Source organism: Ensifer sp. LBL, from assembly GCF_050435225.1.
Taxonomy (GTDB): domain Bacteria; phylum Pseudomonadota; class Alphaproteobacteria; order Rhizobiales; family Rhizobiaceae; genus Ensifer.
On the sequence record NZ_JBNDJY010000004.1, the window covers coordinates 112651 to 222637 of the forward strand.

Here is a 109987-nt window from a genome sequence, read left to right on the forward strand (position 1 = left end):
AGCCCCGAGGGCCTGTTCTACGCCAAGCTTTCGGCCGCCTCGACCATGGCGATCGCCCCCATCCTCATACTCGGCTGGTTCTCGCAGAAGCAGCTCGTACGCGGCCTTACCTTCGGCGCGGTCAAATAAGGGATACGACAATGGGAAGCATTACACTCAGCAAGGTTTCGAAGGTCTTCGGCGCCCATGCCGTCATCCCCTCGATCGACCTCGACATCAACAATGGCGAGTTCGTCGTCTTCGTCGGCCCGTCCGGTTGCGGGAAGTCGACGCTGCTCCGCCTGATCGCTGGCCTGGAGGATGTCAGCGACGGCGACATCGTCATCGACGGCAAGAACGCCACCGAACTGCCGCCGGCGCAGCGCGGTCTCTCGATGGTGTTCCAGTCCTACGCGCTCTATCCGCATATGAGCGTGCGCTCCAACATCGCCTTTCCGCTGAAGATGGCGGGCGAAGACAAGGCCGTCATCGACAAGAAGGTGTCGGATGCAGCCCGCGTGCTGAACCTCACCGACTATCTCGACCGCAAGCCGCGGCAACTTTCCGGCGGCCAGCGCCAGCGCGTCGCGATCGGCCGGGCGATCGTTCGCCAGCCGAAGGCGTTTCTCTTTGACGAGCCACTGTCGAACCTCGACGCGGCGCTGCGCGTCAACATGCGGCTGGAAATCAGCCAGCTGCATCAGGACCTCAAGACGACGATGATCTACGTCACCCACGACCAGGTGGAGGCCATGACCATGGCCGACAAGATCGTGGTGCTGAACCGCGGCCGCATAGAGCAGGTCGGCTCGCCGCTCGACCTCTACCACAAGCCGGACAATCTGTTCGTTGCCGGCTTCATCGGCTCGCCGCGCATGAACATCGTCACAGGTCCCGCGGCCTCCGCTTATCAGGCACACACCATGGGCATTCGGCCTGAACACCTGGCGCTTTCGAAGGAAAGCGGAACCTGGCAAGGCACGGTCGGCGTCGCTGAACATCTCGGCTCCGACACCTTCCTGCACGTCAATGTCGACAATGTCGGCACGGTGACGGCACGCGTCAGCGGTGACTTCGCGGTGACCCACGGCGACCGCGTCTTCCTGACGCCCGATCCGCAGCGCGTCCACAGGTTCGATGAAAAGGGGCTGGCAGTTCGATGAAACGTCTTGAAGGAAAGAGCGCGCTGATCACCGGGTCCGCGCGGGGGATCGGTCGTGCCTTTGGGGAGGCCTATATCCGCGAGGGCGCCACGGTCGCGATCGCCGACATCAACATCGAGCGGGCGCGGCAGACGGCCTCCGAAATCGGTGCCGGCGCCTATGCGGTCGAGATGGACGTCACCAGCCAGGCGTCGATCGACGCGGCAATCGCCGCGGTCGTCAAGGAAACGGGCGGGCTCGACATTCTCGTCAACAATGCAGCGCTCTTCGACCTGGCGCCGATCGTCGAGATCACCCGCGACAGCTACGACCGGCTGTTTTCGATCAATGTCGCTGGAACGCTGTTCACCATGCAGGCGGCCGCAAAGCAGATGATCGTGCAAGGGCGCGGCGGCAAGATCATCAACATGGCGAGCCAGGCCGGACGCCGCGGCGAAGCGCTGGTCGCGATCTATTGCGCCACCAAGGCGGCGGTCATCAGCCTCACCCAATCGGCCGGCCTCAACCTCATCAATCACGGTATCAACGTCAACGCGATCGCGCCCGGCGTGGTCGATGGCGAGCATTGGGACGGCGTTGATGCGCTGTTTGCCAAATACGAGAACCGTCCGCGCGGCGAGAAGAAGAAGCTCGTCGGCGCCGAGGTGCCCTTCGGCCGGATGGGAACGGCCGAGGACCTGACGGGCATGGCGATCTTCCTCGCGTCAGCCGAGAGCGACTACGTCGTCTCGCAGACCTATAACGTCGACGGCGGCAACTGGATGAGCTGAACCGGCGTCAGCCGGTGAAGCCTCGAAAGGATACGGGATCATGACGACCAAACTCTCAACTGCCGCCCTCGACACGATCAAGGCCAAAGCCGGCGTGCCTGCCTACGACCGGTCGCAACTGACGGCGGGCATCGTGCATTTCGGCGTCGGCAACTTTCACCGGGCGCACCAGGCCGTCTATCTCGATGATCTCTTCAACGCTGGCTTCGACAGGGACTGGGCGATCATCGGCGCAGGTGTCCTTCCCTCCGATGCGACAATGCGCGCCAAGCTTGCCGCGCAGGATTTCCTGACGACCGTCGTCGAGCAGGACAACAACCGCACAGGCGCCCATGTGACCGGCGCCATGATCGACTATCTGGAACCGGGTGACGTCGCCGGGATCGTCGCCAGGCTCGCCGATCCCTCGATCCGCATCGTCTCCTTGACGATCACCGAAGGCGGCTACTTCATCGATCCGGCCTCGGGCGTGTTCAACCCGACCCATCCTGATATCGTCGCCGATGCGCAGAACCCGGCCGCTCCCAAGACGGTGTTCGGACTGATCGTTGCCGGCCTGAAGGCGCGTCGAGACAGGAACGTGCCGCCGTTCACCGTGATGTCCTGCGACAACATTCCGGGCAATGGCGAGGTTACCCATGCGGCGGTGTCGGGGCTTGCGCGCCTCCATGATCCGGCCTTCGCCGACTGGATCGACGCCAACGTCGCCTTCCCGAACGGCATGGTCGACCGCATCACGCCGGCAACCGGCGCGCGCGAGATCGGCATCGTTGCCGACGACTACGGCATCGAGGACGCCTGGCCGGTGTTCTGTGAGGAGTTCAAGCAGTGGGTGCTCGAGGATCATTTCCCGCTCGGTCGCCCGGCGCTGGAGAAAGTCGGCGTCCAGTTCGTGCCTGATGTCGCGCCCTACGAGCACATGAAGATCCGCATCCTCAATGGCGGCCATGCGGCGATCGCTTACCCCGCCGCTCTTCTCGACATTCATTTCGTCCACGAGGCGATGGAGGAGCCGCTGATCCGCGCCTTCCTTGCCAAGCTCGAGCATGACGAGATCATCCCGGTCATTCCGCCAGTGCCGAACACCGATCTCGGCGATTACTACAAGCTGATCGAGACGCGTTTTTCCAATCCGAAGATCGGCGACACCATTCCCCGGCTCGCCCAGGACGGCTCCAACCGGCAGCCGAAATTCATCCTGCCCTCGACCGCCGATCGGCTGGCGCGCGGCGAGGATGTCGTCGGGCTGTCGCTCGTCTCTGCGCTCTGGTGCCGATACTTCGCCGGCACGTCGGACAGCGGCAAGACGATCGTCTTTAACGACCAAAGCGCCGACCGGCTGAACAGGGCGGCGCTTGCCGCCAAGGACGATCCCATGGCCTTCCTGGCGCTTGGCGACATCTTCGGCGACGTCGCACGCTCCGATCTCTTCCGCCGTCGTTTCGCCCATGCATTGAAAACCCTCTGGGAAAAGGGTACGCGCGCTACGCTCCAGCTTTATCTGGACGGCAAGCTTGAGGGATGAAGTGCGATGGCGGATGCGGCGTCGGGGTTGGTGATCTTCGATTGCGACGGGGTGCTCGTCGATAGCGAGCCGATCTCGCTGGAGGTGCTGGTAGACGTGCTCTCGGCCGCCGGCGTCTCGATGACCACCGAGGAGGCGACCGAACGCTTTCTCGGGCGCAGCCTCAAAAGCATGTCGGCGACCTTGCATGACGAATACGGGCTTGCGACCGACGATGCGTTTCTCGAAGGTATGCGCCTTCGCCTTTACGACCGTTTTCGCACCGAGCTGCAGCCGATCGCCGGCATCCGGGGCGCCGTCGAAGGCCTGAAGGGCGCCTGCTGCGTCGCTTCGTCCAGCCAACCCGAGCGCATCCGCCTGTCGCTGACCGTCACCGGGCTCATCGATCTCTTCGAGCCCAACATCTTCTCCGCCACCATGGTGAAACACGGCAAGCCGGCGCCGGATCTCTTTCTCCACGCGAGCCGCCAAATGGGCTTCGATCCTCACGACTGTGTCGTCATCGAGGACAGCCCGGCCGGGATCGAGGCGGCGAAGGCGGCGGGCATGCGGGTCTTCGCCTTTGCCGGCGGCAGCCATGCGCGTACCGACAAGCATCGGCAGAGTCTTGCCGCTCTCAGTCCCGACGTGCTGTTTGACGACATGGGCGAATTGTTACAGTTTGTCGGCCGGTAGCAGCAGGGACGAAACGGGAGCGGGACGAGGAACATGTGCGCGGTTTTCCGCCCGCACGTCCGCTCTCCTTCATGACAATCGATCACGGTTGTGATGGGGTCTGGCAGATCCTAAATCAGCGTGATCTTGGGGCGGGGACTTTCTTTGATGCGTGAATTCGTCGTTGCGGTCGATGTCGGTACCGGCAGTGCACGCGCCGGTATATTTGACGGCAAGGGCAAGCTGCTTGCGCGTGCCGACCTGCCGATCGCCATGAACCGGCCGGAAGAAAATCACGCCGAGCACGATTCCGAAGATATCTGGCGCGCCGTCTGCGGCGCCGTCAAAGCGGCGAAGGAAAAGGCCGGGATCGCTGCGGAGGATATTGCGGCGATCGGCTTCGACGCCACCTGCTCGCTGGTCGTGCGCGACCGTGAGGGCAAGCCGCTTTCGGTCAATCGCAAGGGCGAGGCGCGCTGGGACACGATCGTCTGGCTCGACCACCGGGCGCTCGCCGAGGCGGATTTCTGCACGGCGACCGGTCATCCGGTACTCGACTTCTCCGGCCGCGTGATGTCGCCGGAAATGGAAATGCCGAAGCTCATGTGGCTGAAGCGCAACCTGCCGCAGCAATGGCAGAAGGCCGGCTTCTTCTTCGATCTTGCCGACTATCTTTCCTGGCGGGCGACCGGCAGTGCTGCGCGCTCGCGCTGCACGCTGACGGCCAAATGGAATTACCTGGCGCATGAGAAGCGCGGCTGGCAGCCGGACTATCTCGCAAAGATCGGGCTCGACGACCTCGTCGAACGCGGCGGGCTGCCGGAAGAAACGCTGCCGATCGGAAGCTCCGTCGGCCATCTGAGCGCTGCAGCCGCTGCCGAGCTTGGCCTCGACGAGGCCTGCCAGGTGGCGCCCGGCATGATTGACGCCTATGCCGGCGCGCTCGGTGTCGTCGGCGGCTTCATCGGCAAGCCAGAGAAGCTCGAAAGACAGCTGGCGCTGATTGCCGGCACGTCGAGTTGCATCGTCGCCTTTTCCAAGGACATGAAGCCGGGTTTCGGCATGTGGGGGCCGTACTACGAAGCGGTGCTGCCCGGCGCCTGGCTGATCGAGGGCGGACAGTCGGCGACCGGCGCGCTGCTCGATCATATCGTGCGCCTGCATGGCGGAGGCCTTGAGCCAACCGCCGAAACTCATGGCCGGATCATCGCGCGGGTGCAGGAACTGCGCGCCGAGCAGGGCGTGACCTTTGCCGAGCGGCTGCATGTGCTGCCCGATTTTCACGGCAACCGCTCGCCGCTCGCCGACCCGCACGGCCTCGGCGTTATCAGCGGTCTGCCGCTCGATTCCTCCTTCGACGCGCTCTGCCGTCTCTACTGGCGCACTTGCGTCGCGATCGCGCTCGGCATCCGCCACATCCTGGAGATGATGCGGGAGGTCGGTTACCAGCTCGACACGCTGCACGTCACCGGTGGCCATGTGCGCAATGCGCTGCTCATGGAACTCTATTGCGACGTCACCGGCTGCCGGGTCGTGGCGCCGGAGGCGCCGGATGCCGTCCTGCTCGGTACGGCGATGGCGGCAGCGGTTGCCGGGGGCATGCATGCGGATCTCGCCGCAGCCGGCGCCGAAATGGCGTCGGGTGGGCACGAGCGCCTGCCGAACACGGCGGTTTGCGACGCCTATGATCGCGACTATCGCCGCTTCCTGGCCCTCTATCGCCACCGTGACGAGCTCGACAAGATGGCGTGACGGCTGCAGCCGAAAAGCTTGTTGCGGGGCCGTGGAACCTTTTTCCGTGTCGCGCATTTTGTTGTTGACCGGACGGTGGCGCGCATAGCCCCCAATGCGGCGCCGGAGGCAGACCGCCGGCCTACAACTCACACTCCCCGAGTGAGTTGCACATACCAGCCAGTGCCTTCCCTCGGCACTGGCTGTTGTGTTTTCAGGTGGCTGTCTCTTGCGAGAAATCTGACAGCATCTGGTGACGCGCGACGGGAACAAGCCGCCGGTCACCGCGCAGGGCGAGTGATGAAATTGCCGATGTCAGGTCAGAGATTTCTCGTCGGGACGTTCCGGCAATCTTGCCGAACCAGCTCCCAAAACGACCTGCAGCGGCCACACGCCGGAAGACGCGGAGCCGCTGCAGGATCTTGATTGGCTGCATGCCCCCTCGACCTTTACAGTCGAGGGAAACATGCAGTCGCGCTCAGGCCGCCGCCTTGGTGGATTCGTTGAAGAACAGAGCCTGGCTGATCAGCGCCTTGACCATGTCCGGATTGAACGGCTTGGTGACCAGGAAGGTCGGTTCCGGCCGTTCGCCGGTCAGGAGCCGCTCCGGGAAGGCGGTGATGAAGATCACCGGAATGGCGCTCGTCTTCAGGATGTCGTTGACCGCGTCGATGCCGGAGCTGCCGTCGGCAAGCTGGATATCGGCAAGCACCATGCTGGGCCGTGTCTTCTTGTAGAGTGCGATTGCTTCGTCGCGCGTGCGGGCGATGCCGGTGACGCGATGGCCGAGGCTTTCGACCATCTGTTCGATGTCGATGGCGATCAGCGGTTCATCCTCGATGATCATGATGTCGGTTGCAACCTGGCGCGAGATTTCCTGCGAGGCGCGATCGAGCAGGCCGCCGACCTTGTCGGTGCTGACGTCGAGAACTTCGGCCGCTTCCTCGGGCCGGAAGCCTTCGACCGAGACCAGAAGGAATGCCTGGCGGGCAAGAGGCGAGACGGTTGCCAGATTGATCGATGCGCGCTGCTCCCAGGCAAAGGGTGAGACCGGTTCCGGGACGAGCACGGACGAAGATCCGAAGAGCGAGGTGAACAGGCGGAACAGGCCAACGCGGTCATTGCTTGCTTCGGGGAAAATCGACGTGTCGGCGATCAGCGCTTCGAGAACGGCGGCCACATAGGCGTCGCCTGATGTCTGCGAGCCGGTCAGCGCGCGTGAATAGCGGCGCAGGTACGGCAGGAGCGGTGCGATCCGCGTGGACAATGTCATAGAGGAACTCCCTCGAAAATCGTTTTACGGTGACGTTGCGAGAACGCTCTTCGTAAAAAAAGGTTCCGCGAGGGAACATTTCAATTTTCAGCGGCGTTATGGCGGCTAAGGACAGTTTTGGCGATTACGGACAGTTGAAGGCGACAGTTTGAAAATGAAACATAAAACAGGGGCAGGGCGGACCACCGGCACGACCTTATGGACAGAAGATCCAAATGCGCAAATTGCAGCGAAGCTGAAGGCGCTCTATCAGTCCGTGCAGGAAGAGGCGATACCCGCGCGTTTTCTCGATCTTCTGGAAAAACTCGACGCGGCCGAGCAGCAATCGGCGCTGCAGGGCAGGGAGTGAGTACCGGAATGTCATCCGAAAATAATGATTTCAAACGTGAGATGCTGGCCGCGTTGCCGAGCCTTCGTGCCTTCGCCATGTCGTTGATCGGCCGTCACGATCGCGCCGACGACCTGGTCCAGGATACCATCATGAAGGCCTGGGCGAAGCAGGATCACTTCGAGATGGGCACCAACATGAAGGCCTGGCTCTTCACCATCCTGCGCAACGAACTCTATAGCCAGATGCGCAAGCGCGGGCGCGAGGTTCAGGACAGCGACGGGCATTTCACCGAGTCGCTCGCCCATCATCCCGAGCAATATGGTTCGCTGGACCTGCAGGATTTCCGCAAGGCGCTCGAGATGCTGCCGCCCGACCAGCGCGAAGCCATCATCCTCGTGGGCGCCTCCGGCTTTTCCTACGAGGAAGCGGCCACGATCTGCGGCTGCGCGCTCGGAACGATCAAGAGCCGCGTCAACCGCGCGCGCCAGCGCTTGCAGGATATTCTTCAGGTGAAGGGCGAAAACGACTACGGCCCCGACGAGACGTCGGCCCCGATCACGTCGCGCGCCTTCGTTTCTTGAGGAAAGTTTCGAACTGGGCACCGTTGCAAAAGCGACGGTGTCCTGCTTTCACTGGCGCTTGGCCCGAGAGGGACAGGCGGTTGATGGAGGCAGAGCGCAATCATGACGATTTTGGGTCGATATGCCCAGAACCGAGCGAGATGCGGGTGCAGCTCTCAAGGGGCTCCCCAGCCCGCTCAGATTGGGAATTGAGACCGAATGCGCATGAGGACTGAAAGGACAGACCCGCCCGTCACGAGGCTGCTCGACGCGCCCGAACGTCTGAGCGTCCTGCACGCGACCGTGCCCGACATGGCGGTGCCGGACCGGGATTTCGATGGCATCGTTGAAATTGCGGCCGGCCTCTTCGAGGCGCCGATTGCGCTGGTAACCTTGATCGATCGCGAATGGCAGTGGTTCAAGGCGGCGGTCGGAACTACGGAGAGCCGGGCGTCGTCGGAGGAGTCCTTTTGCGTGCAGGTGGCGGCCGAGGCGGGTGCCAGCCTTGTCGTGCTCGACGCATCGACTGATCCGCGGTTCATGCGGCGCTCGCGGGTGGTCGGCCCGCCGTTCCTGCGGTTTTATGCCGGCGCGCCGATCATGCTCGAGGGGCAGGCGGTCGGCACGGTCTGCGTTCTTGACGACAAGCCGCGCGCCGACGTGCCGCAGGTGCTTATTGACCAGCTGGGTCGGCTCGCCGGGCTTGCCGCTTCCCTCTTCAAGATCAAGGACGAAGCGCGCCGGCGCGCGCTGAAAGAGGCGGCGCTGTCACGCGAGGAGCAGCGCCACGCCATGGCGCTCGAAGCGGCGAACATCGGCAGCTGGCTGTGGGACATCCGCTCCGGGGCGATTGCCGGCAACAGCGCGATGAAACGCATGTTCGGCCTGCCGGCCGACAGCTTCGTCGGCGCCCGCGAGATCTTCGGAGCGATTCATATCGACGATCGCGGCGCGACCTTTTCAAAGCTGCGCCAGGCGATGAAGGCCGACGATGAGTACGACGGCATGTTCCGTGTCGGCGACACCGGCCGCTGGCTGCTCGGGCGCGGCCGCGTGCACGATCGCGACAGCAAGGGCAATCCGTTGACGTTCATCGGCGTCACCATCGATGTCACCGACCAGCAGGCGTCGGTGCAGCGCACCCGGCTGTTGCTGAAGGAGCTCAACCATCGGGTCAAGAATACGCTCGCGATGCTGCAGTCGCTTGCCCGCCAGACATTGCGCCAGACGAGCGATCCGGCGGAATTCATGACCGCCTTTGCCGGCCGTTTGCAGGCGATCTCCGAAGCGCACGGGCTGCTTTCCGACCATGAATGGGGCACCATCCGGCTTGCCGACCTCATCGCCAAGCAACTGCTGCCGCATGTCAATTGCTATGCCGAGCAGATCGAGATCCACAAGGACGAGATATCGCTCGGGCCTGACCAGGCGGTCGGCCTCGGTCTGGTTCTGCATGAGCTTGCCACCAATGCCGTCAAATACGGGTCGCTGTCGGTGCCGAAGGGGAAGGTGGTTCTGACGGCGCGCAACATGATCGAGGATGGCGAAAGCGTTCTGCATCTCACCTGGACCGAAGTCGGCGGGCCGCCGGTGCGCGAGCCGAAGCGACGCGGCTTCGGCTCGATCCTGATCGAGCGGAGCCTCGATAAGGTCTTGGGCAGCTCGGTCAAGGTGGAGTATCTGCCAGCCGGCGTTACCGCGCTTATCCGCCTGCCGCTTTAACGCGTTGATCGCAACCGGGATTGACGCAAGCGCGCAAGCTTCTCCGGTCAGACACCAACGGTCTTCGGAGCGGGGAAAGTTCGAAAACGGGCCGGGAAGCCCGTGCTTGATCGTCAGTCGTCGCGCCGGCGCTCGCGCCGTTTGCCGGTTCCGACCAGTGCTCCGATCGCAAGTGCGGTAGCGACAGCCAGCAGCGGCTGTTTGCGAAGGATGCCCGCGGCGGCAAGCAGTGTCAGGTTGGTTTGCACTTGTCTGCGTCGGCGACGTTCTTCGGCCAAGCGGCGGTCGCGACCTTGCAGTATCGCCATGATGCCGAACAGCACCAGCGCGGTCACGAAAAACGCGATCGCGATCGCGACGGAGGCCGTGACCGGACTGTACACTTCGCTGAGATAGAGGAACGTGGCCGCGAGGCCGAAGACATAAGCTGTGGCAAGTAGCAATCCCATGATGCCCCACAGGATCGCGTTGCGTTTCACGCGCGCAGTGGCCGCGCCGATATCGGCGCTCATCAGCGCGGTCAGGGCTGCCGTCAATGGTCCCATGAATTGCCCCCGGTCATCTGCCCCTCGATCTTAGCGGATGGGTTGCACCCATCCGCCTTAACGGCTCGCATCGTCGTCAGCGACGAAGAAGCGCGGCGATCGCCAGACCGATCAGGGCGGCGGCACCGAGGGTGGCAACGGGATGCTCGCGCACGGCGTGCCGAACCTGCTTTTCCGTGCCGGCGTAGCGATCGCGAAGCTCGGCCAGCAGATCTTCGCCGCTTGCCAACAGTTCGCTGAGGCCCGCTTCGGCCTGCTCGCGGGCGTCCTGCGCCTTGCTGCGGGCCTGTTGCGAAGCCGTCGATCCGCGATCGGCCAGGAGGGCGACGAGCGTCGCCACATCATTGCGCAGTTCGCCCAGTTGTTCCTCGATGGAGATGTCGGCGAGCTTGCCGTTGCTTTTTGTCGAACGCGAGCTCGAACCGGAGAAGAGGCCTGACGCCATGACGAATACTCCCTTTCACACATGCGCCGGCCGCGAACGGTCGGCGCTTCTTGATCAAACCGGCGGGCACAACTGCAGGCCTGCGCCGGCGCTTCGGGAAGACAACGCGCAAGTGCGGAAATTGTTTCGATAAATCTTGGTGTTGGCTCTCGGAAGAATCCGGGCGTGCGCTTGCGTCAGAGCGATGCGGTTTGCGGCAGCACGAAGGGCACGGGTGCGGGCGGCGCCACGCCCACCCGCATGCGGCAACCGAAGACCGCTTCCATCGTCTCGTCCGTCAGCACCTCGGCAGGCGCGCCGCTGGCACGGACCTTGCCGGCCTTCATCATCACCATATGGTCGGCGAACATGGCGGTGAGATTGAGGTCGTGCATGACGGCGACCACACCACCGCCGCGTTCGCAAAAGTTGCGCGCGAGCTGCATGATGCCGAGCTGGTGGCGGATATCGAGGCTGGAAACGGGCTCGTCGAGCAAGAGATAACGCGGCTCGCCATCGGCAACGGGTTCGGAGATCTGGCAAAGCACGCGGGCAAGCTGCACGCGCTGCTGCTCGCCACCGGACAGTTCCTGGTAGAAGCGCCCGGCAAAACCACCGAGATCGACCGCTTCGAGCGCTTCCGCTGCGATCCGGTCGTGCAGCGCCGCGTCGGCGTTTGCGCCTGCGGCAAGTCCGAGCCGAACCACTTCGCGCACCGTGAACGGGAAGGAAATGACGGTCGATTGCGGCAGAACGCCACGCATCGACGCGAGTTCCCAGGGCTTCAGGCCGCGCAGGTCGCGGCCGTTGATGCGGATCGTCCCGCCCGCTGGCGCAAGCTCTCCGGAAATGGCCTTCAGCGTCGTGGTCTTGCCGCAGCCGTTCGGGCCGACGATCGCCGTCAGCGCGAAAGGTCGTGCGTCAAGCGAAACGCCGTGGAGGACCGGTCGCCCGCCGAGGCGGACGGAGAGATTGGAAACGTTGATCATGGCTTTGCTCACAATCCCATGTTCGAACGGCCGCGCAGCAGGATCCAGAGGAAGAACGGTGCGCCGATAAAAGCGGTGACGATGCCGATCGGCAGCTCCGCCGGGGTAACGATGGTGCGGGCGATCATGTCGGCAAGGATCAGAAGCGTCCCGCCGAGCAGAGCCGAGGCCGGTAGAAGGTAGCGGTGATCGGGGCCGATGACGAGGCGCAGCAGATGCGGCACGACGATGCCGACGAAGCCGATGCCGCCGCTGACGGCAACCGACGCGCCGGTCGCCGCAGCAACACTGACGATCGCGACGTTCTTCAGCCGCTGGACGGGGATGCCCATGTGGAAGGCGGCCGCCTCGCCAAGCGTGATCGCGTTGAGGCCGCGGGCAAGGAACGGCGTGACGGCGAGCGAAAGCAGGATGATCGGCGCCGATGTCAGGATCTTCGTCCAGTTGGCGCCGGCCAGCGACCCGAGGCCCCAGAAGGTGAGGTCGCGCAACTGCTTGTCGTCGGCCATGAACACCAGCACGCCGGTGACGGCGCCAGTCAGCGCGCCAAGCGCGATGCCGGCCAGAAGCAGGGTGGCGATCGAGGTCTGTCCGCCGCGCGTGGCTATGCGGTAGAGCAGAAGCGTGGTGACGAGGCCACCGAAGAAGGCAGCCACGGGCAGCGCGTAGAAGCCGAACAGGGCAAACAGCGGCCCGAAGGTGGCGGTGCCAAGCACGATCAGCAGCACGGCGCCAAGGCTTGCGCCCGAGGAAACGCCGACGAGGCCGGGATCGGCCAGGGGATTGCGGAACAGCCCCTGCATGACCACGCCGGAAACCGCAAGCGACGCGCCGACGAGCATGCCGAGCACGGCGCGCGGCAGCCGGATATCGAGAATGATGATGCGGTCGCGGATGCTCAAGGCCTGATCGGCCTCGCCGATCAGCCAGCGCCAGACATTGGCGAGCGACGCGTCGGCCGCACCGGTCATGATCGAGCCGATGAAGGTGGCGACGGCGATGACCGCGAGGGCGACGACGAGGAGCCGGGCGAGCCGTGAGCGATTGCCCGCACGCCATTCGTCGCGGATGTCGGCGGCCAATCCGGTCAGGCGCATGCCGCGGTCCAATGCCTCACTGCGAGGCATTGGCCTTCTTCCCGTAGATGGCGGCATTCAGTTCGCGAACGGCGCTTGCCGTGCGCGGGCCGAAGCCGAGCAGGTGCAGCCCGTCCATACGCACGAGCGCCTTGTTCTTGGCCGCAGGGGTCAGGCTCAACGCCGGCATGGCGAAGAGTTCTTCCGCCTTGGCGGAGTGTTCGCCGCCGCGATCCATCATCAGGATGACGTCGGGCTTGGCTTCGACGATCGCTTCGTCGCTGAGCGCCTTGTAGCCGGGGAAGGTGCCAACGGCGTTCACCGCGCCGGCGAGTTCGATGATGCCGTTGGCGGCGGTACCCTGACCGGAGGCCATGACCTTGCCGCCCTGGGTGCTCAAGATGAAGAGCACGCGCTTGCGCTCGCTGTCTGCACGCGCGGAACCCTCGGCCACGGCCGCATCGAGATCGGCTTCGACGCTCTTGGCGAGCGTTTCGGCCTTGTCCTCGACGCCGAGGAAGGCGCCAACGGCACGGATCTTGGCGGGAATGCCACCCTTGTCGAAGGTCTCCGGCACGCTGGTGAAGGCAATGTTGGCCCCCTTCAGCACGGCCAGCGCCTCCGGCGGGCCGCTGCCTTCGACGGCGACGATGGCGCTCGGGTTGACGGCGATGATGCCTTCGGGCGCGAGCTGGCGCATATAGCCGACGTCCGGAAGCGACTTTGCCGCTTCCGGATAGGTGCTGGTGGAATCACGCCCGACGAGACGGCCTTCTTCGCCGAGCGCATAGATGATCTCGGTGACGGCGCCGCCGACCGAAACGACACGCGAGACGTTGGCCTTCTGCGCATCCTCGGCCATGGCCGCCCGGATGAAGGCGGGGGCATCGGGTGCCACCGCCGGCAGCAGGAAGGTCGCCGAAAGGGCGAAGGCACCGAGCGCCAGGCCCGAGCGGCGAAGGCGACGGAAGTCGAGACCGTTGATCATCTTGCGTATCCTATTCTCTCGCTCAGGCGGCGACCGTCGTATCGAGGCGCGGCAGGCCCTCGGCGATCGAGCGCCATTCCGGACGCTCCGCCAGGCCCTCTTTGCGCTTGCCGAAGAACTGGATGATCATCTCGCCCTTGGCGTCGAGCGCCTCGATCGAGGTGACATGGCCGTCGGCCGTCGGCTTGCGCACGGCCCAAAGCTCGGCGATGTGGTCGGTGCGCAGGTGCAGGTGGAAGGTCGGATCCATGATGTTGAGCCAGGGGCCCATCGTCGCGATCTTTTCGATCGGGCCGGAATGGATCTGGATCATGCCGCGGTTGCCGACAAAGCACATGATCGGCAGTTCGACTTCGGCGCTCGCCTGCATCATCGCTTCGACGCTCTGCGGATCGAGCTGCCAGGCGAAATCGTCGCCGATGTTGCTCAGCGCCTGGCGGCGACCGATCTTCAGCTTGCGCAGAATGCCGTGGAACTGGTGGGTGTCCGTCATCTTCGTCCAGCGGTCACGCAATTCGACGACGTCGACGACCGTTTCCGGCTTGTCGTCGCTCGGCTGAACGCTGGTGTCGGCGACAAACGCCTGCGTCTGGTCGTCGAGGCGGAAGTCCGCGACGATCTTTTCATAGGCCGCGTCGTACGATGCGGCGCGCAGGTGCACCTTGTGTACGGCGTTGCCCCACTTGTCGAAGAACTGCAGGCTCTTGCGGACTTCGCCCTTGTCGTCCTTCTTCGTCACGGCAAAGGCGTGTGCCCAGGCGCTCGGGAAAACGCGAAGGTCGATCTGCTCGCCAAGCACGATGCTCGCCATCTCGCCGGTGGTGATCTTCTCGTAGACGCCGATCTTTTCGTGAACGGCGCTCTCGTTGCGGGTCAGCGCCATGACTTCGCCGAGTTCCTCGACGCGCGACAGGAAGCGGTTGGCGTCGGCATCGATGCGCACGGCCGTCAGCCCACATTCGGCAGCAACCAGCGCGGCTTCGGAAACGCCGAGCTGGGCTGCGATGTCACGCTCGCGCATCTTCGGGTTTTCGGCGCGGTAGGCGCGGATTTCGGAAGGAGTGGGGCGAAGGCTCTCGGTCATTTTCATCTGCCTATTTGTTCAGGATCAGCTTGCCTTGACGGGTGATCTTCATGCGGTAGATCGCGCCGTCGTGGGAAATGAGAATCTCGTTTTCGGTGCCGAAGAGCTCGCGACTTTCGATGATCCTTTGCGCCCGTCCGGTCAGCACCGGAAGCTCCGAGGGGCGTGCGAGATTGTTGTCGTTGGTCACTGTGTTTCGGCCGTTTCGAGTGGGCAGGCCGCGCTGATTTCCCCGCATTTCCCGCCGTGCAATTCGATTACTATCTTGACTTCATTACTCATATTTATTTATGGACGCAATACCGGACTTATAAACTCAAGTTAGTTGCTGCCGGCTTGTGGACAAGGGCGTGCGGCCGGCGTTCGGTGGTGTGCTCGATCCTTTGGAGTGGTGTCGTCATGAAGTTTCCCAGCCTTCCGATTGTTTCCGTTGCTCTTGCGGCTCTCGTTGCCGCAACCGCCGCCAAGGCGCAGGAGACCACAGCGGCCGGGGGGCTGACGATCGAGCTCAACGAGGTGGCGCCGTCGCAAAAGGGTTGCAAGCTCACCTTCGTTGCCGGCAACGAATTTGCGCAGTCGTTGAGCAAGGTTTCTTTCGAGTTTGTGATCTTCGATCAGAAGGGGCTGGTCGAGCGCATGGCCGTGCTCGATTTCCGCGATCTTCCCGCCGGCAAGACCAAGGTTCGCCAGTTCGATCTGCCCGGCACCAGTTGTGATGCGGTGAAGAGCCTGCTGATCAACGATGCGCCGGCCTGCGTCGGCGACGGCGTTCAGCCGGGTGCGTGCATGAGTGGGATCAAGACCGGCTCCAAGTCGGCGGTCGAACTCAAGGGGTGAGCGGGACGGGGGCTGAGCGCGTCCGGCAATCCGAGCATGAGGTTTGCGTCGCCCTGGTGCGACGAAGGTAAGGCTGCAATGAAGCGTATCGTCATCTGGACCGGGGCCGCCGTCCTCTCGCTTGCAACACATGGCGTCGTGCTCGCGACGCTGTTCGGCGGCAATCCGACCGAGACGCAACTGGATCTGATCCAGGGCGGTGAAAGCGTCGAAGTGGCGCTCCTTGGCGATGCTTTCGAGGAAACGCTGCAATCGGGCGAAGTGTCCGATGTCGTCGAGCCCACGGACGATCTGCCCGAGGAGGTTCAGCCCGCCGAGATCCAGCCGGTCGAGGATGTCGCCCCCACGCAGGAGATCGCTGCAGAGCAGCCCCACGATCTGACGGCGACCGAGGCGGACGTGATCCTGCCGGCCGAGGAAATGCCTACCCTGCAGGTTGCCGAGGCGGTGGTGACGGCGAGCGTCGCGCCGGTCGAGACCGTCGTGCCGGAAGAAAAGCCCGAGGAGCCGAAGAAGGAAAAGGTCGAAAAACCGGAGCCGAAGAAGCAGCCGGTGAAAAAGAAGAAGGTGACCCGCAAGAAGGCGGGCGACCAGGGTGAGCAGGCGCAGAACCAGGTCAAGGGTAAGCAGGACGGCCAGGAGAATGGCAGTTCATCCGCAGCAAATGGCAACAGCCGCGCGTCCGAGGTCGGCAACGCCAACATGGAGAATTACGGCGGCAAGATCCGCAAGCGGATCACGCGCCGGTTCAAGGTTCCGGCCGCCGCACGGCGCGACGGTGTATCCGGCACGGCGACCGTTCGTTTCACGCTGACATCGAATGGAAACCTGACGCGTGTCAGCCTCGCGAGCAGTTCCGGCTCGCCGGCGATCGATGAGGCTGCCATCGATGCGGTTCGCCGCGCTGCGCCATTCCCGGCGTTTCCGGCCGGAGCGCCAAGCTCCGAATCCTTCATCGTGCCGATGGTTGCGAGCGTCCGCTGATCTTCTCCTCTTGCGGCAGAATTCGCGCAGAAGCTGCAAGAAAAAAATATGATTAGAAAACTCATGTTTATACTTTACTCTGTTTATCAAGTTTAATAGGTTGCCCTCGTCACGCAGCCGAAGGGTGTGTGTCGAGAGGATTTCCCGATGCGACCGGCTGCCTGACGAAGGCCCTTGTCGCGCGACCAGGCGGAGAAGATTGCATGCGCGGCAAGCGTCACCAGAATGCGGCGAAGAACGGCAAGGGTCGCTCCGGTTCGGAACCGGTCGAGCCCCGCCAGGAGGCCGGCAAGGCGACGCTCGAAGGGCGCAGCTTCCTCTATGTCGGCGGCCGTGATTGCCAGGTGGCGCACTTGCGCGAAATCGCCAGCTCCTTCGGCGCCGAACTGCTGCACCACGATGGGGGCCTGCGCGAGGCCGTATCGCGCATCGACCGGGTGTTGCCGTCCGTCGACTGTGTCTTCTGCCCCATCGACTGCATCAGCCACGACGCATGTCTTCGCGTGAAGACTGGCTGCAAGAAGTGGGGCAAGGCCTTCGTGCCGCTGCGCAACGGCTCGAAGTCGAGCCTGGAGCGCGCGCTTCAGGACCTGACCACCAGCCGCAACGAGCGGTAATCCTCCCAAGACCAGACGAGAATTTGCAATGAACGAAGAACGTCCCGACCTTGCCATGATGATCGGCTTGCACAAGCTGGCCGCCCAGCAGGGCGACGGCCTGGTGCCTGAACTCTACGAGATCCTGACGCGACGGGCGCGCATGGTGGAAGAGAATGCCAATGTCGCGGAGTTCCCCACCTGGCAGGCCCGCCCGCCGGTGCGCGACCCGCTCGGGCTTGTGGAGCCGAAGGAAGGAACTATCCTCGCCTTTCCGCGTGCCGCCAACGACGCCGCCCGAAAAAAAGAAAGCGCCTAGGAGTTCCTGATGTTTGTTGCCATGAACCGTTTCCGTATTGCCGTCGGCCACGAAGAGGCTTTCGAGGCCGTATGGAAGGGGCGGGATTCCAGCCTTTCGGAAATGCCCGGCTTCGTTTCCTTCCACCTCTTGCGCGGCGACAGCGTGCCGGAGGAGGGCTACACGCTCTTCGTCTCGAACTCGGTCTGGAAGGACAGGGATTCGTTTTCCGCCTGGACGAAGTCGGACAACTTCCGTGCGGCGCACAAGAATGCCGGTGAGAACAAAGCGATGTATCTCGGTCCGCCGAAGTTCGAGGGTTTTTCGGCCGTCGAAGGCGCCTGATCCGCGCGCTAGCGCTGAGATATGATCCTGATTTCGCGTGTCATTCGCCTCCCGGATGGATCTCTCCGGGAGGCGAATTGTTTTTGTGTCAGGCCGTCTTCTTCGGCAGGAAGGCGCCGAGCGAAACGGCGAGCCAGCCTGCCATGATCGTCGTGCCACCAAGTGGAGCGGACATCGGGAAGAGGCCGTGGCCCGCAACATGGCGCATGGCAAGGTCCGCCGAGAACAGCGCTGTTCCGGCTGCGATCAGGAGCGCGGCAACGGCTGCGGTTCGAAAGTGTGGCCAGGCTGCGTAAAGCGCTACCAATGCCGGGGCGTGGGCGAGGCACATCGCCGAAATGCCGGCAAGCAGCCGCGGGTCTTCGCCATGCGAAGCGGCGGCCGCGCTGACAACGCCGGTCAGGCCCATCAAGCCGGCAACAAATAGCGTCGTTGCGCGAAATCCGCTGTGCGACATGGTCATTCCTTGTTTTGCATATGAAGGGCGAGACGGGTGATCGGGTCGAGGATGATCTGCCTGAGTTTTGGATGCTCGATGGTTTCCTCAAGCGCCCGGGTGAAGCAGAGCAGCCACTCGTCCCGCTCTTGCGGCCCGATCTCGGCGACGAAATGGCGGCGGCGCAGCATCGGATGGCCACGCTTTTCGACGTAGATTGGAGGCCCGCCGAGCCAGCCGGTCAGATACTCGTAGAATTTTTCTTCGCTTCCGGAAAGATCGGGCGGATGCACGGCGCGGCAGCGCGCCGCTTCCGGCAGCGTGTCCATCAGCTCGTAGAAGCGGCGCGTCAGCGCGCGAACCGTCGGGTCGCCGCCGATGGCTTCATAGAGGGTCGTGGTTTCCGGTTCCGCCATGGTCTGCGTCCTTCGTTCTGTCGGTCCTAGCGCGCGGCGACCGGGCGAACAACGATTTTTCAGGCCGCGGATTTGCGGCGTTTCATCGCGGTCGAACATCGCTTCTCTTGACAAACCGTCCAGACGGTATCTTTATGAGAATATGACCGAAGCTCATCGCCGCAAGAAACAGCCGGAACAGGTGCGCCAGCAATTGCTGGAGGTTGCCGCACGCCTTTCGCACGAGCAGGGGGTGGCCGGCATCACGCTCGATGCCGTGTCGCAGGCGGCCGGGGTCAGCAAGGGCGGGCTGCTGCATCACTTCCCGAACAAGCTCGCGCTTCTCGACGGGCTGTTCGACGATCTGGTGACGCGGTTCGATCGTGAGATCGAGGCGGCGATGGCGCGCGACCCGGTAGCGAAGGGGCGCTTTACCCGCGCCTACATCGACGTCTGCTTCGCGCTCGATCCCGCCACCGACGTGCCCGGCTGGCGCATGCTGACGATCGCGCTGATTGCCGAGCCGCATCTGAAGAGCCGCTGGCGCGACTGGGTCAGCCGGCGATCGGCGGAGTTTGCGGAGACGGATGGCTCGACCGGCTGCGTTCTTGCGCGCTTTGCCTGCGACGGTGTGTGGCTCGCGGATCTGATGCAGAGCCACGATCTCGATGCCGAGGCACGGATCGGTCTTGTTGAAAATCTCAAGGCGCTTTCGGCGCAGTAACCCGGATGGAGTCTCCCATGAACCCCGCTATGCTCTATACCGTCCTGGTTGCAGCGATCGTTTTCGAGGTGCTGGGCACCTCGGCGATGCAGGCAGCACAGCACTTTACGCGGCTAGGGCCGACGGTGGTGATGGTGGTCTGCTACGCGATCGCCTTCTTCTTCCTGTCCTATACGCTGCGCTTCATCCCCGTCGGCATCGCCTATGCGGTGTGGAGCGGGCTCGGCATCGTGCTCATTTCGCTCGTCGGTTACGTCGCCTTTGGGCAGAAGCTCGATCTGGCGGCCATCCTCGGTCTCGGCCTGATCATCGCCGGCGTGCTTGTCCTCAACCTCTTTTCCAAGTCGACCTTCCACTGACGTGGCCAGCCGCCTGAGGTCATTTGTCCGGCGGAGGGGGCGCGGTCGATTCTCTGAGGATCAGTTCCACCGGCCAGAGTTCGTGAACCTCTTCGGTCGGCCGGCCTGAGAGAAGCTGCAGCACGAGGTCGGCCGAGCGGGCGCCGGCCGCGCGCATCGAAGAGCGCGTCGCCGAAAGCGACGGCACCATGTTGTCCGCCGTGAGGTAAGGGAAGACGTCGTCATGGGCGATGACCGAGACCTCGCGGCCGATCTCCAGGCCCATGGACCGTGCTGCCCGGTAGATGCCGAGTGCCGTCATCATCGAGCCGGCGACGAAGGCAGTCGGGCGGGGCATCTGTTCCAGGAACGAGCGCGCGAAGCGGAAACCGAGTTCGTCGGTGAAGTTACCGTGGGCGACGAGGCGCGGATCGAAGGGGATACCGCGCGCCTGCAGCGCGTCTCGATATCCCTTGTCGCGGTGAAGCGAGAAGGTGCGGCCCTGCCGGCCGTTGATCATGGCGATGCGGCGATGGCCGAGATCGATGAGGTGCGAGGTCGCACGGCGGATCGCGCCTTCGTTGTCGATGTCGAGCCAGGCGTGCGGCACGTCGATATCGGAGCGGCCATGCACCAGGAACGGCATGCCTAGCTTGTGGAGGAGGGCGATGCGCTCGTCGTTCGGTTCGGGCGAGTGCACGATCACGGCATCGACGCGGCCGCTGACGGCAAGGCGACTATAGAGCTGGATTTCGCCCGTGGGGTTCTTGTCGTCCATCGGGCTGACGAGAATGTCGATATCCTCGGTGCCGAGCCGTTCGGCAAGGCCGCCCATGAATTCGGAGAAATGGAACTCGCCGGAGCGGCCCATGACCACGCCGATCGCGCCAGCGCGACCGGTGGCGAGCCGCACCGCGTTGATGTTCGGACGATAGCCGAGGCGGGTTGCCTCTTCGGCCACGCGCTTGCGCGTCTTTTCGCTGACTTCGGGGTAACCGCTCAGCGCTCGGCTGACCGTTGTCGGCGAAAGGCCCAGTTGTTGTGCGAACTCCCTCAGCTTCATTCGATATGCGTTTCCTCAGCCTAGCCCGGTCCCAGAACTATACACCTTCGCTGCCCGTAACAATCGGTTTGTCGGCGACGTCGGGTGCCGTCAAAGGATGTCAATTTTACCAAAGCGTTTTCAATTAATGCAAATCCCCTTTGATTTTACGGGATGCTGCGATAGACAGAAGAATTTTGTCTTCCTCCGTTATTTATATGAAAAATAACGCGTATTTAGGGTTTGTCCACGCTTGAGCGACTTTTCTAAGTGTGTGGATTGACAGTTTTTCCATCTTCTGCCAACTTTTTCTCATCCAAACCGCTTTCGAATTTGCCGAGGAGCTTTCGTGCGGTGGAGGGGGAACAGGAGGAGTCGACCCAATGACAACCACGCTCAATGTGCTGAGTTTTTGTGCCGCAATCGTCGTAGCCGGGACGGCTGGCGCCGCCGAGCTTTCGCTCGCCGCCAACACGACCGGCAAGAACGTCCATTTCATTCGCGAACAGCTGGACATTTTCGAGAAGCAGACCGGGCACAAGGTGAGCCTGGTCACCATGCCGCCGTCGAGCAGCGAGCAGTTCAGCCAGTACCGGCTTTGGCTTGCCGCCGGAAACAAGGATGTCGACGTCTACCAGACCGACGTCGTCTGGGCGCCGCAGCTGGCCGACCAGTTCGTCGATCTGACGGAAGCCGCCAAGGACGTCGTCGGACAGCATTTCCCGTCGATCATCGCCTCGCAGACGGTGAACGGACGCCTCGTGGCCTTGCCGGTTTTCACCGACGCGCCGGCGCTGTTCTATCGCAAGGACCTGCTCGAAAAATACGGCAAGACGCCGCCGAAAACCTGGGACGAACTGGCTGCAACCGCCAAGGAAATCCAGGAGAAGGAGCGGGCCGCTGGCCAGGCCGATCTCTGGGGCTATGTCTTCCAGGGCAATGCCTATGAGGGCCTGACCTGCAACGCACTCGAATGGGTCAAATCGTCGGGCGGCGGCCAGATCGTCGAGCCGGATGGCACGATCTCGATCAACAACGAGAAGGCGGCCGCCGCGATCGACCGCATCAAGGGATGGGTCGGCACGATCTCGCCGCAGGGCGTGCTTGCCTACCAGGAGGAGGAATCACGCGGCGTCTGGCAGACCGGCAACTCCGTCTTCATGCGCAACTGGCCCTATGCCTATGCGCTCGGCAATGGCGATGACAGCGCGGTGAAGGGCAAGTTCGCCGTCGCACCGCTGCCGACGGCTACCGATGGCGACCAGCCGTCGTCGACGCTTGGCGGCTGGAACGTCGCCGTCTCCAAATATTCCGACGACCAGGAAGCTGCGATTGCGCTCGCCAAGTTCCTCTCGTCGGCCGAGGTGCAGAAGCGCCGGGCGATCGAGCTTTCCAACCTTCCGACGGTTGCAGCACTCTACGACGACGCGGATGTCGCCAAGGCCCAGCCGTTCATGCCGGCCTGGAAGCCGATCTTCGAAAGCGCGGTGCCGCGCCCGTCCGCCGTCACCAAGGTCAAATACAACGAGGTTTCCGCCAAGTTCTGGAACGCGGTCCATAACTCGCTCTCCGGCAACGGCACTGCTGCGGAAAACCTCGAACTGCTCGAAGTCGAACTCACCGAGATGAAGGGCGACAACTGGTGATCCTCCCGGGGGCGAGGGGAGTGCTTCTCAAGCCTCCCTTCGCTCCACCGAGCCACCGCCATTCCTCTCCGACCAATCGCTCGGCCGCGCGCCGAATGGCAAAGGTGAGTACAGACATGACCGACCTTTCCGTCGCAGACCCGCCTTCCGCTTTCGGACAACAGGCGGGCATCCGCTCCGACCTCAATGCCGAGCGCATCCGCTCCGCCTGGATCTTTCTCGCACCGACGCTTCTGGTGCTGGCCCTCGTTGCCGGCTGGCCGCTCATCCGCACCGTCTATTTCAGCTTCACCAATGCGTCTCTGACCAATCTCGAAGGCGCCGAGTTCGTCGGCTTCAAGAATTATCTTTCCTGGATCACGCTGAAGAGCGGGCGCACGGTCTATAACGGCCTGCTTGCCGATCCCGCCTGGTGGAACGCCGTCTGGAACACGCTGAAGTTTTCAGCGCTCTCGGTCACCATCGAGACGGTGCTCGGTCTTGCCGTTGCGCTGGTGCTGAACGCAAACTTCCCGGGCCGTGGACTGGTGCGCGCGGCGATCCTGATCCCCTGGGCGATCCCGACGATCGTCTCCGCCAAGATGTGGGCCTGGATGCTCAACGACCAGTTCGGCATCCTCAACGATCTTCTGCTCGGCCTCGGCCTGATCAGCCAGAAGATCGCCTGGACTGCCAATCCCGAGACCGCGATGGTCGCCGTCTTGATCGTCGACGTCTGGAAGACGACGCCCTTCATGGCGCTGCTCATTCTCGCGGGACTGCAGATGGTGCCCTCCGATATCTACGAGGCGGCAAAGATCGACGGCGTGCATCCGCTCAAGGTCTTCTGGCGACTGACGTTGCCCTTGATCCGTCCGGCGCTGATGGTGGCGGTGATCTTCCGCATGCTCGATGCGCTGCGCATCTTCGATCTGATCTATGTGCTGACGCCCAACAACGCCCAGACCAAGACCATGTCGGTACTCGCCCGCGAAAACCTGTTCGACTTCGACAAGTTCTCCTATGGCGCCGCGGCCTCGACGATGCTGTTCCTGATCATTGCGGCGATTACCGTCGCCTATATGTGGTTCGGCCGCGTCAATCTGGAGGGAGAACGCTGATGGTTGCCACCCTCGGCAAGCGCACGGCGTTCTACGCCCTTGTTGCCGCCATCATCATCATGGCCGTCTTCCCGTTCTACTATGCGGTGCTGACGAGCTTCAAATCCGGAACGGCGCTGTTCCGGGTCGACTATTGGCCGACCGAGATCTCTTTTGACAACTACGCGGGTATCGTCACCAGCAGCGGCTTCCTGCGCAACCTTGCCAACTCGCTGATGGTCGCGACGATCGTGGTCTGCGTCTCGCTGCTGCTTGCGGTCACCGCCGCTTACGCCTTGGCGCGGGTGCGGTTTCGTGGACGCGCGCTGCTGCTTCTGACGATCCTGTCGGTGTCGATGTTCCCGCAGATCGCGGTGCTTGCGGGCCTCTTCGAACTGATCCGAGCGGTCGGGATCTTCAACACGCCGTTGGCTCTGATCTTTTCCTACATGATCTTCACGCTGCCCTTCACGGTGTGGGTGCTCACCACCTTCATGCGTGACCTGCCGGTCGAGATCGAGGAAGCGGCGATCGTCGATGGCGCTACGCCGTGGGTGATCATCACCCGCGTATTCATGCCGCTGATGTGGCCGGCGCTGGTGACGACGGGGCTGCTCGCCTTCATCGCCGCCTGGAACGAGTTCCTGTTCGCGCTGACCTTCACGTCATCCGACAGCCAGCGCACCGTGCCGGTCGCGATCGCGCTGCTCTCGGGCAACAGCCAGTACGAAATTCCATGGGGCAACATCATGGCCGCATCGATCATCGTCACCGTGCCTCTGGTCGTCCTCGTGCTGATCTTTCAGCGGCGGATCATCTCCGGGCTCACCGCCGGCGGCGTCAAAGGATAAGGGGAGGAACCCATGGCAGAACTTCAATTGCGCAACATCCGCAAGTCCTTCGGCGCCTTCGAGGTGATCAAGGGCGTCAGCATGGATATCAGGGCCGGCGAGTTCATGGTCTTCGTCGGGCCGTCCGGCTGCGGCAAGTCCACGCTGCTGCGGCTGATCGCCGGGCTCGAAGACATCTCATCCGGTACGCTGTCCTTCGACGGGCAGGTGGTCAACCAGCTGACGCCGTCGAAGCGCGGCATCGCCATGGTGTTCCAGTCCTATGCGCTTTACCCGCACATGACCGTGTTCGAGAACATGTCCTTCGGCATGCAGCTCGCGGGCAAGGACAAGGACCAGTGCAAGAAACGCGTCGAGGCGGCCGCCGAAATGCTGCAACTGACCCCCTATCTGCAGCGGCTGCCTAGGCAGCTCTCCGGCGGTCAGCGCCAGCGCGTGGCGATCGGCCGGGCGATCGTGCGCGATCCCAAGGTCTTTCTCTTCGACGAGCCGCTCTCCAATCTCGACGCGGCGCTGCGCGTTGCCACCCGCATCGAGATCGCCAAGCTGCATCGCAGCATGCACAAGACGACGATGATCTATGTCACCCACGACCAGGTCGAGGCGATGACATTGGCGGATCGCATTTGCGTGCTACGGGATGGCCGGGTCGAACAGATCGGCACACCGCTCGAACTCTATGAAAGCCCGAACTCCGTCTTCGTCGCCGGTTTCATCGGTTCGCCGAAGATGAACTTTCTGTCCGGCGCACTGGCTGCGCCGTACGATGCCCATACGATCGGCATCCGAGCGGAGCATCTGGAGATCAAGGTGAGTGGGGGTCAATGGTCTGGAACGGTCGTGCATTCCGAAATGCTGGGGTCCGACAGCTACATCTATCTCGACATCGGCGCTGGCGAACCGGTCATCGTCCGGGAAGGCGGCACCTCGCATCACCGGCCGGGCGAGACAATTCACATCTCGCCGCTCGGCGGCAACATCCACCGCTTCGATGCATCGGGGCAGGCACTCGGCCGCGCGCCCATGAAAGGGGCTGCCTGACCAGGACCCGATCAAGCTGAAGACACCCAAAGCTTCGGGGCCGCCAATTCCCGGCGGCCCCATCTATCGTAAGACGACAGGCCCGCAACGGGCGAACACCCAAGGAGAATGACCGTGCCTATCAGAACAGTTGTTTGGGGCGAAAACATCCACGAGCAGACCAACGAGATCGTTCGCAGCATTTACCCGAACGGGATGCACAACACGATCGCAGCGGCGCTCAACACAGAAGGTGGCATCGAGGCGACGACCGCGACGCTGCAGGAGCCGGAACACGGGCTCAGTGTCGAGCGGCTTGCCAACACCGACGTGCTTTTGTGGTGGGGTCACAAGGACCACGGCGCCGTCAGCGACGAGATTGTCGAGCGTGTTGCCAAGCGGGTCTGGGAGGGCATGGGCCTGATCGTGCTCCACTCCGGCCATTTTTCCAAGATCTTCAAGCGGCTGATGGGCACGCCCTGCGCTCTGAAGTGGCGCGAGGCCGGCGAGCGTGAGCGCGTCTGGGCGATCAATCCGCGTCACCCGATCGCCGAAGGCATCGACGAGAACTTCGTGCTTGAAAACGAAGAGATGTATGGCGAGCAGTTCTCGGTGCCGGAGCCGCTCGAAACAGTGTTCATCTCGTGGTTTGCCGGCGGCGAAGTGTTCCGCTCGGGCCTTACCTGGCGCCGCGGCGCCGGCAACATTTTCTATTTCCGTCCGGGCCACGAGACCTACCCGACCTATCACGACGCCAACGTGCAGAAGGTGCTGCGCAATTCGGTGAAGTGGGCCTACAACGCCGACAACCGCTACACGGCGATCCACGATGCGCCGAACGTACCGGTCGAAAAGGCCCTGGAGCCGATCGTCGAGCGCGGTCCACGGCTGCACCAGGCCGGCGAAGCGGGATACAGGTGAGCATCATGCGTCTTCTCATTGTAGGAACCGGTGGCATGGCGAACAGCCATGCCCAGGCCTTTGCCAAGATCGAAGGCGTCGAGATGGTCGGCGCTGTTGACGTCGATCCCGCACGGGCCAAGGCTTTTGCCGACAAGCACGGCATTGCCGAGACCTTCACCTCGCTCGACGAGGCGATCGCCTGGGGCAAGTTCGATGCAGCGACGAACGTGACGCCGGACAAGGCGCATCACCCGACGACGCTGGCGCTGATCGCCGCCGGCAAGCATGTGCTCTGCGAGAAGCCTCTGGCGGAGAACTATGCCAAGGCGGCGGAGATGGCCGAAGCGGCCGAGCGTTCCGGCTTGGTGACGATGGTCAATCTCACCTACCGCAACGTCGCACCGCTGCAGAAGGCACGCGCCATGGTGCTTGCCGGCGAGGTCGGCAAGCTGCGTCATCTCGAGGCGTCCTACCTGCAGAGCTGGCTCGTTTCCAAGGCCTGGGGTGACTGGGCGACGGAATCGCAATGGCTGTGGCGGCTCTCGACCAAGCACGGCTCGAACGGCGTGCTCGGTGATGTCGGCATCCATATCCTCGATTTTGCCGGTTATGGCGCGGGCACGGATGCCGCCCGGATCTTCGCGCGGCTGAAGACCTTCGACAAGGCGCCCGGCAACCGCATCGGCGAGTATGATCTCGATGCCAATGACAGCTTCGTCATGACGGCCGAGTTCGGCAACGGCGCCATGGGCGTCGTCCATGCCAGCCGCTGGGCGACCGGGCAACTGAACGAGCTCCGGCTGAGGCTGCACGGCGACAAGGGTGCGCTTGAAGTGGTGCACACGCCCGATGGGTCGACGCTGCGCGCGTGCCTCGGCGCGGACGTGGAAACCGCGACCTGGCGCGATGTCGATGCGGGCACCGTTGCGACGAACTACGAGCGCTTCGTGGCTGCCGTCCGCAAGGGCAAGACCGAAGAGCCCGGGTTCCGCCATGCAGCAAACCTGCAGAAGGTCCTCGACCTGGCCATGGAGACGGAAGCCGGGCGGCGCGAGCTTCCCGTCTAAAGCGCCCTTTGCGCGTTCGTATGAACGCGGGGCGCTCTAGCGAGAGTGACGGTCGGGGGTGGTGCTTTTGGCAACTCCCCCGCTTTGCGGCCCGGTCCAAGGCGTCACCGCCGAGCCGACGGTGTTTTCCATCGACTGGCCGAGCCGCCGCACCTGCGCGTCGTAGTTTCTGCGGGTGTTGGGGTCGAAAATCATGATCGGTGTCGAGACCGCAAGGCTTGCCGCACTGCCGACCGTCTGGGTGGCGCCGAGCGTGACGGCACCGAGACGCTCGCCGAGCCCGACATCGGAATCGGTTACGGTCTGACCGGCGATCAGGCGGTTGCCAAGCAGCCGCACGACTTCCGGGCTTTCAGCGAACTTGCCGTGGTTCAGCTTGTCGCCGCCCTTCAGCGCCGTCAGGTCGATGACGCTGATGCCGGCCTGTTCCAGCTGCGTGCGGTAGGGCTCGGCGGTCGGATCGATTTGTCCGAGACGGTCGACATTGCCGGAAATACGCCGCGACAGGTTCAGCGCCCGGTCGTCGCGCGACACGAACAGCGTGAACTTCGGCCGCTTTTCGCCCATGGCGCGGAGCTGTTGACCGAAGACGTCGACGTCGAGATCGGGTGAGGCGAGAATGACGTCGGTGATCTTGGGGGCGATGCGTCCGTCACGGATCGCCATCTGGCGCAGCGCCTCGACTGTCAGCCACGAGCCCATGGAGTGGGCCATCACGGTGATCTCACCAACCGAGGGATTGCTCGCGGCGCGCTTGAGAAGTTCCTCCAGCGCGTCGCGCGAATAGTTGGTGCTTTCCTTGTCGTAATTGTAGTCGAAGATGCTGGCGCGCGAAGGCCAGGTGAAGATCACCGGCGCGACGTCGGTGCCGCTGTCATGCACGATCTGGGCAAAACGGTAGACGGCATCCTCGTAGCGGTTGTTGAAGCCGTGCACGAAGATCAGCACGCGTCGCGTCTTCGGCAGATTGCCCTTCAACCAACTCTGAACGTCGTTGCCCTCGGCGAGCGGGGTTACGCTGACGGTCGAGAAATCGCGCTCCGGATTGGCCGGCAGTTTCTTCGGCCACTGCACCTGGCCGACTTCGCGGTTCTTCTCGGGCGGAATGGAGACGACGATCTCCGTTAGAGAAAGCTGTACCGACCGTTCGCCGCTGAAAAGCACGCCCGGCTCTGCGGTCGGCGCGCGTGTCGTCGCCACCATCAGGTCGACCTGCGAGGCGCCGCCCGTCGTACCCGAAGGCACGAGCACCCCAACCGGGCGGCCGGCGCACGCCGCAAGCGTTGCGGCCAGCAGAAGTGTTGCGGCGATGCGGCTCCAGTGCCCCTTCGAGGTAGAAAACGGACGCAGCAACCAACCCCCCAGTGCCGCATCATGCGGCGCAACCGACCCGAAACATCCGGACCGGTTGTCTCCATGCATGAGAAACGGCCGATTTTCACCCCTCGACCGACCCCAAGCGCCTGTGAGGGCTGCGTTTGCCGGCGGCGATGCGGCAATCATGCAACATTTCGCTACAGGCAGGCCTGGGTAAAACCCCCTTATATTCATTGAAAAGGCTTTGGGCTTTCACTAGCATCGCTTCGACTTTCCCCTGGACGTGACCCGAACGGCCCGTCCGATCTCCCTGAAATGATAAGGAAATTCAGGAATGCAGGCGGTTTTCGATGGCCATAACGACGTGCTTCTGCGTCTGTGGCAGAACGCCCGGAAGGGCCAGGACCCGGTACGCGAATTCGTCGACGGCATCGACGAGGGCCATATCGATGCGCCGCGCGCCAAGGCGGGCGGCCTCGTCGGTGGCCTCTCGGCAATCTACGTGCCCTCGGGCGATCTCGTCCTGCAGCCGCCGAATGAGAGCGGTCACTACGAAACACCGCTTTCGGCACCGCTCGAACACCTGCCGTCGCTGGCGATCGCCATGGAGCTCGCCGATATCGCCGTGCGCCTCGACCGGGCAGGGGCGTGGAAGCTCTGCCGATCGACCGCCGAAATCCGCGGGGCGGTCGAAGCCGGCGTCTTCGCCTCGGTCCTGCACATGGAAGGCTGCGAGGCGATCGGCGCGGACCTTTCCGCGCTTGAAACCTTCTATGCCGCGGGCCTGCGTTCGCTCGGGCCTGTCTGGAGCCGCCACAACGTCTTCGGCCATGGCGTGCCGTTCTCCTACCCGATGTCTCCGGACACTGCACCCGGGCTGACGGATGCGGGGTTCGAGCTCGTGCGCGCCTGCAACCGTCTGGGCATCCTGATCGATCTTGCGCACATCACCGAGAAGGGCTTCTGGGACGTGGCGAAGACCACCGACCAGCCGCTGGTCGCCAGCCATTCCAATGCGCATGCGCTGACCCCGGTTGCGCGCAACCTGACCGACAAGCAGCTCGACGCCATCCGCGAAAGCAAGGGCCTTGTGGGGCTCAACTACGCGACGACGATGCTGCGCGCCGACGGGCAGGAGAATGCCGCAACGCCGCTTTCCGACATGGTGCGCCATGTCGATTATCTCGTCGAACGCATGGGCGTCGAGTGTGTCGCACTTGGCTCGGACTTCGACGGGGCGACGATCCCCGAGGGGATTGCTGATGCTGCCGGTAGCCAGGCGCTCGTTGCAGCGCTCAGAAGCGCCGGATATGGTGATGCCGAACTGGCAAAGATATGCCGGGAGAACTGGTGGAGAGTTCTGGGGCAGGCTTGGCACGAGGCCGCCTGAATCCATGAAGAAGGGGCCCAAAAGGGCGCAAACGAGGGAACTGCAAACATGATGCACAAGCTCAATGGACGTCTTCGTCTTCTGACGGCTTCTGCGGCGCTGGCCATGGTGATGGCTGCAACCGCACCGGCCTTCGCGGAAACGCCGAAGGACACGCTGGTCGAGGCCTTTGCGATCGACGACGTCATTACCATGGATCCGGGCGAAGCCTTCGAGCTGACCGCGGCCGAAATCACCGGCAATACCTACAGCATGCTGGTGCGCCTCGACATCAACGACACGACCAAGGTCGTCGGCGACCTCGCCGACAGCTGGACCGTGTCCGACGACGGTCTGACCTATACGTTCAAGCTGAAGCCCGGCCTGAAGTTCGCTTCCGGCAACCCGGTGACCGCTGAAGACGTCGCCTGGTCGTTCGAACGCGCCGTGAAGCTCGACAAGAGCCCGGCCTTCATCCTCACCCAGTTTGGCCTCACCGGCGACAACGTGACGGAAAAGGCCAAGGCAACGGATGAGCAGACCTTCGTCTTCACCGTCGATCAGGCCTATGCGCCGAGCTTCGTGCTCAACTGCCTGACGGCCACCGTGGGCGCCGTGCTCGACAAGAAGCTCGTTCTCGAAAACGTCAAGCCGGTCACGCCGACGGACGAGTACAAGTACGACAACGACTTCGGCAACGAATGGCTGAAGACCGGCTATGCCGGTTCCGGCCCGTTCAAGCTGCGCGAATGGCGCGCCAACGAAGTCATCGTGCTTGAGCGCAATGACAACTTCTATGGCGAACAGGCCAAGCTCGCCCGCGTCATCTATCGCCACATGAAGGAAAGCTCGGGCCAGCGCCTGGCGCTGGAAGCGGGCGATATCGACGTGGCGCGCAACCTCGAGCCTGGCGATTTCGACGCCGTTTCGAAGAATGGCGACCTTGCCACGACGAACGCGCCGAAGGGCACGGTCTACTACATCAGCCTCAACCAGAAGAATGCGAACCTCGCCAAGCCCGAAGTGCGCGAAGCGTTCAAGTACCTGGTCGACTACGATGCCATCGGCTCGACCCTGATCAAGGGCATCGGCGAGATCCACCAGAGCTTCCTGCCGAAGGGCGTTCTGGGTGCGCTTGACGAGAACCCCTACAAGCTCGACGTCGCCAAAGCGAAGGAACTGCTGGCCAAGGCTGGTCTCGCTGACGGCTTCACCGTCACCATGGACGTTCGCAACGGCCAGCCGGTCACCGGCATTGCCGAGTCCTTCCAGCAGACCCTCGGCCAGGCCGGCGTGAAGCTCGAGATCATCCCGGGCGACGGCAAGCAGACGCTGACGAAGTATCGTGCCCGTAACCACGACATGTATATCGGTCAGTGGGGCATGGACTATTTCGATCCGAACTCGAACGCCGAAACCTTCACCAGCAACCCTGACAACTCCGACGAAGGCAAGAACAAGACCCTTGCCTGGCGCAACGCCTGGGACGTTCCGGAGCTGACGAAGAAGACCAAGGACGCTCTGCTCGAGCGCGACAGCGCCAAGCGTGCGGAGACCTACAAGGAACTGCAGAAGACGGTGCTGGGCGAAAGCCCGTTCGTCATCATCTTCCAGCAGACCGAAGTCGCCGGCTACCGCGGCAACGTCAAGGGCCTGAAGCTCGGTCCGAGCTTCGACACCAACTTCGTCGCCGGCATCACCAAAGAATAAGCCGTCTCGAAGGAATAAACCGAAAGGATCGTTCCCTTGAGCATGAGCGGAACAGGGACAGTGGACGGGCGCAAACGCGCCCGTCCCGGTAAGATCGTGGCAGCGGTGCTGCGCTTTCTTGTCGTTGTCATCACCACCTATCTCGGCCTTCTGGCCGTCACCTTTTTTATCGGTCGGGTCATTCCGATCGACCCGGTTCTGGCCGTTCTCGGCGACCGGGCGCCGACGCATGTCGTCGAAAGGACGCGCGAGGCGATGGGGCTCAATCTGCCCCTCTACCAACAATTCTTCATCTATGTCCGCCAGGCGCTGACCGGTGACTTCGGCATTTCGGTGCTGACGACCAATCCGGTCATGACCGACATCCGCCGCGTCTTCCCGGCGACCATGGAGCTCGCGACGCTCGGCACGCTCATAGGCGCCCTGTTCGGCGTTCCGCTCGGCGTGCTTGCCGCCGTCAAGCGCGGCAGCATTGCCGACCAGATCGTGCGCGTCATCGGCCTTGTCGGCTATTCCGTGCCGATCTTCTGGCTGGCGCTCCTGTCGCTGCTGGTGTTCTACGCGCGGCTGAAGTGGGTCGCCTATCCCGGCCGTATCGATATCGTGTTCGAATACACGTTCACGCCGATCACAGGTTTCTACCTGTTCGACGCGCTCTGGCAGCGGCAGTGGGACGTGCTCTGGGACGTGTTCCGCCACATCATCCTGCCGGCCTCGCTGCTCGGCTACTTCTCGCTCGCCTATATCAGCCGCATGACGCGCAGTTTCATGCTCAACGAGTTGCAGCAGGAATACATCGTCGCGGCGCGCGCCAAGGGCCTGTCGGAGACCCGGATCATCTGGGGCCATGCGCTCCGGAACGCGGCCGTGCCCCTCGTAACCGTGATTGCACTTTCCTACGCAGGCCTGCTTGAAGGTTCGGTCTTGACCGAAACCGTCTTCGCCTGGCCGGGCCTCGGTCTCTACATCACCAACTCGCTGCAGAATGCCGACATGAACGCCGTGCTTGGTGGCACCATCATCATCGGTTCGGTCTTCATCGGCATCAATCTCCTGTCCGATCTTCTCTACCGGACGCTCGACCCGAGGACGCGCCAGCGATGAGCACCGTTACCGAAACCCGTCCGATGACGCGTCGCGAATGGCTGTTGTCCGATCGCCCGCAGTCGCGCACCCAGGCGCGGCTCGGCCGCGCCTACATGACGTGGCAGCGCTTTGCCGCCAACAAGCTTGCCGTTCTCGGCTTGCTCATCCTGCTGGCGCTGGTCTTCATTGCCGCCTTCGCCGATCTCCTGGCGCCGCATTCGCCCTATATCGGCGATCTCGCCAACGCCCGTCTGCTGCCGCCGGGAACCCCTGGCTACCTGCTTGGCACCGACGATCTCGGCCGCGATATTCTCTCGCGGCTGATCCACGGCTCGCGGTTGACGCTGGCCGTCGTGCTTCTCGTTGCGATCATCGCAGCACCTGTCGGGCTCATCGTCGGCGCGGTCGCCGGCTATGCCGGCGGCTGGGTCGATGCCGTGCTGATGCGCATCACCGATATCTTTCTCGCCTTCCCGAAGCTGGTGCTGGCGCTCGCCTTCGTGGCAGCGCTCGGACCGGGCATCGAGAACGCCGTCATCGCGATCGCCATCACCTCCTGGCCGCCCTATGCGCGTATCGCCCGCGCCGAGACGCTGACGGTGCGTAACTCCGACTACATCGCCGCCGTGCAGCTCATGGGCGCGTCGCCGATCCGCATCGTCTTCCGCCACGTGATGCCGATGTGCATGTCGTCGCTGATCGTGCGCGTCACGCTCGACATGGCCGGCATCATCCTGACGGCTGCAGGCTTGGGCTTCCTTGGCCTCGGCGCTCAACCGCCGCTGCCCGAGTGGGGTGCGATGATCGCCTCGGGCCGCCGCTTCATCCTCGACCAGTGGTGGGTGGCAACCATGCCCGGCATCGCGATCCTGATCGTCAGCCTCGGCTTCAACCTGCTCGGTGACGGCCTGCGCGATGCGCTCGATCCGCGGGAGAGCGGCCAATGAGCGCGCTTCTGACCGTTGAAGACCTCAAGGTCTCGTTCCCGACCCGCACCGGCCTCGTCGAGGCCGTGCGTGGCGTCTCCTTCACGCTCGGCCGCGAACGCCTCGGCATCGTCGGCGAAAGCGGCTCCGGCAAGTCGCAGACCGGCCGGGCGATCATGGGGCTGACGCCGGGCCATGCGCAGGTGACGGCAAAGCAATTGAACTTTGACGGCATCGACCTGCTATCCGCATCGCCGAAGGTTCGCCGGGATCTGAGAGGCAAGCGCATTGCCATGATCCTGCAGGACCCGAAGTATTCGCTGAACCCGGTGATGAGCATCGGCCGGCAGATCGTCGAGACGCTGAGGCAGCACGAGAATGTCAGCCGCAGCGAAGCCCGGGAGAGGGCCCTCGACATGCTCTCGGCGGTGCAGATCCGCGATCCGAAGCGTGTCTATGAGCTCTATCCGCACGAGGTTTCGGGTGGCATGGGCCAGCGCGCGATGATCGCGATGATGCTTGTTGCCGGGCCGGAACTGCTGATCGCCGACGAGCCGACCTCGGCGCTCGACGTGACGGTGCAGCTCGAAGTGCTTGGCATCCTCGACAAGCTTGTGGCCGAGCGCGGCATGGGTTTGATCTTCGTATCGCACGACCTGCGGCTCGTCTCGTCCTTCTGCGACCGGGTGATCGTCATGTATGCCGGCCGGATCGTCGAGGAACTGGCCGCATCCGAGCTTGCCAATGCCAAGCATCCCTATACCCAAGGTTTGCTGAACTGCATGCCGGCAATCGGATCCGATCGTCATCCGCTGCCGGTTCTCGACCGCAAGCCGGAGTGGGCCCAATGACCTCTGCCGTTTCCGTTTCGAACCTTTCCGTCACCTATGACGAGTTCAAGGCGCTGAACGACGTCAGTGTCGAGATCGCACCCGGCGAATCCTTCGGGCTGGTCGGCGAGTCCGGATCGGGCAAGTCGACCTTGCTTCGGGCGATCGCCGGTCTCGCGCCGGTCACGGGCGGCACCATTCGCGTGCACGATCGTGTCCTGCAGGGGGCAAAACGCGACAAGGCCTTCTACCGCGCCGTGCAGATGGTGTTTCAGGATCCTTACGGCTCGCTGCACCCGCGTCAGACGATCGACCGGCAATTGCTGGAACCGCTGGCGGTCCACGGCGTTGCCGACGGCGAGCGCCGCATCCTGAAGGCGCTGGACGAGGTCGGTCTCGGGTCGGGTTTCCGTTTCCGTTATCCGCACCAGCTTTCGGGCGGTCAGCGCCAGCGCGTTGCGATCGCTCGCGCGTTGATCCTCGAGCCCTCGATCCTGCTGCTCGACGAGCCGACCTCGGCGCTTGACGCTTCGGTGCAGGCGGAAGTGTTGAACCTGCTCGAACAGGTTCGGCGCGACCATAAGCTGACCTTCATCATGGTCAGCCATGACCTCGGCGTCGTCACCCATATGTGTGACCGGCTGGCGGTGATGCAGGGTGGACGCGTGGTCGAGCGCTTGTCCTCAGCGGACCTCGTCGCCGGGCGTATCGGTGAGGATTACACGCGCAGCCTCATGGTCGCGAGCAAGGGCTTTCAGCGCAAGGACGCTGCCGCGACAGCGTGACGGTATGGATACAAGCGGGGCCATCGTCCCGCTTGTATCGCTTCGTTTCGAAGCACCCGGTGCCCGGGCCCGGCCGCTTAAGCGCTTTGCCGCCAGACCGAGGTCGAGTCGGTGATCACCTTCTGGATGCGGCGCTGCTCGCGCCATTCCCGACCCATATCCTTGATGACCGGCTGCGACTCGGGCGAGAAGATATAGTTGCGGCGGCTGGCGACATAAGCCTCCATCGCCGGGTTGACGCCCGAATAGAACTGCTTCTCCGGATCGCGCGAGAGGTCCATCAGACCGGCGCATTGGCGCGCGAAGTCGCCGCGAAGGATCGACGGCGACGTCGTGAATTTCGGGAACGTGCGAAACAGCGGGATCTTGATCCCGAACAGATACGCGTATTCGTTGCGCCGGTGGAAATGGCCCTTGCGGCGGATATCCCAGTTCTGGTCCGCCGTATGGAACGAGACCTGGCTGATCGCCGGATCGGCGAACGGCGTCAGCAGTTCCTCACCCATGTCCCGCAGCGAGATCCAGTCGTCCTCCAGATGGAAGACGTAGTCGGCGCTGGTGGCCGACCAGAGCTTCGCGACGGCCGCGCAAAAGCCCGGGCTCTCGGGCTGGAATACGGTTCCGTCGGGGAAATGGTTGCGGAAAATCTCGACGCAGGCGCGATGATCCTCTTCCGACCCGAAAACCGGATCGAGATTGAGATAGGCGCCGCGCAGGTCGAGCCTGGAAAAGATTTTGTCCCGGAAACTCGCCAGCGTCTGGGCAAGCAGGTCCGGGCGCCGGGTGGCGACAAGGCATAGGTCAATCGTGGACATAGCACCTCCTTGGGTGCATTTTTTTCAACCGTCAATACCCACGCCAGCCCTGACGTTCACTTAGATCGTGCCGAATTTACGGCAAAGTCACCGAATTTACGGCAAAGCGACCTAAGGCGATCAATAAAGTCGATTTTGGTTGGCTCAACGCGGTCTGGTTGAGAACTGTCCACACGTCCCGGTCTCTCGTATTAGAAGACGCTCAGCTTCGGAATGGCGACGACGAAGCGGCCGCCCCAGTCGCGAATTGCCTCGTTGTCTGCGACGATTTCGGTCTTCAGGTTCCAGGGCAGGATGACGAGATAGTCGGGCTTCGCATCCTCGATCACCGTCGGCGCGTGCACCGGAATATGGGTGCCGGGCAGGAGCTTGCCCTGCTTCAGGTCGTTGCGATCGACGGCGAAGGCGATCTCGCTGGGCGACAGGCCGCAGACATTGAGGAAGGTGTTGCCCTTCGCGGCGGCGCCATAGGCGGCTACGGTTTTTCCCTCTGCCTTGGCGTTTGCCAGGAAGTTCTGAAAATCCTTGCAGACGGCGGCAATGCGGTCGTCGAATGCCGTATAGGTCTCCATCCGCATCAGCCCGGCCAGCGCCTCGGTCGCCCGCAACCGCTCGAGCTCCAGCGTCGCCTCGCGTACGCCGGATCTCAGCTGCGCATAGACGCGCAGCGAGCCGCCATGGGTCGGCAGTTCCTCGACGTCGAAGACCTTGAGGCCGGAACTTTCGAAGATGCGTTCGACGGCCGCCAGGGACAGATAGGAATAGTGCTCGTGGTAGATCGTGTCGAATTGCACGCCTTCCATCAGGCGCAGTAGGTGGGGGAACTCGAACGTCGCAACGCCATCGGGCTTCAGCAGGATGGCGAAGCCGCCGACGAAGTCGGCGATATCGGGAACATGGGCGAGCACGTTGTTGGCTGCCGTGAGGTCGGCACGAATGCCGCGCTTGACGAGTTCCGTTGCCGTCTCCCGTCCAAAGAAGGCGACCTCGGTCGGCACCTGCCGCTCCTCGGCCAGTCGCGCGGCATTGGCGGCCGGCTCGATGCCGAGTGCCGGGATGCCCTTGGCGACGAAATACTGCAGCAGATAGCCGTCATTCGAGGCGATCTCGACCACCTGCGAATTGTTATCGAGCGCGAAGCGTTCGGTCATGCTCTCGGCATAGCGGCGCGCGTGTTCGAGCCAGCTTGTCGAGAAGGAGGAGAGGTAGGCATAGCCGTCGGTGAAAATCTCGTCGGCCGGCACGTTTTCCGTCGTCTGCACCAGCAGGCACTCGGAGCAGACCATCGCTTTCAACGGGAACGAGCGCTCGCGGGCGATGGCTTCCTGCGTCGGTTCGAGAAAGGAATTGGACCAGGGTGTGGAACCCAGGTCGGCAACGACGGTCTTGAGCGGTGTCGAGCAGAAACGGCAGTTGTGGGACATCGAAGTCGTTAGCCTCTCATGAATGCGTCGATTTGGCTGAGTGTCAGGTCGCGGGCATCGGCGCCGCGGCGCCAGCCGTCGTACCAGCGCGCGGTCCAGGCGATGGCCTCGTCCTGGGATAGTCGTGTTGCCCATGGCAGCGTCCTTGCGGCGAGCGCCGGGTCGAGGCCGAGCGTCTTCATCTCGTGCGGCTGGTCCTCGGATGAGGTGTCGCGCCATTGCGCGGGCAAGCCCATTGCTGTCTGGATCGCGGCGGCAACGTCGCGGACGGGGATCTGTCGCTCGTCCGGAGCCGGGCCGAAATTCAGCGCGGTCACATCGGTCTCGCCGCCATGAAGCGCCTCGGCATAGACGAAGTATCCGTTCAGGCAGTCGAGAACGTGCTGCCAGGGCCGTGTCGCCATGGGGCTGCGGATGTCCAGCGTCTCGCCCGAGAGGGCAGCACGAACGATATCCGGAACCAGCCGGTCAGCGGAAAAATCGCCGCCGCCGAGCACGTTGCCGCCACGGGCGGTCGCCATCCTTACGCCGCGTTCACGCAGATAGGAATCCCGCCAGGTCGAAACGACCAGCTCGCAGGCGGCTTTCGAACCGGAATAGGGATCATGGCCGCCGAGCACGGCGTCTTCCGGAAAATGGCGGCCGCTTTCGTCGTTGCGGTAGACCTTGTCCGTGGTGACGACCAGAACAGTCTTGAGGGCAGGGGCCGCGCGTGCCGCCTCCAACAGGCGCACCGTGCCCATGACGTTGACGTCGAAGGTTTCGACCGGCGTCCGGTAGCTCTCGCGAACCAGGGGCTGGGCCGCCATGTGAAGGACGATCTGCGGGTCGCAGGCGCGCACGGCAGATGCGAGGGCCTCGCCGTCGCGGATGTCGGCGAAATGTTCGTTCGCGGCAGTTTCAGACCCGAGCAGTTCGTGCAGCGAAGGGGTGGTCGCCGGCGACAGGCCGTAGCCGGTGACCTTGGCGCCCATCTGCGTCAGCCACAGGCGGGCCCAGCTTCCCTTGAAGCCGGAGTGACCCGTCAGCATCACCCGTTTTCCGGCCCAGAAAGACGGGTCTGCAAGCCTGCTCATGCCCAGACTTTCCAAGGGGCCGTTCCGCTCTGCCAGAGGTCTTCAAGCTGGTTCTTGTCGCGCAGCGTATCCATCGGCCGCCAGAAGCCTGCGTGCTCGAACGCCATCAGCTGGCCTTCCGCGGCGAGACCCTCCAGAGGTTCCGCTTCGAACGGCGTGTGGTCGCCTTCGATGCGATCGAGCACCGAACGGTTGAGAACGAAGAAGCCGCCATTGATGTGACCGTTGTCGCCGGCCGGCTTCTCGATGAAGCTTCTGACCCGTCCGTCGCTGACGGCAAGCGCGCCATAGCGGCCTGGCGGGACCACGCTGGTGACCGTCGCCTGGCGGCCATGATGGCGGTGAAAATCGGTCAGCGCCTTGATGTCGATGTCGGCAACGCCGTCACCATAGGTGAGGCAGAAGGTATCGCCGAGATGGTCGGCCACGCGCTTCAGGCGTCCGCCGGTCATGGAGTCCGTTCCGGTATCGACGAGTGTCACGCGCCAGGGCTCGGCCTTGTTCGAATGAAACAGGGTTTCGCCCGTCGCCATGCAATAGGTGACGTCGGAGGAATGCAGGACATAGTTGGCGAAATATTCCTTGATCATGTAGCCGCGATAGCCGAGGCAGATGACGAAGTCCGAAAAGCCGTAGTGGCTGTAGATCTTCATGATGTGCCACAGGATCGGCCGGCCGCCGATTTCGATCATCGGCTTCGGCCGGAGGTGGCTCTCCTCCGAGATGCGCGTTCCGTAACCACCTGCGAGAATGACGATTTTCATGCGACCCAGTCCCGTGCTTGCGTCCGCCCCCGGCACGACGCATTCCTGACTTCTAATATCCGGGCGAGCTTGCGCGTGGGTGGTCTCCGAAACGCTGTGGTCAGGCGGCGAGGCAGCCGCGCAGGACCTCGACCACACGGCCGATCTCGTCGGATGTCATATCGTGATAGCTCGGCAGGTTGATCGCGCGGCCGGGCAGGTCGTAGGCCACGGTGTTTTTCGGCACCTCGTCAAAGGGCGGCAACGAACTCAGCGGCCAGAAAAAGACGCGGGCGTCGATGTTTTCAGCCGCAAAGGCGCCCTGAAGAGCCTCCCGGGTGACGCCGGCTTCCGGCGCAAAGACGACGGTCGGCATCCAGAAGCCGTTCTTCGTTCCCTCGGGCTCCGGATTCATGGCAATGGCGTTCACGCCAGAAAGTTGCTCGCGATAGGCGTAGAAGATCTCGCGCTTGCGATCGACGAGTTCGCCGACGCGCTCGATCTGTGCGAGGCCGATGGCGGCCTGCAGGTTCGACATCTTGTATTTGAAGCCGATCTCGTCCGGCCAGAACTGCTTTTTCTGCCCCCGCGCGCGCCCGTGATTGGAAAGCGTCAGCACCTTTTCGTAGAGCGTCTCGTCGCTGGTGACGAACATGCCGCCTTCGCCCGTCGTCACGGTCTTAGTGCCGTGGAAGGAGAAAGCGCCAAAAGCGCCGAGCGATCCGGCCTTGTGGCCATGCCAATCGGATCCGAGCGCCTCTGCGGCATCCTCGACGACGGGGATGTTGTGCCGGGCGCCGATCTCAAGCAGGCGATCCATGTCGCAGAGATTGCCGTAGATATGGACGGCGATGATCGCCTTGGTTTTCGGCGTGATCGCTGCTTCCGCCTTTTCCGGATCGATGCACCAGCTGTCGGCAAGCACGTCGACGAAGACCGGTTTCGCGCCGAGGTGAACGATCGGTGCGGCAGACGCCGTCCAGTTGGTGTCCGCAAGGATCACTTCGTCGCCGGGCCCGACGCCGAGTGCGGCAAGGCCCATATGCAGTGCGCCGGTGCAGCTCGATGTCGAGATCGCGTGCGTCGTGCCGAGATGCGCAGCAAAGGCCGCCTCGAAACGGTTGATGTAGTCGTAGCAGCGCTCGCCCCAGCCATTGGCCGCCGCATCGGTCGCATAGGCCACTTCACGGTCGGTGATCGAGGGTTTGGTGTAGAGGATGCGGGGTTTCATGGGGAGCGCTTGGTGAATCGGGAGGTCGTACGGGGCGAGGGGTGCCGGGCGGGATTTCACGATGTTTCGTCCCGCTCCGGCCTCTTGTGAGCGCTCTTGTCAGAGCCAGACGTGGTCGAGCCCATCCCGCTGCAGCCAGGGTTGCGCGGCAATCGCAGCACGGGCCTTGAGCGGGTTGAGGCCGATGAACAGCGCTTCGGCTTCCGTCGGCAGTTCCTCGGGGGGGAGGACCGGGATCCCGAAATGGGTGGCGCCTTGAAGGCTTGCATTGCGATCGAGGAACGCCACGACATCAACGGATCCGCCGATCCGGCCGTAGATCCAACTGCCGTAGAAGCCAGCGCCGTAGATTGCAACCTTGCGTCTGGCATAGTTCTGAGTGTCATCCCGGAGCTTTCCAGATGCCTGATCCCAGAACTCGCAGATCTCGCGGGCTTGCTTGGCCGCGTCTTCTGCTGAGGCAGAGGAGGCGGCCGATTGCGTCGCCATCTCGATGCGCCTTGCCACAACGAAAAAGGCACCGGGAAACGATGTTTTGTCGATGGTCTGCAACCGAAAGCCAGCGCATGCCAGCGCGTAGGCAATCGATGCTTCGCTGAAGTGGTTGAGATGGTCGGCCACTGCCATATCGCCCGGATTGGCGGCAACATCGGGGATCGAGAACAGGAACGCACCGTCAGGCTGCAGGAGCGCGCGCACGTCACGCATGAAGCCGACCGGGTCGGCCACATGCTCGATGACGAAATGGCTCATGATGGCATCAAACGTCCCTTGCCAGGCGTCCGGCACCGAGTAGGTAGCCTGTGCGGCCTGCGGCACCCAACTCTGCCAGGCGGCCGCGTAGTCGGAGCTGACATCGAAAACATACGGGCGCAGATCGCTGCGGCTGACGGTCATCTTTCGCAGGGTATCGGCCTTGGCGGCGCCGTAGTCGAGGATCGAGGCTCCCTCGGGCAGGTCGAGCAGCCGGAGTGCCAGTGCTGCCTGATGGTCGGTGCGATAGGTGATTGCGCCATCCGCCGAAACTGCGAAGATCTGGTCGTGATTTTCGCTGTTCAGTGAGATCCGGTAGCCCGTATCGTAGAAGGCCTGAATATCGGGAATGTCGTCGCTCTGCGCGTGGCCACAGCCTGCGCATACGAAAACCCGCGTCGGCGCGTCGAGCAGCGTCATGATCGATGTCAATGCGGGGGCGGGCACCTCATAGGTCGCACTCCCAATATGGCCGCCACAAACCCGGCAGGCCGTCATGCAAGCTCTCCTTCCGGTGCCACCAGTTCCGGCAGCACTTCAGCGAACTTGACGCCGGCGGCGAACGAGCCCTTCCAGCCGATGCGAACGCCGACGGGTTCGGCGAAGTTGAAATAGCGGAACTGAATGCTCCAGCGCGGCGTCTGCGAAACGTTGTGGCCGGACTGATGCAGTGTCAGGAAATCCATCAGGATCAGGTCGCCGGGCTTGCTGAGCGGGGCAACGTGCTTGTAGCGCGCCAGGCGCTCCTCGCCCCTGTGCAGGTGCAGCGCGTAGGCGCCAGTCTTGCCGACACCGGCATCGTCCTCATAGACGGGGACCAGCCCTTCGGCCTGCGATCCTTCGGCGATCTGAACCGGGCCCATATCGGCCGTCACCGGCAGCAGCGGGGTCCAGAAGACGATTCCGTCGAGGCTGCGCAGTTGCGATGGGAATTCCTGGTGCCACTGTGCGCGGAACTTCTCTTCCCCGGGATTGTCGATGCGCATGCCATAGCCGCCGGCGGCAATGCCCGGCATGCTGCCGGGGCGCAGCGCCTTGAAGACATCGTCGTTGGCGGCCGAACTCACCAGGCGCATGAAGGCGGGTATCTGCTTGACTGCATCGTAGACCTCGCCGCCCCAGGAGCGGTTGACCGCAATCAGCTTGCGGTAGGCGATGGTCATCGCCTCATGCGCAGTACCGGTCGGTGCGTCGACGCCATACTTCTTGCAGATCAGTTCGAGAACCTGGCGCACGCCCTCCTGGATTGGGGCGACCTCCGACTGGATGTCGTAGAAGCCGGGAACGACGTGATAGCCATTGGCGTTGAATTCCTGGCGCGCGCTTTCGGAGATGATGGTGCCCTTTTTCATGATACGCCTGTTTCCTCCTTCAGGAATTCCTGCCATGGGGTGGTCGTTGGTAACAAATGCTTGCGTGCGTCCGGGCCGGTGCGCGCGATAAGGTCCAGCACGGAAACATAGGGCGTGAAGGTTTCGCGAGGCTGTGGCCACGGCGTGCAGCTGTAATTCATGTATTCGACGTTGACGCCGGCCGCCTCGAAAGCGTGATGATCGAGGTAATTGGCCGCACCATGCCCGGTCAAATAGCGCGTGCCTCCCGCCGAAAGCACCAGGTCGAGCACCCGTTGCCACGAGGTGCCTTCGATCGCCATCTCGCTGGAGCGTCGGCAGGCCCGGCCGGCGACGACGCCGAGGTAGCGAGCGGGGATGTCGATGCTGGCAATCAGAAGATCGCAGATCGCGTCGTGGGCATAAACCTCGTCGAAGATTGCCAGCGCATCATCGATGTAGGGCGCGGCGCTCAGCGACTGGCGCAGGAGCGAGCGATGGCTGGTCCGCCAGGTGTCGCCGGTTGCCGACAGGTTCTGGATCTTCTGGAAGCTGCCCTTGCCGGCAAGAGGAATCGTCATCCAGCTTCGGTCGTCACCGTTCAGGAGCTGGATACGATTGGTGAAGCTGCCCTTCGAAAATTGCGCATCATCGAGATAGATGTAGCTATCGGCGAGCATCAGCTGCTCGAAGAAGCCCGGCCAGGGAAAAAGCATCGGCTGGGAAATGACGACGGCTGTCATGTCAGGTCAGTTTCAGCTTTCGCTCGAGGAGGAGAACATTATGGGTCTCGCCGAGACTGTCGGTGAAGTGATCTTCCAGCGTGCCGACAACATGGTAGCCGACCGAGAGGTTGAGTCGCAGCGCGGCAAAATTGTCGACCCGGACTTCCGAGAGCAGCTTGATCAGGCCAAGCTCTTCGCGGGCGACGCGCACGAGTTCTCTCAGCGTGGCCTGGCCGAGGCCTCGCCCGCGCGCCTTCGCGGCCAGCGAAATGCCACCGAAACCGGTGCGGTTCTTTCGGTGAACCTGGCTGACCTGGGTGTATCCGACGGGCTCGTCCGCTGCGGTGTCGACGATCATCCGGAACATGCCGCCCGGATCCTGGCGTCGGCGCTCGACCCAGGCCCGCAACGAGGCGTCGTCCAGCGCGTCCGGAACGGTCAACAGCAGCGATTGCAGCGGCAGATCCCGGCGCAGTTCGAAAAGGAGGGGGAGATCGTCCTCGATAACATCGCGAAAGGCAACGCGGCCTACGTCCGATCCTACTTCTTGACGCAACGCAGGTAGCCTCCTGGCGAACTGGAAAGGACGAGCTTACCGTTCAGTACCTCATCGACCGCGAAGCGATCTGTTTCCTTGAGATAGGCGTTGAGCGCAGCATACGGCTCGTCGCCGGGATGCCAGACTTTTGAGCGCTTCGTCGGTGTCTGGGATGCTTCGCCCCAGCCAAGCAGCGTGTCGGCAACGACCGCATACTGCCCCTCGGTCACCAGCGGACCATAGGTGCGCAATTCATCCAGTACGTGGTCGCGGCTGTGGTCGCTGTCGAGCACGATCATCACCGAAGCGCCCGGCGGAATCTCGGCCTTCACCTTCTCAAGCGTCTCGGCCGCAGTCGACGGGCCCTCGATCAGCTTGATGCGGGGGGACATCGGGTGATTTTCGATCGAATCGCGGTTATGGGCGCGAATGTCGATGTCCACGCCAATGACCTTGCCCTTGCCGATCAGCTGCAGCATCGCCGCCATGAAGATCACCGAGCCGCCGCGCGCGACGCCCGTTTCGATGATAATGTCGGGCTTGGTGTTCCAGATGACTTCCTGGGTCGCCATCACATCGGCCGGCATCTGGATGATCGGCACGCCCATGAAGGACCAAAGATAGGAGTAGTCGTACTTGTCGAGCGTTACCAGGGTGTCGAGCGACTGCTGGAAGGCGTCCTCGTCCTTGCCGAGCGCGAGCGCCATTTCCGTCTTGTGGGCTTCGAATGCGAGACGATCGTCTTCCACTGCCATTGCTGCCTGACACCCTTTTTCGGATACAACCTACGGATACGCCTCGACCGCGATCGCGATAAATGGCGCTTTCACCGATTCGTAACGCTTTCCTGTGAACGCTTTCATGTCGGCAATTGCAAATACGGTCAAGGCCGGTTTCTTAAGGGCGAAAAGACGGGTAGAGCTTGGTTCTGGCGGAAGGAACCATGTCGCGATTCGATCGAATTTCTACACCCATAGCAGGTCTCATCGTCGTCGAGCGGCAACGCAGAGGCGATGATCGCGGTTTCTTTTCGCGCTTCTTCTGTCGCGAGGCGCTGGCCGATTTCGGTGGCGATGGAAAGATCGCGCAGATCAACCACACCCTGACGCAGGCAGCAGGCACGATCCGTGGCCTGCACTTCCAGCAGGCGCCGCACGACGAGGCGAAATTCGTCTCTTGCCTTTCCGGCGCGGTCTTCGATGTGGCGGTCGACCTGCGGCCGGATTCGCCGACCTATCTGCAATGGCACGGCGAAGTGCTGAGCGCGGACAACGGCCGCTCGATGATGATCCCCGGCGGTTTCGCCCATGGGTTCCAGACGCTGACCGAGGATTGCGAGTTGATCTATCTGCACGACAAGCCCTATGCGCCCGAGGCCGAAGGCGGGCTCAACCCGCTCGATCCAAGGCTCGCGATCGACTGGCCCCTGGCGGTCTCGCAGATGTCGCCGCGCGACCAGGCGCTCCCCTTGCTGCCGAACAGGATCGCCGCCGCCCGTCGTTGACTTCGTGAGGGATGGGAGGACAATGACCTCCCCGCGCCACCACGAGAGAGAAGGGGTGTCGACGATGACGATCGCCAGAAAACTTAAGGACTATATCGACGGTTCGGGTGTCGCCTACGACACCGTTGACCATCACCGCACCGCGACCACCAGTCAGACGGCACGAGCCGCGCATGTGCCGGGCAGCCGGCTTGCCAAGTCCGTGGTCGTTCACCACGAAATGGGCTACGTGCTCGCCGTCGTGCCGAGCACGCACCGGGTCGAACTCTCGACCCTGCAGGACGTGATGGACCGCCGCCTCGGCCTCGCCTCGGAAGAGGAAGTCTGCAATCTCTTCGCCGATTGCGACATCGGCGCCGTGCCGCCGGTCGGTTCGGCCTATGACGTTCCGGTTCTGCTCGACGAAAGCCTCGGCGATGTGAGTGACGTCTATTTCGAGGGCGGCGATCACCGGACGCTGGTCCATATGAGCGGCGCGAATTTCCGCAACCTGATGCGGGGCGCGCAGATCGCTCGCTTCAGCCATCCGGCGTGACCGGCCGTTCAGGACGATCTTGTTTGCGCTGGCGTGCCGCCGGCCGCCTGTTCCTTGGCGCCATCCGCGTGAAGCGGTAAGGAGCGGCCAACCGCTGGTCGAGATTTGCTGCGCCTGAATCTGGCCAATCGGGCTTGTCAAAGCGCACGCTTGGCGGCACGATCGCGCTCGACAGACACCTTTATCTAACTGGGTTGGGGGATCGATGGTGCGCATACGCTCTGCGAATATGTCCAAGTCTCTGGCAGTACTGCTGGTTGCGACCAGCGTTCAGGCCTTCGGTTCGCCGGCACGTTCCGAAGGCGTCCTGTTCGATCAATTTCCGTTTGCCGTCGCCTGCGAATACAAGGGCACCCAGCACGCCTTCTATCTGTCCAAGGTGACGGCGGATGGAACCGCAACCTATCAGGCGTCTGACAACTTCGCCGGTACGATCACGCTGGACGGCGCGGCCAAGGCGGTTGGCTCCGATGCCGGCGGAAGCTGCCTTGGAAAGACGCTCGCCGAGCTGCGAGCCTCAGGGCAGGCACGCGATATCAAGTAATCTGCCTTGTGTTGTCGGCGATCGCGGCCGATGCTCGCCCGGTGCTTGAGATGCGCCCGGCGCAGCGTCGCTTTGTGGCGGTGAGGCAAAGGGAAGCTCATCTGTTGTGAGCTTTGATGGTGTCTCCTACCTGTCCTGTTGGCGCCCACAGCGAGAAGAGCAATCTATTGGGCGGCCGTCATGAAAGAATCGATGCTTGAGAATTTTCTGTTGTAGCAGTTCAAAAATCTGATTTACTGCAGCCTCGCTAATTGGCTTTCGGGGGATATTGCCGATGGTGTGGACCCGCAGGGAAACTATGCTTGGTGGTTTGGCGCTGCTTGGCGCCAACGCGCTTCAGAGCCCGGCACTCGCAAAGGCGACATCCTATTTTTCCGGCCCGGCCGTCGATAACGGCGTCACATACCGGAGCACCAATTTCGCCAATATCGACAGGAAATGGCAACGCCAGGTCGTCAAATACTTCAGCAGCGAGCCGATCGGCACCGTCGTCGTCGATACCAGGCACCACTTTCTCTACCTGATCATGGAGAACAAGACGGCCATCCGCTATGGCGTCGGTGTCGGGAAAGAGGGCTTCAAGTGGTATGGCCGCGCGACGATCGACCGCAAGTCGCTCTGGCCGCGCTGGACGCCGCCGCCGGAGATGCGCGAGCGCCACCCCGAACTGCCTGAGTTCGTCGAGGGCGGCTCGCCGAAAAATCCGCTCGGTCCCCGCGCCATGTACCTGCTGCGCGACGGCGTCGATACCGGCTACCGCTTCCATGGCACGCTGGAGCCCGGCAGCATCGGCAAGGATGCCTCCAGCGGCTGCATCCGCATGTTCAACGAGGATGCGATCGACCTCTACCAGCGTTGTCCGATCGGCACGGCGGTGCAGGTGCTGCCGCATATCGCCGACAAGGCCCCCGAGGTCAGCCAAGCAACCCCGGTCGCAACTCCGGTCGAATGAGGAATATCACCCGATGCCCGCTATGACCGGATTGACGAGGCTGCTGTCGGCGGCCGCCATTCTCTTGACGCTTGCTTCCTGCAACACCACCGAAATCGCCGCGGTCGAAGAGCCAGCAGCCGTGCCGATGACCGGAAAAACCGACGACCCGGCGCCTGGCTTCGAGACCGTTTCCGTCGGCACCGAGGAGGACTTTATCCTCAATGTCGGCCGCCGGACCTACTTCACCCAGGATTCTTCCACACTCGACAGCGTCGCCAAGGCGACGCTCGACAAGCAGGCGACCTGGCTCAACAGCAACCCGCGCTGGCTGGTGAAACTGCAGGGCTTCTCCGACGACAGCGGCTCCGCCTCCAAGATGGAGACCCTGTCGCAGAAACGCGCCGACGCGGTGATGGCCTATCTGGTGTCCAAGGGCGTCGACCCCAACCGCCTCTGGGCCAAGGGCTACGGCAACGACCGCGAAGTGCGCGACTGCACCGAGCGCTCCTGCAAGGTCCAAAACCGCCGCGTTGTCTCCAATCTCAGGATGGAACGCGACGCGACTTGAGCGGGCTCTGTTCGCAAAAGCAGAACTCGCTCGCGAGAATCATTGTGCGCAGGCGGATGAGCGCTTTTGCGGGTCAGTTCGCTTAAAGGCGGACAGTCTGGCTGAAACTTAAATGGCGCACCCGACAGGATTCGAACCTGTGACCTTTGGAATCGGAATCCAACACTCTATCCAGCTGAGCTACGGGTGCATCCGTTTGGCGGCAGGGCCGCCGAAGCAGGCTGTGAGCGGTTCTTAGCCTAGCTTGCGCGTCGCTTCAATGGTCATTGCAAGAGATTGTGGTAGAAACAGCCATCCTGTGCCCGCGTTGTGATCGTGGCGCATCGCTTCGGGCAATCGCGCCGGGCGATGGCCAAGCCAAATGACGGGATCACCCACCCGATGTAGCTAGAATTGGTCAGGCAAACCGCCTTGCGACGAGGGGCGGTGCGTTATAAATTCGTCATTATAGATAATTCTAAATTAAGATACCCAGTGCTCGAGTAGGCAAGCGTTCCAGTAACCAAGTGCTCCAGTACCCAGTGCTCGCGTAATTGCTTCAGGCGAGGGGGCAGATTTTGGTCAACCGATATCTCACGACCGGCGAACCGGCGTTGGAGAGGCTGCGCTCCGATCCCGTATTGATGTGTCTGGTTGCGCTCGCGGCCGTGCTTTTCGTGCTGAACACCTGGAACGGTATCGGCATCCTTCCGGATTCGACGCGTTACATGCAGATCGTCAGCACGCCCTATGACGCGCCGCTCTACGCGTGGATGCTGGCTGCCGGGGGATCCCTTGGATTTGCGCTCGAGCATGTCGCGCTCGGGATCGCCTTTCTGCTTTATCTTCTCAATACCTGGCTCGTCGTTTCGTTGTTCAGGACGGCGCTGCCGGACCAGCCGTTCTTCGTGACCGTCGGAACGCTTTTGATCATCGTCAATCCGACTTTCCTCTGGACGAGCACCATCGCGATGTCGGAGGCGCTGTTCCTGGCGCTGACGTTTCTCGGCATCCGTTTCTACATACGCTACATGCGGGGCGAGGGGCGGGGACCCTTGCTTGCCTCATCCGCCTGCGTCGGGTTTGCCATGCTCGCTCGCTTCGTGGCGCCTCCGGTGGGGGCAGCCTTTGCCACCATCGCGCTCTTCTACAATTCAGCGCGGTCCCTTCGCCAAAGGCTCTTCGATGTCGCCCTCCTGTTCGCCGGTAGCGCCGGTATCTTTCTTGCCTGGGTGATCGTCAGCAAGCTGCTCGTCGGCCGGTCGGTCGGCCGCGCGCTCTGGTTCTATGGCAATGCCGATGCCGATCGCTGGCTGGGTGGGCTGTCGCTTCTGGCAAGCTTTCTCCTGCCGAGCCAGGTGCCGCAGGTGATCCGCATCCCGGTGCTGCTTCTCGCGCTCGTCGCGGCGACGGTTGTCCTGGTGCAGACGCTGAAGCGAAACTGGCCCGAACGCCGGCCGGACGACCGCGATCTGATGACGCTCATCTTCGGCCTGTTTGGATATTTCTACCTGCTGTTCGTCGTGCTTGCCGTTCATGTGGAGGCGAACCTGCAGCTCAACACGCGCTACTCGCTTCCCTTCTATGTCGCCATCATCTTCGTCCTGGTGATTGCAGCGGCAGACTATTGCGGTCGCGTCGATGCCGCACCGGTCGTCCAGCGTTCGCTGGCGCTGATCCTGCTCTGCCTTCTTGCCATCCACGGACTGCGCAGCACCGCCCAGACGGCGGAAGCTTTCCGTGAAGGGGTGGGCTTTCAGAGCACGGCGTGGAAGTCGTCGCCGATCGTTCGCGCCGTCAGGGCGTTGCCGGCCGATGCGGTCATCTTCACCAATGCCTGCGACCCGCTCAATTTTCTGACGCGCCGCTCGACGGACTGGATACCGTCCCATAGCGAGCGGCGCACCGGCCTCGAAAGCGATGCCGGTCCGCTCGACCTGCAGCTCGAGCGGTTTCGCGAGGATATGGCGCAGAAGAATGCCTATGTCGTCTTTGTCGATGCGATCGACTGGCGGTTCTACCTGGTGACGGAGAAAGAACTCGTCAAACTCGCCAAGCTGAAGCTCGTGCGTTCCGAGAGCGACGGTCGCATCTACCAGACGGCAAAAACCGGCGCGCCGTAGGCGCCCGAGACAGGCGTGCGTGGTCTCTAGACAAGGAGAGAGACATGCCAGTGAACCCTGAAGAGACGACGCGCATCGAGGCGTTGGGCGCCCAGCCGCAGGGGAGGGCGAGCGACTACTTGTCGCTGGCCCGGTTCGACCACGTCACCAAGCACGTCTTCATCCTGCCCGGGCTGATCCTCGCCTGTGCCCTCAGCGAGCCCGATCCGGCGGCTCTGGTCATCAACATTCCCGTGGGGCTTCTGAGCGCCGTCGCGATCGCATCGGCCAACTACGTCATCAACGAGTGGCTCGACCGGGAGCGCGACGCGGCCCATCCGACCAAGTCGCAGCGTCGTGCCGTCGTCGTCGAGATGCAGCCGCGCATCGTCTACGGCGAATATCTGCTGCTTGCCGCTATCGGACTGCTGCTTGCGTCGGTGATCGGCAAGCTGTTCTTCGCCACGTCGCTGCTCTTCCTGCTGTCCGGCATCCTCTACAACGTCGAGCCGATCCGGGCGAAGGACAAGCCCTATCTCGATGTGCTGACGGAATGCCTCAACAATCCGATCCGCTTCCTGCTCGGCTGGGCGATCGTCGATCAGGTGACCTTGCCGCCGGTCAGCGTGCTTGCGGCTTACTGGATGGCAGGCGCCTTCCTGATGGCGGCCAAGCGGCTCGGGGAATATCGCGACATCGCCGCGAATGCCGGGGTCGCGGTCCTGAAGAAATACAGGCGGTCGTTCGAGTACTACACCGAGGAGAGCCTGACCGTTTCCTGTTTCGTCTACGCGATGATGACGGCGTTTCTGCTCGGCGTTTTCCTGGTGAAGTACCGGGTGGAATACATCCTCGTCTTTCCGTTTATCAGCGGCCTCTTCGCCGTCTATCTCTGGCTCGCCACGCGCCCCGGATCGGTGGTGCAGCGGCCGGAAAGGCTGTTTCATTCGCGCCGGCTGGACGTCATGCTGACCTTGACCGTCGTCGTCTTCCTGTTTGCGAGTTTCGTCAACGTGCCGATGCTGGACTTCATGGCCGCCTCGTTCCTCGTGCCGATATCGTCGCTGCAATGACCGGTTCGACGCTGCCAAATGGGCTCGTGCATTGGGATCGAGTACGCCTCGTGGTGTTCGATCTCGACGGGACGCTGTACGACCAGCGGCGGCTCAGGGCGCGAATGCTGCTTCGGCTGGTTGCGGATGCGGCGCGCAGGCGCAGCCTTGGCACCATCCGCATCCTGCGCGCCTTTCGCGACTGCCGGGAGGAACTGGGCGATGCGTTGGCGACCGATGTGGCCGAGCGGCAATACGAACTGACCGCGGATCGGTGCGGGCGGTCGCCGGAGACCGTCAGGAAAACCGTCGAGGAATGGATCGAACGGCGTCCGCTCGATCTCCTTCCTGCCTGCCGGTGCCGCGGTGTCGAGCGGGTGTTTGCCGGCCTTGGGGCTCAGGGAAAGACGATTGCCGTTTTGTCTGACTATCCGGCTTCAGAGAAACTGAAGGCGCTTGGCCTTGGCGCCAACATCGTCGTTTCCGCGATGGATCCGGAAGTCGGCGTTCTGAAGCCGCATCCGGCCGGTCTTGCCCATGTGCTTGCCTGTGCGCAGGTGCCGGCGGAGCAGGCGATCATGATTGGCGACCGGGTGGAGCGCGACTGGGCGGTGGCGCAGAGCCACGGCATGCGCGCCCTCATCCGCAGCGCAAGGCCGATTGCCGGCGTCGATACGTTTCGCAGTTATGACGACGAGATCTTCTGGCCGGTGACGGAGCCGCTGCCGATGGGCGCGCCGGCTCCAGCGCCCCGCTCGCTCACGATATCATCTTGAGCAGCCAGAGCGCGCCCTGTTTGAGCGGCGCGCGGTGCGGGCTCTTTGCGGTGACGGCGGAGGCGACCTTCGCGCTCTGCCGATACCAATCGTAACTCTCCTGCAGCATGGCTTCGTTGGAGTATTTCGGCCGCCAGCCCATGGCAAGCAGAGGCTCGACGTCGAAGTAGCATTCCTTGTGGTAGGTAAGATAGTGCCACGGCACCAGCGGCGAGACCCTCAGCCAATGCAGCGCCCGGAGCGTGTTGATGGTGGCGGCAGTCGGCAGGCTCCGGACCTTCGAAGTGCTGCCGGCATAGCGGATCAGGGCCTCCAGGTCGTGACGCAGCGTGCCGAAGCGGTCGGTACCGACATTGTAGGTGCCGCTCCGGCCGGCCTTGAGTGCCAGCATGTAGAAATCCATGAGATCATGGGCGTGGACGAACTGGAACTTGATGTTGCCGGAGCCGATGACATAGACGGCGCGGTTTTCGCTGATCCACTCGAAGAGGATCTGGAAGATGCCGAGCCGGCCGCCGCCAAGGGTCGCACGGGGGCGGATGGTGATCAGCGTCATATCTGCGGCCGCGCAGATGGCTTCGGCTACCTCTTCGCCGGCGCGCTTCGATTTGCCATAGGGCTCCACCGGACGAAGCGGGGTCGCCGCGGTAATCGGGCCGGACGGCGGGATGCCGTAGGCGGCGGTCGAGCTGACATGGATCAGCGACCGTACGCCCGCTTTTGCGGCTTCCTCGCAGACGATGCGGGTCCCCTCGACATTGACGTTCCAGTAGTCGCGCCCCGCATCCGTCTGCGCCACCAGCGCCGCATTGTGGTGAACGACGTCGACGTCGCGCATGGCGGCGCGCACGCCGTCGCGGTCGAGCACGGAGCAATTGACGAACTCGATATCGGCCGGGCGGGAGCGATCCTCCCAGAGGTCGAGCACCCGCACCTCGTCGCCGTGTTCGCGCAACCGTCGTGCTGCGAGGTTGCCGATGAAGCCCGATCCGCCGGTGATGAGATGTCGCATATGTCCCTCCAGCCCTGTCTGCGGGAATTCTCCGATCAGATCGCCCGATCCTCGAGCGCGCGTGTGACGTTGCGATGCGCGACGGCCATCACCGTTCCTTGCGGATTGACGACCGTCGGGCCGCACAGAAGCGAAGCGTCGGCGATGTAGAGATTGTTGGCGCCATGCACGCGCCCGAACGAACTCGCCGCGCATTTTTCGGCATCCTCGCCCATCGGGCAGGAGGAGAAGAGGTGAAGTGCGGTGGCGTTTGCCTGCTTCGGAGGAAGCGTTTCGGGAAGCTTGGCGATATCGGCCAGCGATTTCAGCACGGGATAGCCCGGAATGCTCGGATAGACCGCAAGGGCGCCGGCGGCAAAGAGAACCTCCGCGAGGCGTGCAAGACCGACGGCCAGCTCCTTCAGGTCCGAAGGTTGAAGGCCGACCCGCACCAGGGGATCGCGAAAGCCGGGCAGGGATCTCACCTTGCCGGATCCGCCGGTGCTCTGCACGTAGTAGATCGCCATGCGCCGCCAGTCCCGATCGACCGCGTCGATCATCTCCGGATGCGCCGCCATGGCAAGCGCCAGGGCCGGCCGCTTGCTCATCGAGCAGCCCATGCTGAAGCGCGGGTCGAATTCCTTGATCTGGTGGACAGGCTCGAGCTCGCCAGGGGTGTTGAGCTCGTCGGGGAAGACCGCCACCACCTTCAGCATCGGATGGAAGCGCAGGCTGTCGCCGACGTGGCGGGTGATGCCGGAGCGGCGCAGCAGCCACGGGGTCTGCACCGCGCCGCCGGCAACGATGACGGTTTTTGCCTTCAGCTCGATCTGGCGTGTGCCTCCCGCCCCCTTGCTGCGCGCATGCACGGTCCATTGCCCGTTCGCATGGGTAAGCTTTGTCGCGCAGGTATCGGCCAGCAGCATGCCGCCGGCATCAAGAAAGCGCGGCACGAAGGTTGCCGACATCGATTGCTTGCGGCCCGGAGATCCGCCGGCCCCGGCGGCGGCGTAGGCGTAGAGGCGCGGCACTTCGAGGGAAGACCAGCCGAGCCGCTGCGCACCCTCGTCGAGCCGTGTCGATAGCTGCGGTGCGGGGCCGGGCAGGTATTCGACCCTGGCGACCGCCTCGCAGGCATCGAAATGCGGGGCCAGCGCTTCAAGCGTCAGCGCCTCGACCCGATAGTCGCGGCTCCAGCGGTCGAGCACCGCCTGCGGCGTGCGGTGGTAGAGGCCGCGGTTGATCTCGCTGCCGCCGCCGACGCAGCAGCCTTCGACATAGGCGATCTTGGTAGCGCCGAAGCCGATGTTGATGCCGGCGTTGCGGTACTTCTGAAGGATCTCCTCGCGGGAGAAATGCGGCGCAGACTCTAGCGCCAGATGCGGGCCTTCCTCGATCATCAGCACGGACTTTCCCGCTTCCGCGCAACGGGTGGCGGTCACCGCGCCGCCCGGGCCGGAGCCGATGACGATGATGTCGGGGGCGAGCCTCTCAGGGGCCAGCCGGCGCTCCGGTTGCGACAGGTTCATGCTGGTAATCCTGGCCGTAAAGGTCTGAGTAAATACAGAATAATGCCAATGACATATGGAACTCGACGAAGCGCCGCCGGAACTCGAGGCGGGATTGCCGCCATTTGTCGAGTTCGGCCAGTCGGTCGTCGAGCGAAAGCTGATGAAAGAACTTGCCTCTGCGCAGCAGCGGCCAGGCATTGAAAAGAAGCACGAGACTATGGAAGGGCGGGCGCAGATAGTCGGGCATCTGACGATGAACTTTCAGCAGGAACTCTGCCGCACGGACGCCCAGGGCGCCGCGGCTGTCATCGGTCGCGCCGCGTTCATGGGCGATCGTCTCGCCGAGCGCCAGGATGGCCTGCTGAAAGTGCTGCGACATGGCCCGAGCCCCGTTATCAAGCCGACCCCTCGTAAGGAGCCTGACGCTGTTTTGATGAATACGGTTGTCTGCTCTTTACTGCCTGTATTTCTAGCTGCTCTTATAAGCAAAAGCTACTAAAACGTTGTTTTCGGCCAGGCGACGACCGTCTGTGCGCCAGTCGCCGGACGTCGCTCGATGCGAAAGGCACGGCATGAGACGCCTTCTGGATATGAGCTTTGTTCGCTATTTCGCCTGCGGCTGCATCGCGGCGAGCCTGCAGGTGGCCACGCTCGCCGCGCTGGTCGAGACGGCGCGGCTCGAACCGGTCTATGCGTCCACCATCGCCTTCTACTTTGCCGTCGTCGTCAACTATTTCCTGCAGCGGCGTTTCACCTTCCGATCCGACGAACCGCACCTGAAAGCGTTGCCGAAGTTCTTGGCTGTATCGACCTTCGGGGCCGGAATAAACGCGGTCGCCTTCACGCTGCTATCGGCCGTCATGCACTATGTCGTTGCCCAGGCGCTGGCGCTGCTCCTGGTCTTTTCGGTGAACTATGCGCTGAGCCGGACGCTGATCTTTCGCGCCGGCAGCGCGGGGGAAGGGCGCGGCACGGAGCCGGCCCGTGCGGCGGGGCGAGCCTCATCGGGCAAATAGAAACGCCGCGCCCGGGGGCGCGGCGTCGTTGAGAGCGCGGTCTTGTGCGATGAAGCCGACCGCTTGGCCTACGCCACCTGCATGGCGCCGGGGCCGGGGATGGCCTTCGGCGGTACCTTGCCCATGATGATCATGCCGAGCACCTCGTCCTTGGTGACATCCTCGGTGCGGGCCTGGCCGACGACTTGGCCGTTCTTCATCACCGACACGCGATCGGCGAGGTCGAAGACGTCGTGGATGTCGTGGCTGATCAGGAAGATGCCGATGCCTTCGCGCTTCAGCTGCTTGATGAGGTCGCCGACCTGGGCAGTCTCCTGCGGCCCAAGGGCTGCCGTCGGCTCGTCCATGATCAGGATGCGGGCGTCGAAGAGGATCGCGCGCGCGATCGCCACCGACTGCCGCTGGCCGCCGGAGAGTGCCTTCACCGGCTCCTTGAAGCGCTGGAAGTTGGGATTGAGGCGTCCCATGACCTCGCGGGCCTTGGCCTCCATCGCCACGTCGTCGAGCGTACCCCACGGGGTGCGGAGCTCTCGGCCGAGATAGAGGTTGGCGGCGGCGTCGACGTTGTCGGCGACGGCGAGCGTCTGGTAGATCGTCTCGATGCCGTATTTCTTGGCGTCGCGCGGGTTGTTGATGTCGGCGGCCTCGCCATTGATCAGGATCTCGCCGGCATCGCGCTTGTAGGCGCCCGAAAGGATCTTGATCAGGGTCGACTTGCCGGCGCCGTTGTGGCCGAGCAGGGCCACGACTTCGCCGGGGTAGAGATCGACGGAGGCGTTGTCCACCGCGTGGATGCCGCCGAAGGAGATGGAAATGTTCTTCATTTCCACAAGCGGAGTGCGTTGGTCTTTCATGGATCGTACTCCTTACTTGGCGCGGGCGCGGTAGACGGTGTCGAGCCAGACGGCGACGACGAGGACCACGCCGACGACGATGCGCTGGAACGGACTGTCGATCCCCAGGAGCACCATGCCCGACTGCAGGGATTGCATGACGAGCGCACCGATCATGGCGCCGGCGATCGTGCCGACGCCGCCGGCAAGCGAGGTGCCGCCGATGACGGCTGCGGCGATCGTATAGAGCTCGTCGAGTTCGCCTTGCGCGTTGGTCGCGGCATTGAGGCGGGCGGTCGAGATCGCCGCGGCGATGGCGCAGAGGATGCCCATCAGCGTGAAGATCTTGACGGTAACCCAGCGGGTCTTGATGCCGGCGAGTTCGGCCGCCTCGGGGTTGCCGCCGAGCGCAAAGACATAGCGGCCGAAACGCAGGCGGGTGGCGATGAAGGTCATGACGATGCCGACGGCGATCGCCATCAGCACCGGTATGGCGATGCCGTGCGAGATCATGAGGCCGCCGTCCGGCCAGGCGATGCCGTTGGCGTCGGCATATTTGCGGGCGATGTTGGTCGGCCAATAGTAGCTGTTGGCAACCGCGATCGCGCCGAGCACCAGGATACAGCCGAGGATCGCCAGGAAGTACTCCGCCCAGACGGGGCGCAGCGGGAAGCGGAAGCGCTTGCGCTGCTTGCGCGAATTGAGGATGGCGGCAACGATGGCGATGCAGGCGAGGATGCCGACGATCCAGCTGGCCGTTGCGCCGATCGAGCCTTCTGTGCCGCCGCCCATCAGGCGGAAGGTGGCGTTCATCGGTGCGACCGTCTGGCCGCTGGTGACGAACCAGGTGGCGCCGCGCCAGACGAGCAGGCCGCCGAGCGTGACGATGAAGGCGGGCACATTGAGGAAGGCGACGATCGAGCCCTGCAGCGCGCCGATGGCGGCGCCGACGGCGATGCCGCTCAGAAGGGTGATGATCCAGATGGCCGGGTGTTCGAGGCCGAGATATTGCGGCAGGAACTTCGCCTGCATGACCCCCATGACCATGCCGCAGAAGCCGAGCACGGAGCCGACGGAGAGGTCGATGTTGCGGGTGACGATGATCAGCACCATGCCGGTCGCCATCACGGCGACAGAGGAGGTCTGAACCGTCAGATTCCAAAGGTTGCGTGGCGTCAGGAACAGCCCGCCGGTCATGATCTGGAAGCCGACCCAGATGATGACGAGCGCGCCGACCATGCCGAGCAGCCGGGTGTCGATCTCGGTGGCGCGGAAGAAACGTTTTACCGGGTTTTCGTCCGCTGTACGGGCGCGATTTGTCTGTGCGCCCTTTGTGTTGCCTTGTGTGATGTCGGCCATGGACGTGCCTTCCCCCCACTTATGTTGTTGATGTCATCGCGTCAGTGGCACCAAGAGCCCCAATTGGACGCGACAAGTCCGGTGCGACGGCAGAAACCGAGCCTGCGTGCTGATTGTTGAGGTCGCGGAAGCGGTATTGTCCGCCGCGTCCGCACCTTGCGCAAGCGCCGCAACGGGTTGCGTTGCGGCGCTTGTCTTTTGTCAGCGCTCAGTTCTGCTGGTGCGGCTTATTTGCAGGCCGCGACGTCGCCCTTGACGCCCTGGCAGGCTTCAGCCTTGGAGATCCAGCCCGCGTCGATGACGACGTTCAGGTTGTCCTTGGTGATCGGCAGGGGAGCCAGGAAGACCGACTGCATGGCGACGCCCTTCGGGCCGCCGTTAAAGGTGGTGACGCCAGAGACTTCTTCCATCTTCTTGCCGCCGGCAAGTTCGACGGCGACTTCTGCGGCGCGCTTGCCGAGCTCGCGCGAGTCCTTCCAGACCGAAACGGTCTGCGTGCCGAGCGCAACGCGGTTCAGAGCCGCCTTGTCTGCGTCCTGGCCGGAGACCGGAACGGAGCCAGCCAGCCCTTGAGCGTCGAGGGCAGCGATTGCGCCGCCTGCGGTGCCATCGTTGGAGGCGACGACCGCATCGACCTTGTTGTCGTTGGCGGTCAGGAACTGCTCCATGTTCTTCTGGGCGTTTTCAGGCTTCCAGCCGTCGGTATAGGCTTCGCCGACATTCTTGATCTTGCCGGCGTCGACGGCTTCCTTCAGCACTTCCATCTGTCCGGAGAAGAGGAAGTCGGCGTTCGGGTCGGAAGACGAGCCCTTGATGAAGACGTAGTTGCCTTCCGGCTTCACCTTGAACACTTCGCGGGCCTGCATGCGGCCGACTTCCTTGTTGTCGAAGGTGATGTAGAAGGCCGCCGGGTTTTCGATCAGGCGGTCGTAGCCGACGACCGGAATGCCTTCGGCAGCGGCCTTTTCGATTGCCGGGCCGATGGCGTCGCTGTCCTGGGCAAGCACGATCAGTGCATTGGCGCCCTGGGCGATCAGCGATTCGATGTCGGTCAGCTGCTTGGCGGCGGACGACTGTGCGTCAGCGGAGATGTACTTGTCGCCCGAGGCTTCGAGGGCTGCCTTGATGGCGGCTTCGTCGGTTTTCCAGCGCTCTTCCTGGAAGTTGGACCAGGAAACGCCGACGACCAGGTCCTTTGCCTGGGCAACGGAATGCAGGGAAACGATGACGGCAACGCCTGCCATCAGCTTCAAAACGGATTTCATTTCATCCTCCCGAGTGAGGGCCGGCCGAGCGTGCGAACCTCCCGCACCATCCTCTGCCAGCCTTAGACGCTGTCGTAGATCGTGCCGCTACACCGTGCGGAATTATTTTCTCGACAGTCGAGAAAATGAATGTCATGGATTTTTGAGGCTGTCAACACGGCGTGAAAGCGTCGGTTGCGGCATCAACAAGGTGCTCCGCGAGCGGTCGTGTCCGATGTTTCTCGACCGTCCCGAAAATCGGTGCCACAAGGCTGTCGACAAGGTGTTCGGCGCCTTGTCTTGCCGGTCAACAGATGCTTTGGGAGGGGCATGTGTTCGAAGGATCCGCCGCTGACAGGGACGTCTCATGCTGACCAAGTCCAGCACTGAGCTCGTGCGTCAGCAAAACAGCGCGTTGGTCCTTGCGGCGCTCCGGCGGTCCGGCAATCTTTCCCATACGGAAATCTCTTCCGAGACCGGGCTTGCCTCGGCGACCGTTTCGGCGATCACCGCGGAGCTGGAAAAGGCCGGCGTGCTCGCCAAGGCCGAGCAGCAGGTCCAGGGCGGGCGCGGGCGGCCACGGGTGCTGTTCACGCCACGCCGCGATCACGGCCATCTGATCGTCGTCCGGATCTCGTCCGACATCGTGCAATATTCGCTGGTCGATTACGGCGGCACGTTGCTCGACCGCTTCGACGAGACCCGAAACCACGATGAGCGCGGTACCGCCCCTTTCGCCCGGGCATTCGTCGATGCGCTCGAGCGCCTGTTGCAACGGTCGAGACTGGAGCGCAGCCAGGTGCTGGCCGTCTCGATCAGCAGCAAGGGCCTGGTGGACGGCGCGTCCGCGCGGCTCCTGTGGTCGCCGGTGTTCGGACGGGAGGAGCTCGATTTCGCCGCGCTGCTCGCGCCGGACTGGCGGGCGAAGGTCATGCTCAGCAACGAAACCCTTCTGGTCGCCCAAGCACTTGCCGCCCAGGCCGAGCGCAAGCCGGAGAGTGGCTTCAGGGCGCTTGCGGCGATCTCGCTCGGGCACAGCATCGGGCTCGGGGTCGCGCGCAAGAGCCAGAGCGGCGAGATGGACGTCAGCGCGCCGAATTTCGGCCACATGCTGCACATGCCGTCGGCGGGCCTTTGCCGCTGCGGCGCCTATGGCTGCATAGAGGCGGCGGCCGGCTTCTACGGTATCCTGCGCGCGGCCTTCGAAGTGCCGGCCGATACCATTCCCGCCAAGTTCGTACCGGTAACGGAACTCGACAAGATCGCCGCCAGCGCCCGGCAGGGCCACCGCATGGCCGGCTACGCCTTTCGCCAGGCGGGCATCGCGCTCGGCAACGGCATCTCGCGCATGTTGAGCCTCTATGAGCGCATGCCCGTCCATGTCACCGGACCGGGCCTCCGCTACTTCGATCTGATGCTGCCGGGGATCGAGGAGGGGCTCGCCCAATCGATGCAGATCCGGCTTCAGGGGGCGCCGGAAATCACGGTCGTTGCCGACGAGCAGCGCCTGGTTTTCGAGGGGCACCTGGCACGGGCGCTCGGCGCGATCGATGGCGATACCGCCAGCGTCGGCGCATCCGCGATGCACGGTTGAGGCGAATTTTCGACGCAACCATTTTTGGGGTTGTGTCGAAGGTGAACAATTCCAGCGATGCAATTTACAGTTATTTAGCGACTCCTTGTCAAGGTGAGCCTGACGCGGGAGACGGTTATGTTTTCAGTGATTGCATGCATACGCGACGATCATGACTGGCGCCTCATCCTGGTTGCCGCGATCGTCTGCCTGGCAGGCAGCGTCGCGACGATGCTGCTCCTGTTGCGCGCGCAGCGAAGCGAAGGCAGCCAACGCGGTTTGTGGATCGCGGCCAGCGGCTTTGCCTGCGGTATCGGCGTCTGGTCCACCCATTTCATCGCCATGCTCGCCTATGATGGCGGCGTTCCCGTCGCCTATGGCGCCTGGGGCACGCTCCTCTCGGTGGCCGTGGCGATCGCAGCGTCCTGGCTCGCCTTTGCGATCGGCCTTGGCGGGCGCTCGCATCTTTCGATGACCTGCGGCGGCCTGCTGCTCGGCACCGGCATTGCGGCGATGCACTTTACCGGCATGCGGGCGATCGAGATCCAGGGGCATATTTCTTACGATCCCGAATCGACGGTCTCCGCCGTGCTCGCCGGGACGATGCTGGCCGGGGCCGCGCTCTACGCCTTTCAGCTCTTGCGTGGCGTGCGGCGCATGGTCGTCGCGTCGCTGCTTCTGGTCGTCGGCATCTGCGTGTTGCATTTCACCTCGATGAGCGGCATCACGCTGGTGCCCGAGACCGATGTCGCCGTTGCCGAGACCATCCATCCCGCCTGGCTTGCGGGCGGCGTCATTGCCGCTTCGACCACATTGATCGTGCTCGCCTTCGGCGCGCTCTTTCTCGACCGGCACCTGACGGATCTGCGTGGGCTCGCCAATGCATCGCTTGAAGGCATGGCGATCGTCTTCGACGGCGTGATCGTGGACGCCAACGAGCGCTTCGCGGGCCTGACAGGCCGCAAGCTGTCGGAGCTCTCCGGGCGGTCTCCGGCGGATATCTTCGTTTTCGGCGAAGAGGGATTGGACGCCCACAGGCACGGCGATGGTCCGGGCGAAATCGATCTTCTGAACGCGGAAGGCCGCACCATTCCGGTGGAGTTCATGTGCCGGACGATCGAATATCGCGGCCGGGAGTGCGACGTGATCTTCGTGCGCGACCTTAGGGCGCGCAAGGAAGCCGAGCGCACGATCGAACATCTCGCCCATCATGACGCGCTGACGGATCTGCCGAACCGCGCCTTCTTCGACCGCAGGCTGGCCCAGACGCTGGCGGCGGCGGCTGCGAGAAACGAGGAGCTGGCGATCCTCTGCCTCGACCTCGACCGCTTCAAGGCGGTCAACGACATCTTCGGCCACGGCGAGGGCGACCGCATCCTGAGGAAGGTCGCCGATATCCTGCGGGCGGCCGTCGGCGAGCAGGATACGATCGCCCGGCTCGGCGGCGACGAATTTGCGATCATCCAGGTGGGCGGCAGGGAGCCGGAGGCGGCGCGGCAGCTGACGGACCGGATCCTCGCGCTGTTTGCCGCCGAGATGGACACCAATCGCGACCCGACCGCCGTCGGCGTCAGCATCGGGGCTGCGATCTTTCCGGCCGACGGGCAGACGGCGGACCAGTTGCGCAACAATGCTGACACGGCGCTCTACCGCGCCAAGCAGAGCGGCAAGGGCATCGCCTGCTTCTTCGACCGGGAGATGGACGAGGCAGTCCGCACCCGCCGCCAGATCGAAAACGACCTGCGCCATGCAGTGCTTCGCCGGCAGTTCTTCCTCGAATACCAGCCGCTGGTCGAGGTCCAGAGCGACCGGGTCATCGGCTATGAGGCGCTTCTGCGCTGGGAGCATCCGCAGCGCGGGCTGATTGGCCCGGATGTCTTCATCCCGATCGCCGAGGAGAGCGGTTCGATCATCCAGATCGGCGAATGGGTGCTGGAGCAGGCTTGCACGGAAGCGGCGAAGTGGAACGAACCCCTGCCGATTTCCGTCAACATTTCGCCCGTGCAGTTCCTCTTGCCCAATCTTTTTGACCAGGTTGCGAACATCCTGCGCCGCACCGGCCTTGATCCCTGGCGGCTCGAGCTCGAGATCACCGAGGCGGCGCTGATGCACAATCGCGAGGACGTGCTGGCGGTTCTGGTGCGTCTGCGGGTGCTTGGCGTGCGGATCGTCATGGACGATTTCGGCACCGGCCATTCGTCGCTCAGCAACCTGCAGACCTTCCCCTTCGACAAGCTGAAGATCGACTGCAGCTTCACGGCGGCGCTCGAAAAGGACCCTTCGGCGCAGGCGATCGTCAGGGCGATCATCGCGCTTGGCCACAGCCTCAGGCTTGCGGTGGTCACCGAGGGCGTCGAAACCGAACGGCAAAGACAGATCCTCGCGGAGGAGGGCTGCCTGCAGATACAGGGCTTCCTCTCCGGTAGGCCGGGGGCCGCCCCCAGTACCGGCCAGGAAACCGCGCGCTGGGAGAAGGTGCCGGCGCGCGCCGACGGCTGAAGCGGCTACGACCGGGCAGTGTGGCCACGAAAAAAAGCCGGACATAGGGTGCCCGGCCTTTTCAGTTAATCGTGCCGAAGGCTCAGGCGACGCTGATCTGGCGCTTCTCGACGACGGACTTCACAGCCGCATCGGCAAGTGCGAGGGCCGCGAGGCCGTCCTTGCCCGATGGCGTGATTTCCGCGCCCTTTTCGATTGCGGCGATGAAGCTCTCGATCTCGTTGGCATAGGCTTCGGTGTAGCGGGTCATGAAGAAATCGTGCAGCGGCGGGCGGGTGTAACCGTCGCCATTGGCGATCTCGATCGAGACCGGGCGCTGGTTTTCGGCCGAAGCCACGCCCTTCGAACCGTGCACTTCGATGCGCTGGTCGTAGCCGTAGGTGGCGCGACGGGAATTGGAGATGATCGCCTGCTTGCCGGACGCCGTCTGCAGGATGACCGAGACGCTGTCATAGTCGCCGGCTTCGCCGATCGCCTTGTCGACGAGGACGGCAGCGGTTGCCGCCACCGAGACCGGCTCTTCGCCGAGCAGGAAACGGGCCATGTCGAAGTCGTGGATGGTCATGTCGCGGAAGATGCCGCCCGAACGCTTGATATAGTCGACCGGCGGGGCGCCCGGATCGCGCGAGGTGATCGTCACCATTTCGACATCGCCGATCTTGCCGGCGTCGATCGCCTTCTTCACGGCCATGAAATGCGGGTCGAAGCGGCGGTTGAAGCCGACCATCAGCTTGGCCTTGGTCTCGCTCACGACCTTGAGGCAGGCCTTGACGCGCTCGGCGTCGAGATCGACGGGCTTTTCGCAGAAGATCGCCTTGCCGGCGCGGGCGAAGCGTTCGATCAGGTCGGCATGGGTATCGGTCGGCGTGCAGATGACGACGGCGTCGATGTCCTTCGCCGCTTCGATCGCTTCGATGGTGCGGACCTCGCAGCCATACTGCTTGGCGATGGCATCGGCGGCGGCGGGGAAGGCATCGGCGACGGCAACAAGCACAGCGTCCGGATTGCCGCTGACGGCTTTCGCGTGAACCTTGCCGATGCGGCCGGCGCCCAGAAGACCAAATCTGACTGTCATCTCTGTTTCTCTCGAATTCCGGTTCGCGACCGGGAAGGGGCGTGATGATCGGCGCTCATCGCGCAAAGGCGCCGCGGAACGCTGCTTCCGCGAATGGTTTGCAGAATTGCCACGAAAGACCGCGCGTTGGAACGCTGCGCTCAGCACCTCTCCCTTGATACCTCCATTTCCACTCGGTCACTTCTTTATTTGGAACGAAGTCTCCGATGTGGATTATTTCGGAATTTTTATTCCATTTTTATTGTGTCCGTCAAGGGGAGTCGGAGGCCATGGCCTTGCCGTCCGCGACGAATTTCCCCTAAATGGGACGCACGCGACAAGGCCACCAGAGGACAGAATGCTCAAATTCATCGATCCGGACCATCCCTTCTACCGCCCACTGTGGATCCGTCTGCTGATCGTGGGCTTCTGCGGAGTCTGGACAGTGGTCGAATTCCTGGGCGAGCAAACGATGTGGGGGATGATTTTCCTCGCGGTCACCGCCTATGCCTCGGCGGCGCTCCTGGTTTTCTACAAGCCGAGCGAGAAGGGCATCGAGAAGGCCGGGGACGAGGGGCAAGGCAAGGGCGACGGGAGCGACCCTGCCGGCTGAGGCTCACGGCGCCGGGCTGATGGCGCGCATCTGCTTTGCGGCTTCGTCGATCAGCATGTTGGCGAGCTTCATGCGCACGGTGGCATTGGCGCGGAAGGCGGCCGGTAGCCGGTCCGGGTGGTTCAGGGCCGCGAAGGCCCGCCGTTTTGCCGCAAGGGTCATCTGCGTTTCGCCGTCGACAAGCGCCAGTTCCTCGGCCACGTCTGCAAGCGTCGTACGGCTAAGATAATCCGGCATGACCGGTGGAGGCGGCGGCTCCACGAAAGACGCATCGAGATAGGCGCGCTCGACGGCGCCGAAGGCAGCCGAGCGGGCGCTTTCGGCCGCAAAGGCGTTGTCGAATGCCGGGGCGTAAGGCGTGGCGACGCGCGTCGCTTCGGCCGGTGCCGGTTCGATATCCTCTTCCGATTTCAGCCGCTCGAGCACCGACTGAAAGACTGACATTCCAAACATGACGTCTCCGATCGCGGCGCACCATGGCAGGCGGAGATTATCCCGGGCTGATCAGACTGATCATGCCAGGGCTGATCAGGCGCGGCCCTGCTTGAGGATCAGGTCGTAGAGCAGCTTGGCGCTCGGCGGCAGCGCGCGTCCCTCGGCGGTGATCAGCCCATAGGGTTTGATTCGGATCGGGATTTCGGTCTTCAGGATGCGGATTTCGCCGGCCGGCGTGCCGTTGCCGGCAATCAGGTTGGCGACGTCGAGCGCCACCGGTGCAATTGCGTTTGTGTTGCGCACCATCGACAGCGTCAGGATGATCGAGGAGGTGTTGATCACCGTCGCCGGCAGTCTCACCCCGGCCGCCACGAAACTGTCTTCGACCGCGCGTCTCAGAAGGGTGCCTGGCGGCTGGAATACCCAGTCATAGGAGGGCAGGTCCTCGGCGACGACCATGGGCTTGTCGAGCAGCGGATGGCCGTCGCGCACGATCAGGCAGACCTCCTCGTAGCCGATCTCTACCATGTTGAAGAGCCGCGGCGGCTGGTCGTCGGGGATGCGGCCGATGATGAAGTCGTGCCGGGCGGCGAGCAGTTCCCTGGCCAGCACGTTGCTGTTTTCGATCTGGACGTTGATCTCGATGCCGGGATAGGCGGTCATCACCTGGCGGATGGCGGGCACCGCGAGGTTGAGCGCCGGGCCCGTGACAGAGCCGAGCGAGACCGAACCGCCGCTGCCGGTCTTCAGCTCGTTGATCTCGCGCGATGCCTCCCGCAACTCCAGAAAGATGCTGCGCGCGCGCCGCGCCAGCGCTTCGCCATAGGGCGTCAACAGGACGCCGCGGGCGACGCGTTCGCACACTGGCGCCTTCAGCATGGTCTCGATTTCCGAGAGCATGCGCGATGCTGCCGGTTGCGAGATGCCGAGGGCGTCGGCGGCGGCGCTGATACGGCGGTGATCGTCGATCGCGAGAATCAGGCGGAGGTGGCTGATCTTCAGGCCCGAGCGGAAAAGCGTCGAATCGACGAGTTCGCCGGCGGTGCTCGGTTTCTGATCGCGCATTTCAACCTCCGCGTTTTTTTATTTGGTTTTCAGGGATTTTCAAAAATCACACTGTTTGCGCTCGATATATCATTTTTGGTATGTATTCAAAGCAATATTGTATTTGACAGTTATATGGTTTCATTCCAGTTTTTGCTTATGTGCCAGCGCATGTAGGAGCATGCGAGGCGGGGAGGCCTCTCCTTCACCTTGACCGCAGCCGGAGACGAAGATCTCGGGCGGCGGATTGCTGCGCATAGACGGAAAGGCTCTCGCCTGCCGGCTTCAACTTTTTTGGGAGAGAACTGATGAAATTGATGACTTCGCTTCTCGCAGCCGCCGCGATTTCGATCGCGTCCTTCGCTGCACCGGCATTTGCGCAGGACAAGGGCACCGTCGGCATTTCCATGCCGACGAAGACGTCGACCCGCTGGATTTCCGACGGCGAGACCATGGAGAAGCTGTTCAAGGAAGCGGGCTACACGCCGGACCTGCAGTTTGCTGACGACGACATCCCGAACCAGCTTGCCCAGATCGAGAACATGGTGACCAAGGGCGCCAAGGTTCTCGTCATCGGCGCCATCGACGGCACGACGCTCTCCGACATCCTGCAGAAGGCACACGACGCCGGCGTCAAGGTGATCGCCTATGACCGCCTGATCCGCGACTCGGGCAATGTCGACTACTACGCCACCTTCGACAACTTCCAGGTCGGCGTGCAGCAGGCAACCTCGCTCGTCCAGGGCCTCAAGCTCGACGGCGCAACCGAGCCGAAGAACATCGAGCTCTTTGGTGGTTCGCCTGACGATAACAACGCCTTCTTCTTCTACGATGGCGCGATGTCGGTTCTGCAGCCGCTGATCGACAGCAAGAAGATCGTCGTCAAGTCCGGCCAGAAGGGCATGGACCAGGTCGGCACGCTGCGTTGGGACGGTGCCGTTGCCCAGGCCCGCATGGAAAACCTGCTGTCGTCGAACTACACCGACGCCAAGGTCGATGGCGTTCTGTCGCCTTATGACGGCCTGTCGATCGGCATCATCTCGGCGCTGAAGGGCGTCGGTTACGGCTCGGGCGACATGGCGATGCCTGCCGTCACCGGTCAGGACGCCGAACTGCCGTCGGTCAAGTCGATCCTTGCCGGCGAACAGTATTCGTCGATCTTCAAGGACACGCGCGAACTCGCCAAGGTCACCGTCGGCATGGTCAACGCGATCATGGAAGGCAAGGAGCCGGAAGTGAACGACACCAAGACCTATGACAACGGCGTCAAGGTCGTACCGTCCTACCTCTTGAAGCCGGTTGCCGTCGACAAGTCCAACATCAAGGACGTGCTGGTTTCCTCCGGTTACTACACCGAAGACCAGATCAACAACTGATCTTTTTGAGCGTGAGGGCCCGTGCATGCGCGCGGGCCCTTTTATCCAGATGACGGAGCCGGTACTCTCTTCAAAGACTGCCGCTGGAATGACTGAACATGGACAATATCATTCTTGAAATGCGGGGCATCACCAAGACGTTTCCGGGCGTCAAGGCGCTGGACAATGTCAGCTTCAAGGTCCGCGAAGGCGAGATCCACGCGCTCGTCGGCGAAAACGGCGCCGGCAAGTCGACGCTGATGAAGGTGCTGAGCGGCGTCTATCCCGCCGGCACCTATGACGGCGAGATCCACTATGGCGGCGAAGCCCGCCGCTTCTCGACGATTTCCGACAGCGAAGACCTGGGCATCATCATCATCCACCAGGAACTGGCACTGGTGCCGCTGCTGTCGATCGCCGAGAACATTTTCCTCGGCAACGAGATCGCCAGCAACGGTGTGATCCACTGGCCGCAAACCTTCGCCCGCACACAGGAACTCTTGAAGAAGGTGGGCCTCAGCGAGAGCCCGGCGACGCTGATCACCGACATCGGCGTCGGCAAGCAGCAGCTGGTCGAGATCGCCAAGGCGCTGTCGAAGAAGGTGCGGCTCTTGATCCTCGACGAGCCGACCGCCTCGCTCAACGAAACCGACTCCGATGCGCTTTTGAAGCTGCTGATGGAGTTTCGCACCCAGGGCATGACCTCGATCATCATCTCGCACAAGCTGAACGAGATCCGGAAGGTCGCCGACCAGATCACCATCCTGCGCGACGGCGGCACGGTCGAAACGCTCGACTGTCACAGCGAAGACATCGGCGAAGACCGGATCATCAAGGGCATGGTCGGCCGCGCCATGGAAGACCGCTATCCGCCGCGCGAACCCAAGATCGGCGAGACGCTGCTCGAAGTGAAGAACTGGAACGTCTTCCACCAGCAGCACCGCGACCGTCAGTTCCTGCACGACGTCAATTTCACCGTGCGCGCCGGCGAGGTGGTCGGCATCGCCGGGTTGATGGGGGCAGGGCGCACGGAAACGGCGATGAGCCTCTTCGGCAAGTCCTGGGGCCACAAGATCACCGGCGACGTGAAGATGCGCGGCAAACCCGTCGACGTCAGCACCATTCCGCGGGCTATCGATGCGGGGCTTGCCTATGTCACCGAGGACCGCAAGCAGCTCGGCCTCGTGCTGATCAATAACATCAAGGAGAACACGACGCTCTCCAACCTGAAGGCGGTGGCCGCAAACGGCGTCATCGACGATCGCAAGGAAGCGAAGGTCGCTTCCGACTATCGCTCGAAGCTACGCATCCGCTCGCACTCGATCTATCAGGAAACGGTCAACCTTTCGGGTGGCAACCAGCAGAAGGTCGTCTTGTCCAAGTGGCTGTTCACCAATCCGGAAGTTCTCATTCTCGACGAGCCGACACGCGGCATCGATATCGGCGCGAAGTATGAGATCTACACCATCATCAACCAGCTTGCCGCCGAGGGTAAGGGCATCCTGATGATTTCATCGGAAATGCCGGAGCTGCTTGGAACCTGCGATCGCATCTACGTCATGAACGAGGGCCGCATCGTCGCGGAGCTTTCGAAGGCGGAAGCGAGCCAGGAATCCATCATGCGTGCCATCATGCGTTCAGGGGAGAAACACTAATGGTCGCCGATACGAGCACCCAAAACAACAAGCCCTCGATCGGGGACTACCTCAAGAACAACATCCGCGAATACGGCCTGCTGGTCGCGCTCGTCGTGATCATGCTGTTCTTCCAGTTCGTCACCAATGGCGTCCTGTTCAAGCCGGTCAACATCACCAACCTGGTGCTGCAGAACTCGTTCATCGTCATCATGGCGCTCGGCATGCTGCTGATCATCGTCGCCGGGCATATCGACCTGTCGGTCGGCTCGATCGTCGCCTTCATCGGCGCGATTTCGGCGATCATGCTGGTGAAATGGGGCCTGCCGGCCATCGTCGTCATCCCCGCTTGTCTGATCGTTGGCGGCATCATGGGGGCGGCACAGGGCTATTGGGTTGCCTACCAGAAGATCCCGTCCTTCATCGTGACGCTGGCCGGCATGCTGGTTTTCCGCGGGCTCACCTATGTGGTGCTCGGCGGCCGCCCGATCGGTCCGTTCCCGAAGGAATTCCAGCTGCTGTCGACGGGCTTCGTTCCGGACTTCCTCTATTTCCTCAACCCGGCGCCCGAGACCATCCAGAACATGGTGGCGCTCGTCGCCGTCATCGCGCTGGTCGGCTACGCGATCTATGCGGGCATTCGTGATCGCAAGATCAACGAGCAGCACGGCACGGAAAACGAGCCGTTCATCTTCTTCGCCGTGCAGATGGCGGTCATTGCCGCCGTGGCGCTGTTCATCGGCTTCCAGCTTGCGACCTATCGCGGCCTGCCGAACGTGCTGATCGCCATGGCGGTGCTGATTGCGCTCTACACCTTCATCACCACCCGCTCGACGATCGGCCGCCGCATCTATGCTATGGGCGGCAACGTCAAGGCGACGAAGCTTTCGGGCATCAACACCGAGCGGCTGACCTTCTACACCTTCGTCAACATGGGCGTGCTGGCGGCCCTTGCCGGCATGATCATCACCGCGCGCCTCAACTCGGCAACGCCGAAGGCCGGCGTCGGCTTCGAACTCGACGTCATCGCGGCCTGCTTCATCGGCGGCGCCTCGGCGTCGGGCGGCGTCGGCAAGATCATCGGGGCTGTCATCGGCGCCTTCATTATGGGCGTGATGAACAACGGCATGTCGATCATGGGCATCGGCATCGATTACCAGCAGCTGATCAAGGGCCTCGTGCTGCTGGCTGCCGTGTTCTTCGATGTCTACAACAAGAACAAGGGTTGAGCGCAAAGCCATAAGACCCGGCGTAAACCAGTAACATTCACCGGCGGCTGCGGCTGCCAGGATCGGCGGATTGGTCCGCCGGAATTGGGTGGCGAGAGCCACCCACGGGGATGCTTTTGCCTCGAGAAGGCGAACACAGCGACCCGAGACGATAGGAAGGATAGCATCGTGCTGATTTCGCAGATCAGGAACGAAGACGGATCGATCACGGTGGCGGTGCGGCAGCCCGGCGAGGCGGCGCATGCGGTCAACGGTGCGGCGAGCGTTTATGCGCTGGCGATGGAAGCGGCCAATGCCGGGCGCAGCCTGAAGGAGACGATCGAGGCCAAGGGTCTCGGGGCCGCCGTCGACCTCGACAAGGCCTATGCGGCGGGACGCTTTCTGCCGCCGATCACCCATCCGGATCCGGCGCACTTGCACCTGACCGGCACAGGCCTCACCCATCTCGGCTCCGCCGCAACCCGCGACGCCATGCACAAGAAGACAAGCGAGGCAGCCGAGGAAACGTTGACGGACTCGATGAAGATGTTCCGCATGGGGCTCGAAGGCGGCAAGCCGAGGGCCGGCGAAACAGGCGTGCAGCCGGAATGGTTCTACAAGGGCAACGGCACATCCGCCGTAGCGCCGGGTGATGCGCTCGTTTCGCCCGCCTTTGCCGAGGATGGTGGCGAAGAGCCGGAAATGGCCGGCATCTACGTGATCTCCGAGAAGGGCGTTCCGTTCCGCATCGGTTTTGCCGTTGCCAACGAATTCTCCGACCACAAGACCGAGAGGGTCAACTACCTCTGGCTGGCGCATTCGAAGCTGCGTCAGGCGAGCTTCGGTCCGGAAATCCGTATCGGCGTGGCGCCGGAGGATATCCGCGGCATGTCGCGCATCCTGCGCGGCGGCAAGGTGCTCTGGGAAAAGCCGTTCCTGTCGGGCGAAGCCAACATGTCGCACAGCTTCGCCAATCTTGAGCATCACCATTTCAAGTACGTCCTGTTCCGCCAGCCGGGCGACATCCACGTGCACATGTTTGGAACGGCGACACTCTCCTTCGGTGATGGCATCCGTACAGAAGAAGGTGACGTGTTCGAGATCGAGGCCGATGGTTTCGGCCTGCCGCTCCGCAACGCGCTTGCCATCGCCGCCGACGAGCCGGTCGCCATCCAGCAACTCTGACCGCAGCGCCGGCGCGTAACGCCGGATTGCGCGAGAAGGAAGGAGCCTCCATGACATTGCACCAGAACCTGATTGCCGGCGAATGGGTCGGCGGCGACGGGGTCGCCAACATCAACCCGTCCAACACCAACGACGTGGTTGGCGAATATGCGCGCGCGTCTGCGGACGATGCACGTGCGGCGATTGCCGCTGCGAAGGCTGCGTTTCCGGCCTGGTCGCGCTCGGGTATTCTCGAGCGCCATGCGATCCTGAGGAAGACCGCCGACGAGATCCTTGCCCGCAAGGACGAACTCGGAAAGCTGTTGTCGCGCGAGGAAGGCAAGACGTTGGCCGAAGGCATCGGCGAGACTGTGCGCGCCAGCCAGATCTTCGACTTCTTCGCCGGCGAATGCCTGCGGTTGGCGGGCGAAGTGCTGCCGTCGGCAAGACCCAATATCGGCGTCGAGATCACCCGCGAGCCGGTCGGTGTCGTCGGCATCATCACGCCCTGGAACTTCCCGATCGCCATTCCGGCCTGGAAGATCGCGCCCGCACTTTGCTACGGCAACACCGTCGTCTTCAAGCCGGCGGAACTGGTGCCCGGCTCGTCTTGGGCGATCGTCGACATTCTTCATCGCGCCGGCCTGCCGAAGGGCGTCTTGAACCTCGTCATGGGCAAGGGCTCGGTCGTCGGCCAGGCGATGCTCGACAGCCCGGACGTGCACGCCATCACCTTCACCGGCTCGACCGGCACCGGCAAACGCGTGGCGCTGGCGTCCGTCGAGCACAATCGCAAGTACCAGCTGGAAATGGGCGGGAAGAACCCCTTCGTCGTGCTCGACGATGCCGACCTCAATGTCGCGGTCGAGGCCGCGGTCAATTCCGCCTTCTTCTCCACCGGCCAGCGCTGCACTGCGTCGTCCCGTCTCATCGTCACCGAGGGCATTCACGATCGCTTCGTCGCGGCCATGGGCGAGCGGATGAAGGGGCTAATTATCGACGACGCCTTGAAGGCCGGCACCCAGATCGGCCCGGTGGTCGACCAGAGCCAACTCAACCAAGACACCGACTATATCGCCATCGGAAAGCAGGAAGGCGCGAAGCTTGCCTTCGGCGGCGAACTCTTGAAGCGCGACACGCCCGGCTTCTACCTGCAGCCAGCGCTGTTCACCGAGGCGACGAACGCCATGCGCATTTCCCGCGAGGAGATCTTCGGCCCGGTCGCATCGGTCATCCGGGTCAAGGACTACGACGAAGCGCTTGCTGTCGCCAACGACACGCCCTTCGGCCTGTCGTCGGGCATTGCCACCACCAGCCTCAAGCACGCGACCCATTTCAAGCGCAACGCCGAGGCCGGCATGGTGATGGTCAACCTGCCGACGGCGGGCGTCGACTTCCATGTGCCCTTCGGCGGCCGCAAGGGCTCGTCGCACGGCTCGCGCGAGCAGGGGCGCTACGCCGCCGAATTCTACACAACCGTCAAGACGGCCTACACGCTCGCCTGAAGCGCGCCGTCATCGGGCCCGCGTGAACGGCGCGGGCCGCATAAGGAAGGAAGAGATGAAGAAGAAAGCTGAATGGCCGCGCAAGCTGCGTTCGCAGGATTGGTTCGGCGGCACGGGCAAGAATGCCATCATGCACCGCTCCTGGATGAAGAACCAGGGCCTGCCTGCCGACACCTTCGATGGACGGCCTATCATCGGCATCTGCAACACCTGGTCGGAGCTGACGCCCTGCAATGCGCATCTGCGTGACCTTGCCGAGCGGGTGAAGCGTGGTGTCTACGAGGCCGGCGGCTTCCCGGTCGAGTTTCCGGTGTTTTCCGTCGGCGAAAGCACGCTGCGCCCGACCGCGATGATGTTCCGCAACCTCGCGGCGATGGACGTCGAAGAAGCGATCCGCGGCAATCCGGTCGATGGCGTCGTGCTGCTTGGCGGCTGCGACAAGACCACGCCGAGCCTGTTGATGGGCGCTGCCAGCGTCGATATCCCGGTTATCCTCGTCTCCGGCGGCCCAATGCTGAACGGCAAGTGGCGCGGCAAGGATGTCGGCTCCGGCACGGCGATCTGGCAATTCTCGGAAATGGTGAAGTCCGGCGAGATGTCGCTCGCCGAATTCATGGACGCGGAGCAGGGCATGGCCCGCTCGGCCGGCAGTTGCATGACCATGGGCACGGCCTCGACGATGGCCTCCATGGCCGAGGCGCTCGGCATGACGCTTCCCGGCAATGCGGCAATCCCGGCCGTCGATGCCCGCCGTCGGGTGATCTCGCAGCTCTCCGGCCGCCGCATCGTCGACCTGGTCAAGGAAGACCTGAAGCCCTCGGACATCCTGACGAAGGAAGCCTTCGAGAACGCCATTCGCGTCAACGGCGCCGTCGGCGGCTCGACCAATGCCGTGCTGCACCTGCTGGCGCTTGCCGGCCGCGTCGGTGTCGATCTGACGCTCGACGACTGGGATCGCCTTGGCCGCGACGTGCCGACGATCGTCAACCTCCAACCGTCGGGCAAGTACCTGATGGAGGAGTTCTATTACGCCGGCGGCCTTCCGGTCGTGATCAAGGCCGTGGGCGAGATGGGCCTGCTTCACAAGGATGCCGTGACCGTCACCGGCGATACGATCTGGAACGACGTCAAGGATGTCGTCAACTACAACGACGACGTGATCGTGCCGCGCGACAAGGCGCTGACCAAGTCCGGTGGCATCGCCGTGCTGCGCGGCAATCTCGCGCCGAAGGGCTGTGTGCTGAAGCCGTCGGCCGCTTCGCCGCATCTGATGCAGCACAAGGGCCGCGCCGTCGTGTTCGAGAGCATCGAGGACTACCACGCCCGCATCAACCGCGAAGATCTCGACATCGACGAAACCTGCGTGATGGTGCTGAAATATTGCGGCCCGAAGGGTTATCCGGGCATGGCCGAAGTCGGCAACATGGGCCTGCCGCCGAAGGTGCTGAAGAAGGGCATCACCGACATGATCCGCATCTCCGATGCGCGCATGTCCGGCACGGCCTACGGCACCGTGATCCTGCATACCGCGCCGGAAGCGGCCGACGGCGGCCCTCTGGCGCTCGTGCAAAACGGCGACATGATCGCCGTCGACGTGCCGGCCCGCACCATCCATCTCGACGTCTCCGACGAAGAGCTCGCCCGTCGCCGCGCGGCCTGGGTGTCGCCGGTGATGCCGCTCAAGGGTGGTTATGCCGGCCTCTACGTCAAGAGCGTGATGCAGGCCGACACGGGTGCGGATCTCGACTTCCTCGTCGGCCCGCGTGGGGCGGAAATCCCGATGAACCGCGACAGCCATTAGCGCTGTCGGCGCACGAGCGGACGGTCCGCTCGTGCGACTTCGGCGTGCACCACAGCTTGCGTCATATCAGATGTGCAAAGGCCGCCGTCGCACGGCAATTGCAGTGCGACGGTCCCAGGTGTCGGCGTCGGCGAGACTGCGCGCTGAACAGGCCTGGCGCACCCGCAAGCATCGCCGCAGGGCGGACCTTTACGCTGCGATTGTTTTCACGCCTGCAATCCGCCTTCGTCCGCAGGCCTGTTCCTCTTCCCTTACTTCTGGGTAAGCACTTACCACTGGGTGCGTATTGGCGTCGCAGCGTCGGCGTCATAGTTTATCCCCGCGACGGTGCGGGCCTGCAGACGGGGCGGCCGCGGCAGTGCTAGAACTATGATCCGAAGGAGTGAAGAAGCGTGCCGTTGACAGATCTCATCGATACCTATTGCGCCGCCTGGTCGTCGGAGGACGACGAGCAGAGGTGGGCGTTGCTGGTGCCGATCTGGGCCGATGGCGCAACGTATACGGATCCAACGGTTCATGCCGTCGGCGCAGAAGAACTGCTCGCGCATATCGCCGGCGTTCAGGCCAGGTATCCGGGTGCGCGCATTACGCGGACAAGCGACGTGGATGTTCATCACGGGATCGCACGCTTCGCCTGGCGGTTTGTGATGCCCGATGGATCATCTTTCCCCGAGGGGCTGGACATCGCATTCCTCAATCCCGGCCAGACGCGCATTACGCGCATCATCGGCTTTTTCGGGCCGTTGGTCAGCCTGACGGCGTCGCGTGTCTGAGCAGACCTCCTTTGATCGGCTACGATTGAGCGGAGCCTCAGACACGATCACCGCATCGGTATCGGCGCGGTGATCCTATGTGCATGCCATAGGTCATCGTTTCGAAAAGGCACGCATCCGGCGGCATCTTTGCCTTGTGTTATCCACACAGCACAAAACCCTCCGTTTTCGTCTGATCCGCGGCAACCGGTGGCAACCCCCGAACGTATCCCTTTTGCCGGGGCCATTCCGGTCCCGAGCCTGAAAAGGAGGACGATCATGCGGAGGAATGTACTTGCGTTGTCGCTCGGTCTTCTTGCGACGGTGGCGCTGTCTCAGCCGGCATTTTCACAAAGCGCGAACGGTCTTGGCGTCGGCGTGTCCGTCGGCGGCGCGAATGGGCTGAATGCCAATGTGGGCCTCGGTGGCTCGAACGGCCTTAAGGCCGATGTCGATGCGTCGCTCGGTGGCGCAAACGGCATCAATGCCAACGCCAACGCCTCCGTCGGCGGATCGCAAGGCGTCAATGCCGATGTGCGGGCGAGCGCCGGCGGCGCCAATGGCATCAACGCAGACGCCGATGTCGGCCTTGGTGGTGGCAAAGGGCTCAACACGTCGGTCAATGCCACGGTCGGTGGACGGAATGGCCTGACTGCCGGTCTGAAAGCCAATGCCGGCGGCGGCAACGGTGTCGGGCTTGGGCTCGGCGTGGGCGTTGGAACGGGATCCGGCGGCGGCAGCCCCGGGGGTGGCGGCAGCGTTGGTGGCGGAACCGGAGGCGGCTCCGGCGGCGCGGTTTCGCCGGGCGCTTCCATGGCCGCGTTCAATGCACTGCCAGCGGGCGAGCGGGTCAAGCTGATCAAACGCTGTCGCGATGTCGTTGGCGGCGGTTATGACAGCGGGCTGGTTTCGCTCTGCCGCATCCTGCAGGCGAGCGCTTCGCGGTAACGCCTGAGACTTGGGTCTGGATCGACGGGACGCACGCTGCGCCCCGTCGGGTCACCTACTGGCTTTGCGACTGGCTCTGGCTTTGCTGCTGCTGTTCGACCGTCACCGATACCTTCAGCGTCTCCTTGGCTTCGCCGTGGATCAGCCCCGAGATGGGGGCGGCGTCGCGGTAGCAAAGGCCGGATGCGATGCGGACATAGCGATCATCCGGGCAGATCTTGTTGGCGGCATCGAAGCCCACCCAGCCAAGCCCGTTGAGGTGCACTTCGGCCCAGGCATGGCTGGCGGTCTGCTCGGGATGCCCCTCCATCATCAGGTAGCCCGAGACATAGCGTGCCGGCAGATCGAGAGAGCGCGCGGCCGCGATCAGGATATGCGCATGATCCTGGCAGACGCCGCGACCGCCTTCGAGTGCATCTTCGGCCGTCGTCTCCGCGTGGGTCTCACCGGGCTTGTATTCCACGGCTTCATGGATGGCCGCCATCAGCGCATGCATGCGGGCAAGGTCTGTGTCGCCCTCGGCGGATTTCGAGAGATCGCGGATCAGCTTGCCGGCCTTGGTGAGCGGCGTTTCGCGGGCGTAAAGCCAGAGCGGCACGTAGGACTGGTGCGGCCCGAAGACGCCCGCGCGATCCTCCGTGTGGACCTCGCCGGAGGCCGTGATGTGGATCGTATCGCGGTCGCCGTCGACGCTGACGAGATGAACGCGATTGCCGAAGTGGTCGTCGTAGCTCACTTCGATCGCAGCGCCATCGACCAAGGTCTCCCAGCCGAGCACGGTCTGGCCCACCTGTGTCAGGGGCGTCAGCCGCAGGCGCTGCAGGGCATACTGCACGGGCTCGTCATAGTGATATTCGGTCGTGTGGCTGATCTTCAGGTGCATGCCATCCTCCGATCTAGAGCGCTTCCGGTCAAAACAGAGTTGTGAAAGCGCTCTATCTCCTTGTTTTTACGCAATTTTGAAACGCGAAACCGCGCCACGCTTTCGCTGGAATTGCACTAGTAGAACCGGTAGCCGTCGGAGATTTCCTGTCCCAAACGGTTGTTGTGGCTGATGAAGTCTTCGAGATACTCATGCAGCCCCTGGTCCATGATGTCCTTGATCGACTGGCTGCGCAGTGACGCGAGCGTGCGGTCAGCTGTGTCGTGCGCCGCATGGCGCTCACCATATTCCCGTTCGAGGTAGCCGAGATTGCTGGCGATCTTCTCGTAGCAATAGGCAAGCGAGCGCGGCATGCGACCGTTCGATATCAGGAAGTCGGCGATGTTGGCGGGACGAAGCTCGGCGTCGTAGACCCAGCCATAGGCGCGATGCGCCGAGACCGAACGCAGGATCGATTCCCACTGCACGTTGTCCATCGACGAGCCGACGGCGGCGACCGCCGGTAGAAGCACATAGTACTTCACGTCGAGGATGCGGGCGGTGTTGTCGGCCCGCTCGATGAAGGTGCCGATGCGCGAGAAGTTGAAGATCTCGTTCCGGAGCATCGTGCCGTGGAAGGCGCCGCGGATGAGCCCGGCGCGTCGCTTGATCGTGTCGATGATCTCCGGCATGTCGGTCGGGCGTGCCTTCTTCGACAGCATCGCCTTCATCTCGAGGTAGCACTCGTTCGTCGCTTCCCAGGTCTCGCGGGTGAGCGCCGTGCGCACCATGCGGGCGTTGTGCCGGCCGGCTTCGATGCAGGACATGACGCTCGACGGATTGGCGCGGTCGCGCAGCAGGAAGTCGATCGCGTCGATGCTCGTCAGCTTTTCGTGCACCTCGTCATAGTTCTCGCGGACGCCGGCGCTTTGCAGCACGCCGTCCCAATCGTCCTCGCTCGCCTCGCTACGGGTCAGCGACATGCGCAGGCCGGCATCGATCAGCCGGGCGCTGTTTTCCGCCCGCTCGATGTAGCGGAACATCCAGTAGAGGCCGTTTGCGGTTCTTCCCAGCATCTCTCAGTCCTCCAGCACCCAGGTGTCCTTGGTCCCGCCACCCTGGCTGGAATTCACGACGAGCGAACCGGCTTTCAGCGCCACGCGCGTCAGGCCGCCGGGGATGATCTGGACCTTGTCTGAGACGAGAACATAGGGGCGAAGATCGACGTGCCGGGGCGCGATACCCTTGTTGACGAGGATCGGCACGGTGGAAAGCGAAAGCGTCGGCTGGGCGATGTAGTTGGTCGGGCGGGCCTTCAGTTTTTCGGCGAAGACGGCGCGTTCCTTCCTGGTCGCCGTCGGGCCCACCAGCATGCCGTAGCCGCCGGAGCCGTGGACCTCCTTGACCACCAGCTCTTCGAGATGCTCGAGCACGTATTTCAGGCTCTGCGGCTCGGAACAGCGCCAGGTCGGCACGTTTTCGAGCAGCGGCTTGCGGCCGGTGTAGAACTCGACGATTTCGGGCATGTAGGAATAGATCGCCTTGTCGTCGGAAATCCCGGTGCCCGGCGCATTGGCAATCGTGATGTTGCCGGCGCGGTAAACGTCCATGATGCCGGGAATGCCGAGAGCGGAATCCGGTCGGAAGGTGAGCGGGTCGAGGAAGTCGTCATCGACGCGGCGGTAGAGCACGTCGATCGCCTCGTAGCCGCGGGTGGTGCGCATCTTCACCTTGCCGTCGATCACCCGCAGGTCCGAGCCTTCGACGAGCTCGACGCCCATCTGGTCGGCGAGGAAGGCGTGCTCATAGTAGGCGGAATTGTAGATGCCGGGCGTCAGCACCGCCACGCGCGGCTTGCCGCTGCAGCCGGGAGGGGCGAGTGACGAGAGGCTCTGGCGCAGCAGATTGGGGTAGTTCTCGACCGGGCGCACGCGGTTCTGATGGAAGAGTTCCGGGAACATCTGCATCATTGTTTCGCGGTTTTCCAGCATGTAGCTGACGCCGGACGGGGTGCGCGCATTGTCTTCGAGAACGTAGAACTGGTCTTCGCCGGTTCTGACGATGTCGGTGCCGACGATGTGAGTGTAGACGCCGCCCGGCGGACGGAAACCGATCATCTGCGGCAGGAAGGCTTCATTCTTCTCGATCAGTTCGCGCGGGATGCGGCCGGCGCGGATGATCTCCTGCTTGTGGTAGATGTCGTCGAGAAAGGCGTTAAGCGCGATGACCCGCTGTTCGATGCCCTGGGCGAGCTTGCGCCATTCGCGGCCGGAGATGATGCGGGGGATGAGGTCGAAGGGGATGAGCTTTTCGGATGAATCTGCGTGTCCGTAGACCGCGAAGGTGATGCCGGTTTTCCGGAAGATGTTCTCGGCGTCCTTGGATTTCGCTATGAGCCGATTTCTGTCCTGGCTGGCATACCAATCATGATAGGTCGAATATGGCTGGCGCGGACTGCTGTCCGCATTCATCATTTCGTCAAATGCCAAAGGCGTGGTCCCCTTATTTTTGACCATTTGAGTACAAGGCTGGTTGCAATGCAAGAAGCGTGCTCAGTCGCCCGAAAAGAAAGTTGGCCCCGCCAGAAGCGCCCGTTCGCGGGAAAATCTGCCCAACGGCAAGGCAGCCGCATCCGGTCGCCGAAAGCGGTTGCGACCGGGTGGGCAAGAAATATGCACGTGCTCTAAATTTGGACGCAGGCGCCGAAGCTAGCCGAGGCCCAGGCAGACGATGGCGAGCACCGCAAGAACACAGAGCACCAGCAGCGACAGCGTGGCGGCAGCGCTTGCACGCGGCCCGCAATGGGCAAGCGCGCGGATGTCGACCTCAAGGCCGAGGGCGGCCATGGCGATGACGGTCAGCCAGGTGGAGACCGTCACGGCGTCGGTCGCGAGCGTGTCGGAGATTGCGCCACTGTTGCGGGCGATGGCGACAGCCACGAAACCCAGGATGAACCAGGGAACGAAGTGGAGGATCGTGGCGAGAGGCGACTTGCGTTGTCCGGGCTCTTTGCATTCCGCCTCCTCATCGCGGCTGCCGATCAGCGAGAAGCAGAAGACGACGGGGCCGAGCATCAGCACGCGCACCAGCTTGACGAGCGTGCCGACCTGGACCGAGAGCGGGCTGAAGGGGCTGGCGGCGGCCAGGACTTGTGGCACGGCATAGACGGTCATGCCGGCAAAGACGCCGTAGCCCTGGGGCGTCATGCCGAGCCAGCCGCCGATGAAGGGCAGCGACAGGACGACGGCGATGCCGAGGATGGCGGTAAAGGAGATTGCGGCTGCGACTTCCTCGCCGCGGGCACCGATCGCCGGTGCGACGGCCGCAATCGCGGAGTTGCCGCAGATAGCGTTGCCGCAAGCAATCAGCGTCGCCAGGCGCTTCGGCAGGCCGAGCAATCGCGCGATCACGTAACCGGTAGTAATCGACAGGAGGACCATCACGACGATGGTGACGAGCAAGGTCGGCCCGCTCTTGGCGATCGCGTCAAAGCTCAGCATCGCGCCGATGAGCACGATCGCCGTCTCCAGCAGGATCTTCGCCGAGAAGTGAATACCGGAAAGGAAGCGCGCGCCGGGCGTCCAGAGGGTGCGGAAGATGGCGCCGAGAAGGATCGCGAGAACGAGGGCTTCCAGCCAGGCTCGGCCGGTCCAGCGCCGCTCGATCCATTCGAGCCCGATGGCCGCAAGGGCGACGAGACAGCAGAGGAAAAGGCCCGGAAGAATGCGCGTCAGGCGGGAGGCGGCTGAGGAAAAATGGGAGCGAAATGGGGAATGCGATCTGGACATGGGCGCAACCTACGCTCATCCATGAATCAGTCTAACGGATTATTCTTGTCATTCTGATCGATTTTTGAGATTGATCTACCATGACACTCGATCAGCTTAAAATCTTCGTCGCGGTCGCCGAGCGGCTGCACATGACCAAAGCCGCCGAGGCGATGAACGTCACGCAGTCGGCCGCAAGTGCGGCGATCGCAGCGCTTGAAACCCAGCACGATGTCCGGTTGTTCGATCGCGTTGGGCGCGGCCTGACGCTGACCGATGCCGGCAAGATCTTCCTGCCGGAGGCAAAAGCGGTGCTTGCCCGGGCGGCCGCGGCCACCGCCTGCCTTCGCGATCTCTCCGAGCTTCGCCGCGGCGAACTGTCGATTGCGGCGAGCCAGACGGTTGCGAGCTATTGGCTGCCGTCGCGGCTTGCCCGCTTCACACACGACTATCCCCAGGTCGACGTGAAGCTCACCGTGCGCAACACGGCGGTCGTCGCCGAGGCGGTGGAGGAGGGGACCGCGCAGCTCGGCTTCGTCGAGGGGCGCGTGGATGGCGCCAAGCTCGACCATCGCCGCGTCGCCGTCGATCGTATCGCCGTCTATGCCGCGCCTGGCCATGCGTTCGTCGGCGCCTCGGTCAATCTGGAAATGTTGCTGTCTGCGCGCTGGGTGCTGCGCGAAGAAGGCTCCGGCACGCGGGCAATGTTCCTGCAATCGATGGACGAGCATGGTGCAGACGTCGATCGGCTCAGGGTCGAGCTTGAGCTGCCCTCGAACGAGGCGGTGCTGACGGCGGTCGAAAGCGGTCCGTTCGTGACGGCCGTTTCCCGGCTTGCCGCACAACCCTTCGTCGATAGCGGCCGGCTGGTGGAACTGCCGTTCGAACTGGCCGAGCGCAGCTTCGAGCTTTTGACCCATCGCGAGAGGCAGTTCAGCCGCGCGGCACGCGCCTTCGTGGAACTGCTTTGAGAGCAGGTCCGTTTCTCTCCTGCGATGGCGGCGAAAGCCTGCCAATGTTTGCGGGATTGCCCGTTCAAAGAGGTGACCATGGCGTTCGAAATCGTGGAGAGACCCGCACAGCGCATTTCCGGATCGTTCTGGGAGGGAACCTTCGTCGAGGCGGCCGATGGCGCCGTGCGCCGGCTGATCGCCGAAATGCAGGGGCACCACCAGCATCTTCATCCCGGCGACCATACGGCGTTGGTCGGCATCTCCTGGAACGATCGTCCGGGTGGCTTTCGCTATCTCGTCGGCTATGTCTCCGACAAGGCCGAGACGACCGTGCACCCCGGCCATGTCGACCTGCCGGCCATGCGCTTCGTCACGGCCCTGCATCACCCTGACAGCGGCGACGTCTTTGCCCATTACCAGAAAATGTTCGACTGGATCGCGGCCGAAGCCCATTCGATCGATACCGCTTTGCTGCACTATCGCGAGGAGTACGATCCCGGTTTCGTCTCGCTGTCGCTATCCTCGCTCAGGCTGATGGTTCCGATTGGCTGATGCTTCCCATCAGAAAAATTGCTTTGACCATCAATACCGGCGCGGATACTTGCATGAGTGCTTAAATCAGGGGATTTGAGCGCGAAATCAGCGGCAGATCAAAGCGTTACGGCGGCCAGGCGCGCTTCAGCGAGGGCGGCTCATTGCTTTCCGCCTGCCGCCATCATTCCGATAGGCTCACAATGCTCGCCCGTCTGGCTCCCGCCATCTTCGTTCTGCTCTGGTCCACCGGCTGGGTCGTGGCGAAATATGCTGCGGTCTACGCAGATCCACTGACCTTTCTCGTGTTGCGCTACACGCTGGCGATCGCGCTCTTCATCCTCTTCTGCGTCGTCACCGGCGCGCAGTGGCCGAAGTCCTGGAAAATGGCCGGTCATGCGATCCTGTCCGGCATGTTCCTCCACGGGCTCTATCTCGGGTCGGTCTGGTGGGCGATCGGCGAAGGCGTGCCGGCCGGCATTTCCGGCATCATCGCCGGTCTGCAGCCGCTGATGACCGCGGTCGCCGCAGCCTTCGTCATCGACGAGCGGCTGAGCGTGCAGCAGAAGCTTGGGCTGGTGCTCGGCTTCTTCGGCATTGCTCTTGCCGTCCTGCCGAAGGTGCTGGCGATCGACACGGGTGCGACGCCGATCCACTTTCTGCCCGTGATCATCAACGTGCTCGGCATGGGCGCCGTCACCTATGGCACGCTCTACCAGAAGCGCCATCTGCAAAGCGGCGACATCCGCACCATCGCAGCGCTGCAATATCTCGGCGCGCTGATCGTGACGATTCCGCTGGCGCTGATGCTGGAAGACCTGCACGTGACCTGGAACCTCCAGGTGGTTCTGGCGCTTGCCTGGTCGGTTCTCGGGCTCTCGATGGGGGCGATCGCGCTGCTGCTTTATCTGATCCGTCGCGGGCAGGTGTCGCGCGCAGCGTCGCTGATCTATCTCGTGCCGCCGCTCGCCGCCGTGCAGGCGTGGCTCTTCTTCGGCGAAGCGCTGACGCTGCCGATGGTCATCGGCACCATCATTGCCGTTGCCGGCGTCTATCTGACCAACCGCAAGCAGGCGTGACGCACGACGTGCGAGAGCGTACAGCGGTTTTGCTATAGCGACAGGCGAACAGCCCAAAACGAAAACGGCGGGTCGAAGCGACCCGCCGTTCATATTTCTAAGTACTACGATGGCTTTGCGCGCCTGATCGACGCGCAGCGCCTTGGTCAGCCCTGGTGGCCGCGATTGCCGCGACGCTGGCCCTGGCCGCCTTCGCGACGCTCGCCACCGCCACGGTTTTCGTTGCGGCTGCCCTGGTTGCGGTCACGGCGGTCGCCCTGCTTCTGGCCGGGACGTCCGTGGTGCTTCTTGCCTTCGTGGTTGCGGTTGCCTTCGCTACGGCCGTCAGTCTGCGGGTGGCCGTGATCGCGGCGCTCCTGGCGCTGCGGGCGGCGCTCGTCGCGCAGCAGGTCGTCGCCGGTAAAGCCGCTGGTGGCTGCAACCGGCTCGCCGGCCGGGCGCTCACGACGCGGCGGACGGCCGCCGTTCTGGTGATGACCGCCGCCATTGCCCTTGCGGTGGCCGGCGCCGTTGTTGCCGCGGCCGCCGCGGCCCTTGGCCGGACGCGCCTGGTCGGCCGGAGCCTCGCCGCTGGCAACGGCAATGTTGATGCCCATCAGCTTCTCGATGTCGCGCAGCAGGCGGATTTCGTCCGGCGCGCAGAAGGCGATGGCGATGCCGTCACGGCCGGCGCGCGCGGTGCGGCCGATGCGGTGGACATAGGCATCCGGCACTTCCGGCAGGTCGTAGTTGTAGACGTGGGTAACGCCGGGAATGTCGATGCCACGGGCAGCGACGTCGGTTGCGACCAGCACGCGGATTTCGCCGTCGCGGAAGGCCTTGAGCGCGCGCTCGCGCTGGCCCTGGCTCTTGTTGCCGTGGATCGAGGCAGCCTTGAAGCCGACGTGGTCGAGATGCTTCATCAGCTTCTCGGCGCCGTGCTTGGTGCGGCTGAAGATCAGCGAAAGGCCATCAGGGTTGTCGGTCAGCGACTTCTTGAGGATCTGCGTCTTCAGGTCCTTGCCGGGCACGAAGTGCACGTACTGTTCGACCTTGTCGGCAGCCTTGCCCGGAGGCGTGACTTCGACCTTGACCGGGTTGGTCAGGTACTCGCCGGCGAGCTCGGCGATCTGCTTCGGCATGGTGGCCGAGAAGAGCAGCGTCTGGCGGTTCTTTGGCACCAGCTTGGAGATCTTGCGAAGGTCGTGGATGAAGCCGAGGTCGAGCATCTGGTCGGCTTCGTCAAGCACCAGGTAACGGCCTTGCGTCAGCGTCACGGCCTTGCGGGCGACGAGGTCGAGCAGGCGGCCGGGGGTGGCGACCAGGATGTCGACGCCGCGGGCAAGCTGCTCGGTCTGCTTGTTGATCGAAACGCCGCCGACGACGACGCCGACCTTGATCGGCGACTTCTTGACGAACAGCTTGAGGTTGGCGGCGATCTGGTTGACCAGTTCACGGGTCGGTGCCAGCACCAGCGCGCGGATATTGCGCGGATCGGGACGCCGGCTTTCGGCGACCAGCTTTTCGATCATCGGCAGGCCGAAGGCAGCGGTCTTGCCGGTGCCGGTCTGGGCGAGGCCGATGAGATCGTTGCCCTTCAGCACCAGCGGAATGGCCTGTGCCTGGATCGGGGTCGGCTTTTCGAAGCCGTTGGCAGACAGGGTTTCCAGAATGTGCTCGGAGAGGCCGAGATCTTTAAAGGTGGACAAATGCATATACCTTTTGGGGGCGCCAAACGCATTCGCCGGAACCGCGTTGTTGCTGTTCCGGTGTCGTTCGGCGTCAAGAACCCCGCGTGAATTGGGAACTTGTGGGTTGAATTAAGTCGTCAAGCGCCTGTGCTGTGCCGCCTATTGCGGTGATATGTGCGCTATCCTTCTTCACGGCTTTCTATGTCTGCCGAGGGCGCGCTCACGCGGCGGCCGGAAGGTGACGCTGGGCACCATGTCGTTGGTTTGGACGAAAAAGTCAAGGTCCATCTTTTCGCAGGTGCGAAATGAGATCTACTCAAGCGCGAGATCGAAGCCCGCTTCGGCTGCTTCCTGGCCGTTGACGAGGATGACGATGCGGTGGGTGCCGGGGTAGTATTTGCGGGTGGTGATCGGCCGGATGGCATGACGTTTCTCGATCTCGATCGAGGCGCCGGGGGCAAGCGTCGCCGACGTCCACTTGAACACTTTCGGCGAGGTTGCGCCGTTTGCCTTGCGGTGGTGCACGGCGTAGTCGATCATCACCTTCTGGCTCGTCTCGGCGTCATGGCTGACGGCGAGGCGCAGGCCGAGACTTTCGCCCAGCACGATGTCCGAACGATCGAGCGAAAAGCGGGCATTGATGCCGGCCGGGGGCGCAAAACCGAAATTGCCGAGTGCGTCCGCGTGGCCCTGCTTCAAAAGCGTGCGCGAGGCGTGGCGTAGAAGCTGGCGGCGCTCCGGCGATGCGTCGCCGATATGCTCGGCGACGAAAGCGGCCACCAGGTCGGGATGGTCCTTGGCGATGTCGTTGAGGCTGTTGGCAACCGAGCGGCGCACATAGTCCTCGGGGTCGTCGAGGAGGGCCGTCAGGATCGGCAGGATCGGCTGCGGATCGCGAATGAGCTGCGGCAGCCGCATCGCCCAGGGCAGGCGCGGGCGGGTGCCTTCGCTCGCCAATCGACGGGCGTGATGGTTGGGGTCCTTCGCCCAGCCTCGGATCGTCGCAAGGGCGCGCTCCTGGTCGCGATCGATGAAGACGCGGATGCCGAACTCGGCTGTGAAATGCGGCGTCAGCGCGCGCAGCAGCGATAGCGAAAGGTCGAAGTCGTCGAGGCCGCGCAAGGCGACGTACTGGCTGACGGGCAGCAGCGACCAGCCGCTGATGCCCTCGGCGCCGTCGCGGGGAAGGCAGGCGCCGAGGATGGCGGCCGCCTCCGGAAATGCCTGCGGCAGCGTCTCGACCAGCGCGTCGCGGATCTGCAGCGACCGCTGCATCAGCTCCAGCGCCTCCAGGCCTTCACCCGCAAGCACCATGAACTTCCTGCGATCGAAGGTTCCCGCATTACGCCCGAGCGCATCGGCGATGGCGACGACGACACCGGGGTGCAGCAGGTTCTTCAGTGGTTCGGCCATCGCTCAGGCAATCCTTTGTTCGTCTAATTCCGGGTCGGTCAGATCCGCTGGCCGCCACTAAAATGCTGCACCAGCATTACCGCGCTGATGGTCGCTGCGTAAGGTGCGAACTCGGGGTCGACCCGGACGCGCTCGCCGGCCGATTTCGCAGCCTCCAGCGTTTCCCATTCAACGAGGTCGGCGAACATGCCCGAAGTCTCGCAGGAATCGACCGCGCGCCAGGAGACGAAGCCCGGATAGCGTGAAACCGCCTGCATGGCGCGCTGGCGCGTGGCCGTCGCGGCCGGCCTGTCGGTGACGATGCAGACGGCAAGTTCGAGGATGTGATCGCTGGTCATGAGGATGCTCCCTGTGAGTTGCCGCTTGATTTAACACAGGGCAACTGACAGCCTTATGGCCATTACCGACGGCGCAGTTCTTGTGGACAAGCCAGGCGCGCGGTAGCGCTTTGATACGTCAACGACGCCTTGCCGTTGGGAGGCCAGACATGAGACCCGCCGACCGGCTGTTTCGCATCATCCAGCTCCTGCGCGCGAGCGGCCGGGTGATGACGGCGCGCGAGATCGCTGAGAAGATGGAGGTCGCCCAACGAACCATCTATCGCGACATGGAGCACCTGATCGCCTCAGGCGCGCCGATCGACGGCGAACGCGGCGTCGGTTATCTCCTGCGCGGCGCCTTCGATGCGCCGCCGCTTGCCTTTACCTTCGAGCAGCTGGAAGCGCTCGCCTTCGGCGCGCGGGCGGTGCAGATGCTCGGCGACGGCAGGCTCGCCCAGGCGGCGCGCGAGGCGATGGAGAAGATCGCCCATGGTCTGCCGCCCGAACATCGGCAGCGGCTGACGGCAGCACCGCTTCGCGCCTTCCGCTCGTCGCTCCAGCCGGAACCGCCGGCGCTGCTCGGCGAGATCCGCCTGGCGATCGCCGGGCGCCGCAAGCTTCGCCTGGCCTATGACAGCCTCAAGGATGAACATTCCGAGCGCATCATCTGGCCGCTGGGCTTGAGCGTCTTCGGGCATTTCTGGCTGCTGACGGGCTGGTGCGAACTGAGGTCGGATTTCCGCGATTTTCGGGTCGACAGGATCAGCGCGCTTCACGTCCAGCGCGAACGCTACGAGGTGATGCCGGAGCGCAGCTTCGAAGCCTATATCGCGCGGATGTGACCGGCGCACCCGGTAAAACAATCAGCATCGTCGCCACCTTCCGATGGAACCGGATCGCCGCTCGTTCGTTTCCTTTATAGGGTCTTCATGACCCTTCGCGATCCACACCTTTCACTGGGAGACAATCGTGCAGAACCGGACTTGGATACTGGCCGCGGATGGCAACACCGCGCGCATCGTCAAGGGCGTGAACCTGTTGAAGGAAGAGCGCCAGCGGCCGGAGGAGGAGACCTTTCACACCGAACCGAAGCGCGTTCAGGACATCATGGCGGACAAGCCGGGCCGGTCGCATTCGTCCGTCGGACACGGCCGCTCGGCCATGGAATACAAGAGCGATCCCGTTCGGGAGGAGCAGCAGCGCTTTGTTGCTGATGTGGCCGGAAGGCTCGAAAGCTATGCCGCCAACCAGGCCTTCGACAGCCTGGTGATCTGTGCAGCACCCCGGACGCTTGGCGATCTCCGCAAGCAGCTTTCCGCCCATGTCCGCGAGCGGACAGTCGCAGAGATAGACCGCAATTGCGTGGCTGCAACCACCGAGCAACTGATCGCAACGGCACGGGCCGCAGTGTTCCCTTAAGGCTCGGCCGCAGCCGGGCTTCGTAGCGCTTTCCGGTACACCCAGGGCGTCCCGTCAGAAATCGGTCGGGACGCCGCCCTCTGCCTTGCGCTTGGCGACAAAGGCGTCGAGTTCTTCCTCGATCGCGGGATCGAGCGGCGGGCGCTCATAGTCGTTGAGCTTCTGTTTGAAGATCCGGTTGGCATGGTCGTAGGTGGTCGGCCGCCCGGCTTCGGTCCAGGTCTCGAAGTTGCGCCAGTCCGACAGGATCGGCGAATAGAAGGCGGTCTCGTAGCGTTGCAGCGTGTGCAGCGTGCCGAAGTAATGGCCGCCGGGACCGACATCGCGCACGGCGTCGAGCCCGAGCGCATCCTCGCTGACATCGAGCGGGGTCAGGTATTCCGCCACCATCTGCAGCATGTCGACGTCGAGGATGAATTTCTCGAAGGAGGCCGTGAGCCCGCCTTCGGTCCAACCGGCGGCGTGCATGACGAAGTTGCCGCCCCCTTGCGTCAGCGCCCAGAGCGACATGGCGGATTCGTAAGCCGCTTGAGCGTCCAGTGTATTGGCTGCGTTGGTGTTCGAGGTGCGGTAGGGGATGTTGTAGCGGCGGGCGAGCTGGCCCCCGGCGACCACCGCCTTCATGTATTCCGGCGTGCCGAAGGCGGGTGCGCCGGTCTTCATGTCGACGTTTGAGGTGAAGCCGCCATACATGACCGGCGCGCCGCGCCTGACCATCTGGGTAAAGGCGATGCCGCAGAGCGCCTCGGCGTTCTGCTGGACCAGTGCACCGGCGATCGTCACCGGCGCCATGGCGCCGGCGAGCGTGAAGGGCGTGACCACCACCACCTGGTTGCGCGAGGACATCTCGATGATGCCCTGCAGCATCGGCCCGTCGAGGCGCAGCGGCGAGGAGGTGTTGATGATGGTGAAGAGCGAGGGCTCGCGTTCCATCTGCTCCATCGAGATGCCGCGGCCGATGCGGGCGATCTCGATGCCGTCGGTGTTGCGCTGCTTGCCGAGGGAATAGACGTGGAACACCTTGTCGGTGAGCTTCACCATGTCGGAGAGGCAATCGAGGTGGCGCACCGAGGCATGGATGTCGACCGGCTCGACCGGATAGCCGCCGGTCGTGTGGACGATGTCATAGGATTGCGCGAGCTTCACCAGCTTGCGGTAATCCTCCTGGTTGCCGGTGCGGCGGCCGCCGTCGCGGTCGGCGACGAAGGGGGCGCTCGCGATCTGGGCGAAGACGAGATTGTTGCCGCCGATCGCGACATTGCGGGCTGGGTTGCGGGCATGCATGGTGAAGGTTGGCGGTACCGAGGCGATCATGTCCATGATCAGCCCGCGGTCGAAACGCACCCGGTCGGTGCCGGGTGTCACGTCGGCGCCGGCAGCCTTCATCCGCTCGCGCGCCTCCGGCAGGATAACGTCCATGCCGATCTCTTCGAGGATCGTCAGCGACGCCTCATGCACCGATTCAAGCGCATCATCCGAAAGGACGGTGGATTTCGCCAGCGTATTGACAAGATTGAGATATTTTCCGCCGGGGGATTTGCGCACACGCTCGACACTGCGCCCCCCCGGGCGGCGTCGGCGCTCCAGCGGCGTCGAGGCTGCGTCGCCGGTTGCCGCATCGGGAAACTGATCGTCGTTCATGAAAGACCCACCGTGTTGCCGATGGGGAGTGTGTCGCAGATTCCAAGCGGCGATGGCCCGCCATTTGCGACAGTTCAGTTCTCTTGTGGAGTAAATCGCTTACCCTGACGCATTTCTGTAGCCGGATGGCGCAACCGCTCAAGACAGGCCGCAATCGCGACGAGCGCTAGGCTCGGTCGCCCCGCAGCATCTCGCGCTTGCCGGCAAACCCCTTGCGTTTTTCGACGGCAAAGCCCGCGGCCTGCAGATTGCGGCGGACGAAACCGGCGGCGGCATAGGTGGCGAAACTGCCGCCGGGCGTTGTCTTTTCGAAGACCAGCCGCATCAGCTCCTCCGACCACATGTCGGGATTGCGTGACGGCGCAAAGCCGTCGAGATACCAGGCGTCGAAAGGCGCTTCCGCGCGGGCGACGCCCTCGAGTGCCGGACCGCAGACGACCGTGAGGCTGACGCCGTCGCCGAAGTCGATCCGGACGTCGCCATCGGGCTCGGCCGGCCAGCGCGAGGCCAGCGCCTGGCGCTCCGTGTCGATCTCCGGCCAATGGCCAAGCGCGCGCGAAATCTCTCCTGCCGCCATCGGGAAACGTTCGAAGGACACGAACTGCAGCCGGTCGCCGGCGGCAGCGGTCATCTTCCACTGGCGCCAGGTTTCGCAGAAATTGAGGCCGGTGCCGAAGCCGAGTTCGCCGATGCGGAAGGTGCCTGCACCGACCCAGCGATCGGGCAGGCCGTTGCCCGATAGGAAGACGTGGCCGCACTCCAGCCGCCCGTCGGTGCGGCAATAAAAGTGATCGCCAAACTCCCGGGAATAGGGCATATCGCCCTCGTGCCAATCAAGGTTCTGGTGCGCCGGGGGCTCGATCGGGTCTGCGGATCCTGTCATGGCCAAGGCGATAGTCCGCCGGCCGGAGAAGGTCAATCGATGAGCGAGCTTTTGGTCGTCGGCGGCGGCATCATGGGGCTGTGGGCCGCCCTAAGCGCCACGCGCAGGGGCATGACCGTGCGGCTCGTCGAGCAACAGGCCATCGGCGCCGGCGCCAGCGGTGGCCTTTTGGGCGCGCTCATGCCGCATATGCCCGATCGCTGGAACGACAAGAAGCAGTTCCAGTTCGACGCACTCGTGGCGATCGAAGAAGAGATCGCGGTGCTCGAGTCGGCGACGGGCCTTTCGACCGGCTATCGGCGGACGGGTCGCTTGATCCCGCTTGCCAAGTCTCACCTGCGCGACATCGCCCTTCGGCACGAACAGGATGCACTGAGCCACTGGCGGGCGGCCGACAGGCAGTTCCACTGGCACGTGAAGGACGAGGGGCCCGAGGGCTGGCCAGGCGCAGAGGCAGCAGCGCACGGCATGGTCTTCGATACGCTCGCCGCGCGCGTCTCGCCGCGTCGCATGCTTGCGGCCCTCCGCACGGCCCTCCTGCGGGCACCGAGCGCCCATGTGGACGAACGCCGGGGCGTGCGCCGAATCGAGCCGGCACACGGCCGGGCCGAACTCGGCGACGGCACCCGGATCGGTTTCGAGCATTGCATCATCGCAGCCGGTGTCGGCAGTTTTCAATTGATCGACGACGTGTCAGCGCCGCTGGCGGAAACGAGCGGCACGGCGGTCAAGGGCCAGGCGGCACTGCTGCGGGCGGAGATTGACCCGGCGCTTCCGGTGATTTTCGCCGACGGCGTCTACATCATCGCCCATGACGACGGCCATGTGGCGGTCGGCAGCACCAGCGAAAACAGTTTTGCCGATCCCCTGTCGACGGACGCGCAGCTCGATGAACTGCTTCGGCGCGCCGTGGCGCTTGCACCGCGCCTGGCAGAGGCCGAGGTGGTGGAGCGATGGGCGGGGTTGCGTCCGAAGGCGACGGGGCGGGAGCCGATGGTCGGCCGGCATCCGGACCATTCGAATGTTTCGGTCCTGACCGGCGGCTTCAAGGTGAGCTTCGGCATTGCGCATCGGCTGGCGCGTTTCGTCATGGATGAGATCGCCGGTTCTCCGACGATCGATATTCCCGATTCCTTCTTCTGCCGGAATCACATAGCCGCACTTCGCGACAAAAGCCTTTAGCCCCGGACATGCGAAAGGCCCCGCCGGCGGCGGGACCCGAGAGATCGAAAGTCAGGCATTACATCCAGTAGGGCGGCACGCCGTAGTAGTCGTAGACACGGCGACCGTTTTCCGCGTTCCAATCGTATTCATCGGTGCCGTGATATTTCGGCGCGTTTTCGACCTGATCGCGAGTCACATCAGTGCGATAGCCGCCGAGCTTCTCGTCATAGGTCAACTTTGCCCAAGGCAATGGATAGTGGTCTTCACCGAGGCCGAGAAAGCCGCCGAAGCCGAGCACCGCATAGGCGACGCGCCCGCTGCGCTTCTCGATGATCACGCGCTCGATCGAGTCGATGTGTTTGTCGTCGGGGCCATAGACCCTCGTGCCTTCAACCTTGTCGCTCGCGATCAGGTCGTGGGTCTCCTTGATCCGGGCGTCCTGAAGGTTCGCATTGTGATAGGTCACGCTTCTTCTCCATCCTTGTTTTCCTACCTTTTAGGAACGGGCGATGGGCCGGATGGTTCCGAAAAAGGAGGACGGCTGCTGCGCTCGTCCCAGGCCGACTTCGTCAATCTGTCACGCAAATCACCTAAGACGCGGCCATTGGACAAGTCGGGGTGAGGGCGGAAAACCGCATGCTTTTGCTCATCCCGCGCTGAGGGATACCCGGAGCCAGCCGATGCGCTATGCCATTTGTTTTACGCCGCCGATGGCCGACACGCTTTCCGCGACCGCTGCAAGCTGGCTGGGGCGCAACGTCTATTCCGGCGACCCCACGGAATTGCCGTCGGTCGCGGGCTTGAGCGCCGCAGATGTCGCCTATCACACGGCGGTTCCCCGCCGCTTCGGCTTTCACGCAGTGATGATGTCGCCGTTCCGCCTGCATCCCGATATGACGGAATCGAAGCTTCTGAAGGCGCTGATGCATTTTGCCGGCGCCCAGACCCCGTTCGAAATCGATCGCCTGGAGGTTGCCCGCATCGGTCGATGCTTCGGGCTGATGCCGCAGGTGCCGAGTACGGCCATGCATCTGCTTGCGGCCAACGTCGTCCAGGAGTTCGATGCCTTCCGCGCGCCGCTCAGCGAAGACGAGATCGAGCGTTCCGATCCGGACCGGCTGACCGCGCCGCAGTTTTCCAATCTGTACCGTTGGGGCGATCCGCATGTGATGGACGAGTACCGCTTCCACATGATGCTGACCGGCCCGCTTGCACCAGACGCGATGCGGCGGGTCGAGGCACCACTGCGCGACCTCTTCGAGCCCTGCCTATCAAAACCGCTTTCGATCGGCAGCCTTGCGCTGTTTGTCGAACAGGAGACGGGGGCGCCCATGCGGGTGCATTCGCAGCACCCGCTCGGCAAGATCTCGACGAACACGCGCGCCGAGAGGGCAAAGCGCGCCGCCGCCGATCCGTCGCTGGCGCCGCAAGGCGCGGTTCGGCCGCTGCCGTTGATCGTCGCTGCGCTGATGGCGCAGCGCTAACCGGAAACGCACACCGGCTAATCTGCAAACAGCAGCGCTTTCGGATAGGGCAGACCGAGGGGCGGCATGTCCGCCGGCGCGAAGTAGCGTAGCGACTTCGTCTCGCCGTCGCTGATCGGTTGCTGGGAGCCAACGATCCGGCATCGATAGAGGGTAACCACATATTCGACGCGGTCGCCGTTCGGGTAGGTGTAGCGAAACGCTTCTCCGCCGAAGACGCCCAGTATCCGCTCGACCGAGACCGGATAGCCGGTTTCCTCCATGACCTCGCGAAGGATCGCGTCGACAGGCGTTTCGCCCGGCTCGATGGCGCCGGCCGGCAGGCTCCAGCCTTCGCCGCTTGCTTTCTCCTGCAACAGGATCCGGCCATCGGGATCGAGAATGGAGGCCGCCACCGACGGGCAGAGAAGCAGGTCGGAACCGATTTTACCGCGAAGCGCTTGAATGTAGGATTTCATCTCGATCAGAGCCGTTGTCCTTGCCAATCCATTCAACGCCGTTTCGGAAAATCTCTCAACCTCGGGCTCAGCGGAATTTTTCTGGTGATTTCCGTCAGGGCCACGGTGCTGCCGCTGCCCCGCTTCCCGTCATTTCGGTATCGACAATCCGGTCGGCGGTGATACCGTTCCTAAAAATTCGAAGGGTGATTTGATGTCTGAGACTAAGTATCCGCGCGACCTCGTTGGCTACGGCCGCAATCCGCCGAAGGCAAACTGGCCGGGCGATGCGCGCATCGCCGTGCAGTTCGTGCTGAACTACGAAGAGGGCGGCGAAAGCTGCATTCTCGATGGTGACCCGGCGTCCGAATGCCTGCTGTCGGAGATCGTCGGCGCACAGCCCTGGGCTGGCCAGCGCAACCTCAACATGGAATCGATCTACGAATATGGCGCCCGTTCCGGCTTCTGGCGGCTGTGGCGCATGTTCACCAGCCGCAACGTGCCGCTGACCGTCTATGGCGTGACGCAGGCGATGGCGCGCAATCCGGAAGCGGTTGAGGCCATGAAGGAAGCCGGCTGGGAAATCGCCAGCCACGGTCTGCGCTGGCTGGAATACAAGGACGTGCCGGAAGAGGTCGAGCGCGAGCATATCCGCGAGGTCGTCCGCCTGCACACCGAACTCACTGGCGAGCGCCCGCTCGGCATCTACCAGGGCAAGCCTTCAGCCAATACGCTGAAGCTGGTGCTGGAGGAGGGCGGCTTCCTCTACTCCTGCGACAGCTATGCCGACGAGCTGCCCTACTGGGTGCCGGGTCTTTCGCCCGACAAGCCGCACCTGATCATCCCCTATACGCTCGACGCCAACGACATGCGCTTTGCGACGCCACAAGGCTTCAACAGCGGCGACCAGTTCTTCAGCTATCTCAAGGACACCTTCGACGTGCTCTACGAGGAAGGCCGCCAGGGTGACGCCAAGATGATGAACATCGGGCTTCACTGCCGTCTCGTCGGCCGCCCGGGCCGGGCCGCCGCTCTTGCCCGCTTCATCGACTACGTGATGTCGCACGACAAGGTCTGGGTGCCGCGTCGCATCGACATCGCCAACCACTGGTACCAGCACCACAAGCCGGAAGGGGCGCTCTGATGACCGACCGTGATGCCTTTGTTGCCCGTTTCGGTGGCGTGTTCGAGCACTCGCCCTGGGTTGCCGAACGCGCCTACGACCGAGCCGCGGCGACGGGGCTGACGGCGGGCACGGTGCACTCGGCGCTCTGCCAGGCCTTTCGCACGGCGCTGCCGCGCGAGAAGATGCAGGTGCTGCGCGCCCACCCGGATCTTGCCGGCAAGCTGGCGATCGCCGGCAAGCTGACGGCGGACTCGACGGCGGAACAGGCATCCGCTGGCCTCGACCGGTTGACGCCAGAGGAGCATCAGCGCTTCACCGGGCTCAACGACGCCTACACGAAGAAATTCGGCTTCCCCTTCATCATCGCGGTGAAGGGGCTGACCAAGGCGCAAATTCTTGCCTCCTTCGAAAGCCGCATTGACAATTCGCCCGAAGAGGAATTTGAAACCGCTTGCGCACAGGTCGAGAAAATCGCCCGCCTGCGCCTGCAGTCGATGCTTCCTGGAGACGAAAATGCCTGACAAAACCGTTCGATGCCTGTCCCCGCTCATGAGGAGGGCGCTCGAACTGGATCGGACATCCGCAAGCGCCAAGTCTTCTTGCGAGGTCTCCGCATAATGTCGCGCCTGCTTACGATCGAACCGCTGACACGCGACGCCTTCGCCCCGTTCGGAACCGTCATCGAAGCCGATCCGGCAACGATGCGCTACATCAACGGCGGCAATACCGAACGCTTCCACGGGCTGGCGCGCGCCGATGTCGTCGGCGAGGGCGCCAATGTCATCATCAACATTTTTCGCGGCCAACCGCGTGCTTTCCCCTATTCGGTGACGATGATGGAACGGCACCCGCTTGGCAGCCAGAGCTTTTCGCCGCTCGACGACCGTCCCTGGCTGGTCGTCGTCGCCGAAGACGAGGGTGGTCGTCCGGGTGCACCGCGGGTGTTTCAGGCCAACGGCCGGCAGGGCGTCAATTACGGCCGCAATGTCTGGCACCACCCACTGATGTCCGTCGGCGCCATCAGCGATTTCCTCATCGTCGACCGCGAAGGGCCGGGCAACAATCTCGAGGAGTTCTTCTATGAGGTACCCTTCGTCATAGAGAGTGCGATCTAGCGACTGATGAAAAATGCGGACGTTCTTTCGTCCGCCTCCCGTACCCGTTTATGAAGGAGTATGAGATGAGCAGCACCGGCCGCCTGACGACCCATGTTCTCGACACCGCACTCGGCAAGCCGGCCGAGGGTCTCCGCATCGATCTCTATTGGCTGGAAGGCGAGGAGCGGCAGCTGATCCGCACCGTCCACACCAACAGCGACGGCCGCGTCGACGGCCCGATGGTCGAAGGCATCGGCTTCATGGCTGGCAATTACGAGCTGGTGTTCCATGCCGGCGACTATTTGCGCCGGTCAGGCGTGACACTGCCGGAGCCGGCCTTCCTTGATCGCATCCCCTTGCGCTTTGGCATCGCCGATCCGGCGAGCCACTATCATGTGCCGCTGCTGCTTTCGCCCTATGGGTACTCGACCTACCGGGGGAGTTGAGGCGTCCACCAGACGCCACATGCCTTAAGGCGCCGGATCTCTCAAAGGGTCATCCTCGGGCTTGACCCGAGGATCCATACGTCACTTGAGGCTTTGGATGCTCGGGTCGAGCCCGAGCATGACAAGAGCGTGGGAGGTGCGCCGTCTCACTCCGCCAGGATGCTACGATCGACGTCGTTGATGTCGCGCTTGCCGCAGAGGGCCATGGTGACGTCCATCTCCTTGCGGATGATCTCCAGCGCCTTGGTCACACCCTCCTTGCCCATGGCGCCGAGGCCATAGAGGAACGGGCGGCCGATATAGGTGCCTTTGGCGCCCATGGCCACGGCTTTGAGCACGTCCTGGCCGGAGCGGATGCCGCCGTCGACATGCACCTCTATCTGGTGGCCGACGGCATCGACGATGCGTGGCAGCATGCTGATCGAGGAATGGGCGCCGTCGAGTTGCCGGCCGCCATGGTTGGAGACGATGATCGCGTCGGCGCCGGTGGCGGCCGCCATCTTCGCGTCTTCCGGATCGAGGATGCCTTTGAGGATCAGCGGTCCGCCCCAGCGTTCCTTGATCCAGGCGACATCCTTCCAGGAAAGCTGCGGGTCGAACTGTTCCGTCGTCCAGGCGCCGAGCGAGGACAGATCGGTAACGCTTTTCGCGTGGCCGACGATGTTGCGGAAGGTGCGGCGCTTGGTGCCGAGCATCTTCATGCACCAGCCGGGCCGCGTCGCCATCTGCCAGAGGTGCTTCGGCGTCATCTTCGGCGGGGCCGAGAGGCCGTTGCGCAGGTCCTTGTGACGCTGGCCGAGGATCTGCAGGTCGAGCGTCAGCACCAGCGCCGAGCATTTCGCCGCCTTGGCACGGTCGATCAGGTTCAGGACGAATTCACGTTCGCGCATGACGTAGAGCTGGAACCAGAAGGGTTTCGTCGTCACCGAGGCGACGTCCTCGATCGAGCAGATGCTCATGGTGGAGAGCGTGAAGGGCACGCCGAAGGCTTCCGCCGCCTGGGCCGCCAGCATCTCGCCGTCGGCATGCTGCATGCCGGTAAGGCCGGTCGGCGCCAGCGCCACCGGCATCGACACCTTCTGGCCGATCATGGTCGTTTCGAGCGAGCGGTTGGTCATGTCGACCAGCACGCGCTGGCGCAGCTTGACCTTGGCGAAATCCTCCTCGTTGGCGCGATAGGTGCCTTCGGTCCAGGCGCCGCTGTCGGCGTAGTCGAAGAAGAGTTTCGGCACCCGGCGCTTGGCGAGCGCCTTGAGATCGCTGATTTCGAGGATTTGCGTCATGGAAATAGCCTTCGTCCAACAGGGATTGAACGAGCCATTACCATGTTTGCCGGAGGCTTGTTAATAGCCAGAAGAAGGAGAGGTCAATTTTCTTGACCTCTCCTTCTTCTGGCCATCACGCCGTGGCGAGTGCCGATTTCGCCGGCTTGCCGGCAACATAGGTTTCGACGATCGAACGATCGTCGCCCATGGTCTGCAGCAGGAAGAGTTCGTCGGCGAGCGAATTGACCACTTCGGCCCGCAGCGCCATGGCCGGTGTGGCCGCCATGTCGAGCACGATGAAGTCGGCATCGGTGCCGGCTTCGAGTGTCCCGATCCGGTCAACGAGCGACAGCGCCTCGGCATTGCCGCGGGTCATCATGAAGAAGCTGTCGAAGGGGTTCAGCCGCTCGCCCTGCAACTGCAGGATCTTGTAGGCCTCGTCGAGCGTCTTCAGCATGGAATAGCTGGTGCCGCCGCCGATGTCGGAGGCAACCGAGGTGCGCACAGGCTTGTCGCGACGCGAGAGCGCGCGCAGCGGAAAGAGGCCGGAACCGAGGAAGAGATTGGAGGTCGGGCAGAAGACGGCAACGGAGCCGGTTTCGCTCATGACGTCCGCCTCCCGCTCCGACAGATGGATGCAGTGACCGAAGAGGCTTTTCGGACCGAGCAGGCCGTAACGGGCGTAGACGTCGGTGTAATCGATGGCTTGCGGATAAAGCTCGCAGGTAAAGGCGATCTCGTCGCGGTTTTCCGAAAGATGCGTCTGGACGTGCAAATCGGGAAACTCGCGCACCAGCGACCTGGCGACGTCCATCTGTTCGGGCGTCGAGGTGATGGCGAAGCGCGGAGTGATGGCGACGTGGTTGCGGCCCTTGCCGTGCCAGTCGCGGATCACTGCGCGAGTTTCGTCGTAGCTCATCTGCGGCGTATCGAGCAGGCCTTGCGGCGCGTTGCGGTCCATCATCACCTTGCCGGCGACCATGCGCATGTCGCGGCGCAGCGCCTCGGCGAAGAAGGCATCGGCCGACGCCTTGTGCACCGAGCAATAGGCCGTTGCCGTCGTCGTGCCGTGGCGCACCATCTCGTCGAAGAAGCGGCTGGCGATGCGCTCCGCATGGGCGGTTTCGACGAAACGGCATTCCTCCGGGAAGGTATAGGTGTTGAGCCACTCCAACAGGTTGGCGGCGTAGGAGGCCATCACCTGCATCTGCGGGAAATGCAGGTGCGTGTCGATGAAGCCCGGCACGATCAGATGCGGGCGGTGATCGATTTCCGCCACATCCTCCGGCGCGCCGGCTTTCACCGCAGCGTAGGATCCGCTCGCAACAATCTGGCCACCCTTAACCAGCAGCGCGCCGTCGCTCTCGTAGCCATAGGCGGCGCTGTCGTCGATCGACGTTGGCGCGCGGTGAAAGCTCAGGAGCCGGCCGCGGATGAGGGTGGTCGTCATTGTGTCTTGCCTTCCTCGACGGCGCTTTCGAACCAGGCTGTCAGCAACTGGCGCTCATCCGTCGTCATATCTGTCACGTTGCCGGGCGGCATCGCGTGGCTGCGCCCGGCCTGGATATAGATTTCGCGGGCGTGGGCGGCAATCTCCGCGTCGCTTTCGAGCACGACGCCCTTCGGCGCCCGGGTGATGCCCTCGTAAACCGGTTCGGCGGCATGACACATGGAACAGCGGGTGGAGACCGTGTCCTTGACCGCGGGAAAATGGGCATTGGCGGCGAACCGCTTGAAGACCGGGGCGACTTCCGCCGTTTCGCCGCCGGTCAGCACCTTCGGTACGGTCGAGAGCCACATGATCAGGACGAAGAGGAGGGCCGTGACGAGCCAGGTCCAGGTCGGTCTGCCCTTGCGGGCATGGGTGGTGTTGAACCAGTGGCGGATGGTGACGCCCATCAGGAAGACGAGCGCGGCGATGATCCAGTTGAACGCCGTCGCAAACGCCAGCGGATAGTGGTTCGACAGCATGAAGAAGATGACGGGCAGGGTCAGGTAGTTGTTGTGCAGCGAGCGCTGCTTGGCCTGGGCGCCGAGTTTCGGATCGGGCGTGCGGCCGGCGATCAGGTCGGCAACCACGATCTTCTGGTTGGGAATGATGATGAAGAAGACGTTGGCCGACATGATCGTTGCGGTAAAGGCGCCGAGATGCAGGAAGGCGGCGCGGCCGGTAAACACCTGGGTGTAGCCCCAGGCCATGATCACCAGCGCCACATAGAGCAGCGCCATCAGCCCCCAGGTGTTCCTGCCGATCGGCGATTTGCACAAGAGGTCGTAGAACAGCCAGCCGACGCCGAGCGAGGCGAGCGAAATCAGGATCGCGGTCGAGGCAGAAATGTCCAGCACATGGCGGTCGATCAGGAAGAGGTCGGCGCCGCCATAGTAGACGATACAGAGCATGGCGAAGCCCGAGAGCCACGTCACGTAGGATTCCCATTTGAACCAGGTGAGGTGCTCGGGCATCGAGGCCGGCGCCACCAGGTACTTCTGGATGTGGTAGAAGCCGCCGCCATGGACCTGCCATTCCTCGCCATAGGCGCCAACGGGCAGGTGATCGCGCTTCACCAGACCGAGGTCGAGCGCGATGAAATAGAAGGATGAGCCGATCCAGGCGATGGCGGTGATCGCGTGCAGCCAGCGCACGGCAAAGGCCAGCCATTCCCAGGCGATGGCGAACTCGTACATTCAGATCCCCTTGTCTCTCTGTTGCCTCACCTTGCGCAAAAACGATCGACGGGAAAAGGGGGCGATCAGGTCCTCAAGCGCTATTTGCCTGCAGGAATTGCGGCGGGCAGAGTTCGCCGAGGATCCAGTCGCGGAAAATCCGGATCTTCGGCGTGTTGCGGCGGGCATGCGGATAGGCGAGCCAGTAGTCGCAACCGTCGCTGCAGCGCAGATCAAAGGGTTGGTAAAGGCGGCCAAGCGCCACATCGTCGGGGTAGAATTCCGGCGTCAGGATGGCGACGCCCTGGCCGGCGACGGCGGCGCGCGCCTCGAAGGTCTGGGCGCCAAGCCGGCTGTGCGGCCGCCCCTCGAGGTCCGGGTCCTCGACGCCTGCGGCCTTGAACCACATCGGCCACCAGGGATCGCCAGCATCGATGATGCGAAGCTTCAGGAGGTCGCGCGGCTCGTGCACGCCGCCGATGGTGGCAGCAAGCGCCGGGCTCAGCATCGGGCTGAATTCCACCCGCATCAGCGGATGGGTGTCGAGGCCGGGCCAGACGCCGCCGCCGGAGCGGATCGCGAGGTCGGCGGGCTCACGGGTAAAATCGGTGAGCGAGTCGCTCGTCGTCAGCCGCACGGCGATGTTCGGATGGGCGAGCTGGAAACTGCCGATGTTGCGGGCGAGCCATTGCGAGGCAAAGGTCGGCGTCGAGCTGATCAAGAGCGCGCTGTCGATGTCGCCGCGGGCATTGGAGACGGCTTCCTGCAGCATTTCGAAGGCTTCGGTCACGCGTGGCGCCATGCGCTGGCCGACGTCGGTCAGCGAGATCTGGCGCGGGCGGCGCAGAAACAAGGGCTCGCCGACATTCTCCTCGATCAACTTCACCTGGTAGCTGACGGCTGTCTGGGTCATGCCCAGCTCTTCGCCGGCCTTGGTGAAGCTGCCGAGCCTTGCGACCGCTTCGAAGACCCGCAGCGCATTCAGCGGAAACTGCTTCGACATCTTCATGGATAAGTTCTCTTGATGCATGCAGACGGATGTTCGATTGGATTTCGATCCTCCTCCACGGCATCCTTCAAGTCAACTTCCCAAGACGAACAGGTGCTGAAATGAGTTGCGACATTTACGAACGTACTGAAAGAAAACCATTTCTTTCATTCGAGCCGGTCTTCCGGCTCACGGCCGCCCTGTTCGGTGGCCTCACTGCCCCCAAGCCGATGCTCGATGTGAACGCGCTGTCCGATCACATGAAAAGAGACATGGGTTTCATGGATGCTCATGGTGCGCACCGCGACGACGAGGAGGCCATGGCCGATGCTCGCCGCCTCTTCAGCATCAATGAACTGCCGCGAATCTAGATCCGGGATCAATGGCCGTCAGGCGTTGCGAAGACGCTCGACGGCCATCAGCACACGCTCCGGTGTTGCCGGGGCATCGAGCCGGGGGCACTCGCGATAATCCGCGACGCTTGCCACCGCCATCGATAGAGCCTCCAGCACCGAAATCGGCAGCATGAAGGGCGGCTCTCCCACCGCCTTTGAGCGGCCGATGGTTTTCTCGGCATTGCTCGACCATTCGGCAAGCTTGACGTTGAAGATCTTTGGCCGGTCGGAGGCAAGCGGGATCTTGTAGGTGGAAGGCGCGTGGGTGCGAAGCCGGCCCTTGTCGTCCCACCAGAGTTCTTCCGTCGTCAACCAGCCCATGCCTTGCACGAAGCCGCCCTCGATCTGGCCGATATCGATCGCCGGATTGAGCGAGCGGCCGACATCGTGCAGCACGTCGACGCGGTCAACCATGTATTCTCCGGTCAATGTGTCGATCGACACCTCCGAAACCGAAGCGCCGTAGGCGTAGTAATAGAACGGCGTGCCGCGGCCGCTGGCGCGATCCCAGTGGATCTTCGGCGTTTTGTAATAGCCGGCAGCCGAAAGCTGGATGCGGCCCATATAGGCCTGCTTGATGAATTCGGGGAAGGGAATGAGCTCTTCGCCGATCTTCACGTGGTTGGGCACGAAGCTGACATGATCAGGCGTCGTCTGCCAGCGCTCGCAGGCGAAGGCGACCAGCCGTTCCTTGATCTGGCGCGCCGCGTCATGGGCCGCCATGCCGTTCAAGTCAGAGCCCGAGGAGGCGGCGGTCGCAGACGTGTTCGGCACCTTGCCCGTGGTCGTGGCGGTGATGCGGACGCGGTCGAGATCGACCTGGAAACTGTCGGCGATCACCTGCGCCACCTTGATGTAGAGCCCTTGGCCCATCTCGGTGCCGCCATGGTTCAGGTGGATGGAGCCGTCCTGGTAGATGTGCACCAGCGCGCCTGCCTGGTTGAAGGCCGTCAGCGTGAAGGAGATGCCGAACTTGACCGGCGTCAGCGCGATGCCCTTGCGGATGACGCGGCTCGTCCGGTTGAAATCGAGGATCGCCTGGCGGCGCGCCTGATAGTCGGCGCTCTCTTCGAGTTCAGTCACGATCTGCGCGATGATGTTGTCTTCGACCTGCTGGTGATAGGGTGTGATGTCGCGACCGGAACCCTTCTCGCCGTAAAAATTCAGCTTGCGGATTTCGAGCGGGTCCTTACCGAGCTGATAGGCGATCTCCTCGATGATGCGCTCGCCGCCGACCATGCCTTGCGGCCCGCCGAAGCCGCGATAGGCGGTGTTCGACACCGTGTTGGTCTTCAACGGCTGCGAGGTGAGTTTCACATGCGGGTAGAAGTAGGAGCTGTCGGCGTGGAACAGCGCACGGTCGGTGACCGGGCCGGACAAATCGGACGAGTAGCCGCAGCGCGCCGCATAATTGGCGTGAACCGCATGGATGCGGCCGTCTTCGTCATAGCCGACGTCGTAGTCGACCAGGAAGTCATGGCGCTTGCCGGTCGCGGTCATGTCCTCGTCGCGATCCGGGCGGAACTTGACGGCACGGTTAAGCCTCTTGGCGGCGACCGCGGCGAGAGCCGCAAACTGGTTGCCCTGCGTTTCCTTGCCGCCGAAGCCGCCGCCCATGCGGCGCACGTTGACGGTCACGGCATTGGAGGGCACGCCGAGCACGTGCGAGACCATGTGCTGGATCTCGCTCGGGTGCTGGGTCGAGGACCAGACGGTGACCTCGTCGTCCTCACCGGGGATGGCAAGGGCGATATGGCCTTCAAGATAGAAATGCTCCTGGCCGCCGATGCGCATTTGGCCTTTGAGCCGCCGCGGTGCCTTTTCGAGCTCGGCTTCCGCGTCGCCGCGCTGCAGGGTCAAGGGTTGCGTCACCAGTTCGCCGCCACGGGCGACGGCGTCGAGAATGTCGGTGAAATGCGGCAGGTCGCGATAGGTGATCTTTGCGAGGCGGGCGGCCCGGCGGGCGATGTCGCGGGTTTCGGCGATCACGGCAAAAGCGGGCTGACCATGGAACTGCACGAGACCATCGGCAAGCACCGGTTCGTCGTGCAGGTGGCTGGGGCTGATGTCGTTGGAATGCGGCATGTCGCTCGCCGTCAGCACGCAGACGACGCCGGGTGCGGCAAGGACGGCCGACAGGTCCATGGCGGTGATTTCGGCATGCGCCCGGTCGGTCATGCCGAGCGCGCCGTGCAGGGTGCCTGCGGGCTCCGGCATGTCATCGATATAGTCGGCGGTGCCGGAGACATGCTTGTGAGCGCTGTCATGGCGTTGCGAGACATGCATCTCGCCGCGGATCGCCTTACGTTCCTCGAAGGTGGATTTGTCCATGGTCATCTGTCTCCCGCAGCGAAGCGCACGAGTTGTGCGGGCTCCCCGCCACTTTCCAGGAAGAAGCGCATCAGCAGGTTCTTCGCCGCCAGCATGCGATAGTCGCTCGTTGCCCGCCAGTCGGTGAGCGGCTGGTAGTCCGCATCAAAGGCCGCTTGCGCGTTGCGAACCGTCTCCTCGGTCCAGGGCTTGCCGATGAGCGCCGCTTCCACATTGGTTGCGCGCTTTGGCGTGGCGGCCATGCCGCCGAAGGCGATGCGGGCGGCGCGGACGGTGCCGTCTTCCACCGACAGGCGGAAAGCGCCGAGCAGGGCGGAGATATCCTCGTCGCGGCGCTTGGAGATCTTGTAGGCAGCAAAGAGATCGCCATCCGGCAGGCGTGGCACGAAGATGCTCTCGACGAATTCGCCGGGCTGACGGTCCTGCTTGCCATAGGCGATGAAGAATTCTTCGAGCGGCAGCGTCCGGCGGCCGTCCTTCGAGCGCAACGTCACGGTGGCCCCGAGAACGATCAGCGGCGGAGGGCTGTCGCCGATGGGCGAGCCGTTGGCGATGTTGCCGCCGATCGTCCCCATGTTGCGTACCTGCTCGCCGCCGATGCGGTTGATCAGCGGGCCGAGGGCGGGAAACGCCTTTATGAGTGCGGCATAGGCCATGCTGTAGCTGACGCCGGCGCCGATCGTCAGACCCGCCTCGGTCTCCTTGATGCCTTGCAGTTCGGCAATGCCGTTGATGAAAATGACCGGGTTGATCGGCCGCATCTGCTTGGTCACCCAGAGGCCGACATCGGTGGAACCGGCAACGACCGTCGCCCCCGGATTGTCGGCAAGCGCTTGCGCAAGGCCATCGCCGTCGGCCGGCACGATCAGACAGTTTTCGCCCTGGCGGACGGTGATCGTCTCAGTCGGCGCCAGCGTCTTCAGGCGGGCAATGATCGTTTCCCGTTCCCGGGTGATCGGATCGAAGATCTCAGACGGTCGCGCCTCTGCGGCTGCTTCGGCGGCGCGCACGATCGGCTCATAGCCGGTGCAGCGACAGAGATTGCCCTGCAGCGCCTTTTCGATGTCGGCGCGGCTGGGGCTGTCGTTGGAAAGCCACAGGCCATAGAGCGACATGACGAAGCCGGGCGTGCAGAAGCCGCATTGCGAGCCGTGGAAGTCGACCATTGCCTGCTGCACCGGATGCAGTGCGCCATCCTGGCCGGCGAGATGTTCGACGGTGACGACATGGGTTGCCTGCAGCGAGCCGAGGAAACGGATGCAGGCGTTGACGCTCTCATAGACGAGCCGGTCGCCCCAGAGCCGCCCGACGAGCACGGTGCAGGCGCCGCAGTCGCCCTCCGCACAGCCTTCCTTGGTGCCAGTCAGCCGGCGCTCCAGCCGCAGATAGTCGAGCAGCGTCGTTGTCGGTGCGATGTCGGAAAGGGCGACCTCGCGGTCGTTGAGGATGAAGCTGATGCTTCCGTTCGGCTGGGGCATGCCATTCATTCCCTGCGGCTGCTGCGTACTACCTGAAATCACTTTGATCTTAGGTGGTTATGCAGAAAAGCAAAGAGCCGCGGAGATTTTTGCACGTCCCGTCAACGTGCGCCTACTGCGCCGTCCAGCCGCCATCCATGGAAACATGGGTGCCGGTGATCTGTGCCGCATCGTCACCGGCGAGATAGACGGCGAGCGCTGCCACCTGCTCGACGGTGATGAACTTCTTCGTCGGCTGCCCCTTCAGCATGACGTCGTTGATGACCTGTTGTTCGGTGATGCCGCGGGTGCGGGCCTGATCTGGGATCTGCTTTTCGACAAGCGGCGTTAGCACGTAGCCCGGGCAGATCGAGTTCGCGGTGATGCCGCTTTCCGCCACTTCGAGCGCCACCGTCTTCGTCAGGCCGAGAACGCCGTGCTTGGCCGCCACATAGGCCGCCTTGAAGGGCGAGGCGACGAGGCCGTGGGCAGAGGCGATGTTGATGATGCGGCCCCAGCCTTTCGCCTTCATGCCGGGAATGGCGGCGCGGATCGTATGGAAGGAGGAGGAGAGGTTGATCGCGATGATGCGGTCCCATTGCTCGATCGGGAAATCCTCGACTTTTTCGACATATTGGATGCCGGCATTGTTGACGAGGATATCGACGCCGCCGAAGCGGGTCGTCGCTGTCGCGATCAGGTCGGCGATTTCGGCTGGCTTCGTCATGTCAGCGGCATGATAGACGACCGTTCCTGTCGTCAACGCGCTGACATCGTCCGTCGCCTTTTTGATTTCGTCCGGGCTGCCGAAGCCGTTCAGCACGATATTGGCGCCGCCCTTGGCGAAGGCCTTGGCGATCGCAAGCCCGATGCCGCTCGTCGAACCGGTGATGACCGCTGTTTTCGTCATTGCTGCTCTCTCCCTTTGCGGCGCCGCGCACTGCTTTGTTGCGGCGCAACAGCGCCAGCCTACGCGGAAAACGACTGACCTGACAATTGTGTTTTTGGCTTCGCGACCGCAGAGTTGAGGAGGGGAGCGGCGAAGCCGGTCGGTTGCGTTTTGTTTTCGTTTGACATTCGTTTTGCCATCGTATTGAAGTTTTCGAAATGAGATCCCGCCTTCAAGGCCGGTGAACAAACATGCGTGTGGCCGGGGAGGGGCATATGGGCGGATTTATTCTCGCGATCGATCAGGGTACGACCTCGAGCCGGGCGATCATCTTCGACGGTCAGCAGCAGATCGCCGGGGCCAGCCACAAGGAATTCAAGCAGTATTTTCCGAAATCCGGCTGGGTCGAACACGATCCCGAGGAAATCTGGCAGACGGTGCTTTCGACGGTCGAGGACGCGCTCGCCAAGGCCGGCATCAAGGCCGGCGACCTCTCAGGCATCGGCATCACCAACCAGCGCGAGACCGTGGTCGTCTGGGATCGCGAGACCGGCAACCCCATCCATAATGCTATCGTCTGGCAGGACCGCCGCACCGCCTCCTATTGCGATCGGCTGAAGAAGCAGGGGCTGGAAAAGACCTTCACCCGGAAGACGGGCCTGCTGCTCGATCCCTATTTCTCCGGCACCAAGCTCAACTGGCTGCTGACCAACATCGACAGGGCGCAGGCGCGCGCCGCCAAGGGCGAGCTCTGCTTCGGCACCATCGATACCTTCCTCATCTGGCGGCTGACCGGCGGCAAGTCCTTCGTGACGGACGCGACCAACGCGTCGCGCACGCTGCTCTATAATATCGCCGACAATGCCTGGGACGACGAACTGCTGAAGATCCTGAAAGTGCCGCGTGCCATGCTGCCCGAGGTCAAGGATTGCGCCGCCGATTTCGGCGTTACCGATCCAGCACTCTTCGGCGCGGCGGTCCCGATCCTCGGCGTCGCCGGCGACCAGCAGGCGGCGACCATCGGCCAGGCCTGCTTCAAGCCGGGCATGCTGAAATCCACCTATGGCACCGGCTGCTTCGCGCTGCTCAACACCGGCAAGGACATGGTGCGCTCGAAGAACCGGTTGCTCACCACCATTGCCTACAAGCTTGATGGCGAAACCACCTATGCGCTCGAAGGCTCGATCTTCGTCGCCGGTGCCGCAGTGCAATGGTTGCGCGACGGGCTGAAGGTGATCAAGGCCGCCCCCGATACCGGCACCCTTGCCGAAAGTGCCGATCCGACGCAGGAGGTCTATCTGGTGCCGGCCTTCACCGGGCTTGGCGCGCCGCACTGGGATCCGGATGCGCGTGGCGCGATCTTCGGCATGACCCGCAACACCGGTCCGGCGGAATTTGCCCGCGCGGCACTCGAAGCCGTCTGCTACCAGACGCGCGACCTGCTTGAAGCCATGCACAAGGACTGGCGCAACAATGGCAAGGAAACGGTGCTGCGCGTCGATGGCGGCATGGTTGCCTCCGACTGGACGATGCAGCGTCTGTCCGACCTGCTCGACGCGCCGGTCGACCGGCCCGTCATCCTCGAAACGACCGCGCTCGGCGTCGCCTGGCTCGCCGGCAGCCGCGCCGGCGTCTGGCCGAAGCAGGAAGACTTTGCCAAGTCCTGGGCGCGCGACCGCCGCTTCGAGCCTGCCATGGACGAAACGACGCGCAAGACGAAGCTCAAGGGCTGGCGCAACGCAGTCAAGCGCACGCTGAGCTAAGGACCCGGACGCGCGCTTCTCCTGACTATCATCTGCCTTCTGGCCGGACGGCGGCGCTCGCGCGCCGGCCGCTCGTCAGTCGATGACCGCGACCGCTTCCACCTCGAACAGCATGCCGTCGACCGCCAGCTTGGGCACCGGAACGAGGGTCTGTGCCGGCAGGGTTGTTCCGAACATCTCCTTGACGCTGTTGGTCAGGACCTCAAGCTTCGACATGTCGTGGTCGACCACGAAGATGGTGAGCTTGGCGACCTGGTCGGGCCTTGCGCCAAGCCCCTCGAGCGCTGCACCCAGATTGGCATAGGCCTGCTTGACCTGCACCGCGAAGTCGGGAGACAGGCCGCCGGTGCTGTCCTGGCCGCCCTGTCCTGAAATGTAGGCCACCCGGGCTCCGGCAGGCACGATCACCGCAGTGCTGTAGCCATGCGGCGTCGGGTCGTAGAGGTTTTTCGGGTTGACGATCGTCAGCCTGGCCGCCTGCTCGTTCGCGGTCGCCGCGGTGGAAACGCCCGTGGTCATGATGATGAACCCTCCGATCATGAGATGTCTGATTGCGCGTGACATGGTGTTCTCTCGTCTCCGAGGCCTGCGCGCGACGCCGCTTGCAGGCCTGCAGGTTTGACCTTTCGCCGTCGCTCTCGCGATTGACTCGTACGGCGTACGATTAAATTGCATCGTACGCCGTACGAGTCAATCGTTCAGGATCGACATCCGGCGTGTTGTCGGCGTAAATCGGTGTTTCAATCTGTAAGGAAGACGCATGGCTGGGAAAGGGAACGGCGGGCAGGGCAAGGGCTCCCAAAGGGTGGAGGCGGCAGCTGAAGCCGGGCAGAAGCCGGGTGGCGAACCGTCGCTGTCTCTGGACCGTATCGTCGCAACGGCGGTTGACCTGCTGGACACCGAGGGGATCGACGGGTTGAAGATGCGCCGCCTTGCCGACCGTCTCGGTGCCGGCGTCATGAGCCTCTATTGGCATGTCAGCAACAAGGAAGAGGTGTTCGATCTGGCGCTCGATGCGGTGTTTGCTTATCGCGAAGCCCCGCAAAAGACCGAGCCAGAGGATTGGCGTAGCGATGTGGTTCACATGCTCGAAGACTGGCGTGCAATCATGTTGCGCCATCCCTGGTCGGCATCGCTTCTGCCGCGCCGGGCGCTCGGCCCGAACATCCTCGCCCGCCTGGAAACCATGAGCAGGGGCCTGTCGGGCGCCGGCGTTGCCGATTCCAGCATGAACGTCGCGATCTGGTCGCTCTGGAACTACGTGCTCGGCGCGACCGTCACACGGGCGAGCTTCGCGCTTTCGGACGCCGACCAGACTGCCGGACAACAGCGCCTCTCGGTGCTCAGCGAACGCTATCCGACCATCGAGCGCACGC

General features: G+C 63.3%; 112 protein-coding genes, 1 tRNA gene and 1 pseudogene (2 of these 114 running past the window's edge). 62 read left to right on the forward strand and 52 right to left on the reverse strand.

The genetic code is table 11. The features are described 5' to 3' along the window. The 6 genes from OKW20_RS16355 to OKW20_RS16380 form a co-directional block, all read left to right on the forward strand. A protein-coding gene (locus tag OKW20_RS16355) for a carbohydrate ABC transporter permease (protein WP_034794097.1) crosses the window boundary here: on the forward strand, positions 1-129 show its 3' portion. It extends 702 nt beyond the left edge of the window; 129 of the gene's 831 nt are visible here — the last part of the coding sequence; its start codon lies beyond the left edge, outside the window; its stop codon occupies positions 127-129. 11 nt (positions 130-140) lie between these two features. Beyond that, positions 141-1142 carry an ABC transporter ATP-binding protein gene (locus OKW20_RS16360; protein ID WP_429173613.1) on the forward strand — a complete coding sequence of 334 codons (1002 nt, stop codon included), beginning with the start codon at positions 141-143 and terminating at the stop codon, positions 1140-1142. After that, complete coding sequence (locus OKW20_RS16365) at positions 1139-1912, forward strand: L-iditol 2-dehydrogenase (protein WP_429173615.1); 774 nt, start codon at positions 1139-1141, stop codon at positions 1910-1912. Before OKW20_RS16360 ends, OKW20_RS16365 begins: the two co-directional genes overlap by 4 nt. A 40-nt stretch (positions 1913-1952) precedes the next feature. Next, positions 1953-3437 (forward strand): mannitol dehydrogenase family protein, encoded by a 1485-nt coding sequence (locus OKW20_RS16370; RefSeq protein ID WP_429173617.1) that lies wholly within the window; start codon positions 1953-1955, stop codon positions 3435-3437. A 6-nt stretch (positions 3438-3443) separates the two neighbouring features. After that, the gene (locus OKW20_RS16375) at positions 3444-4112 is read left to right on the forward strand and encodes an HAD family hydrolase (protein WP_402320249.1); all 669 of its coding nucleotides are present in this window, start codon (positions 3444-3446) and stop codon (positions 4110-4112) included. Between the two features lie 147 nt (positions 4113-4259). Beyond that, complete coding sequence (locus OKW20_RS16380) at positions 4260-5843, forward strand: FGGY-family carbohydrate kinase (RefSeq protein ID WP_429173620.1); 1584 nt, start codon at positions 4260-4262, stop codon at positions 5841-5843. A gap of 193 nt (positions 5844-6036) precedes the next feature. Here the strand turns inward: OKW20_RS16380 and OKW20_RS16385 are convergent, their stop codons facing one another. Both OKW20_RS16385 and OKW20_RS16390 read right to left on the reverse strand, forming a co-directional pair. Next, complete coding sequence (locus OKW20_RS16385; RefSeq protein ID WP_156134182.1) at positions 6037-6258, reverse strand: hypothetical protein; 222 nt, start codon at positions 6256-6258, stop codon at positions 6037-6039. Between the two features lie 42 nt (positions 6259-6300). Beyond that, positions 6301-7095, reverse strand: coding sequence for a response regulator (locus OKW20_RS16390; RefSeq protein WP_043620716.1), 795 nt, complete (start codon positions 7093-7095; stop codon positions 6301-6303). Positions 7096-7249: 154 nt separating this feature from the next. On the opposite strand from OKW20_RS16390, the gene OKW20_RS16395 reads away from it, so the two are divergent. The 3 genes from OKW20_RS16395 (at position 7250) to OKW20_RS16405 (ending at position 9708) form a co-directional block, all read left to right on the forward strand. Continuing rightward, positions 7250-7444 (forward strand): NepR family anti-sigma factor, encoded by a 195-nt coding sequence (locus OKW20_RS16395; protein ID WP_034794063.1) that lies wholly within the window; start codon positions 7250-7252, stop codon positions 7442-7444. Positions 7445-7452: 8 nt separating this feature from the next. Further along, positions 7453-8007, forward strand: coding sequence for an RNA polymerase sigma factor (locus OKW20_RS16400; RefSeq protein WP_043620713.1), 555 nt, complete (start codon positions 7453-7455; stop codon positions 8005-8007). Between the two features lie 198 nt (positions 8008-8205). After that, positions 8206-9708, forward strand: coding sequence for a sensor histidine kinase (locus OKW20_RS16405; protein ID WP_429173622.1), 1503 nt, complete (start codon positions 8206-8208; stop codon positions 9706-9708). 113 nt (positions 9709-9821) lie between these two features. On the opposite strand, the gene OKW20_RS16410 is transcribed toward OKW20_RS16405, so the two are convergent. The 7 genes from OKW20_RS16410 to hemP form a co-directional block, all read right to left on the reverse strand. Next, positions 9822-10253 (reverse strand): hypothetical protein, encoded by a 432-nt coding sequence (locus OKW20_RS16410; RefSeq protein ID WP_429173623.1) that lies wholly within the window; start codon positions 10251-10253, stop codon positions 9822-9824. Between the two features lie 76 nt (positions 10254-10329). Then, positions 10330-10698, reverse strand: a complete 369-nt coding sequence (locus OKW20_RS16415; protein ID WP_034794036.1) for a DUF883 family protein — start codon at positions 10696-10698, stop codon at positions 10330-10332. Between the two features lie 176 nt (positions 10699-10874). Then, complete coding sequence (locus OKW20_RS16420; RefSeq protein WP_429173625.1) at positions 10875-11666, reverse strand: heme ABC transporter ATP-binding protein; 792 nt, start codon at positions 11664-11666, stop codon at positions 10875-10877. A gap of 8 nt (positions 11667-11674) precedes the next feature. Beyond that, a complete protein-coding gene (locus tag OKW20_RS16425; RefSeq protein ID WP_429173627.1) occupies positions 11675-12793 on the reverse strand; it encodes a FecCD family ABC transporter permease in 1119 nt (372 codons plus the stop codon). Then, positions 12780-13730, reverse strand: coding sequence for a heme/hemin ABC transporter substrate-binding protein (locus tag OKW20_RS16430; protein WP_429173629.1), 951 nt, complete (start codon positions 13728-13730; stop codon positions 12780-12782). The genes OKW20_RS16425 and OKW20_RS16430 overlap by 14 nt, the downstream gene beginning before the upstream one ends. 22 nt (positions 13731-13752) lie before the next feature. After that, positions 13753-14814: a hemin-degrading factor gene (locus OKW20_RS16435; RefSeq protein WP_429173631.1), complete on the reverse strand. Its 1062-nt coding sequence runs from the start codon at positions 14812-14814 to the stop codon at positions 13753-13755. A 10-nt stretch (positions 14815-14824) separates the two neighbouring features. Then, on the reverse strand, positions 14825-14962 hold the full coding sequence (hemP, locus tag OKW20_RS16440) for a hemin uptake protein HemP (RefSeq protein WP_034794249.1): 138 nt from the start codon (positions 14960-14962) through the stop codon (positions 14825-14827). Between the two features lie 251 nt (positions 14963-15213). Between hemP and OKW20_RS16445 the strand changes: the two genes are divergently transcribed. The 5 genes from OKW20_RS16445 (at position 15214) to OKW20_RS16465 (ending at position 17874) form a co-directional block, all read left to right on the forward strand. Next, entirely contained in the window at positions 15214-15651 is a 438-nt protein-coding gene (locus OKW20_RS16445) for a hypothetical protein (protein WP_429174499.1), read from the forward strand. 78 nt (positions 15652-15729) lie between these two features. Beyond that, entirely contained in the window at positions 15730-16635 is a 906-nt protein-coding gene (locus OKW20_RS16450) for an energy transducer TonB (RefSeq protein WP_429173632.1), read from the forward strand. Positions 16636-16838: 203 nt separating this feature from the next. After that, complete coding sequence (locus tag OKW20_RS16455; protein ID WP_043620688.1) at positions 16839-17252, forward strand: DUF2325 domain-containing protein; 414 nt, start codon at positions 16839-16841, stop codon at positions 17250-17252. 28 nt (positions 17253-17280) lie between these two features. After that, complete coding sequence (locus OKW20_RS16460; protein WP_043620684.1) at positions 17281-17550, forward strand: hypothetical protein; 270 nt, start codon at positions 17281-17283, stop codon at positions 17548-17550. Between the two features lie 9 nt (positions 17551-17559). Then, complete coding sequence (locus OKW20_RS16465) at positions 17560-17874, forward strand: antibiotic biosynthesis monooxygenase family protein (RefSeq protein ID WP_043620682.1); 315 nt, start codon at positions 17560-17562, stop codon at positions 17872-17874. Between the two features lie 88 nt (positions 17875-17962). Here the strand turns inward: OKW20_RS16465 and OKW20_RS16470 are convergent, their stop codons facing one another. Both OKW20_RS16470 and OKW20_RS16475 read right to left on the reverse strand, forming a co-directional pair. Next, on the reverse strand, positions 17963-18331 hold the full coding sequence (locus OKW20_RS16470; RefSeq protein ID WP_402320217.1) for a DUF423 domain-containing protein: 369 nt from the start codon (positions 18329-18331) through the stop codon (positions 17963-17965). A 2-nt stretch (positions 18332-18333) separates the two neighbouring features. Beyond that, positions 18334-18726, reverse strand: a complete 393-nt coding sequence (locus OKW20_RS16475) for a globin (RefSeq protein ID WP_192447034.1) — start codon at positions 18724-18726, stop codon at positions 18334-18336. A 142-nt stretch (positions 18727-18868) separates the two neighbouring features. On the opposite strand from OKW20_RS16475, the gene OKW20_RS16480 reads away from it, so the two are divergent. Continuing rightward, positions 18869-19429, forward strand: coding sequence for a TetR family transcriptional regulator (locus OKW20_RS16480; RefSeq protein ID WP_429173635.1), 561 nt, complete (start codon positions 18869-18871; stop codon positions 19427-19429). A 17-nt stretch (positions 19430-19446) separates the two neighbouring features. Continuing rightward, positions 19447-19788, forward strand: a complete 342-nt coding sequence (locus OKW20_RS16485; protein ID WP_429173637.1) for an SMR family transporter — start codon at positions 19447-19449, stop codon at positions 19786-19788. A gap of 19 nt (positions 19789-19807) precedes the next feature. Here the strand turns inward: OKW20_RS16485 and OKW20_RS16490 are convergent, their stop codons facing one another. Further along, positions 19808-20830 carry a substrate-binding domain-containing protein gene (locus OKW20_RS16490; RefSeq protein ID WP_429173639.1) on the reverse strand — a complete coding sequence of 341 codons (1023 nt, stop codon included), beginning with the start codon at positions 20828-20830 and terminating at the stop codon, positions 19808-19810. A gap of 362 nt (positions 20831-21192) precedes the next feature. On the opposite strand from OKW20_RS16490, the gene OKW20_RS16495 reads away from it, so the two are divergent. From OKW20_RS16495 to OKW20_RS16520, 6 genes are all read left to right on the forward strand, one after another. Next, positions 21193-22455: an ABC transporter substrate-binding protein gene (locus OKW20_RS16495; protein WP_043611732.1), complete on the forward strand. Its 1263-nt coding sequence runs from the start codon at positions 21193-21195 to the stop codon at positions 22453-22455. Positions 22456-22571: 116 nt separating this feature from the next. After that, positions 22572-23555, forward strand: coding sequence for a carbohydrate ABC transporter permease (locus OKW20_RS16500; RefSeq protein ID WP_429173641.1), 984 nt, complete (start codon positions 22572-22574; stop codon positions 23553-23555). Beyond that, positions 23555-24385, forward strand: coding sequence for a carbohydrate ABC transporter permease (locus OKW20_RS16505; RefSeq protein ID WP_429173642.1), 831 nt, complete (start codon positions 23555-23557; stop codon positions 24383-24385). Before OKW20_RS16500 ends, OKW20_RS16505 begins: the two co-directional genes overlap by 1 nt. Positions 24386-24397: 12 nt before the next feature. Beyond that, positions 24398-25426, forward strand: a complete 1029-nt coding sequence (locus OKW20_RS16510) for an ABC transporter ATP-binding protein (RefSeq protein WP_043611727.1) — start codon at positions 24398-24400, stop codon at positions 25424-25426. A gap of 108 nt (positions 25427-25534) precedes the next feature. Then, positions 25535-26326, forward strand: a complete 792-nt coding sequence (locus tag OKW20_RS16515; RefSeq protein ID WP_414650707.1) for a ThuA domain-containing protein — start codon at positions 25535-25537, stop codon at positions 26324-26326. 5 nt (positions 26327-26331) lie between these two features. After that, positions 26332-27375 (forward strand): Gfo/Idh/MocA family protein, encoded by a 1044-nt coding sequence (locus OKW20_RS16520; RefSeq protein WP_429173644.1) that lies wholly within the window; start codon positions 26332-26334, stop codon positions 27373-27375. A 36-nt stretch (positions 27376-27411) separates the two neighbouring features. Here the strand turns inward: OKW20_RS16520 and OKW20_RS16525 are convergent, their stop codons facing one another. Then, positions 27412-28686, reverse strand: coding sequence for an alpha/beta hydrolase (locus tag OKW20_RS16525; RefSeq protein ID WP_429174501.1), 1275 nt, complete (start codon positions 28684-28686; stop codon positions 27412-27414). 340 nt (positions 28687-29026) lie between these two features. Between OKW20_RS16525 and OKW20_RS16530 the strand changes: the two genes are divergently transcribed. Genes OKW20_RS16530 through OKW20_RS16555 form a run of 6 tightly spaced genes read left to right on the forward strand, consistent with a single transcriptional unit; the run spans position 29027 to position 35398 of the window. Beyond that, the gene (locus OKW20_RS16530) at positions 29027-30082 is read left to right on the forward strand and encodes a dipeptidase (protein WP_429173646.1); all 1056 of its coding nucleotides are present in this window, start codon (positions 29027-29029) and stop codon (positions 30080-30082) included. Between the two features lie 48 nt (positions 30083-30130). Continuing rightward, positions 30131-31771 (forward strand): ABC transporter substrate-binding protein, encoded by a 1641-nt coding sequence (locus tag OKW20_RS16535; protein WP_043611722.1) that lies wholly within the window; start codon positions 30131-30133, stop codon positions 31769-31771. Positions 31772-31813: 42 nt separating this feature from the next. After that, positions 31814-32875, forward strand: coding sequence for an ABC transporter permease (locus OKW20_RS16540; RefSeq protein ID WP_043611720.1), 1062 nt, complete (start codon positions 31814-31816; stop codon positions 32873-32875). Beyond that, positions 32872-33804 (forward strand): ABC transporter permease, encoded by a 933-nt coding sequence (locus OKW20_RS16545; protein WP_429173648.1) that lies wholly within the window; start codon positions 32872-32874, stop codon positions 33802-33804. Before OKW20_RS16540 ends, OKW20_RS16545 begins: the two co-directional genes overlap by 4 nt. Beyond that, a complete protein-coding gene (locus tag OKW20_RS16550) occupies positions 33801-34634 on the forward strand; it encodes an ABC transporter ATP-binding protein (protein ID WP_429173650.1) in 834 nt (277 codons plus the stop codon). Before OKW20_RS16545 ends, OKW20_RS16550 begins: the two co-directional genes overlap by 4 nt. Then, the gene (locus tag OKW20_RS16555) at positions 34631-35398 is read left to right on the forward strand and encodes an ABC transporter ATP-binding protein (RefSeq protein WP_192447022.1); all 768 of its coding nucleotides are present in this window, start codon (positions 34631-34633) and stop codon (positions 35396-35398) included. Before OKW20_RS16550 ends, OKW20_RS16555 begins: the two co-directional genes overlap by 4 nt. 77 nt (positions 35399-35475) lie before the next feature. On the opposite strand, the gene OKW20_RS16560 is transcribed toward OKW20_RS16555, so the two are convergent. The 10 genes from OKW20_RS16560 to OKW20_RS16605 form a co-directional block, all read right to left on the reverse strand. Beyond that, positions 35476-36213 (reverse strand): hypothetical protein, encoded by a 738-nt coding sequence (locus tag OKW20_RS16560; protein WP_246764958.1) that lies wholly within the window; start codon positions 36211-36213, stop codon positions 35476-35478. A 191-nt stretch (positions 36214-36404) separates the two neighbouring features. Beyond that, on the reverse strand, positions 36405-37637 hold the full coding sequence (locus tag OKW20_RS16565) for a class I SAM-dependent methyltransferase (RefSeq protein ID WP_429173653.1): 1233 nt from the start codon (positions 37635-37637) through the stop codon (positions 36405-36407). A gap of 8 nt (positions 37638-37645) precedes the next feature. Then, on the reverse strand, positions 37646-38713 hold the full coding sequence (gene rfbG / locus OKW20_RS16570) for a CDP-glucose 4,6-dehydratase (protein WP_429173654.1): 1068 nt from the start codon (positions 38711-38713) through the stop codon (positions 37646-37648). Then, positions 38710-39477 carry a glucose-1-phosphate cytidylyltransferase gene (gene rfbF, locus OKW20_RS16575; protein WP_429173656.1) on the reverse strand — a complete coding sequence of 256 codons (768 nt, stop codon included), beginning with the start codon at positions 39475-39477 and terminating at the stop codon, positions 38710-38712. The genes rfbG and rfbF overlap by 4 nt, the downstream gene beginning before the upstream one ends. A 100-nt stretch (positions 39478-39577) precedes the next feature. Next, positions 39578-40687 carry a DegT/DnrJ/EryC1/StrS family aminotransferase gene (locus OKW20_RS16580; RefSeq protein ID WP_429173658.1) on the reverse strand — a complete coding sequence of 370 codons (1110 nt, stop codon included), beginning with the start codon at positions 40685-40687 and terminating at the stop codon, positions 39578-39580. 99 nt (positions 40688-40786) lie between these two features. Next, positions 40787-41938: a methyltransferase domain-containing protein gene (locus OKW20_RS16585; protein ID WP_429173659.1), complete on the reverse strand. Its 1152-nt coding sequence runs from the start codon at positions 41936-41938 to the stop codon at positions 40787-40789. Next, complete coding sequence (locus OKW20_RS16590; protein WP_429173660.1) at positions 41935-42792, reverse strand: phytanoyl-CoA dioxygenase family protein; 858 nt, start codon at positions 42790-42792, stop codon at positions 41935-41937. Before OKW20_RS16590 ends, OKW20_RS16585 begins: the two co-directional genes overlap by 4 nt. Beyond that, positions 42789-43514: a WbqC family protein gene (locus tag OKW20_RS16595; protein ID WP_429173661.1), complete on the reverse strand. Its 726-nt coding sequence runs from the start codon at positions 43512-43514 to the stop codon at positions 42789-42791. The genes OKW20_RS16590 and OKW20_RS16595 overlap by 4 nt, the downstream gene beginning before the upstream one ends. A 1-nt stretch (position 43515) precedes the next feature. Then, entirely contained in the window at positions 43516-44052 is a 537-nt protein-coding gene (locus tag OKW20_RS16600; RefSeq protein WP_082005872.1) for a GNAT family N-acetyltransferase, read from the reverse strand. Continuing rightward, entirely contained in the window at positions 44037-44789 is a 753-nt protein-coding gene (locus tag OKW20_RS16605; RefSeq protein WP_043611694.1) for a cephalosporin hydroxylase family protein, read from the reverse strand. The genes OKW20_RS16600 and OKW20_RS16605 overlap by 16 nt, the downstream gene beginning before the upstream one ends. 188 nt (positions 44790-44977) lie before the next feature. Between OKW20_RS16605 and rfbC the strand changes: the two genes are divergently transcribed. The 5 genes and pseudogenes from rfbC (at position 44978) to OKW20_RS16630 (ending at position 48119) form a co-directional block, all read left to right on the forward strand. After that, positions 44978-45538: a dTDP-4-dehydrorhamnose 3,5-epimerase gene (gene rfbC / locus OKW20_RS16610; RefSeq protein WP_429116151.1), complete on the forward strand. Its 561-nt coding sequence runs from the start codon at positions 44978-44980 to the stop codon at positions 45536-45538. Between the two features lie 64 nt (positions 45539-45602). Beyond that, positions 45603-46073 (forward strand): aminoacyl-tRNA deacylase, encoded by a 471-nt coding sequence (locus OKW20_RS16615; protein WP_429174502.1) that lies wholly within the window; start codon positions 45603-45605, stop codon positions 46071-46073. Between the two features lie 229 nt (positions 46074-46302). After that, positions 46303-46617, forward strand: a complete 315-nt coding sequence (locus OKW20_RS16620; RefSeq protein WP_429173663.1) for a hypothetical protein — start codon at positions 46303-46305, stop codon at positions 46615-46617. Between the two features lie 274 nt (positions 46618-46891). Beyond that, positions 46892-47569 (forward strand): L,D-transpeptidase, encoded by a 678-nt coding sequence (locus OKW20_RS16625; RefSeq protein ID WP_043611686.1) that lies wholly within the window; start codon positions 46892-46894, stop codon positions 47567-47569. After that, a pseudogene (locus OKW20_RS16630) lies at positions 47566-48119 on the forward strand (OmpA family protein). Before OKW20_RS16625 ends, OKW20_RS16630 begins: the two are co-directional and overlap by 4 nt. Positions 48120-48232: 113 nt before the next feature. On the opposite strand, the gene OKW20_RS16635 reads toward OKW20_RS16630, so the two are convergent. Beyond that, a tRNA-Arg gene (locus OKW20_RS16635) sits at positions 48233-48309 on the reverse strand. Positions 48310-48676: 367 nt separating this feature from the next. Here OKW20_RS16635 and OKW20_RS16640 point away from each other — a divergent pair. The 3 genes from OKW20_RS16640 to OKW20_RS16650 are packed head-to-tail and all read left to right on the forward strand — an operon-like array spanning position 48677 to position 52028. Continuing rightward, positions 48677-50221, forward strand: coding sequence for an ArnT family glycosyltransferase (locus OKW20_RS16640; RefSeq protein WP_429173665.1), 1545 nt, complete (start codon positions 48677-48679; stop codon positions 50219-50221). Positions 50222-50265: 44 nt separating this feature from the next. Continuing rightward, positions 50266-51273 carry a UbiA family prenyltransferase gene (locus tag OKW20_RS16645; RefSeq protein WP_429173666.1) on the forward strand — a complete coding sequence of 336 codons (1008 nt, stop codon included), beginning with the start codon at positions 50266-50268 and terminating at the stop codon, positions 51271-51273. Then, a complete protein-coding gene (locus tag OKW20_RS16650) occupies positions 51270-52028 on the forward strand; it encodes an HAD family hydrolase (RefSeq protein ID WP_429173667.1) in 759 nt (252 codons plus the stop codon). Before OKW20_RS16645 ends, OKW20_RS16650 begins: the two co-directional genes overlap by 4 nt. On the opposite strand, the gene OKW20_RS16655 is transcribed toward OKW20_RS16650, so the two are convergent. The 3 genes from OKW20_RS16655 to OKW20_RS16665 are packed head-to-tail and all read right to left on the reverse strand — an operon-like array spanning position 52012 to position 54909. Then, on the reverse strand, positions 52012-53040 hold the full coding sequence (locus OKW20_RS16655) for an NAD-dependent epimerase/dehydratase family protein (protein WP_429173669.1): 1029 nt from the start codon (positions 53038-53040) through the stop codon (positions 52012-52014). The genes OKW20_RS16650 and OKW20_RS16655 overlap by 17 nt on opposite strands. A 35-nt stretch (positions 53041-53075) precedes the next feature. Then, complete coding sequence (locus tag OKW20_RS16660; protein WP_429173670.1) at positions 53076-54548, reverse strand: GMC family oxidoreductase N-terminal domain-containing protein; 1473 nt, start codon at positions 54546-54548, stop codon at positions 53076-53078. Further along, entirely contained in the window at positions 54511-54909 is a 399-nt protein-coding gene (locus OKW20_RS16665; RefSeq protein WP_429173671.1) for a hypothetical protein, read from the reverse strand. The genes OKW20_RS16660 and OKW20_RS16665 overlap by 38 nt, the downstream gene beginning before the upstream one ends. A 193-nt stretch (positions 54910-55102) precedes the next feature. On the opposite strand from OKW20_RS16665, the gene OKW20_RS16670 reads away from it, so the two are divergent. Next, entirely contained in the window at positions 55103-55546 is a 444-nt protein-coding gene (locus OKW20_RS16670) for a GtrA family protein (protein WP_429173672.1), read from the forward strand. Positions 55547-55614: 68 nt separating this feature from the next. On the opposite strand, the gene OKW20_RS16675 is transcribed toward OKW20_RS16670, so the two are convergent. The 3 genes from OKW20_RS16675 to xylF form a co-directional block, all read right to left on the reverse strand. Beyond that, positions 55615-56400 (reverse strand): ATP-binding cassette domain-containing protein, encoded by a 786-nt coding sequence (locus tag OKW20_RS16675; protein ID WP_034793927.1) that lies wholly within the window; start codon positions 56398-56400, stop codon positions 55615-55617. A gap of 12 nt (positions 56401-56412) precedes the next feature. Then, on the reverse strand, positions 56413-57738 hold the full coding sequence (locus OKW20_RS16680; RefSeq protein ID WP_205238077.1) for a sugar ABC transporter permease: 1326 nt from the start codon (positions 57736-57738) through the stop codon (positions 56413-56415). A 227-nt stretch (positions 57739-57965) separates the two neighbouring features. Next, positions 57966-59003, reverse strand: a complete 1038-nt coding sequence (gene xylF / locus OKW20_RS16685) for a D-xylose ABC transporter substrate-binding protein (RefSeq protein WP_043611674.1) — start codon at positions 59001-59003, stop codon at positions 57966-57968. A gap of 346 nt (positions 59004-59349) precedes the next feature. Here xylF and OKW20_RS16690 point away from each other — a divergent pair, with 346 nt between their 5' ends. After that, positions 59350-60576, forward strand: coding sequence for an ROK family transcriptional regulator (locus OKW20_RS16690; RefSeq protein WP_043611672.1), 1227 nt, complete (start codon positions 59350-59352; stop codon positions 60574-60576). 117 nt (positions 60577-60693) lie between these two features. Beyond that, on the forward strand, positions 60694-63054 hold the full coding sequence (locus tag OKW20_RS16695; RefSeq protein ID WP_429173675.1) for a bifunctional diguanylate cyclase/phosphodiesterase: 2361 nt from the start codon (positions 60694-60696) through the stop codon (positions 63052-63054). Positions 63055-63136: 82 nt separating this feature from the next. Here the strand turns inward: OKW20_RS16695 and iolG are convergent, their stop codons facing one another. Next, the gene (gene iolG / locus OKW20_RS16700; RefSeq protein WP_429173676.1) at positions 63137-64129 is read right to left on the reverse strand and encodes an inositol 2-dehydrogenase; all 993 of its coding nucleotides are present in this window, start codon (positions 64127-64129) and stop codon (positions 63137-63139) included. A 337-nt stretch (positions 64130-64466) separates the two neighbouring features. On the opposite strand from iolG, the gene OKW20_RS16705 reads away from it, so the two are divergent. After that, positions 64467-64721, forward strand: a complete 255-nt coding sequence (locus OKW20_RS16705; RefSeq protein ID WP_429173678.1) for a hypothetical protein — start codon at positions 64467-64469, stop codon at positions 64719-64721. 3 nt (positions 64722-64724) lie between these two features. Here OKW20_RS16705 and OKW20_RS16710 read toward each other — a convergent pair whose 3' ends face one another. Both OKW20_RS16710 and OKW20_RS16715 read right to left on the reverse strand, forming a co-directional pair. After that, positions 64725-65174 (reverse strand): hypothetical protein, encoded by a 450-nt coding sequence (locus OKW20_RS16710; RefSeq protein WP_429173680.1) that lies wholly within the window; start codon positions 65172-65174, stop codon positions 64725-64727. 75 nt (positions 65175-65249) lie between these two features. After that, a complete protein-coding gene (locus OKW20_RS16715; RefSeq protein ID WP_429116123.1) occupies positions 65250-66221 on the reverse strand; it encodes a LysR family transcriptional regulator in 972 nt (323 codons plus the stop codon). A 287-nt stretch (positions 66222-66508) separates the two neighbouring features. Here OKW20_RS16715 and chvE point away from each other — a divergent pair, with 287 nt between their 5' ends. The 8 genes from chvE to OKW20_RS16755 all read left to right on the forward strand — a co-directional run bounded on the left by chvE (position 66509) and on the right by OKW20_RS16755 (position 76567). After that, positions 66509-67576 carry a multiple monosaccharide ABC transporter substrate-binding protein gene (gene chvE / locus OKW20_RS16720; protein ID WP_034793892.1) on the forward strand — a complete coding sequence of 356 codons (1068 nt, stop codon included), beginning with the start codon at positions 66509-66511 and terminating at the stop codon, positions 67574-67576. Positions 67577-67674: 98 nt separating this feature from the next. After that, positions 67675-69210, forward strand: a complete 1536-nt coding sequence (mmsA, locus tag OKW20_RS16725) for a multiple monosaccharide ABC transporter ATP-binding protein (protein WP_192446992.1) — start codon at positions 67675-67677, stop codon at positions 69208-69210. Then, entirely contained in the window at positions 69210-70418 is a 1209-nt protein-coding gene (gene mmsB, locus OKW20_RS16730) for a multiple monosaccharide ABC transporter permease (RefSeq protein WP_043611659.1), read from the forward strand. Before mmsA ends, mmsB begins: the two co-directional genes overlap by 1 nt. A gap of 168 nt (positions 70419-70586) precedes the next feature. Continuing rightward, complete coding sequence (araD1, locus tag OKW20_RS16735) at positions 70587-71582, forward strand: AraD1 family protein (RefSeq protein WP_429173682.1); 996 nt, start codon at positions 70587-70589, stop codon at positions 71580-71582. A gap of 50 nt (positions 71583-71632) precedes the next feature. Beyond that, positions 71633-73066 (forward strand): aldehyde dehydrogenase family protein, encoded by a 1434-nt coding sequence (locus OKW20_RS16740; RefSeq protein ID WP_429173683.1) that lies wholly within the window; start codon positions 71633-71635, stop codon positions 73064-73066. A gap of 55 nt (positions 73067-73121) precedes the next feature. Further along, positions 73122-74867, forward strand: coding sequence for an L-arabinonate dehydratase (araD, locus tag OKW20_RS16745; protein WP_429173684.1), 1746 nt, complete (start codon positions 73122-73124; stop codon positions 74865-74867). A gap of 398 nt (positions 74868-75265) precedes the next feature. Next, positions 75266-75640: a nuclear transport factor 2 family protein gene (locus OKW20_RS16750; protein ID WP_429173686.1), complete on the forward strand. Its 375-nt coding sequence runs from the start codon at positions 75266-75268 to the stop codon at positions 75638-75640. 258 nt (positions 75641-75898) lie between these two features. Further along, positions 75899-76567 (forward strand): hypothetical protein, encoded by a 669-nt coding sequence (locus OKW20_RS16755; RefSeq protein ID WP_429173687.1) that lies wholly within the window; start codon positions 75899-75901, stop codon positions 76565-76567. Positions 76568-76622: 55 nt separating this feature from the next. Here the strand turns inward: OKW20_RS16755 and OKW20_RS16760 are convergent, their stop codons facing one another. From OKW20_RS16760 to OKW20_RS16775, 4 genes are all read right to left on the reverse strand, one after another. After that, complete coding sequence (locus OKW20_RS16760) at positions 76623-77450, reverse strand: transglutaminase family protein (protein ID WP_429173689.1); 828 nt, start codon at positions 77448-77450, stop codon at positions 76623-76625. 116 nt (positions 77451-77566) lie between these two features. Further along, entirely contained in the window at positions 77567-78505 is a 939-nt protein-coding gene (locus tag OKW20_RS16765; protein ID WP_429173690.1) for an alpha-E domain-containing protein, read from the reverse strand. Between the two features lie 3 nt (positions 78506-78508). Continuing rightward, on the reverse strand, positions 78509-79903 hold the full coding sequence (locus tag OKW20_RS16770; RefSeq protein ID WP_192447211.1) for a circularly permuted type 2 ATP-grasp protein: 1395 nt from the start codon (positions 79901-79903) through the stop codon (positions 78509-78511). A 234-nt stretch (positions 79904-80137) separates the two neighbouring features. Beyond that, entirely contained in the window at positions 80138-81217 is a 1080-nt protein-coding gene (locus OKW20_RS16775) for a YeiH family protein (protein WP_429173692.1), read from the reverse strand. Between the two features lie 80 nt (positions 81218-81297). On the opposite strand from OKW20_RS16775, the gene OKW20_RS16780 reads away from it, so the two are divergent. The 3 genes from OKW20_RS16780 (at position 81298) to OKW20_RS16790 (ending at position 83759) form a co-directional block, all read left to right on the forward strand. Next, the gene (locus tag OKW20_RS16780; RefSeq protein WP_043623311.1) at positions 81298-82167 is read left to right on the forward strand and encodes a LysR family transcriptional regulator; all 870 of its coding nucleotides are present in this window, start codon (positions 81298-81300) and stop codon (positions 82165-82167) included. 78 nt (positions 82168-82245) lie between these two features. Further along, the gene (locus tag OKW20_RS16785; RefSeq protein WP_429173694.1) at positions 82246-82701 is read left to right on the forward strand and encodes a GyrI-like domain-containing protein; all 456 of its coding nucleotides are present in this window, start codon (positions 82246-82248) and stop codon (positions 82699-82701) included. 182 nt (positions 82702-82883) lie between these two features. Then, on the forward strand, positions 82884-83759 hold the full coding sequence (locus tag OKW20_RS16790; protein ID WP_043623328.1) for a DMT family transporter: 876 nt from the start codon (positions 82884-82886) through the stop codon (positions 83757-83759). A 146-nt stretch (positions 83760-83905) separates the two neighbouring features. Here the strand turns inward: OKW20_RS16790 and OKW20_RS16795 are convergent, their stop codons facing one another. From OKW20_RS16795 to OKW20_RS16805, 3 genes are all read right to left on the reverse strand, one after another. Further along, on the reverse strand, positions 83906-85447 hold the full coding sequence (locus OKW20_RS16795; protein ID WP_429173695.1) for a DEAD/DEAH box helicase: 1542 nt from the start codon (positions 85445-85447) through the stop codon (positions 83906-83908). Between the two features lie 294 nt (positions 85448-85741). Then, positions 85742-86842 carry a DNA alkylation repair protein gene (locus OKW20_RS16800; protein WP_429173697.1) on the reverse strand — a complete coding sequence of 367 codons (1101 nt, stop codon included), beginning with the start codon at positions 86840-86842 and terminating at the stop codon, positions 85742-85744. 38 nt (positions 86843-86880) lie between these two features. Continuing rightward, positions 86881-87180: a hypothetical protein gene (locus OKW20_RS16805; RefSeq protein WP_043623699.1), complete on the reverse strand. Its 300-nt coding sequence runs from the start codon at positions 87178-87180 to the stop codon at positions 86881-86883. 149 nt (positions 87181-87329) lie between these two features. Here OKW20_RS16805 and OKW20_RS16810 point away from each other — a divergent pair, with 149 nt between their 5' ends. Together OKW20_RS16810 and OKW20_RS16815 are read left to right on the forward strand one after the other, a co-directional pair. Then, on the forward strand, positions 87330-88004 hold the full coding sequence (locus OKW20_RS16810) for a helix-turn-helix transcriptional regulator (RefSeq protein ID WP_043623696.1): 675 nt from the start codon (positions 87330-87332) through the stop codon (positions 88002-88004). Between the two features lie 127 nt (positions 88005-88131). Next, positions 88132-88581 (forward strand): host attachment protein, encoded by a 450-nt coding sequence (locus OKW20_RS16815; RefSeq protein ID WP_043623693.1) that lies wholly within the window; start codon positions 88132-88134, stop codon positions 88579-88581. A gap of 54 nt (positions 88582-88635) precedes the next feature. On the opposite strand, the gene OKW20_RS16820 is transcribed toward OKW20_RS16815, so the two are convergent. Next, positions 88636-90222, reverse strand: a complete 1587-nt coding sequence (locus OKW20_RS16820) for a trimethylamine methyltransferase family protein (protein ID WP_429173698.1) — start codon at positions 90220-90222, stop codon at positions 88636-88638. Positions 90223-90388: 166 nt separating this feature from the next. Continuing rightward, positions 90389-91105: a tRNA (5-methylaminomethyl-2-thiouridine)(34)-methyltransferase MnmD gene (gene mnmD / locus OKW20_RS16825; protein WP_429173700.1), complete on the reverse strand. Its 717-nt coding sequence runs from the start codon at positions 91103-91105 to the stop codon at positions 90389-90391. A gap of 39 nt (positions 91106-91144) precedes the next feature. Here mnmD and OKW20_RS16830 point away from each other — a divergent pair, with 39 nt between their 5' ends. Further along, entirely contained in the window at positions 91145-92287 is a 1143-nt protein-coding gene (locus OKW20_RS16830; RefSeq protein WP_429173702.1) for an NAD(P)/FAD-dependent oxidoreductase, read from the forward strand. A 58-nt stretch (positions 92288-92345) separates the two neighbouring features. Here the strand turns inward: OKW20_RS16830 and OKW20_RS16835 are convergent, their stop codons facing one another. Beyond that, the gene (locus OKW20_RS16835) at positions 92346-92735 is read right to left on the reverse strand and encodes a PRC-barrel domain-containing protein (protein WP_429173704.1); all 390 of its coding nucleotides are present in this window, start codon (positions 92733-92735) and stop codon (positions 92346-92348) included. Positions 92736-92949: 214 nt separating this feature from the next. On the opposite strand from OKW20_RS16835, the gene OKW20_RS16840 reads away from it, so the two are divergent. Next, complete coding sequence (locus OKW20_RS16840; protein ID WP_429116096.1) at positions 92950-93753, forward strand: DUF1045 domain-containing protein; 804 nt, start codon at positions 92950-92952, stop codon at positions 93751-93753. Between the two features lie 17 nt (positions 93754-93770). Here the strand turns inward: OKW20_RS16840 and OKW20_RS16845 are convergent, their stop codons facing one another. Next, entirely contained in the window at positions 93771-94238 is a 468-nt protein-coding gene (locus tag OKW20_RS16845; protein ID WP_429173706.1) for an NUDIX domain-containing protein, read from the reverse strand. Between the two features lie 166 nt (positions 94239-94404). Between OKW20_RS16845 and puuE the strand changes: the two genes are divergently transcribed. The 4 genes from puuE (at position 94405) to uraH (ending at position 96859) form a co-directional block, all read left to right on the forward strand. Then, positions 94405-95334 carry an allantoinase PuuE gene (gene puuE, locus OKW20_RS16850; protein WP_205238095.1) on the forward strand — a complete coding sequence of 310 codons (930 nt, stop codon included), beginning with the start codon at positions 94405-94407 and terminating at the stop codon, positions 95332-95334. Beyond that, the gene (uraD, locus tag OKW20_RS16855; protein WP_402320024.1) at positions 95334-95837 is read left to right on the forward strand and encodes a 2-oxo-4-hydroxy-4-carboxy-5-ureidoimidazoline decarboxylase; all 504 of its coding nucleotides are present in this window, start codon (positions 95334-95336) and stop codon (positions 95835-95837) included. The genes puuE and uraD overlap by 1 nt, the downstream gene beginning before the upstream one ends. Before the next feature lie 96 nt (positions 95838-95933). Beyond that, positions 95934-96431, forward strand: a complete 498-nt coding sequence (locus OKW20_RS16860) for an ureidoglycolate lyase (protein ID WP_429173708.1) — start codon at positions 95934-95936, stop codon at positions 96429-96431. A 65-nt stretch (positions 96432-96496) separates the two neighbouring features. Further along, positions 96497-96859, forward strand: coding sequence for a hydroxyisourate hydrolase (gene uraH, locus OKW20_RS16865; protein WP_043623670.1), 363 nt, complete (start codon positions 96497-96499; stop codon positions 96857-96859). A gap of 146 nt (positions 96860-97005) precedes the next feature. Here uraH and OKW20_RS16870 read toward each other — a convergent pair whose 3' ends face one another. The 4 genes from OKW20_RS16870 to OKW20_RS16885 form a co-directional block, all read right to left on the reverse strand. Then, the gene (locus OKW20_RS16870) at positions 97006-98142 is read right to left on the reverse strand and encodes an alpha-hydroxy acid oxidase (protein WP_429173709.1); all 1137 of its coding nucleotides are present in this window, start codon (positions 98140-98142) and stop codon (positions 97006-97008) included. 115 nt (positions 98143-98257) lie between these two features. Further along, positions 98258-99574 carry a guanine deaminase gene (guaD, locus tag OKW20_RS16875; RefSeq protein WP_429173711.1) on the reverse strand — a complete coding sequence of 439 codons (1317 nt, stop codon included), beginning with the start codon at positions 99572-99574 and terminating at the stop codon, positions 98258-98260. Continuing rightward, positions 99571-100809, reverse strand: coding sequence for a urate hydroxylase PuuD (puuD, locus tag OKW20_RS16880; protein ID WP_429173712.1), 1239 nt, complete (start codon positions 100807-100809; stop codon positions 99571-99573). Before puuD ends, guaD begins: the two co-directional genes overlap by 4 nt. A gap of 73 nt (positions 100810-100882) precedes the next feature. Further along, on the reverse strand, positions 100883-101797 hold the full coding sequence (locus tag OKW20_RS16885) for a LysR substrate-binding domain-containing protein (RefSeq protein WP_429173714.1): 915 nt from the start codon (positions 101795-101797) through the stop codon (positions 100883-100885). Between the two features lie 29 nt (positions 101798-101826). On the opposite strand from OKW20_RS16885, the gene OKW20_RS16890 reads away from it, so the two are divergent. Continuing rightward, entirely contained in the window at positions 101827-102147 is a 321-nt protein-coding gene (locus OKW20_RS16890; RefSeq protein ID WP_429173716.1) for a hypothetical protein, read from the forward strand. An 18-nt stretch (positions 102148-102165) separates the two neighbouring features. On the opposite strand, the gene xdhB is transcribed toward OKW20_RS16890, so the two are convergent. The 3 genes from xdhB to OKW20_RS16905 all read right to left on the reverse strand — a co-directional run bounded on the left by xdhB (position 102166) and on the right by OKW20_RS16905 (position 106869). Then, positions 102166-104502, reverse strand: coding sequence for a xanthine dehydrogenase molybdopterin binding subunit (xdhB, locus tag OKW20_RS16895; protein ID WP_429173718.1), 2337 nt, complete (start codon positions 104500-104502; stop codon positions 102166-102168). Positions 104503-104504: 2 nt separating this feature from the next. Further along, entirely contained in the window at positions 104505-105980 is a 1476-nt protein-coding gene (gene xdhA, locus OKW20_RS16900) for a xanthine dehydrogenase small subunit (protein WP_429173720.1), read from the reverse strand. Between the two features lie 112 nt (positions 105981-106092). Beyond that, a complete protein-coding gene (locus tag OKW20_RS16905) occupies positions 106093-106869 on the reverse strand; it encodes a 3-hydroxybutyrate dehydrogenase (protein WP_089045040.1) in 777 nt (258 codons plus the stop codon). A 254-nt stretch (positions 106870-107123) separates the two neighbouring features. On the opposite strand from OKW20_RS16905, the gene glpK reads away from it, so the two are divergent. Next, positions 107124-108611: a glycerol kinase GlpK gene (gene glpK, locus OKW20_RS16910; RefSeq protein WP_429173721.1), complete on the forward strand. Its 1488-nt coding sequence runs from the start codon at positions 107124-107126 to the stop codon at positions 108609-108611. Positions 108612-108686: 75 nt separating this feature from the next. Here the strand turns inward: glpK and OKW20_RS16915 are convergent, their stop codons facing one another. Next, entirely contained in the window at positions 108687-109175 is a 489-nt protein-coding gene (locus OKW20_RS16915) for a RidA family protein (protein ID WP_429173723.1), read from the reverse strand. Positions 109176-109371: 196 nt separating this feature from the next. On the opposite strand from OKW20_RS16915, the gene OKW20_RS16920 reads away from it, so the two are divergent. Next, positions 109372-109987, forward strand: the 5' portion of a protein-coding gene (locus tag OKW20_RS16920; protein ID WP_429173725.1) for a TetR/AcrR family transcriptional regulator. The gene runs 80 nt beyond the window's last position; only the first 616 of its 696 coding nucleotides appear in the window; its start codon is at positions 109372-109374; its stop codon lies off the right edge, out of view.

Excerpts from the sequence above, each read along its gene's own strand:
- OKW20_RS16360 (WP_429173613.1), top strand. The coding sequence starts at position 141 with ATGGGAAGCATTACACTCAGCAAGGTTTCGAAGGTCTTCGGCGCCCAT.
- OKW20_RS16365 (WP_429173615.1), top strand. The coding sequence starts at position 1,139 with ATGAAACGTCTTGAAGGAAAGAGCGCGCTGATCACCGGGTCCGCGCGG.
- OKW20_RS16370 (WP_429173617.1), top strand. The coding sequence starts at position 1,953 with ATGACGACCAAACTCTCAACTGCCGCCCTCGACACGATCAAGGCCAAA.
- OKW20_RS16375 (WP_402320249.1), top strand. The coding sequence starts at position 3,444 with ATGGCGGATGCGGCGTCGGGGTTGGTGATCTTCGATTGCGACGGGGTG.
- OKW20_RS16380 (WP_429173620.1), top strand. The coding sequence starts at position 4,260 with ATGCGTGAATTCGTCGTTGCGGTCGATGTCGGTACCGGCAGTGCACGC.
- OKW20_RS16385 (WP_156134182.1), bottom strand. The coding sequence starts at position 6,258 with ATGCAGCCAATCAAGATCCTGCAGCGGCTCCGCGTCTTCCGGCGTGTG.
- OKW20_RS16390 (WP_043620716.1), bottom strand. The coding sequence starts at position 7,095 with ATGACATTGTCCACGCGGATCGCACCGCTCCTGCCGTACCTGCGCCGC.
- OKW20_RS16395 (WP_034794063.1), top strand. The coding sequence starts at position 7,250 with ATGAAACATAAAACAGGGGCAGGGCGGACCACCGGCACGACCTTATGG.
- OKW20_RS16400 (WP_043620713.1), top strand. The coding sequence starts at position 7,453 with ATGTCATCCGAAAATAATGATTTCAAACGTGAGATGCTGGCCGCGTTG.
- OKW20_RS16405 (WP_429173622.1), top strand. The coding sequence starts at position 8,206 with ATGCGCATGAGGACTGAAAGGACAGACCCGCCCGTCACGAGGCTGCTC.
- OKW20_RS16410 (WP_429173623.1), bottom strand. The coding sequence starts at position 10,253 with ATGGGACCATTGACGGCAGCCCTGACCGCGCTGATGAGCGCCGATATC.
- OKW20_RS16415 (WP_034794036.1), bottom strand. The coding sequence starts at position 10,698 with ATGGCGTCAGGCCTCTTCTCCGGTTCGAGCTCGCGTTCGACAAAAAGC.
- OKW20_RS16420 (WP_429173625.1), bottom strand. The coding sequence starts at position 11,666 with ATGATCAACGTTTCCAATCTCTCCGTCCGCCTCGGCGGGCGACCGGTC.
- OKW20_RS16425 (WP_429173627.1), bottom strand. The coding sequence starts at position 12,793 with ATGCCTCGCAGTGAGGCATTGGACCGCGGCATGCGCCTGACCGGATTG.
- OKW20_RS16430 (WP_429173629.1), bottom strand. The coding sequence starts at position 13,730 with ATGATCAACGGTCTCGACTTCCGTCGCCTTCGCCGCTCGGGCCTGGCG.
- OKW20_RS16435 (WP_429173631.1), bottom strand. The coding sequence starts at position 14,814 with ATGACCGAGAGCCTTCGCCCCACTCCTTCCGAAATCCGCGCCTACCGC.
- OKW20_RS16445 (WP_429174499.1), top strand. The coding sequence starts at position 15,214 with ATGAAGTTTCCCAGCCTTCCGATTGTTTCCGTTGCTCTTGCGGCTCTC.
- OKW20_RS16450 (WP_429173632.1), top strand. The coding sequence starts at position 15,730 with ATGAAGCGTATCGTCATCTGGACCGGGGCCGCCGTCCTCTCGCTTGCA.
- OKW20_RS16455 (WP_043620688.1), top strand. The coding sequence starts at position 16,839 with ATGCGCGGCAAGCGTCACCAGAATGCGGCGAAGAACGGCAAGGGTCGC.
- OKW20_RS16460 (WP_043620684.1), top strand. The coding sequence starts at position 17,281 with ATGAACGAAGAACGTCCCGACCTTGCCATGATGATCGGCTTGCACAAG.
- OKW20_RS16465 (WP_043620682.1), top strand. The coding sequence starts at position 17,560 with ATGTTTGTTGCCATGAACCGTTTCCGTATTGCCGTCGGCCACGAAGAG.
- OKW20_RS16470 (WP_402320217.1), bottom strand. The coding sequence starts at position 18,331 with ATGTCGCACAGCGGATTTCGCGCAACGACGCTATTTGTTGCCGGCTTG.
- OKW20_RS16475 (WP_192447034.1), bottom strand. The coding sequence starts at position 18,726 with ATGGCGGAACCGGAAACCACGACCCTCTATGAAGCCATCGGCGGCGAC.
- OKW20_RS16480 (WP_429173635.1), top strand. The coding sequence starts at position 18,869 with ATGACCGAAGCTCATCGCCGCAAGAAACAGCCGGAACAGGTGCGCCAG.
- OKW20_RS16485 (WP_429173637.1), top strand. The coding sequence starts at position 19,447 with ATGAACCCCGCTATGCTCTATACCGTCCTGGTTGCAGCGATCGTTTTC.
- OKW20_RS16490 (WP_429173639.1), bottom strand. The coding sequence starts at position 20,830 with ATGAAGCTGAGGGAGTTCGCACAACAACTGGGCCTTTCGCCGACAACG.
- OKW20_RS16495 (WP_043611732.1), top strand. The coding sequence starts at position 21,193 with ATGACAACCACGCTCAATGTGCTGAGTTTTTGTGCCGCAATCGTCGTA.
- OKW20_RS16500 (WP_429173641.1), top strand. The coding sequence starts at position 22,572 with ATGACCGACCTTTCCGTCGCAGACCCGCCTTCCGCTTTCGGACAACAG.
- OKW20_RS16505 (WP_429173642.1), top strand. The coding sequence starts at position 23,555 with ATGGTTGCCACCCTCGGCAAGCGCACGGCGTTCTACGCCCTTGTTGCC.
- OKW20_RS16510 (WP_043611727.1), top strand. The coding sequence starts at position 24,398 with ATGGCAGAACTTCAATTGCGCAACATCCGCAAGTCCTTCGGCGCCTTC.
- OKW20_RS16515 (WP_414650707.1), top strand. The coding sequence starts at position 25,535 with ATGACCGTGCCTATCAGAACAGTTGTTTGGGGCGAAAACATCCACGAG.
- OKW20_RS16520 (WP_429173644.1), top strand. The coding sequence starts at position 26,332 with ATGCGTCTTCTCATTGTAGGAACCGGTGGCATGGCGAACAGCCATGCC.
- OKW20_RS16530 (WP_429173646.1), top strand. The coding sequence starts at position 29,027 with ATGCAGGCGGTTTTCGATGGCCATAACGACGTGCTTCTGCGTCTGTGG.
- OKW20_RS16535 (WP_043611722.1), top strand. The coding sequence starts at position 30,131 with ATGATGCACAAGCTCAATGGACGTCTTCGTCTTCTGACGGCTTCTGCG.
- OKW20_RS16540 (WP_043611720.1), top strand. The coding sequence starts at position 31,814 with ATGAGCGGAACAGGGACAGTGGACGGGCGCAAACGCGCCCGTCCCGGT.
- OKW20_RS16545 (WP_429173648.1), top strand. The coding sequence starts at position 32,872 with ATGAGCACCGTTACCGAAACCCGTCCGATGACGCGTCGCGAATGGCTG.
- OKW20_RS16550 (WP_429173650.1), top strand. The coding sequence starts at position 33,801 with ATGAGCGCGCTTCTGACCGTTGAAGACCTCAAGGTCTCGTTCCCGACC.
- OKW20_RS16555 (WP_192447022.1), top strand. The coding sequence starts at position 34,631 with ATGACCTCTGCCGTTTCCGTTTCGAACCTTTCCGTCACCTATGACGAG.
- OKW20_RS16560 (WP_246764958.1), bottom strand. The coding sequence starts at position 36,213 with ATGTCCACGATTGACCTATGCCTTGTCGCCACCCGGCGCCCGGACCTG.
- OKW20_RS16565 (WP_429173653.1), bottom strand. The coding sequence starts at position 37,637 with ATGTCCCACAACTGCCGTTTCTGCTCGACACCGCTCAAGACCGTCGTT.
- rfbG (WP_429173654.1), bottom strand. The coding sequence starts at position 38,713 with ATGAGCAGGCTTGCAGACCCGTCTTTCTGGGCCGGAAAACGGGTGATG.
- rfbF (WP_429173656.1), bottom strand. The coding sequence starts at position 39,477 with ATGAAAATCGTCATTCTCGCAGGTGGTTACGGAACGCGCATCTCGGAG.
- OKW20_RS16580 (WP_429173658.1), bottom strand. The coding sequence starts at position 40,687 with ATGAAACCCCGCATCCTCTACACCAAACCCTCGATCACCGACCGTGAA.
- OKW20_RS16585 (WP_429173659.1), bottom strand. The coding sequence starts at position 41,938 with ATGACGGCCTGCCGGGTTTGTGGCGGCCATATTGGGAGTGCGACCTAT.
- OKW20_RS16590 (WP_429173660.1), bottom strand. The coding sequence starts at position 42,792 with ATGAAAAAGGGCACCATCATCTCCGAAAGCGCGCGCCAGGAATTCAAC.
- OKW20_RS16595 (WP_429173661.1), bottom strand. The coding sequence starts at position 43,514 with ATGACAGCCGTCGTCATTTCCCAGCCGATGCTTTTTCCCTGGCCGGGC.
- OKW20_RS16605 (WP_043611694.1), bottom strand. The coding sequence starts at position 44,789 with ATGGCAGTGGAAGACGATCGTCTCGCATTCGAAGCCCACAAGACGGAA.
- rfbC (WP_429116151.1), top strand. The coding sequence starts at position 44,978 with ATGTCGCGATTCGATCGAATTTCTACACCCATAGCAGGTCTCATCGTC.
- OKW20_RS16615 (WP_429174502.1), top strand. The coding sequence starts at position 45,603 with ATGACGATCGCCAGAAAACTTAAGGACTATATCGACGGTTCGGGTGTC.
- OKW20_RS16620 (WP_429173663.1), top strand. The coding sequence starts at position 46,303 with ATGTCCAAGTCTCTGGCAGTACTGCTGGTTGCGACCAGCGTTCAGGCC.
- OKW20_RS16625 (WP_043611686.1), top strand. The coding sequence starts at position 46,892 with ATGGTGTGGACCCGCAGGGAAACTATGCTTGGTGGTTTGGCGCTGCTT.
- OKW20_RS16645 (WP_429173666.1), top strand. The coding sequence starts at position 50,266 with ATGCCAGTGAACCCTGAAGAGACGACGCGCATCGAGGCGTTGGGCGCC.
- OKW20_RS16650 (WP_429173667.1), top strand. The coding sequence starts at position 51,270 with ATGACCGGTTCGACGCTGCCAAATGGGCTCGTGCATTGGGATCGAGTA.
- OKW20_RS16655 (WP_429173669.1), bottom strand. The coding sequence starts at position 53,040 with ATGCGACATCTCATCACCGGCGGATCGGGCTTCATCGGCAACCTCGCA.
- OKW20_RS16660 (WP_429173670.1), bottom strand. The coding sequence starts at position 54,548 with ATGAACCTGTCGCAACCGGAGCGCCGGCTGGCCCCTGAGAGGCTCGCC.
- OKW20_RS16665 (WP_429173671.1), bottom strand. The coding sequence starts at position 54,909 with ATGTCGCAGCACTTTCAGCAGGCCATCCTGGCGCTCGGCGAGACGATC.
- OKW20_RS16670 (WP_429173672.1), top strand. The coding sequence starts at position 55,103 with ATGAGACGCCTTCTGGATATGAGCTTTGTTCGCTATTTCGCCTGCGGC.
- OKW20_RS16675 (WP_034793927.1), bottom strand. The coding sequence starts at position 56,400 with ATGAAAGACCAACGCACTCCGCTTGTGGAAATGAAGAACATTTCCATC.
- OKW20_RS16680 (WP_205238077.1), bottom strand. The coding sequence starts at position 57,738 with ATGGCCGACATCACACAAGGCAACACAAAGGGCGCACAGACAAATCGC.
- xylF (WP_043611674.1), bottom strand. The coding sequence starts at position 59,003 with ATGAAATCCGTTTTGAAGCTGATGGCAGGCGTTGCCGTCATCGTTTCC.
- OKW20_RS16690 (WP_043611672.1), top strand. The coding sequence starts at position 59,350 with ATGCTGACCAAGTCCAGCACTGAGCTCGTGCGTCAGCAAAACAGCGCG.
- OKW20_RS16695 (WP_429173675.1), top strand. The coding sequence starts at position 60,694 with ATGTTTTCAGTGATTGCATGCATACGCGACGATCATGACTGGCGCCTC.
- iolG (WP_429173676.1), bottom strand. The coding sequence starts at position 64,129 with ATGACAGTCAGATTTGGTCTTCTGGGCGCCGGCCGCATCGGCAAGGTT.
- OKW20_RS16705 (WP_429173678.1), top strand. The coding sequence starts at position 64,467 with ATGCTCAAATTCATCGATCCGGACCATCCCTTCTACCGCCCACTGTGG.
- OKW20_RS16710 (WP_429173680.1), bottom strand. The coding sequence starts at position 65,174 with ATGTTTGGAATGTCAGTCTTTCAGTCGGTGCTCGAGCGGCTGAAATCG.
- OKW20_RS16715 (WP_429116123.1), bottom strand. The coding sequence starts at position 66,221 with ATGCGCGATCAGAAACCGAGCACCGCCGGCGAACTCGTCGATTCGACG.
- chvE (WP_034793892.1), top strand. The coding sequence starts at position 66,509 with ATGAAATTGATGACTTCGCTTCTCGCAGCCGCCGCGATTTCGATCGCG.
- mmsA (WP_192446992.1), top strand. The coding sequence starts at position 67,675 with ATGGACAATATCATTCTTGAAATGCGGGGCATCACCAAGACGTTTCCG.
- mmsB (WP_043611659.1), top strand. The coding sequence starts at position 69,210 with ATGGTCGCCGATACGAGCACCCAAAACAACAAGCCCTCGATCGGGGAC.
- OKW20_RS16740 (WP_429173683.1), top strand. The coding sequence starts at position 71,633 with ATGACATTGCACCAGAACCTGATTGCCGGCGAATGGGTCGGCGGCGAC.
- araD (WP_429173684.1), top strand. The coding sequence starts at position 73,122 with ATGAAGAAGAAAGCTGAATGGCCGCGCAAGCTGCGTTCGCAGGATTGG.
- OKW20_RS16755 (WP_429173687.1), top strand. The coding sequence starts at position 75,899 with ATGCGGAGGAATGTACTTGCGTTGTCGCTCGGTCTTCTTGCGACGGTG.
- OKW20_RS16760 (WP_429173689.1), bottom strand. The coding sequence starts at position 77,450 with ATGCACCTGAAGATCAGCCACACGACCGAATATCACTATGACGAGCCC.
- OKW20_RS16765 (WP_429173690.1), bottom strand. The coding sequence starts at position 78,505 with ATGCTGGGAAGAACCGCAAACGGCCTCTACTGGATGTTCCGCTACATC.
- OKW20_RS16770 (WP_192447211.1), bottom strand. The coding sequence starts at position 79,903 with ATGATGAATGCGGACAGCAGTCCGCGCCAGCCATATTCGACCTATCAT.
- OKW20_RS16775 (WP_429173692.1), bottom strand. The coding sequence starts at position 81,217 with ATGTCCAGATCGCATTCCCCATTTCGCTCCCATTTTTCCTCAGCCGCC.
- OKW20_RS16780 (WP_043623311.1), top strand. The coding sequence starts at position 81,298 with ATGACACTCGATCAGCTTAAAATCTTCGTCGCGGTCGCCGAGCGGCTG.
- OKW20_RS16785 (WP_429173694.1), top strand. The coding sequence starts at position 82,246 with ATGGCGTTCGAAATCGTGGAGAGACCCGCACAGCGCATTTCCGGATCG.
- OKW20_RS16790 (WP_043623328.1), top strand. The coding sequence starts at position 82,884 with ATGCTCGCCCGTCTGGCTCCCGCCATCTTCGTTCTGCTCTGGTCCACC.
- OKW20_RS16800 (WP_429173697.1), bottom strand. The coding sequence starts at position 86,842 with ATGGCCGAACCACTGAAGAACCTGCTGCACCCCGGTGTCGTCGTCGCC.
- OKW20_RS16805 (WP_043623699.1), bottom strand. The coding sequence starts at position 87,180 with ATGACCAGCGATCACATCCTCGAACTTGCCGTCTGCATCGTCACCGAC.
- OKW20_RS16810 (WP_043623696.1), top strand. The coding sequence starts at position 87,330 with ATGAGACCCGCCGACCGGCTGTTTCGCATCATCCAGCTCCTGCGCGCG.
- OKW20_RS16820 (WP_429173698.1), bottom strand. The coding sequence starts at position 90,222 with ATGAACGACGATCAGTTTCCCGATGCGGCAACCGGCGACGCAGCCTCG.
- mnmD (WP_429173700.1), bottom strand. The coding sequence starts at position 91,105 with ATGACAGGATCCGCAGACCCGATCGAGCCCCCGGCGCACCAGAACCTT.
- OKW20_RS16830 (WP_429173702.1), top strand. The coding sequence starts at position 91,145 with ATGAGCGAGCTTTTGGTCGTCGGCGGCGGCATCATGGGGCTGTGGGCC.
- OKW20_RS16840 (WP_429116096.1), top strand. The coding sequence starts at position 92,950 with ATGCGCTATGCCATTTGTTTTACGCCGCCGATGGCCGACACGCTTTCC.
- puuE (WP_205238095.1), top strand. The coding sequence starts at position 94,405 with ATGTCTGAGACTAAGTATCCGCGCGACCTCGTTGGCTACGGCCGCAAT.
- uraD (WP_402320024.1), top strand. The coding sequence starts at position 95,334 with ATGACCGACCGTGATGCCTTTGTTGCCCGTTTCGGTGGCGTGTTCGAG.
- OKW20_RS16860 (WP_429173708.1), top strand. The coding sequence starts at position 95,934 with ATGTCGCGCCTGCTTACGATCGAACCGCTGACACGCGACGCCTTCGCC.
- uraH (WP_043623670.1), top strand. The coding sequence starts at position 96,497 with ATGAGCAGCACCGGCCGCCTGACGACCCATGTTCTCGACACCGCACTC.
- OKW20_RS16870 (WP_429173709.1), bottom strand. The coding sequence starts at position 98,142 with ATGACGCAAATCCTCGAAATCAGCGATCTCAAGGCGCTCGCCAAGCGC.
- guaD (WP_429173711.1), bottom strand. The coding sequence starts at position 99,574 with ATGACGACCACCCTCATCCGCGGCCGGCTCCTGAGCTTTCACCGCGCG.
- puuD (WP_429173712.1), bottom strand. The coding sequence starts at position 100,809 with ATGTACGAGTTCGCCATCGCCTGGGAATGGCTGGCCTTTGCCGTGCGC.
- OKW20_RS16885 (WP_429173714.1), bottom strand. The coding sequence starts at position 101,797 with ATGAAGATGTCGAAGCAGTTTCCGCTGAATGCGCTGCGGGTCTTCGAA.
- OKW20_RS16890 (WP_429173716.1), top strand. The coding sequence starts at position 101,827 with ATGTTCGATTGGATTTCGATCCTCCTCCACGGCATCCTTCAAGTCAAC.
- xdhB (WP_429173718.1), bottom strand. The coding sequence starts at position 104,502 with ATGGACAAATCCACCTTCGAGGAACGTAAGGCGATCCGCGGCGAGATG.
- xdhA (WP_429173720.1), bottom strand. The coding sequence starts at position 105,980 with ATGCCCCAGCCGAACGGAAGCATCAGCTTCATCCTCAACGACCGCGAG.
- OKW20_RS16905 (WP_089045040.1), bottom strand. The coding sequence starts at position 106,869 with ATGACGAAAACAGCGGTCATCACCGGTTCGACGAGCGGCATCGGGCTT.
- glpK (WP_429173721.1), top strand. The coding sequence starts at position 107,124 with ATGGGCGGATTTATTCTCGCGATCGATCAGGGTACGACCTCGAGCCGG.
- OKW20_RS16915 (WP_429173723.1), bottom strand. The coding sequence starts at position 109,175 with ATGTCACGCGCAATCAGACATCTCATGATCGGAGGGTTCATCATCATG.